Annotated in this window: 94 protein-coding genes and 1 tRNA gene (1 of these 95 cut by a window edge); 40 read left to right on the top strand and 55 right to left on the bottom strand. The window is 66.5% G+C overall.

Features of this window, described 5'->3' with window-relative positions:
- The 9 genes from ACO2Q5_RS16100 to argE form a co-directional block, all read right to left on the bottom strand.
- The coding region (locus tag ACO2Q5_RS16100) for a GTP-binding protein (protein ID WP_349375878.1) at window positions 1-121 on the bottom strand (121 nt) is incomplete at its 3' end.
- Between the two features lie 78 nt (window positions 122-199).
- Window positions 200-2,326: an elongation factor G gene (fusA, locus tag ACO2Q5_RS16095; RefSeq protein ID WP_423292871.1), complete on the bottom strand. Its 2,127-nt coding sequence runs from the start codon at window positions 2,324-2,326 to the stop codon at window positions 200-202.
- Between the two features lie 12 nt (window positions 2,327-2,338).
- Window positions 2,339-2,809, bottom strand: coding sequence for a 30S ribosomal protein S7 (gene rpsG / locus ACO2Q5_RS16090; protein ID WP_423292869.1), 471 nt, complete (start codon window positions 2,807-2,809; stop codon window positions 2,339-2,341).
- A gap of 20 nt (window positions 2,810-2,829) precedes the next feature.
- Window positions 2,830-3,201, bottom strand: coding sequence for a 30S ribosomal protein S12 (gene rpsL / locus ACO2Q5_RS16085; protein WP_165014620.1), 372 nt, complete (start codon window positions 3,199-3,201; stop codon window positions 2,830-2,832).
- A 341-nt stretch (window positions 3,202-3,542) separates the two neighbouring features.
- Entirely contained in the window at window positions 3,543-4,418 is an 876-nt protein-coding gene (locus ACO2Q5_RS16080) for a DMT family transporter (RefSeq protein WP_423292881.1), read from the bottom strand.
- Window positions 4,419-4,506: 88 nt separating this feature from the next.
- Window positions 4,507-4,583, bottom strand: a tRNA-Met gene (locus ACO2Q5_RS16075).
- Between the two features lie 36 nt (window positions 4,584-4,619).
- Window positions 4,620-6,668 (bottom strand): hydantoinase/oxoprolinase N-terminal domain-containing protein, encoded by a 2,049-nt coding sequence (locus ACO2Q5_RS16070; protein ID WP_423292866.1) that lies wholly within the window; start codon window positions 6,666-6,668, stop codon window positions 4,620-4,622.
- A 32-nt stretch (window positions 6,669-6,700) separates the two neighbouring features.
- Window positions 6,701-8,020: an RNA polymerase factor sigma-54 gene (locus tag ACO2Q5_RS16065; protein WP_423292864.1), complete on the bottom strand. Its 1,320-nt coding sequence runs from the start codon at window positions 8,018-8,020 to the stop codon at window positions 6,701-6,703.
- A 42-nt stretch (window positions 8,021-8,062) separates the two neighbouring features.
- On the bottom strand, window positions 8,063-9,238 hold the full coding sequence (gene argE, locus ACO2Q5_RS16060; protein WP_423292862.1) for an acetylornithine deacetylase: 1,176 nt from the start codon (window positions 9,236-9,238) through the stop codon (window positions 8,063-8,065).
- A gap of 131 nt (window positions 9,239-9,369) precedes the next feature.
- On the opposite strand from argE, the gene ACO2Q5_RS16055 reads away from it, so the two are divergent.
- The 3 genes from ACO2Q5_RS16055 to ACO2Q5_RS16045 all read left to right on the top strand — a co-directional run bounded on the left by ACO2Q5_RS16055 (window position 9,370) and on the right by ACO2Q5_RS16045 (window position 11,703).
- Entirely contained in the window at window positions 9,370-10,023 is a 654-nt protein-coding gene (locus ACO2Q5_RS16055; protein WP_423292860.1) for a hypothetical protein, read from the top strand.
- A 126-nt stretch (window positions 10,024-10,149) separates the two neighbouring features.
- The gene (locus ACO2Q5_RS16050; protein WP_423292858.1) at window positions 10,150-10,965 is read left to right on the top strand and encodes a hypothetical protein; all 816 of its coding nucleotides are present in this window, start codon (window positions 10,150-10,152) and stop codon (window positions 10,963-10,965) included.
- Window positions 10,966-11,013: 48 nt separating this feature from the next.
- Window positions 11,014-11,703, top strand: a complete 690-nt coding sequence (locus tag ACO2Q5_RS16045; RefSeq protein ID WP_423292856.1) for a hypothetical protein — start codon at window positions 11,014-11,016, stop codon at window positions 11,701-11,703.
- On the opposite strand, the gene ACO2Q5_RS16040 is transcribed toward ACO2Q5_RS16045, so the two are convergent.
- Window positions 11,700-13,196: a phospholipase D-like domain-containing protein gene (locus tag ACO2Q5_RS16040; protein WP_423292854.1), complete on the bottom strand. Its 1,497-nt coding sequence runs from the start codon at window positions 13,194-13,196 to the stop codon at window positions 11,700-11,702. The two genes, ACO2Q5_RS16045 and ACO2Q5_RS16040, sit on opposite strands and share 4 nt — an antisense overlap.
- 194 nt (window positions 13,197-13,390) lie before the next feature.
- On the opposite strand from ACO2Q5_RS16040, the gene ACO2Q5_RS16035 reads away from it, so the two are divergent.
- Window positions 13,391-13,642 carry a GlsB/YeaQ/YmgE family stress response membrane protein gene (locus tag ACO2Q5_RS16035; protein ID WP_423292852.1) on the top strand — a complete coding sequence of 84 codons (252 nt, stop codon included), beginning with the start codon at window positions 13,391-13,393 and terminating at the stop codon, window positions 13,640-13,642.
- A 77-nt stretch (window positions 13,643-13,719) separates the two neighbouring features.
- On the opposite strand, the gene ACO2Q5_RS16030 is transcribed toward ACO2Q5_RS16035, so the two are convergent.
- The 5 genes from ACO2Q5_RS16030 to ACO2Q5_RS16010 form a co-directional block, all read right to left on the bottom strand.
- Window positions 13,720-14,781 carry a serine protease gene (locus tag ACO2Q5_RS16030; RefSeq protein WP_423292850.1) on the bottom strand — a complete coding sequence of 354 codons (1,062 nt, stop codon included), beginning with the start codon at window positions 14,779-14,781 and terminating at the stop codon, window positions 13,720-13,722.
- 26 nt (window positions 14,782-14,807) lie between these two features.
- Window positions 14,808-16,778, bottom strand: coding sequence for a caspase family protein (locus tag ACO2Q5_RS16025; RefSeq protein ID WP_423292848.1), 1,971 nt, complete (start codon window positions 16,776-16,778; stop codon window positions 14,808-14,810).
- Window positions 16,779-16,942: 164 nt separating this feature from the next.
- Window positions 16,943-18,328, bottom strand: coding sequence for an ATP-binding protein (locus tag ACO2Q5_RS16020; protein ID WP_423292846.1), 1,386 nt, complete (start codon window positions 18,326-18,328; stop codon window positions 16,943-16,945).
- Window positions 18,325-19,026 carry a response regulator transcription factor gene (locus ACO2Q5_RS16015; protein ID WP_423292844.1) on the bottom strand — a complete coding sequence of 234 codons (702 nt, stop codon included), beginning with the start codon at window positions 19,024-19,026 and terminating at the stop codon, window positions 18,325-18,327. Before ACO2Q5_RS16015 ends, ACO2Q5_RS16020 begins: the two co-directional genes overlap by 4 nt.
- A 35-nt stretch (window positions 19,027-19,061) precedes the next feature.
- Window positions 19,062-20,417, bottom strand: coding sequence for a trypsin-like peptidase domain-containing protein (locus ACO2Q5_RS16010; protein WP_423292842.1), 1,356 nt, complete (start codon window positions 20,415-20,417; stop codon window positions 19,062-19,064).
- 172 nt (window positions 20,418-20,589) lie between these two features.
- Between ACO2Q5_RS16010 and ACO2Q5_RS16005 the strand changes: the two genes are divergently transcribed.
- The 3 genes from ACO2Q5_RS16005 to ACO2Q5_RS15995 are packed head-to-tail and all read left to right on the top strand — an operon-like array spanning window position 20,590 to window position 24,017.
- A complete protein-coding gene (locus ACO2Q5_RS16005; protein WP_423292840.1) occupies window positions 20,590-21,192 on the top strand; it encodes a hypothetical protein in 603 nt (200 codons plus the stop codon).
- A gap of 14 nt (window positions 21,193-21,206) precedes the next feature.
- Entirely contained in the window at window positions 21,207-23,351 is a 2,145-nt protein-coding gene (locus ACO2Q5_RS16000; protein ID WP_423292838.1) for a caspase family protein, read from the top strand.
- Window positions 23,352-23,366: 15 nt separating this feature from the next.
- Entirely contained in the window at window positions 23,367-24,017 is a 651-nt protein-coding gene (locus ACO2Q5_RS15995) for a hypothetical protein (RefSeq protein WP_423292836.1), read from the top strand.
- A 46-nt stretch (window positions 24,018-24,063) separates the two neighbouring features.
- Here the strand turns inward: ACO2Q5_RS15995 and ACO2Q5_RS15990 are convergent, their stop codons facing one another.
- Window positions 24,064-25,470, bottom strand: coding sequence for an FAD-binding oxidoreductase (locus tag ACO2Q5_RS15990; RefSeq protein WP_423292834.1), 1,407 nt, complete (start codon window positions 25,468-25,470; stop codon window positions 24,064-24,066).
- Window positions 25,471-25,590: 120 nt separating this feature from the next.
- Here ACO2Q5_RS15990 and ACO2Q5_RS15985 point away from each other — a divergent pair, with 120 nt between their 5' ends.
- On the top strand, window positions 25,591-26,235 hold the full coding sequence (locus ACO2Q5_RS15985) for a YceI family protein (RefSeq protein WP_423292832.1): 645 nt from the start codon (window positions 25,591-25,593) through the stop codon (window positions 26,233-26,235).
- Here ACO2Q5_RS15985 and ACO2Q5_RS15980 read toward each other — a convergent pair whose 3' ends face one another.
- Window positions 26,236-26,952, bottom strand: coding sequence for an arylesterase (locus tag ACO2Q5_RS15980; RefSeq protein WP_423292830.1), 717 nt, complete (start codon window positions 26,950-26,952; stop codon window positions 26,236-26,238). It lies immediately after the preceding gene.
- On the opposite strand from ACO2Q5_RS15980, the gene ACO2Q5_RS15975 reads away from it, so the two are divergent.
- A complete protein-coding gene (locus ACO2Q5_RS15975) occupies window positions 26,951-27,622 on the top strand; it encodes an ABC transporter ATP-binding protein (protein ID WP_423292828.1) in 672 nt (223 codons plus the stop codon). The two genes, ACO2Q5_RS15980 and ACO2Q5_RS15975, sit on opposite strands and share 2 nt — an antisense overlap.
- Window positions 27,619-30,129, top strand: coding sequence for an ABC transporter permease (locus tag ACO2Q5_RS15970; RefSeq protein WP_423292826.1), 2,511 nt, complete (start codon window positions 27,619-27,621; stop codon window positions 30,127-30,129). The genes ACO2Q5_RS15975 and ACO2Q5_RS15970 overlap by 4 nt, the downstream gene beginning before the upstream one ends.
- A gap of 19 nt (window positions 30,130-30,148) precedes the next feature.
- Here the strand turns inward: ACO2Q5_RS15970 and ACO2Q5_RS15965 are convergent, their stop codons facing one another.
- A complete protein-coding gene (locus ACO2Q5_RS15965; RefSeq protein ID WP_423292824.1) occupies window positions 30,149-30,922 on the bottom strand; it encodes a serine/threonine protein phosphatase in 774 nt (257 codons plus the stop codon).
- 90 nt (window positions 30,923-31,012) lie between these two features.
- The gene (gene hemC, locus ACO2Q5_RS15960) at window positions 31,013-31,966 is read right to left on the bottom strand and encodes a hydroxymethylbilane synthase (RefSeq protein ID WP_423292822.1); all 954 of its coding nucleotides are present in this window, start codon (window positions 31,964-31,966) and stop codon (window positions 31,013-31,015) included.
- 125 nt (window positions 31,967-32,091) lie between these two features.
- On the opposite strand from hemC, the gene hemE reads away from it, so the two are divergent.
- The 3 genes from hemE to ACO2Q5_RS15945 are packed head-to-tail and all read left to right on the top strand — an operon-like array spanning window position 32,092 to window position 34,939.
- Window positions 32,092-33,120: a uroporphyrinogen decarboxylase gene (gene hemE / locus ACO2Q5_RS15955; RefSeq protein ID WP_423292820.1), complete on the top strand. Its 1,029-nt coding sequence runs from the start codon at window positions 32,092-32,094 to the stop codon at window positions 33,118-33,120.
- A complete protein-coding gene (locus ACO2Q5_RS15950) occupies window positions 33,117-34,046 on the top strand; it encodes an SdiA-regulated domain-containing protein (protein ID WP_423292818.1) in 930 nt (309 codons plus the stop codon). Before hemE ends, ACO2Q5_RS15950 begins: the two co-directional genes overlap by 4 nt.
- On the top strand, window positions 34,043-34,939 hold the full coding sequence (locus tag ACO2Q5_RS15945; RefSeq protein ID WP_423292816.1) for an EamA family transporter: 897 nt from the start codon (window positions 34,043-34,045) through the stop codon (window positions 34,937-34,939). Before ACO2Q5_RS15950 ends, ACO2Q5_RS15945 begins: the two co-directional genes overlap by 4 nt.
- On the opposite strand, the gene ACO2Q5_RS15940 is transcribed toward ACO2Q5_RS15945, so the two are convergent.
- Complete coding sequence (locus ACO2Q5_RS15940) at window positions 34,936-35,289, bottom strand: hypothetical protein (protein WP_423292814.1); 354 nt, start codon at window positions 35,287-35,289, stop codon at window positions 34,936-34,938. The two genes, ACO2Q5_RS15945 and ACO2Q5_RS15940, sit on opposite strands and share 4 nt — an antisense overlap.
- Before the next feature lie 138 nt (window positions 35,290-35,427).
- Here ACO2Q5_RS15940 and ACO2Q5_RS15935 point away from each other — a divergent pair, with 138 nt between their 5' ends.
- A complete protein-coding gene (locus tag ACO2Q5_RS15935; protein ID WP_423292812.1) occupies window positions 35,428-36,159 on the top strand; it encodes an SDR family NAD(P)-dependent oxidoreductase in 732 nt (243 codons plus the stop codon).
- Window positions 36,160-36,203: 44 nt separating this feature from the next.
- Here ACO2Q5_RS15935 and ACO2Q5_RS15930 read toward each other — a convergent pair whose 3' ends face one another.
- The 16 genes from ACO2Q5_RS15930 to rplO all read right to left on the bottom strand — a co-directional run bounded on the left by ACO2Q5_RS15930 (window position 36,204) and on the right by rplO (window position 51,989).
- On the bottom strand, window positions 36,204-37,844 hold the full coding sequence (locus ACO2Q5_RS15930; protein ID WP_423292810.1) for an MFS transporter: 1,641 nt from the start codon (window positions 37,842-37,844) through the stop codon (window positions 36,204-36,206).
- Between the two features lie 18 nt (window positions 37,845-37,862).
- On the bottom strand, window positions 37,863-38,513 hold the full coding sequence (yihA, locus tag ACO2Q5_RS15925) for a ribosome biogenesis GTP-binding protein YihA/YsxC (RefSeq protein WP_423292808.1): 651 nt from the start codon (window positions 38,511-38,513) through the stop codon (window positions 37,863-37,865).
- Window positions 38,513-39,265 carry an MOSC domain-containing protein gene (locus ACO2Q5_RS15920; protein WP_423292806.1) on the bottom strand — a complete coding sequence of 251 codons (753 nt, stop codon included), beginning with the start codon at window positions 39,263-39,265 and terminating at the stop codon, window positions 38,513-38,515. Before ACO2Q5_RS15920 ends, yihA begins: the two co-directional genes overlap by 1 nt.
- Window positions 39,262-41,136, bottom strand: a complete 1,875-nt coding sequence (gene yidC, locus ACO2Q5_RS15915) for a membrane protein insertase YidC (protein ID WP_423292804.1) — start codon at window positions 41,134-41,136, stop codon at window positions 39,262-39,264. Before yidC ends, ACO2Q5_RS15920 begins: the two co-directional genes overlap by 4 nt.
- Before the next feature lie 279 nt (window positions 41,137-41,415).
- The gene (locus ACO2Q5_RS15910; protein WP_423292802.1) at window positions 41,416-42,945 is read right to left on the bottom strand and encodes a putative bifunctional diguanylate cyclase/phosphodiesterase; all 1,530 of its coding nucleotides are present in this window, start codon (window positions 42,943-42,945) and stop codon (window positions 41,416-41,418) included.
- Window positions 42,946-43,023: 78 nt separating this feature from the next.
- A complete protein-coding gene (gene ttcA / locus ACO2Q5_RS15905; protein ID WP_423292800.1) occupies window positions 43,024-43,902 on the bottom strand; it encodes a tRNA 2-thiocytidine(32) synthetase TtcA in 879 nt (292 codons plus the stop codon).
- Window positions 43,903-43,950: 48 nt separating this feature from the next.
- Window positions 43,951-45,270: a replication-associated recombination protein A gene (locus ACO2Q5_RS15900; protein ID WP_423292798.1), complete on the bottom strand. Its 1,320-nt coding sequence runs from the start codon at window positions 45,268-45,270 to the stop codon at window positions 43,951-43,953.
- A gap of 96 nt (window positions 45,271-45,366) precedes the next feature.
- The gene (locus ACO2Q5_RS15895) at window positions 45,367-45,957 is read right to left on the bottom strand and encodes an acyl-homoserine-lactone synthase (protein ID WP_423292796.1); all 591 of its coding nucleotides are present in this window, start codon (window positions 45,955-45,957) and stop codon (window positions 45,367-45,369) included.
- Between the two features lie 57 nt (window positions 45,958-46,014).
- On the bottom strand, window positions 46,015-46,626 hold the full coding sequence (locus tag ACO2Q5_RS15890; protein WP_423292794.1) for an autoinducer binding domain-containing protein: 612 nt from the start codon (window positions 46,624-46,626) through the stop codon (window positions 46,015-46,017).
- 165 nt (window positions 46,627-46,791) lie between these two features.
- Complete coding sequence (rplQ, locus tag ACO2Q5_RS15885) at window positions 46,792-47,211, bottom strand: 50S ribosomal protein L17 (RefSeq protein WP_423292792.1); 420 nt, start codon at window positions 47,209-47,211, stop codon at window positions 46,792-46,794.
- A 140-nt stretch (window positions 47,212-47,351) separates the two neighbouring features.
- Window positions 47,352-48,368 carry a DNA-directed RNA polymerase subunit alpha gene (locus ACO2Q5_RS15880; protein WP_423292790.1) on the bottom strand — a complete coding sequence of 339 codons (1,017 nt, stop codon included), beginning with the start codon at window positions 48,366-48,368 and terminating at the stop codon, window positions 47,352-47,354.
- A gap of 121 nt (window positions 48,369-48,489) precedes the next feature.
- The gene (rpsK, locus tag ACO2Q5_RS15875) at window positions 48,490-48,888 is read right to left on the bottom strand and encodes a 30S ribosomal protein S11 (RefSeq protein ID WP_423292788.1); all 399 of its coding nucleotides are present in this window, start codon (window positions 48,886-48,888) and stop codon (window positions 48,490-48,492) included.
- 15 nt (window positions 48,889-48,903) lie between these two features.
- Complete coding sequence (rpsM, locus tag ACO2Q5_RS15870) at window positions 48,904-49,272, bottom strand: 30S ribosomal protein S13 (protein WP_423292786.1); 369 nt, start codon at window positions 49,270-49,272, stop codon at window positions 48,904-48,906.
- 184 nt (window positions 49,273-49,456) lie between these two features.
- Window positions 49,457-50,044: an adenylate kinase gene (locus ACO2Q5_RS15865; RefSeq protein ID WP_423292784.1), complete on the bottom strand. Its 588-nt coding sequence runs from the start codon at window positions 50,042-50,044 to the stop codon at window positions 49,457-49,459.
- A 10-nt stretch (window positions 50,045-50,054) separates the two neighbouring features.
- On the bottom strand, window positions 50,055-51,413 hold the full coding sequence (gene secY / locus ACO2Q5_RS15860; protein WP_423292782.1) for a preprotein translocase subunit SecY: 1,359 nt from the start codon (window positions 51,411-51,413) through the stop codon (window positions 50,055-50,057).
- 105 nt (window positions 51,414-51,518) lie between these two features.
- The gene (rplO, locus tag ACO2Q5_RS15855; RefSeq protein WP_423292780.1) at window positions 51,519-51,989 is read right to left on the bottom strand and encodes a 50S ribosomal protein L15; all 471 of its coding nucleotides are present in this window, start codon (window positions 51,987-51,989) and stop codon (window positions 51,519-51,521) included.
- 185 nt (window positions 51,990-52,174) lie between these two features.
- Between rplO and ACO2Q5_RS15850 the strand changes: the two genes are divergently transcribed.
- Window positions 52,175-52,576, top strand: a complete 402-nt coding sequence (locus ACO2Q5_RS15850; RefSeq protein ID WP_423292778.1) for an energy transducer TonB — start codon at window positions 52,175-52,177, stop codon at window positions 52,574-52,576.
- An 8-nt stretch (window positions 52,577-52,584) separates the two neighbouring features.
- Here the strand turns inward: ACO2Q5_RS15850 and ACO2Q5_RS15845 are convergent, their stop codons facing one another.
- The 4 genes from ACO2Q5_RS15845 to ACO2Q5_RS15830 form a co-directional block, all read right to left on the bottom strand.
- Complete coding sequence (locus tag ACO2Q5_RS15845; protein ID WP_423292776.1) at window positions 52,585-53,289, bottom strand: hypothetical protein; 705 nt, start codon at window positions 53,287-53,289, stop codon at window positions 52,585-52,587.
- A gap of 134 nt (window positions 53,290-53,423) precedes the next feature.
- Window positions 53,424-53,864: a GFA family protein gene (locus ACO2Q5_RS15840; protein WP_423292774.1), complete on the bottom strand. Its 441-nt coding sequence runs from the start codon at window positions 53,862-53,864 to the stop codon at window positions 53,424-53,426.
- A gap of 244 nt (window positions 53,865-54,108) precedes the next feature.
- Window positions 54,109-54,651 carry a molybdenum cofactor biosynthesis protein B gene (moaB, locus tag ACO2Q5_RS15835; RefSeq protein WP_423292772.1) on the bottom strand — a complete coding sequence of 181 codons (543 nt, stop codon included), beginning with the start codon at window positions 54,649-54,651 and terminating at the stop codon, window positions 54,109-54,111.
- Window positions 54,648-55,466, bottom strand: coding sequence for a uracil-DNA glycosylase (locus ACO2Q5_RS15830; protein WP_423292770.1), 819 nt, complete (start codon window positions 55,464-55,466; stop codon window positions 54,648-54,650). Before ACO2Q5_RS15830 ends, moaB begins: the two co-directional genes overlap by 4 nt.
- A gap of 233 nt (window positions 55,467-55,699) precedes the next feature.
- Here ACO2Q5_RS15830 and ACO2Q5_RS15825 point away from each other — a divergent pair, with 233 nt between their 5' ends.
- The 8 genes from ACO2Q5_RS15825 (at window position 55,700) to ACO2Q5_RS15790 (ending at window position 60,493) form a co-directional block, all read left to right on the top strand.
- Complete coding sequence (locus ACO2Q5_RS15825) at window positions 55,700-56,662, top strand: aspartate carbamoyltransferase catalytic subunit (RefSeq protein ID WP_423292768.1); 963 nt, start codon at window positions 55,700-55,702, stop codon at window positions 56,660-56,662.
- The gene (locus ACO2Q5_RS15820; RefSeq protein WP_423292766.1) at window positions 56,655-57,071 is read left to right on the top strand and encodes a hypothetical protein; all 417 of its coding nucleotides are present in this window, start codon (window positions 56,655-56,657) and stop codon (window positions 57,069-57,071) included. The genes ACO2Q5_RS15825 and ACO2Q5_RS15820 overlap by 8 nt, the downstream gene beginning before the upstream one ends.
- On the top strand, window positions 57,068-57,190 hold the full coding sequence (locus tag ACO2Q5_RS15815) for a hypothetical protein (protein WP_423292764.1): 123 nt from the start codon (window positions 57,068-57,070) through the stop codon (window positions 57,188-57,190). Before ACO2Q5_RS15820 ends, ACO2Q5_RS15815 begins: the two co-directional genes overlap by 4 nt.
- Window positions 57,191-57,193: 3 nt before the next feature.
- The gene (locus tag ACO2Q5_RS15810; RefSeq protein ID WP_423292762.1) at window positions 57,194-57,826 is read left to right on the top strand and encodes a hypothetical protein; all 633 of its coding nucleotides are present in this window, start codon (window positions 57,194-57,196) and stop codon (window positions 57,824-57,826) included.
- Complete coding sequence (locus ACO2Q5_RS15805; protein WP_423292760.1) at window positions 57,823-57,981, top strand: hypothetical protein; 159 nt, start codon at window positions 57,823-57,825, stop codon at window positions 57,979-57,981. Before ACO2Q5_RS15810 ends, ACO2Q5_RS15805 begins: the two co-directional genes overlap by 4 nt.
- On the top strand, window positions 57,978-59,255 hold the full coding sequence (pyrC, locus tag ACO2Q5_RS15800) for a dihydroorotase (protein WP_423292758.1): 1,278 nt from the start codon (window positions 57,978-57,980) through the stop codon (window positions 59,253-59,255). Before ACO2Q5_RS15805 ends, pyrC begins: the two co-directional genes overlap by 4 nt.
- A 110-nt stretch (window positions 59,256-59,365) precedes the next feature.
- Window positions 59,366-59,980 (top strand): glycerol-3-phosphate 1-O-acyltransferase PlsY, encoded by a 615-nt coding sequence (plsY, locus tag ACO2Q5_RS15795; protein ID WP_423292756.1) that lies wholly within the window; start codon window positions 59,366-59,368, stop codon window positions 59,978-59,980.
- A 6-nt stretch (window positions 59,981-59,986) separates the two neighbouring features.
- Complete coding sequence (locus ACO2Q5_RS15790; RefSeq protein ID WP_423292754.1) at window positions 59,987-60,493, top strand: NYN domain-containing protein; 507 nt, start codon at window positions 59,987-59,989, stop codon at window positions 60,491-60,493.
- Between the two features lie 25 nt (window positions 60,494-60,518).
- On the opposite strand, the gene ACO2Q5_RS15785 is transcribed toward ACO2Q5_RS15790, so the two are convergent.
- From ACO2Q5_RS15785 to ACO2Q5_RS15770, 4 genes are all read right to left on the bottom strand, one after another.
- On the bottom strand, window positions 60,519-60,764 hold the full coding sequence (locus tag ACO2Q5_RS15785) for a hypothetical protein (protein ID WP_423292752.1): 246 nt from the start codon (window positions 60,762-60,764) through the stop codon (window positions 60,519-60,521).
- A gap of 145 nt (window positions 60,765-60,909) precedes the next feature.
- Window positions 60,910-62,256: a glutamate--cysteine ligase gene (locus ACO2Q5_RS15780; RefSeq protein WP_423292750.1), complete on the bottom strand. Its 1,347-nt coding sequence runs from the start codon at window positions 62,254-62,256 to the stop codon at window positions 60,910-60,912.
- 125 nt (window positions 62,257-62,381) lie between these two features.
- On the bottom strand, window positions 62,382-62,927 hold the full coding sequence (locus tag ACO2Q5_RS15775) for a hypothetical protein (RefSeq protein WP_423292748.1): 546 nt from the start codon (window positions 62,925-62,927) through the stop codon (window positions 62,382-62,384).
- On the bottom strand, window positions 62,924-63,649 hold the full coding sequence (locus ACO2Q5_RS15770; RefSeq protein WP_423292746.1) for a 16S rRNA (uracil(1498)-N(3))-methyltransferase: 726 nt from the start codon (window positions 63,647-63,649) through the stop codon (window positions 62,924-62,926). Before ACO2Q5_RS15770 ends, ACO2Q5_RS15775 begins: the two co-directional genes overlap by 4 nt.
- Before the next feature lie 11 nt (window positions 63,650-63,660).
- Between ACO2Q5_RS15770 and ubiA the strand changes: the two genes are divergently transcribed.
- From ubiA to ACO2Q5_RS15735, 7 genes are all read left to right on the top strand, one after another.
- A complete protein-coding gene (ubiA, locus tag ACO2Q5_RS15765) occupies window positions 63,661-64,623 on the top strand; it encodes a 4-hydroxybenzoate octaprenyltransferase (RefSeq protein WP_423292744.1) in 963 nt (320 codons plus the stop codon).
- Window positions 64,624-64,713: 90 nt separating this feature from the next.
- The gene (locus ACO2Q5_RS15760) at window positions 64,714-66,762 is read left to right on the top strand and encodes an OmpA family protein (protein WP_423292742.1); all 2,049 of its coding nucleotides are present in this window, start codon (window positions 64,714-64,716) and stop codon (window positions 66,760-66,762) included.
- Window positions 66,763-66,772: 10 nt separating this feature from the next.
- On the top strand, window positions 66,773-67,102 hold the full coding sequence (locus ACO2Q5_RS15755; RefSeq protein WP_423292740.1) for a hypothetical protein: 330 nt from the start codon (window positions 66,773-66,775) through the stop codon (window positions 67,100-67,102).
- Window positions 67,103-67,321: 219 nt separating this feature from the next.
- Window positions 67,322-68,800 (top strand): NAD-dependent succinate-semialdehyde dehydrogenase, encoded by a 1,479-nt coding sequence (locus tag ACO2Q5_RS15750; RefSeq protein WP_423292738.1) that lies wholly within the window; start codon window positions 67,322-67,324, stop codon window positions 68,798-68,800.
- A 254-nt stretch (window positions 68,801-69,054) separates the two neighbouring features.
- Window positions 69,055-69,390, top strand: a complete 336-nt coding sequence (locus ACO2Q5_RS15745) for a hypothetical protein (protein WP_423292736.1) — start codon at window positions 69,055-69,057, stop codon at window positions 69,388-69,390.
- Window positions 69,387-69,806 carry a GAF domain-containing protein gene (locus ACO2Q5_RS15740; protein WP_423292734.1) on the top strand — a complete coding sequence of 140 codons (420 nt, stop codon included), beginning with the start codon at window positions 69,387-69,389 and terminating at the stop codon, window positions 69,804-69,806. Before ACO2Q5_RS15745 ends, ACO2Q5_RS15740 begins: the two co-directional genes overlap by 4 nt.
- Window positions 69,806-70,708: a LysR family transcriptional regulator gene (locus ACO2Q5_RS15735; RefSeq protein ID WP_423292732.1), complete on the top strand. Its 903-nt coding sequence runs from the start codon at window positions 69,806-69,808 to the stop codon at window positions 70,706-70,708. Before ACO2Q5_RS15740 ends, ACO2Q5_RS15735 begins: the two co-directional genes overlap by 1 nt.
- 6 nt (window positions 70,709-70,714) lie before the next feature.
- Here ACO2Q5_RS15735 and ACO2Q5_RS15730 read toward each other — a convergent pair whose 3' ends face one another.
- Window positions 70,715-71,170: a CAP domain-containing protein gene (locus ACO2Q5_RS15730; protein WP_423292730.1), complete on the bottom strand. Its 456-nt coding sequence runs from the start codon at window positions 71,168-71,170 to the stop codon at window positions 70,715-70,717.
- Window positions 71,171-71,399: 229 nt separating this feature from the next.
- On the opposite strand from ACO2Q5_RS15730, the gene ACO2Q5_RS15725 reads away from it, so the two are divergent.
- The 5 genes from ACO2Q5_RS15725 to ACO2Q5_RS15705 all read left to right on the top strand — a co-directional run bounded on the left by ACO2Q5_RS15725 (window position 71,400) and on the right by ACO2Q5_RS15705 (window position 77,090).
- Window positions 71,400-72,557: an ABC transporter substrate-binding protein gene (locus ACO2Q5_RS15725; protein ID WP_423292728.1), complete on the top strand. Its 1,158-nt coding sequence runs from the start codon at window positions 71,400-71,402 to the stop codon at window positions 72,555-72,557.
- 137 nt (window positions 72,558-72,694) lie between these two features.
- Entirely contained in the window at window positions 72,695-73,684 is a 990-nt protein-coding gene (locus tag ACO2Q5_RS15720) for an ABC transporter ATP-binding protein (RefSeq protein ID WP_423292726.1), read from the top strand.
- A gap of 205 nt (window positions 73,685-73,889) precedes the next feature.
- Window positions 73,890-74,837 (top strand): ABC transporter permease, encoded by a 948-nt coding sequence (locus ACO2Q5_RS15715; protein ID WP_423292724.1) that lies wholly within the window; start codon window positions 73,890-73,892, stop codon window positions 74,835-74,837.
- Entirely contained in the window at window positions 74,827-75,636 is an 810-nt protein-coding gene (locus ACO2Q5_RS15710; protein ID WP_423292722.1) for an ABC transporter permease, read from the top strand. The genes ACO2Q5_RS15715 and ACO2Q5_RS15710 overlap by 11 nt, the downstream gene beginning before the upstream one ends.
- 29 nt (window positions 75,637-75,665) lie before the next feature.
- A complete protein-coding gene (locus tag ACO2Q5_RS15705; protein ID WP_423292879.1) occupies window positions 75,666-77,090 on the top strand; it encodes a gamma-aminobutyraldehyde dehydrogenase in 1,425 nt (474 codons plus the stop codon).
- Window positions 77,091-77,094: 4 nt separating this feature from the next.
- On the opposite strand, the gene ACO2Q5_RS15700 is transcribed toward ACO2Q5_RS15705, so the two are convergent.
- The 5 genes from ACO2Q5_RS15700 to ACO2Q5_RS15680 form a co-directional block, all read right to left on the bottom strand.
- Window positions 77,095-77,637 (bottom strand): helix-turn-helix transcriptional regulator, encoded by a 543-nt coding sequence (locus ACO2Q5_RS15700; protein WP_423292720.1) that lies wholly within the window; start codon window positions 77,635-77,637, stop codon window positions 77,095-77,097.
- Window positions 77,634-78,284 carry a cytochrome b/b6 domain-containing protein gene (locus ACO2Q5_RS15695; protein ID WP_423292718.1) on the bottom strand — a complete coding sequence of 217 codons (651 nt, stop codon included), beginning with the start codon at window positions 78,282-78,284 and terminating at the stop codon, window positions 77,634-77,636. The genes ACO2Q5_RS15700 and ACO2Q5_RS15695 overlap by 4 nt, the downstream gene beginning before the upstream one ends.
- 2 nt (window positions 78,285-78,286) lie before the next feature.
- Window positions 78,287-78,547, bottom strand: a complete 261-nt coding sequence (locus ACO2Q5_RS15690; protein ID WP_423292716.1) for a PepSY domain-containing protein — start codon at window positions 78,545-78,547, stop codon at window positions 78,287-78,289.
- A gap of 218 nt (window positions 78,548-78,765) precedes the next feature.
- On the bottom strand, window positions 78,766-78,975 hold the full coding sequence (locus ACO2Q5_RS15685; protein WP_423292714.1) for a hypothetical protein: 210 nt from the start codon (window positions 78,973-78,975) through the stop codon (window positions 78,766-78,768).
- A 158-nt stretch (window positions 78,976-79,133) separates the two neighbouring features.
- The gene (locus ACO2Q5_RS15680) at window positions 79,134-79,889 is read right to left on the bottom strand and encodes a DUF1013 domain-containing protein (RefSeq protein ID WP_423292712.1); all 756 of its coding nucleotides are present in this window, start codon (window positions 79,887-79,889) and stop codon (window positions 79,134-79,136) included.
- A gap of 122 nt (window positions 79,890-80,011) precedes the next feature.
- On the opposite strand from ACO2Q5_RS15680, the gene ACO2Q5_RS15675 reads away from it, so the two are divergent.
- A complete protein-coding gene (locus tag ACO2Q5_RS15675; protein WP_423292877.1) occupies window positions 80,012-80,650 on the top strand; it encodes a ribonuclease T2 family protein in 639 nt (212 codons plus the stop codon).
- Between the two features lie 87 nt (window positions 80,651-80,737).
- On the opposite strand, the gene ACO2Q5_RS15670 is transcribed toward ACO2Q5_RS15675, so the two are convergent.
- A complete protein-coding gene (locus ACO2Q5_RS15670; RefSeq protein WP_423292710.1) occupies window positions 80,738-81,730 on the bottom strand; it encodes an NAD(P)H-quinone oxidoreductase in 993 nt (330 codons plus the stop codon).
- 40 nt (window positions 81,731-81,770) lie between these two features.
- On the bottom strand, window positions 81,771-82,454 hold the full coding sequence (locus ACO2Q5_RS15665) for a COQ9 family protein (protein ID WP_423292708.1): 684 nt from the start codon (window positions 82,452-82,454) through the stop codon (window positions 81,771-81,773).
- A 105-nt stretch (window positions 82,455-82,559) separates the two neighbouring features.
- On the opposite strand from ACO2Q5_RS15665, the gene rpsU reads away from it, so the two are divergent.
- On the top strand, window positions 82,560-82,766 hold the full coding sequence (rpsU, locus tag ACO2Q5_RS15660) for a 30S ribosomal protein S21 (RefSeq protein WP_082400860.1): 207 nt from the start codon (window positions 82,560-82,562) through the stop codon (window positions 82,764-82,766).
- A 209-nt stretch (window positions 82,767-82,975) separates the two neighbouring features.
- Here rpsU and ACO2Q5_RS15655 read toward each other — a convergent pair whose 3' ends face one another.
- Window positions 82,976-83,440, bottom strand: coding sequence for an Lrp/AsnC family transcriptional regulator (locus tag ACO2Q5_RS15655; RefSeq protein ID WP_423292705.1), 465 nt, complete (start codon window positions 83,438-83,440; stop codon window positions 82,976-82,978).
- Between the two features lie 144 nt (window positions 83,441-83,584).
- Here ACO2Q5_RS15655 and ald point away from each other — a divergent pair, with 144 nt between their 5' ends.
- Window positions 83,585-84,703, top strand: a complete 1,119-nt coding sequence (ald, locus tag ACO2Q5_RS15650) for an alanine dehydrogenase (protein WP_423292703.1) — start codon at window positions 83,585-83,587, stop codon at window positions 84,701-84,703.
- Between the two features lie 42 nt (window positions 84,704-84,745).
- Here the strand turns inward: ald and mscL are convergent, their stop codons facing one another.
- Window positions 84,746-85,177, bottom strand: coding sequence for a large conductance mechanosensitive channel protein MscL (gene mscL / locus ACO2Q5_RS15645; RefSeq protein ID WP_423292701.1), 432 nt, complete (start codon window positions 85,175-85,177; stop codon window positions 84,746-84,748).
- Window positions 85,178-85,326: 149 nt separating this feature from the next.
- On the opposite strand from mscL, the gene ACO2Q5_RS15640 reads away from it, so the two are divergent.
- Window positions 85,327-86,022: a glutathione S-transferase N-terminal domain-containing protein gene (locus ACO2Q5_RS15640; RefSeq protein WP_423292699.1), complete on the top strand. Its 696-nt coding sequence runs from the start codon at window positions 85,327-85,329 to the stop codon at window positions 86,020-86,022.
- A gap of 39 nt (window positions 86,023-86,061) precedes the next feature.
- Here the strand turns inward: ACO2Q5_RS15640 and ACO2Q5_RS15635 are convergent, their stop codons facing one another.
- Window positions 86,062-86,718 carry a peroxiredoxin gene (locus ACO2Q5_RS15635; protein ID WP_423292697.1) on the bottom strand — a complete coding sequence of 219 codons (657 nt, stop codon included), beginning with the start codon at window positions 86,716-86,718 and terminating at the stop codon, window positions 86,062-86,064.
- A gap of 298 nt (window positions 86,719-87,016) precedes the next feature.
- Here ACO2Q5_RS15635 and ACO2Q5_RS15630 point away from each other — a divergent pair, with 298 nt between their 5' ends.
- Window positions 87,017-87,050 carry the start of an aldehyde dehydrogenase family protein gene (locus ACO2Q5_RS15630; RefSeq protein WP_423292695.1) on the top strand. 1,415 nt of this gene lie beyond the right edge of the window, so only the first 34 of its 1,449 coding nucleotides appear in the window; its start codon is at window positions 87,017-87,019; the stop codon falls past the right edge of the window.

Genomic DNA, 87,050 nt, shown 5'->3' with positions numbered 1-87,050 from the left:
CGCGGAACTCGCCGAAATACTTCGTGATCGCAGCCGTCAGCGTCGTCTTCCCGTGGTCAACGTGACCAATCGTCCCGATGTTGACGTGCGGTTTATTCCGTTCAAACTTTGCCTTCGCCATCGTGGCAACTCCTTGTCTTGTGGGCCGCGCAGGGCGCGGCAGCGGTGGGATGGGTGGGCGTTCCCGCCCACCGCTTGATCAAGCGTATTGCTTCTGGATCTCTTGCGAGATGTTCTCGGGCACGGCGTCGTAATGGTCGAATTCCATCGAGAACACCGCGCGGCCCGAGGTCATCGAGCGCAGCTGGTTGATGTAACCGAACATGTTCGCCAGCGGAACCATCGCGGCGATGACATTCGCGTTGCCGCGGCTGTCCTGCCCGTTGATCATGCCCCGACGCGAGGTCAGGTCGCCGATGACGCCGCCGGTGTATTCTTCCGGGGTGACGACTTCGACCTTCATGATCGGTTCCAGCAGCTTCGCGCCGGCCTTCTTCAGACCTTCGCGCATGGCAGCCCGCGACGCGATTTCAAAGGCCAGAACCGAGGAGTCGACGTCGTGGAACGCGCCGTCGATCAGCTGGACCTTGAAGTCGATCACAGGGAAGCCTGCCAGCGGACCCGAGTCCATGACCGACTTGATGCCCTTTTCGACGCCCGGGATATATTCCTTGGGCACCGCACCGCCGACGATCTTCGATTCGAACGAATAGCCTTCGCCCGGCTCGGTGGGCGTGATGATCAGCTTCACGCGCGCGAACTGGCCGGTACCGCCGGTCTGCTTCTTGTGCGTGTAGTCGATCTCATGCTCGCGCGAGATGGTTTCGCGGTAGGCCACCTGCGGGGCGCCGATATTCGCCTCGACCTTGAACTCGCGACGCATGCGGTCGACGAGGATGTCGAGGTGAAGTTCGCCCATGCCCTTCATGATGGTCTGGCCGGATTCGACGTTGGTCTCGACGCGGAAGGACGGATCTTCGGCGGCCAGACGGGCCAGCGCGATACCCATCTTTTCCTGGTCGGCCTTGGTCTTCGGTTCCACCGCGATCTCGATCACCGGGACCGGGAAGGTCATGGTTTCCAGAACGACCGGCGCGTTCGGATCACACAGGGTGTCCCCCGTGGTGGTTTCCTTCAGACCGCCCAGAGCGATGATGTCGCCGGCGAAGGCTTCGGTGATTTCCTCACGCTCGATGGCGTGCATCATCATCATGCGGCCAACGCGCTCTTTGCGCTGCTTGGTCGCGTTCATCATCGCATCGCCCTTGGCCAGCTTGCCCGAATAGATCCGGGTGAAGGTCAGCGAGCCGACGAAGGGGTCGTTCATGATCTTGAACGCCAGACCCGAGAAGGGCTGATCGTCATCGGCCGAACGGGCGATGTTGCGCTCTTCCGTCTCGTCGCCCGGGGCAAAGCCCATATAGGGCGGCACGTCCAGCGGCGAAGGCAGATAGTCGATCACGGCGTTCAGCAGGGGCTGCACGCCCTTGTTCTTGAACGACGAGCCGGCCATCACCGGGATGAAGTCGATGGCGAGCGTCGCCTTGCGGATCAGCTTGCGCAGCTCCTCCGGTGCGGGCTCGTTGCCTTCGAGATAGGCTTCCATCGCAGCGTCATCTTGGCTGACGGCGTTTTCCAGCAGGTTCAGGCGCCATTCGTCGGCGGCATCCTTCAGGTCGGCACGGATCGGCTGGCGCACCCAGGAGGCGCCCAGATCTTCGCCCTGATAGACCCACTCTTCCATGGTCACCAGGTCAATGATGCCTTCAAGCTTGTCTTCCGAGCCGATCGGCAGGACCACCGGAACGGCGTTGGCGCCGGTGCGGTCCTTGATCATGCGGACGCAGTTGAAGAAATCGGCGCCGGTCTTGTCCATCTTGTTGACGAACACGATCCGCGGAACCTTGTAGCGGTCAGCCTGACGCCACACGGTTTCGGTCTGCGGCTCAACCCCGGCGTTGCCGTCCAGCAGAACGACGGCGCCGTCCAGCACGGCCAGCGAACGTTCGACTTCGATGGTGAAGTCCACGTGGCCGGGGGTGTCGATGATGTTGAAGCGATACTTGGTCGACTTGTCGCCAAGGCCGGCATTCGAATCAACCTGACGGTTCCAGAACGTGGTCGTGGCAGCCGAGGTGATCGTGATGCCGCGCTCTTGTTCCTGCTCCATCCAGTCCATAGTCGCGGCGCCGTCGTGGACTTCGCCGATCTTGTGGGACTTGCCGGTGTAGTAGAGGATGCGTTCCGAAGTCGTGGTCTTGCCCGCGTCGATGTGGGCAATGATCCCGAAGTTGCGGTAACGCTCAAGCGGATAGTCGCGTGCCATGAACGGCGCTCCTTACCAGCGATAGTGGCTGAACGCGCGGTTCGCGTCGGCCATCTTGTGGGTGTCTTCGCGCTTTTTCACCGCGGTGCCGCGGTTGTTCACGGCGTCGGCCAGCTCGGCGGCAAGGCGTTCTTCCATGGTGTTTTCATTGCGCTTGCGGGCGGCGGTGATCAGCCAGCGGATCGCAAGGGCCTCGCGGCGCTCGGTGCGGACTTCGACCGGAACCTGATAGGTGGCACCGCCGACGCGGCGCGACCGGACCTCGACCGAGGGCTTCACGTTGTCCAGAGCTTCGTGGAAAGCCTGAACCGGCTCGCGCTTCAGCTTGGTCTGGACGCGGTCAAGGGCACCGTAGACGATCGACTCGGCGACCGACTTCTTGCCATCCAGCATCAGGTTGTTCATGAATTTGGTGATGACGCGGTCGCCAAACTTGGCGTCCGGGAGAATTTCGCGCTTCTCTGCGGCGTGACGACGGGACATTGTTCTCTACTCCCCCAGGATCACTTCGGACGCTTCGCGCCGTATTTCGAACGGCGTTGACGACGATCTTTGACACCTTGCGTATCCAGCACACCGCGCAGGATGTGGTAACGGACGCCGGGAAGGTCCTTCACCCGGCCGCCGCGGATCAGAACAACGCTGTGCTCTTGCAGGTTGTGCTTTTCGCCGGGGATGTAGGAGATCACCTCGAAGCCATTGGTCAGACGGACCTTGGCCACCTTCCGCATAGCGGAGTTCGGCTTCTTCGGGGTGGTGGTGTAGACGCGGGTACAGACCCCACGCTTTTGCGGGCAGGATTCCAGGTGCTGCGACTTGGACTTCCGCACGTTCGCTTCCCGGGGTTTCCGGATCAGCTGTTGAATCGTCGGCATTCACGTTCCTCGTTTCGATACTCGCACCCTATGCCTTATGGTGCGCCGCTTCTCGACCGTGCCTGCGCGCATCGCAAACACGAAAACCGCAACATTCCCGTGACAGGGGATGCCGCGGCTTCTTCCCAGAGGATCGGGGCGCGAAAGGCCCGGATCATGACCACTACAATCGCTCTGACCCGAACCGCAGGACAGACCTGTGGCTTCGGGTGAGCGGGCGTATAGGTGGAATCGTCCGGGGTGTCAACCGGAGCACCCGGCCCCCGGCACCGCCCGCCTGACGCGGCCCGGACCTTTCAGACCGGGCCGAACATCCCCCGCGGGAGGCGCGGGCCCTGCGGTCAGCGCGGCCCCGCACCGCGCAGCCTGCGCTCGCGCAGGACGGTGAAAAGGCCGCTGCCCACGACAAGGGCAGAACCCGTCAGGGTCATCATGTCCGGGAATTCATCGAAGGCGGCCCAGCCCAGCACGATGGCCCAGATCAGCGCCATATAACGGAAGGGCGCCACCACGCCGATATCGCCGATCCGCATGGTGGCAACCACCGTCAGATAGCCCACGATCAGCGCCCCCGCAGCCAGCAGAATCAGCACCGCCTCCCGCAGGGCCAGCGGATGCCAGCCCTCTGCCACCATCCCGACCAGCCCCATGGTCATCACCGCAAGCGAGGTCAGCACCGCCACAACCACCGAAGGCACCGCCCGGCTGATGCGCCGCGTCGTCAGATCGCGCAGCACCACAAAGGCGACCGAGACCAGCCCCAGCAGCGACCAGACATCGAACCCGCGCGAATCCGGCTGCACGATCAGCAGGACGCCCGAGAATCCCACCGCGATGGCCGACATGCGCCGCCAGCCCACCTTCTCGCCGAAGAACAGCGCGGCGGCCAGCGTCACCGCAAGCGGCACCACCTGCATGATGGCCGAGAGATTGGCGATCGGCATGTGGGACAGGGCCGCCAGAAAGGCCAGCGTCGCGGCGATCTCTCCCAGGGCCCGCAGCCCCAGAAGCCCGCGATCCCCCCGCGGCAGGCGCAATGCCAGCGCCCCCGTCGCCGCGGCGATCCCCAGCAGCCCCGCCGTGGTCAGGATGCCGCGCAACGCGATTGTCTGGAACAGCGGCAGGGTCTGCAGCACCGCCTTCATGGCCGCGTCGTTCAGGGTGAACATGGCCATGGCCACATTCATCAACATCACGCTGCGCATATTGTCTGTCATCGCCACCGGCTGCCTCCCCGCATGCCGCAGAACTTCTGCATCCCGCCGCAGGGGCGGAAATCACTTGCACATTCGCCTGAGGAGGAAGTGGTGGCGAGGGAGGGACTCGAACCCTCGACCTCGCGATTATGAGTCGCGCGCTCTAACCAGCTGAGCTACCTAGCCACTGCGCCGGGCAATTACGCGGCCCCGCGGGGGGCGTCAAGAGCCAATCGCCCGGCTTTCCGCGCTTCCCCCTCCGGCGGTTTCATGCGCCACCCGCGGGCGGCCGCTGGCGGTGACGGTCACTGTCGCCTCGACGAACAGGGTCGCGCCCTCCACCTCCACCTCGCGGATGTCGCGGCGGGTCTCGATCCGTAGATCGACCGCCCCCGCCAGCCGCGCCCGCGCCTCTGCCTCTTCGCGCAGGGCGGATTCCATGGCGGCCAGCGCGGCCTCCCGGTCGCCAAAGCCCTTGGGTGCGGTGCCCAGATGCGCCACGAACCGGCCCTGCGCGGGCGAGGTCACAAGGCCCGAGACGCGCTGGCTGACCTGCCCGGCCACGGCACCGATGGCATTGGCCACCCCGGCATGTTCGGGCAGGATCATCTCACAGCCCAGCCTCTCGCCCACCGCGCCGTAATAGGACGGGGCCGAAGCGCCCAGCCCGATCACCGGCAGCGCCAGCCGTGCGGAGATCGCCATCACGCCCCGATGCCCCTGAAGCCCGGCCTGCAACAGCGGATGGCGGGCCAGCCCGGTGGCATCCAGCCCGGCAAAGCGCGGATCTTCGGCAAAGCCCGCCTCCAGCAGGCAATCGGCGGTCTGCGCGGTCAGCTGGTCCACGATGGCCTGCGCCAGGGGCCCGGGGCCGGTGGCAAAGCGCTCTCCTGTCCCGGTCCGGCGCCGCGCGAACAACCGCAGCGCCTTTTCTGCGGCCGCACCGTCCCAGTCGGCCAGACGGCCCAGAACGTGGGAGGCATCCGACGGCGTGACACCCGCGATCATCAACATGCCCCGCGCCACCAGCCGGTCCAGCGCCGCCGCCTCCAGCCGGGTGGTCAGGGCCGCCGCCATCGGCATCGGCCGGGTGACGCGGGCCAGAACCGTGGCCTCCCGCGCGGACAATCCGCCCGCCTGGGCGCCGCCCACCGGCAGGACAAAGCGGCCGTCCATCTCTCCCGCCGTTTCGGTGGACAGCCAGCGGTCCAGCGCCTCATGCACCATGGTGCCATGGTCCACCGCCAGAAGCGAGACGGGGATCAGCCGCCGCGGCCCCAGCCGCAGGCCCGCGCGCAGGCCGTCCAGCGCCAGATGCACCTCACTGTCGCCGCCAAGGCCGGTGGTGCGCATTGCCACCGCCTCCACCATGGTGCGAAAGCCGCCGACTTGCGCGCCTTCGGGGTCGATCTCGGGCAGGCCGCCACGCAGGATGGCCACATCCGTGGTGGTGCCACCGATGTCCGACACCAGCGCATCCTGCGCCCCGGTCAGCCAGCGCGCACCGACGATGCTGGCCGCGGGGCCGGAGAGGATCGTTTCAATGGGCCGTTCCCGCACCATGGCCGATGAGATCAGCGCCCCGTCGCCCCGCACCACCATTAGCGGCGCCGCGATGCCTGTGGCGGCCAGATGCCGCTCGCACGCGGCGACCAGCCGGTCGATCATCCCGATCAGCCGCGCGTTCAGCACCGCAGTCAGCGCCCGCTTCGGCCCGTTCAGCTGCGCCGAAAGCTCGTGCGAACAGGTGACCGGACGGCCCGTCACCCGGCGGATCACCTCACGCGCGGCGATTTCATGCGCGGGGTTGCGGGTGGCAAAGCGGGCCGCCACGGCAAAGCCCATGACGCCTTCACCCAAGGTGGCCACCTCTGCCTCCAGCGCGGTCAGATCCAGTGGCATCGCCTCCAGCCCGGCATGGCTGTGACCGCCCGCCACCCGGATCACCGGATCGCCCTTCAGCGCCTCGGCCAGACCGGCACGGGCCAGATCGCCCTCATCAAAGCCGATGGAGACCAGCGCGACGCGGCCGCCCTGCCCCTCCACCAGAGCATTGGTGGCCAAAGTGGTCGACAGCGACACCAGCGCCACTTGCGCGGGCGAAATCCCCGCCGCCGCCAGCGCCGCATCCACCGCCTGCCCGATGCCCACGGCCAGATCGTGGCGGCTGGTCAGCGCCTTGGCCTTGCCCAGCACAAGGTCGGCCCCATCGTCCAACACCACCGCATCGGTATAGGTGCCGCCGGTGTCCACCCCCAGAAGATAGGCCATGCCCCGTCCTTCGTCCTGTTCGCCCGTTCTGCCTAGCGGCCCCAATAGCCGCGGTCCGCGCCGGAAGCGACCCCGCCCGTCGCTTTGCGGCGCGGCACGCCGCGGCGGCGATGCGCGGGCGGAATGCCCAGCATGGCGCGATACTTGGCCACCGTGCGCCGGGCCACCGGCTCTCCGCCCAAAGCCAGCGCCGTGGCCAGCGCCTCATCTGTCAGCGGGCGGGCCGGGTCTTCCTCGGCCACCAGCCGCGCCAGCCGGTCGCGTAGCGCAGCACCGGACGGCCCGTCCTCGCGCACCGCGGCGGAAAAGAGGGCGCGCAGCCACCACGTCCCCCGCGGCGTGTCCATCGAAGTGCCCGCCACCAGCCGGCTGACCGTGGTCTGATGCACCCCAAGGCTTTGCGCCACATCCGTCATGGTCATCGGCGACAGCGCGCCCAAGCCCGCCTCCAGCACCGCGGGCTGACGCCGCAGCATCTCGCGCGCGAGGTCCAGCAGCAGGCTGTTGCGCCCCTGGATCATCCGCAGGATGCCCCGTGCTTCGGCCCGGCCCGCGCCGCGCCCCGATGCCACGCTGACCGTGGGCAGGGACGACCGGTTCAGCGCCACCTCCCACCCGCCGTCTGCGCCCCGCTGCACCACAAGGTCCGGCTCGGCCACCGGGGCAGCGCCCTGAGCAAAGCGCGCGCCCGGCTTCGGATCATAGCGGCGCAGCCGGGCCAAGCGCAGCTCCACCTCGGCCTCGGTCGCGCCGATCTGCCGGGCAACCCGGTCATACTGCCGCGCCGCGATCAGCGGCAGGCAGGCCAGCACGCCCGCCATCGGCGGGTCCAGCTCTCCCGCCTCGTCGGCCTGAAGCCGCAGGCATTCCGCCAGATCGCGGGCGAAAAGGCCCGGCGGATCCATCCGCTGCAGTCGCAGCAGCACCCGCGTCGCCATCGGCACCGACACACCGGTATCAAAGGCCACCTCCTCGACCGAGGTCACCAGCCAGCCGGAGGGATCCAGCCCTTCCATCAGCGCCTCGGCGATGCGCTGGTCGGTGGGCGACAGATCCAGCGCGCGGATTTCCTCGGCCACATGGACCAGAAGGCCGGGCGCAGCGGCGGCGGGTTCCGCCCAGTCCGGCAAGGTGGCCTGCCGCGACAGCGCATCCGACCAGCGCGGCAGCCATTCGGTCTGCACCGGCCGGGTCAGCACCAGCGCCGGGTTCTCCGCCGCCTGCTCTTCAAGGAAGGCCGTCAGCCCCTCGGCATCGGCGCGCAGCACCCGGATCGAGGCCGTCAACGACAGGTTCAGCGACAGGCGCTGAACCTGCTGGATCGTGACACGGCTGCGGCGCTGTTCGCTCATCCCGCGATGATCCGCCGCAACGGCCGCTCGCGCAAGACAGGCTCAGACCGGCCCGCCCTGCTCCAGCCGTGCGATAAGGGCGGAGAGCATGGCCCCGCACCGCTCCATCTGTTCGACGGTGACGAATTCATCGGGCTTGTGGCCCTGCGCCATGCTGCCCGGGCCGCAAATGACGGTGGGAATACCAAGGCGGGCGTCGAACAGCCCGCCCTCGGTGCCGAAGGCCACCTTGATCGTGCCGTTGGCCCCGGTCAGCGACTGGACGAAACGCACCACGCGGGCATCTGTGGGCGTGCCAAGGCCGGGATAATCCCACAACCGCTCCACCCGGATGGCCGCCTCGGGGAATTCGGCGCGCAAGGGGGCCACGATGGCTTCGGCCCCGGCACGCAGTTCGGTGATCAGCGCCTCGACATCCACCCCGGCAAGGGAGCGGATCTCAAAATCGATGGTGGCGGTGTTGGGCACGATATTGACCTGCACGCCCCCCTGCATCTTGCCCGCATGAACGGTGGTATAGGGCACGTCATAATCGCCGTCGAACGGGCCTTCCGTGGCGATCCGGGCCTGCGTGGCGCGGATCGCCCCGATGAATTCCGCCGCCAGATGCAGTGCGTTCAGCGCCAGCGGCGCCAGCGCGGAATGCCCCTCGCGCCCGGTGCAGGTGGCGCGCAGGGCGACCTTGCCCTTGTGGCCGGTGGCGACCTGCATCGCCGTAGGTTCGCCCACGATGCACATGGCGGGCTTCACCGGCGCCGCGGCCAGCATGTCGACCAGCGACCGCACCCCCATGCAGCCGATTTCCTCGTCATAGGACAAAGCCAGATGCAGCGGCACCGCCAGCGGACGGCCTGCGGCGCGGATCATCGCGGCGATGGCGCAGGCGACAAAGCCCTTCATATCCGCCGTGCCGCGCCCGTAAAGCCGCCCGTCCTCCTGCGTCAGGGCGAAGGGCGGCTTGGTCCAGGCCTGCCCCTCGACCGGGACGACATCGGTATGGCCCGACAGCATCACCCCGCCCCGGTCCTGCGGGCCGACCGTCGCATAAAGGTTCGCCTTGCCGCCCGCCGGATCGGGGATCAGGACCGAGGCGATCCCGGCCCCGGCCAGAAGATCGCGGACATACTCCATCAGCCCGGCATTGGGGCGGGAACTGACCGTGTCAAAGGCGATCAGACGGTCCAGAATGGCAATGGCCAAAGTGTCATCGGGCTGCATCGGGCACCTCTCTTGCCCGCATGCCTAGCCTGTTGCGAGGCCGACCGGAACCCCCGGCCTCATTCCCCGCCCCTGTTCCTTGCCCGAGGTTCAGGGCAGGATGGGGCAGACCTTTCGCCGGACCCCATGCCATGCTGCGCGCCGCTTTCTGCCTGACTGCTCTTCTTGCCGCTATGCCCGCCGGGGCCACAGATCCGCGCGGCAGCGTGGGCGTTCTGGATCTGGCGGCGCGGCTCTATGCGCAGGGGGTGGCGGCGGATGACGCGGTGTCGGTTGTCACCGCGGTGCGGATGGCCGATGGCGTCACCCTGCGCCGCGCCACCGGATGGGAGCGGACGACCGCCCCCGCCCCCGGCAGCGGCAAGGTCCCCCGCGCCGCCACATCCGCCCTTGCCCTGATCTTGGGAGAGGCGGCCGAGGCGGCCCGGCTGATGGCCGAGGACAATGACGATCTGATCGAAATTCTGGATACTGCCGAAGCGGCGGGCGCCCGTGGCCCGGTCGGCAGCGCCAATGCCGCCGAGGCGGTCTGGGCTCCGGGCACGACCGACCGCTGGACCCTGCCACTGGCCGGGCAGGAGCGGGCCGAGATCGGGGTCTTCTCCGATGGCGCAGCGCGGTTCGGCTGGCGGATCACCGGGCCGGACGGGACCGAGGTCTGTGCGGCCACACCCTCGGAAGAGCCGCTGTTCTGCAGCTTCATCCCGGCCGAAAACGCGTTCTACACCGTCGCGCTGACCGGCGCGGGTGCAGAGGAAAGCCGTTATCTCCTGATCACGAACTAGGGATGCCGTCATGGCCCATGCAGTCATGACGGCATTTGTCACCGCCTCCCGTCTTCCCAAGCCTGCCGCAGCCTGACACACTCTGCGCCATTGACGCGCCCCCCGGCGCATGACGAGGATAGTGCGATGCAACTGAAATCCCTTTCCATTGCTTTGATGACGACTGCGTTGGCCAGCCAGTCCCTGCCCGTTCTGGCGCAGGGCGCGGCGGGACCCAATCTTGCCCCCGCGGCCGAGGCGCCCGCACCCGGCCCTGTCGCCACATTGGCGCTGGCGCAGGAGCTTTACGCGACGGGCCTTGCCTCGGGCGATGCGCTGACCGTGCTGACCGCGGCCAAACTGGCCGCCGCCACCTCCGTGACCGTGGCCGAGGCGGCCGCGCTGGATGCCGCGATGCTGGAGGCGACCGATGACACCACGGTCACCCGCAAGAAAGCCGCCCCCGGCGCCCCGGCGGCGCCCGCCCCGATGATGAACGACGGCGCACGTCCGGTGGCCATGGTCACGGTTCACGCGGGCACCGGCACGGCAGAGGCAGCCGGGGCAGCCGCACCCACGGCAGACGACATGTTCGCCTCCGCCCGGGCGCTGGCGGGCGATGACCCTGCCCTGCTGGCCCTGATCGACGATGCCGCCGCCGAAAGCAGCCGCGGCGCCATCGGCGGAATGCAGCAATATGAGGTGCAGACCGCCGGAGGACAGACCGATGTCTGGGAGATCGCCTTCGCGGGCAATTCCTATGCCGAAATCCTCGTCGAAGGCAGCGGCAGCGGCAATCTGGATCTGGTCGTCACCGACGAGAACGGCAATGTGATCTGCTATGAGGCCAGCCCCTCCGATCAGGCTTATTGCGACTTCATTCCCGCATGGGACGGGTATTTCTACGTCACCGTGCTGAACACCGGAGAAACCGGGAACCCCTACCGGCTTGTGACCAACTGAACCTTGGGGCCGGGCTGCCGCCGGGCCATATTTTTGAAAGGAAGCACCATGAAAACCACACATTCCCTTTTGCTTGCCGCAACCGCCGCGCTGGCGCTGACCCTGCCTGCGCTGTCGCAGGACAAGTCCGGCAGCAACATCACCGCCGGTGCCAAGGCCGAGCCGGGCTCCACCGCCACGCAGGTGCTGGCGCAGGAGCTGTTCGCCATCGGCAAGGCCGACGGCGATGCGGTGACCGTGCTGGCCGCAGCCAAGCTGGCCGCCGAATCCGAACCCGAAGCCGGGGGCGAGATCACCAAATCCACCGGCGGTGACGGGGCCGAGACTGCCGCCGAAGGCACCCCGCCCGCCACCGCGACCCAGATGTTCGATCTGGCGCTGCAACTGGCCGGCGATGACGAGGCGCTGAAAGGCCTGATCGAAGATGCCCGCGCCGAAACCGGCCGTGGTGCCGCCGGCGGTGCGAAATACTGGGAATCCTATCTGCCCGCCGGACGCTGGGACCGCTATGACATCACCTTCAACGGCAACCAGTTTGCCGAAGTCGGCATCGCGGGCGACGGCTCGGCCGACCTCGACATGGAAGTCTATGACGAGAACGGCAACCTTGTCTGCAGCGACTACAGCTTTGGTGATGTGGCCTATTGCGACTGGTCGCCGATCTGGACCGGCAACTTCACCGTGGCCGTGCTGAACAACGGCAGCCGCGGCAATTACTACTGGCTGCTGACCAACTAATCCATGCGGCGCGCCTGCCGCCTTGCCCGCCGCGCGATGCGGAAGGCATGCAGGCGGGCGCGCACCCTGCCCCAGCCGCGGAAGAGGCCGCGGCGCGACAGCGGCTCGAACACGGCATCGGGACCGTCGGGGTCAAGGATCTCATTATCGGCCAGCCAGGCCGCCAGCCCGGACACCTCGGGCATGCGGTAGGGCACCAGACTGCGGCCCTCTTCGCGCCGCAGCGCCTCGACCGTGGCGATCAGCGATCCGCTCCGCCCGAAAGCCTCGGCCACGGCGGCGGGGGTGGTGCCCAGATGCTCGGCCATCAGGTCATTGCGCAGCCCGGCAATGCCGGCGCGCTCCCCATCCGTCCGGCCCTGAAGGATCACGTCGCATTCGCTGTCGAACCGCATGGAGCGGTTGTTGAAATTCGATGACCCCACCCGCAGCCATGCGTCATCCACCACCATCACCTTGGCATGCACGAAGATCTGCCGCCCGGTCTCTGTCTGCGGACAGTAGATGCGGAACCGCCCGCGCCGGTCGATCCGCCGCAGGGCGCCGACCAGCCGCGCACGGGCTGTGTCCATCGCCAGCGGTTCCAACCAGCCCTCCACCGCCTGCGGATTGACCAGCACGATCTCCGGCCCGTCCGGCTCGACCAGACGTTCCGCAATGGCCCGGGCGATCCGGCGCGAGGCGTAATACTGGCTTTCGGCATAGATGAACCGTTTCGCCCCGCGGATCAGCTCCAGAAACGAGGCTTCGACCTCCAGCACGGGCGCGCGGTCCGCAAGTTTCGGCAGGGTGCGCGCCAGACCCAGCGACACATTGCGAAAGGTCGGCTCCAGCGCGGCGGGCCAGCAATCGCCGCCCCCTTGAACAGGGGCCAGCGTCTCACCCGTCGCGGCCTTCCAGCGGTCGCGCGCCAGATCCCCGATCGCACGGGCGGCCGCACCGTCAAAGGCGCTGGTGGCATCGTGCCACGGCCCATGCTCCCGCCCATCCGGCGCATTGCGGCGCGGGTCGAAATCCGGATGCTCGCGCGTGTCCCAGCGGCCCACCGTAATGTCGATCCCGCCGCAGAAGGCCATGTCATCGTCGATGGCCACGATCTTCTGGTGATGCGATCCACCGAAGGGATGCATCGCATCCAGCCGCAGGGTGATGCGCGGATGCGCCTTCCACCGCAGCACAGCGGCCAGATTCGACGGGTTCAGCATCGCCTTGATGGCGCCGGTGTCCCAGCGCAGCAGCCGGATTTCCAGACCGGGCCGCCGCTTTGCCAGCCACAGGATGAAAGCGCCCAGCCTCTCGGGCCCGCCATCCGCAGCCGCATCGCCCAGAATGATGCGCGAATCGAAATCCCAGCCCACCAGAAGAATGCTTTTCTGCGCCGACAGCATGGCCTGGCGCAGGGCCACAAAATAATCCGCGCCGTCCACGACGAAGGAGAAACGGCCCGCGGTCTCGACCCGCCAGACGTTCCGGCCCGGTTCAAGTTCCGGCATGGTCAGACATTCCCCCGTCCAATGCGGAACATGGCATCGCCAGCTCCCTCGGGTCGACGCACGGCCCGGGCCGCCGGTTCCGCCCGTTTCGGCAAAATTTTGCCGCAACCGGCGGGAACCCGCCCGGCCCGCCGCCGTTGAACCGCAGAACCATGGTGCCGGAGAGCTTTTCCGGCTGGCAACGGAGGCAGAACATGGACGACGCAAGCGTGGGCTGGATCGCCGCAATCATCATCGGGGGCCTTGCGGGATGGATCGCCTCGTCGCTGATGAAAAGCGACACGGGGATCATCGTCAACATCCTGCTGGGCATCATCGGCGCCGCGGTGGCCAGCTTCCTGTTCGGAATCATGGGCGTCTCGTTCGGGGGATGGCTGGGCTATCTGGTGGCGGGCGTGCTGGGCGCCTGCATCCTGATCTTCGGTGCCCGCGCGATCAAACGCTGAGGCGTCCGGCAGACAGAATACAAAGGCCCCGCCATCCGGCGGGGCCCTTCCGTTTCCGATCAGGGCACAGGATCAGATCAGGGATGCGCGGTGATCGTCTCGTTCAGCCAGGGCACAAAGGCCGACACATCGGTATAGGCCGAGAACATCGCCTGCTCCTCGCAACCATGGCCCGAGGTGGAGGTCAGGCCCCAGCTGACGATGCCCGCCTGGATATAGCTGCCGTCTTCCAGCGGCACGACCAGCGGCCCGCCCGAATCGCCGTTGCACGAGGTTTTGCCCCCCTCGAACGTGCCCGAGCAGATCATGTTGTCGGTGATCGGCTCCGGCGCGGCGGCGATCAGCTGATCCCACAGCGCATAGGCGGCCTCATCTCCCACCGACAGGGTATTGACCGCATAGGAGAAGCCGATCGCCGCCTCTTCGGCCCGGGCCTCCATCATGGCGGTGTTGCACATGCTGCGGTCCAGCATCTGGATCTGCGCCTCGCGCAGGTCGGGCGAGGGACGGCCGCCGTTCTGCAGGCCCCAGCCGGTGACGATGGTGGTGATCCCCGGCTCCTGCAGCATGGTGCCGAAATCGGCGTCCGGCACTTCGACGGTCTGGTAGGGGGCATTCGGCTTCCGCGCCAGCTTGATCAGCGCGATGTCATAGTCCAGCCCGTTCACGTTGTAGGAGGGATGCTTGTAGATCGCCTCGACCGGAACACGGTCGCCCGAACCGTCCAGCTTGTTGGTGCCGACGACAATCGCAATCTCCTGCGGCAGCAGGTCGAAGCCGACGCCCTGCTCATCCGCCCAATGCACGCAATGCGCCGCGGTCAGCACCCATTGGTCCAGCACCATCGACCCGCCGCAGAACTGGCTGTCCACGCTGACCGGTTTTTCCGCCATGGTCAGCGCCACCTGCCACGGCCATGCGCCGTCCTGCGCGACCTTGCCGCCGATGACCTTGGCCCCGGCGGGATCATCCGCCTCGGCCGCGGCATCGCGCGCGGCCTTTTCGCCCGAGGCGACGAAGGTCCAGGGCGATTGCGCGCCCGCGTCCTTCTTCACAGGCGCGTCCTCGGCCAGCGCAAGCCCCGAGGTCAGCGCAAGGGCCGCCAGCAGGGTGAGAGGGGTTTTCAAATGTCTGGTCATCTCCAAAGTCCTTTCTGCAATCGGGATCACACGGACCCGGGTTTCAGGCGCACGACCTGACGGATCATCGTCAGGGCGGCCGGTTTCAGCGAAAAGCCGCGCATCGTCCCGGCTTCTTCATCCTCAATGGCAAGGCGGCTGTCCAGCCATGCCGTCATCGGGTCAGGGACACCGGCCAGGTTGCGGATGCCCCCGGGCGTGGCCAGCCGGGTCAGATCGACCCGCTGGCCGGTGGCACCTTCGACGGGCACGCCCAGAACCCAGATCTCCTCGACCCCGGCGACCGAACCCGCCTCGATCTGAAGGCCGACGCGGATAGTTTCGCCCGGTGCCAGCCGGTTGGCGATGTTCGACCGCGGCCAGATCGGCTGCACCTCGAAATCGGCGGCCATATACAGCACCGACACATCCTGCGTCTTGCCCGAGGTATTGGTGACCGTCAGCCACAGCTGATCGCAGGGCGCGGCGCCCTCATCGGGCCGCCACGGGGCGGGATCGGCGGCGGTGCCGCAGCCCGCCCCCTCCGCCGCGGCAGAGCGGCGGTCGATGGTGACGGTCAGCGCATCCTTGCCGGTCACGCTGCGTCCGGTGGCCCCGGCCAGCGTTTCGCGCAGGCGCAGCCCATGGGCGGCCACGGTCAGCGCGCGGTCCAGCGCCTCGGCCTCGGTCTCGCCGCCCAGACGCTCCACCCGCGGCGTGGACCCCGGACCTTCGGGGTCCAGAACGCCATCGGCCCCGGCCAGCGCCACGGTACCGTCGACAAGGATCGGCACCAGATCGGGCTTCGCGCCCGGCTCAGGCAGGGCCGCGGTCCATGCGGCATAGTCGCGCCCATCATCCACATCGGCCCGCACCGGCGCCGCCAGCGTCAGGGGCGCGGGTGGCGCTGCGGCAATCACCTCGGCCCAGAGCGCGCCTTCGGGCAGGCCGGCAGGCAGCACCGCCTCGCGCGCGGTGGCAGAGGTGACGGTGACCTGCGCCAAGGGGTCGCCCCCGGCGCCTGCGGCGTAAAGCGCCAGTTCCGCCCCCGCCTCCACCCCCTGCAAAAGCCCGGCGGCCAACTTGCCGCCCTCGATCCGGTAGCGCGCCGCTGCGGTTCCGGTGCCGAAGACCTGTTCGGTCAACAGCGGCCCCTCGCCCGCCGGTTCCTGCCGGGCGGGCCCCTGCACCATCGCATCGGCGGTGGCGGCCAGTACCTGCTGCCAGCTCGCCTCCGGCGCGGTGGTCAGGGTCTGCGCCAGCCGCAGGGTGAATTCGCCGTGCCAAAGCCCGGTATCACCCAAGGGATATTCAAACGACCGCTCATCCGATTGCGAGGAATAGAGGAAGACGAAATCCCCGGTCAGTTCCAGCGGTGCGGTGGCCGGGGCCGAGGGCGTGCCTTCAGGAATGCCCAGCAGGCCTTCGTCCAGTGCCCGCGCCACGCCCTGCCCCTCGGTCGAGCGGAAGCCGGTGTCGGAATGGCAGGCATCAATCATGCCCACCAGTTTCACCCCGCGGGACAGCAGCGACTGCGCCCAGACCTGCAACTCGTCATCCAGAATGGCGTTTTCGACCATCCCGATCTCACCCTTCCAGTTCTTCGCATCCGAAGGCAGGAAGATCTCGTCATAGCCGCCGCCCTCGTCCCCCGACATGTCGGGAGCCTGAGAGCCATGGCCGGAGAAATAGAACACCACCGTATCGCCGGGCTGCGCCTTGGCCGCCGTCGCCTCCAGCGCGGCCATGATGCCGTCCCGCGTGGGCGCGGCCGTGGTCACACCCTGCGGCAGGGCCGCCGCATCCGAGGTCAGCACCGTCATCGCCGAGGGGGCGACGCCCCGGGCCTCCAGCGTCTCGGCCATCAGCCGCACATCATTGCCGGGGCCTTGCAGATTGGCGTCCAGATAAAGGTATTCCCCCACCCCCACCAGCACGGCCAGAACCTCTGCCTTCGCGGCAGGGGCGGCCAGCAGGGCCACCGAGGTCAGCAGGGCATATGTGAGACGCGGTTTCATGAGGCCAAGATGCAAGGCCGCGCGACATCGGGCAAGTGGGCTGCACCGCATGACGGAATTTGTCATCGCCCTCTTTGCGGCGGGGCGACCCTTGTCGGCAGCCGGGGGGCTTCGCGCCCCCCGGACCCCCCGCGGGATATTTATGAACAGATGAATGGGGAGCGTCAGGAGGGGCTTTTCGGGAAGGCGATTTCCACCGTCAGACCCTTTGTGGCGCGGGGCAGCGACAGCCGCGCGCCGTGGCGCAGCGCGATGGCGCGGACAAGGGCGAGGCCGAGGCCATGGCCCTTGATGCCACGGTCGCGGTCCCGCTCGGCCCGGGTGAAGCGGTCGAACACCTCTTCGCCCATGCCGGGGGGCAGGCCGGGGCCGCTGTCTTCCACCCTGAGGACCGGATTGGTGCCGCCTTTGGCCACCAGCCGCAGATTGTCGCCCGGGCCACAATATTTGATCGCATTGTCCAGAAGATTGGCGATGACCTGCGCCAGAAGGTTGCGGTCGCCCAGCACCACCAGCCCCGGTTCGATCCGCGCCTCCGGGATCAGGCCCTTGTCTTCGGCCAGAGCTTCATAAAGCTCCCACATCTCGGAGGCGACCGCCGACAGGTCGACCGGCACCAGCCCGCCGCCGGTGCCCTGATCCGCCTCGGCCCGCGAGATATCCAGCAGAGAATCGAAGACGCGGATCGCCTGCCGCATCTCGGCCCTGACCTCGCCCGCCACATCTTCCTGCCCCTGAATCTGGTCCAGCTTGCGCAGCATCCGGTTCAGGGGGGTGCGCATCTCATGCGCGATCGTGTCGGACAGGCGGTGCGTGGCACGGTTCAGATTGGCGATCCGGTCCAGCATGGCATGGACATGGGTTTCCAGAAGGCCGAATTCATCCGTGCTGCGGGCGCCCGGCAGGCGGGCGTCCAGATCGCCCGCAGCCACCCGGTCGGCCAGATCATTGATCCGCCCGATCCGGCCCATCACCTGCCGCGCCGACAGCCAGCCCAAAGCGGCCCCCGCCCCCAGCAGAACGGCGACCAGCCCCAGCATGCCCCGGCGCAGCGCGGCGAGCGTATCATCGACCGGCGCCAGCGACCGCCCCACCAGCAGGGGAAATCCGCCGGGCAATTCACGCACCACCAGAAGCCAGCGGGTGCCGTCCAGCACCACCTCCTGTGCGGGGTCCGGGGCGAACCCCTCTCCGGCTGCGGCAACGCCGGCGGGCAGGGCGTCCAGCGTGCCGGCCAGCACCCTGCCCTGACGGTCGGTCAGCAGGAACATCTCCTCCGCACTGCCGGCGGCGGCGCGGTATTCTATCGCCTGCCGCAAAGCGATGATCCGGCGCTGTTCATAAAGCGCGGCCAGCCCGCCCAGATCGGCCGCCAGCAGCGACCTTTGCGCCTCGGTCAGGCGCTGGCCGACCAGGCGGTATTGCAACCCCATCGCCACCAGCGACAGAAGCGCCACGGCACAGGCCATCTGCGCGGCCAGCCGCCAGGTGGTGCGGGCGCGGATCGGGCGCTCGTCCTTCAGCCGTGCGCCGCCGCGTCCTGCCGTCACCCCTGTGCCCCGGCAGCGGGGAGGGGCGCGAAGATATAGCCTTCCCCGCGCGAGGTCTGGATCGCAGGCGAGCCCGCCTCCTCCAGCTTGCGGCGCAGACGGCCGACATGCACGTCCACCACATTGGTGCCCGGGTCGAAATGCAGGTTCCAGACGTTTTCCAGAAGCTGCATCCGGGTGACCACCTGCCCGGCATTGCGGGCGAAATAGGTGATCAGTTCAAATTCCTTCGGGCTGACGGCGACATGGGTGCGCTTCACATGCACGGTGCGGGCCTTCAGCCGGATCTCCAGATCGCCGAAGGCCAGAAGATCGTTGTCGGCGACCTGCACCGTGCCCCGCCGCAGCAGCGCGCGCAGGCGGGCGCGCAGCTCCTCGGCCTCGAAAGGTTTGGGCAGATAGTCATCCGCCCCTTTCTCCAGCCCCTCGACCCGGTTGGCCGCGCGGCCAAGGGCCGAGAGGATCAGGATCATCGCGCGGCTGCCGCCCGCCCGGATGCGGGCCATCCCCTCGACCCCGTCGCCGCCCGGCAGCATCCGGTCCAGCACGATGACGCGGTAATCGCCCGCCACCGCCTCGTCGATCCCGGCCTCCAGCGTGTCGCGGTGCGTGGCGGCACAGCCAAGCGCCTCGACCTCGGCGGTCACGGCGGCGGCTATGTCGGGATCGTCTTCAATGATCAGGATACGGTCGGTCATGGCGGTTCTTCGGCCTTTCGGATCAGGTCACAGGTTCAGAACACCACGACCGCGGGGTCAAGCACATTCGCGCCGCCCAGCGGACGAACCCCATCGGCCGAACCCCAGGGATCAAGGTAGATATGCCGGGTCTGGCCGCCCGGGGCCTGCACCAGAACCAGCGCGGGGCCGGTGATCTCCAGCGCCGCCAACGCGGCCGTGTCCATGGTCTGGCCGTTGACCGACAGGATGCGGTCCCCCTTGACCAGCCCCGCCGACAGCGCCGGAGAGTTCAGCGTGACATCGGTCACCGCGCCCTCTTCGCCCAGCACGATGCCAAGCGCGCCAAGGCGGTAGCTTTTCACCTTGGCCGGTTCGGTGGTCATCCCCGACAGGTCGCGGATGCGCAGCCCGCCGTCTGCCTCTTCGGCCAGAACGGGGGCGAAATCCATCACCAGTTCCACCTCGGCCCCGTCGCGCAGAACGGTCAGAACGGCCTTGCCGCTGTCAAGCGCCCGCTCGACCGCGAAGACGAAATCCCCCGCCTGCGCCAGCGCCCCGCCATCGACGGCAAGGATAATATCGCCCGCAGCCAGACCCGCCGCCGCGGCAAGGCTGCCCGGCGCGGTATTGTCGACCAGAAGGCCCGCGGCCGTCACGTCCAGCGCCTCGGCCACCTTGCGGTCCACCGAGCGGGCCGAAAGACCGAGCTTCGGGAAAGGGGTCAGCGTCTCGTCGATCAGCCCGGTCACGATCCGGTCCAGATCGCCCGCCGGAATGGCATAGGCGATGCCCACGAACATGCGGCTGCCGTCGGCAATCCGGCTGTTCATGCCCAGAAGCCGTCCTTCGGCATCGACCAGCGGCCCGCCGGAAGAGCCGGGGTTCACCGCGGCATCATGCTGCAGCAGGGTCATCGGCACGGTGATCTGCACCTGCCGCGCCGTCGAGGACACCAGCCCTTCGGTCAGGGTGAATTCGATGCCCAAAGGTGCGCCAAGGGCATAGACCTCCTGCCCCAGCGTCGCCGCCGCCTCGGCCGGAACCAGCCCGCGGCGCGGAGTGCCGCGATCCGCAAGCGCGATGACGGCCACGTCGCGCACCGCGTCGATGGCGATGACCTCCCCCACTTCTTCATTGCCGTGGCGGTCGATCAGCCGGACCTCCTCGGCCTCGCCCACCACATGGGCGTTGGTCACGGCCACTTCGGCCACCTCGCCCCAAAGGAAGGCGGAGCCGAGAAACGTATCCTCCGCGTCGTTGGAGCGGACGACCAGAACGGCGTCCATCGTGGATTCCAGAACGGCGGTATCGGCTGCGGCCGGGGCGGCACAAAGCCCCGATGCCACCAGAAGGCCCGTTACCGAAAATGCGGTCAGCCTGAGTCGGGCGGCGTGAAGAATCGTCGTCATCGAAAGCATATTGTTATGTTCCCTGGCTTCATTGCCTGATGCTCCGGAAGGTAAGGAGGCACCCCCCTGAACGTCACATGACAAATCCCGTCATCGGGAAATTGTGCATTTACAGGCCGATGGCCCGGCCGCATCTTTCGGTCATTCCGCAACCCGACCCCGGACTCCGTCCATGCGCCTTTCGCTTCCGATCCTTTTCCTTCTGGCTGCCGCAGCGCTTCCCGCCGCGGCGGAAGGCCCGGCGCCCCTGCGGCAGGCCGCGATTTCGGCCGAGCTTTATGCCCGCGGTCTTGCGACGGGCGATGCCCTGCTGATCCTGACCGCAGCCCGGCTGCGCAAGGATCTTGATCTTCGACCGGCCGAAGGCGAGGCGGATCTGCCGCTGGACTGGCAGGCGATGCTGGCCGCGGCGGAGCCGCTGATCGCGGATGACAGCGCGTTGCAGGCTTTGGCCGACGACATCGCCGCCGAAGCGCCGAAGGGCGTGTCCACCGGCCCGGTCTACCGCATCACGGCCCTAACGCCCGGGGTGATGGATCACAGCCTTTCGCTGGATTTCAAGGGCGGCGAATATGCCGAGGTCTATGTCGAGGCCGCACTTGGCACCGATCTGAACCTGTCCGTCCGCGATGAGCGCGGAAACCTGATCTGCGCTGACACCGAAGGGCTGCATGTCGGCTATTGCACCTGGACACCGGCCGCCGACGGCAGTTTTACCGTGACCGTTCAGGCGGACAGCCCTGCCGCATCCGAATATACATTGATGACCAATTGATCATGAGGCCCGAAATGCTGCGCAATCTCCTTTTCACCTCTGCACTTTCGCTTCTCGCCCTGCCCGCCTTCGCGCGCGAGAACCACGCCCTGATCGTTGCCGCCAGCGAATACCAGAATCTGGCCGAGAAATGGTGGCTCAAGGGACCGAAGAACGATGCCACGCTGGTCAGCACCTATCTTCTGACCGAGGCACCGGTTCCCTTCGCCCCGGAAAACGTGACCGTGCTGACCGATGACGAAGGCTATGATCCCGCCACGCTGGCCAATATCCGCGCCGCCTTTGCCGAGCTGGAGGCAACGGTCGAGAAGGGGGATTTCGTCTATCTGCATTTCTCGGGCCACGGGACGCAGGCCCCGGCGAAGGACCCCGATTCCGAACTGGACGGCCTGGACGAGCTGTTCCTGCCGGTGGATATCGGCAAATGGAACAACACCGTGGGCGTGGTCGAAAATGCGCTGGTCGATGACGAGATCGGCGCGCTGATCGACGGGCTGCGCGCCAAGGGCGCCGATGTCTGGGTGGTGTTCGACAGCTGCCATTCCGGCACCGCAACCCGCGCCGTCACCGCCGATGACGAAGAGGTGATGATGCGGCAGCTGCCCGATGAGGTGATTGCCGAACTGGGCATTCCGGACGCTCCGGCGACCACCCGCGCCGTCGGCGGCTCTGCCCCCGCGGCCGAGGTGCCGATGGATCAGGCTGACGAATCGCAGGCCGCGCAGGGCGAAGGCATGGGCGCGCTGATCGCCTTCTATGCCGCCCAGACGACCGAAGTGACGCCGGAGAAGCGGATGCCCAAGGGCTCTCCGGACCGCAAGTCGCAGGGCGTGTTCACCTATACTTTGTTCGAGACGCTGGCCGAATTTCCGGCCGCCACCTATGGCCAGATCGCGCAGGAGGTTCTGCGCAAATATGCCGTGGGCAATCTGGCCAAATCCACGCCTCTTTTCGAGGGCAATCTTGACGCCACCGTCTTCGGCGCCGAGCCCGGCGAACGGGTGGCGCAATGGGCCGCCACGGTGGAGGGCAGCACCTTCACCATCCCCGCAGGCTCGCTCCACGGGCTGGCGCTTGGCGATGAACTGGCGGTGATGCCCACGGCGGCGGATACGACCGACAAGGCCCTGGGCTATGTGAAGATCACGTCGCTGGACACCTTCACCGCCACCGCTGCCCCGGTTGAAAAGGACGGGATGACCCTTCCGGCCGAATTGCCGAAAGGCCTGTTCCTGCGACGGCTGGAGGCGAGCATCGACTTTTCGCTGACGGTGGCTCTGCCCGAACCGGGCAGCGTGCCTGCCGATGCCCTGCTGGCCGTTCTGGAGGACGTCAAGCTTGAGGCCGGCCCGCGGCTGAATTTCGTGGCCCCGGGGGCCGAGGCGGATCTGATCCTTGCCAGCGTGACCGAGGATATGTTGTCCCCGGAACAGAAATCCGCGCGCGATGCCATGCAGGACGACAAGCGCCCCGCCTTCGATGCACTGTGGATCCTGCCCGGCACCGGCCTGATTGAGGATGTAACGACCACACCCACCATCGACATTGCGGGTGTGACGGACAAGGCGCTGGTCACCGACACCGCCGATACGCTGGCCGCCATGGCCAAGGTGCTGAACCTGATGAAGCTGGGCGCCGCCATGGGGCCGGGCAATCTGGATGTCGAGGTCGAGATGCAGACGAAGGGCGGGGATGAAACCACGCTCCGCGGGCTGTCGGCCACCGAGGTTCCGGTTCTGGTGCCCGACGATCAGGTCCATGTGCTGGCCCGCAACAACATGGATGTGCCGGTGGATGTGAACGTGCTCTACATCGGGTCGGATTATTCCATCACCCATTGGTATGCCGGCCGCCTGCAGCCCGGGGATGAGCTGAAGAAGGGTCTGTTCAAGATATCGGACAGCTCGCTGGGGCAGGAACGGATGTTCGTCGTCGTCACCCCGGCAAAGGAACACAGCAAGGTGGAGGACCTGAGCTATCTGGCGCAGGATGCCGTGCGGGCCATCGTCCCCGAGGCAGGCCAGGGTCTGGATGCGATGCTGGACGAGGCCGGTTTCGGCCAGACCACCCGCGGGGCCATCGGGCTGGATGACGGCGGGACCGAGGCCGGGCCGGGACCGATGATCCTGCAGATCGAGGTCCGCACCCGCGCGGAGTGAAGCGTCGAACGGCCTATGCGTGCTTTCGGTTTTGCCGAAAGCACTTCATCTCTTGAGCATACTTTCCAAAAAGAAGCCAATTTCTTGGGCATGGCTGAACGAGGAGGCTCCTTGGCATATCGCGTTTACTTGGATACAGGTACTTTCCAAGCCATCGAAGAATGCGGAGGCTATGTATTTGGGGAAGATGACCTACCACGAGTGGAAGATTACGCGCTTGGCAAAGCGCCTCAGGTGATAATGCGACCTGATGGCGCGCTGATCCTTGAAAGTCTGCGTGACATATTTCTGTTTGATGATCGAGCACATTTCGATTGGGTAGTCTCACCTGCATCACTTGCAGAAATCGATGCCGCCAATGATTTTCATCGCAGTAGATACGCTAGGGAAGTGCTCGAACACACCGATATGTGCTTGTCGGAGAAACCTCCTGAGCAAGAAGCTGCAAGCATGGCATCAATCATGTGTAATCCCTTGTTCGGAAGTATCAGCCAAAAAGATAGGAAATTATTGGTAGAGGCTGCTGCTACTCAGTGCGACATCTTCCTAACAATTGAGAAGAAGCTACCTAAACAGGCAGATACTATTCTGAAGAAAATTAACCTACAGATCGCTACTCCAATGACTTTTTGGGAAATGCTCCGCCCCTACATTCGAGGTCTGTAAGTCCCACGCATTCGCGTCAATTTGGAGTTCAGCCCGCTCCAAGTAGTCAGGGGATGACCTTGCCCGGGTTCATCACCCCTCCCGGGTCCAGCGCGGCCTTGACCGCCCGCATCACATCCAGCGCCACAGGGTCCTTGCGCCGCCGCATCGAGGGCAGCTTCGACAGGCCGATCCCGTGTTCGGCGCTGAAGCTGCCGCCCAGTTCCGCCACCACATCCTCCACCGTCTCTCGCACGGCATCTTCCAGGACGGGATCCGCACGGGTGGGGAACAGGGTGTAATGCAGGTTACCGTCGCCCAGATGCGCCACGATCAGGCTGCGCAGCCCGGGGTCCAGCGCCTGCAACCGCGCCTCTGCCGTGGTCACGAAGGTCTCCACCCGGTCCAGCGGCAGGCAGATGTCGGTATCGACATAGGGCAGCAGGCCAAGGCAGATTTCCGCCGCCGCCTCGCGCCTTTCCCACATGCGGCGACGCTGCGCCTCCGATGTGGCGACGACCGCATCCTCGATCAGCCCCTCCTCCAGCATGCCCGCCAGCACCGCCTCCAGCCGGGCGGCCAGCGGCACCTGCCCATCCGGGCCGGGCGTGGCCTCTTCCGCCACGGTCGTTGCCGCCTCGATCAGGATCGAGACTTCGGGGATCTCCGCAAAGGGCAGGCCCAGATCGGGCCGCACCTCGGCCAGACGGCGGGAATAGCTGGCGGGCATGAACTCAAACGCCTCCACCCGACCTCCCGTCGCCGCCTGCATCCGGTTCAAGAGCGGCAGCGCCGCGGGCAGCGACCGGGCCGACACCACCGCCGTCGCATAGGCCAAGGGCTTCGGCACCAGTTTCATCACCGCGGCGGTGATGATGCCCAAGGTCCCCTCTGCCCCGATGAACAGCTGCTTCAGATCATAGCCGGAATTGTCCTTGTGCAGCTCGCTCATCAGGTTCAGCACGCGCCCGTCGGGCAGCACCACCTCCAGCCCCAGACACAGGCCCCGGGTCGAACCATAACGCAGCACGTTGGAGCCGCCCGCATTGGTGGACAAAGCGCCGCCCAGCATGGCCGAGCCGCGGGCGCCGAACCACAACGGGAAATAGAGGCCCACCGGCTCCACCGCATCATGGATGGTCTGCAGGATCACGCCCGCCTCGGCAATGACCAGCCGCGCGTCGGGGCGCAGGGCGCGGATGCGGTTCATCCGGTCCAGCGCAATCATCAGCCCGCCCGTGGTCATCGTGCCGCCGACCAGCCCGGTGTTGCCAGAAACCGGGACGACAGGCACCCGGGCCGCCGCCGCGGCACGGACACAGGCCGAGACCTCGGCGGTGGAGGCGGGCCGCACCACCGACAAAGGCGCACCGTGATAGTGGCGCATCCAGTCCGTCGCATAGCGCGCGGTATCGTCGCCGGTCAGCACATGCTCTGCGCCGACAATCCCGGCCAGTTCCTGCAGAAGGTCCATCGCCGCCACTCCCTCATTCGGGCGGAGCCTAGCCGGGCCGCCGCAGAAGGGCCAGATCGGGGTTGACACTCCGGGTCATCCGATCAACAGTTAGCACATATGCTAACAATAGGTGCCGTGATGTTCCGCTCCGCTTTCCTTGCCGCCGCCCTTCTGGCCACGCCTCTGGCCGCGCAGGACCTGTCCGATCTGGGCAGCCCGCCCGCCGGGACCTACGTTCTGGACCGCGCCCATGGAAAGTTGTGGTTCCAGATCGACCATCTGGGCTTCTCCAATTTCATGGCGCCCTTCACTCGCTGGGATGCCACGCTGACCTTCGACCCGGACGCGCCCGAGGAGATGAAGGTCACGGCCAGCATCGACGCCACCTCGCTGGAGACGTTCTACCCGGACGACAGCTATGACTTCAACGCACAGCTGGCCGGGCCGGATTTTCTGGATGCGGCGCAGTTCCCGCAGATCACCTTCACCTCGACCGCGGTGGCGCTGACCGGCGAGAAGACCGCCGATGTGACGGGCGACCTGACCCTGCGCGGGGTGACAAAGCCGGTGGTGCTGCAGGTGACATACAATGGCGGATGGGGCCATATGCCGCTGGACCCGGGTGGCGCACGGGCCGGATTTTCGGCCAAAGCCACGCTGAAACGGTCTGACTTCGGGCTGAGCGTGGGGATCCCCACCCCCGAGATGCCGCTGGGCGTGGGGGATGAGGTTCAGGTGTTCATCGAGGCAGAGTTTTCAAACCCCGACGCACCGAAACCCTGATCAGGGCGCCCCGTCCTGCGCCGCGGCGATCAGCTCCAGCACCGCAGGGCCAAGCGCCGCCACGATCAGCTTCACCCCTTGGGCGTTCGGGTGGATGCCGTCGGCCTGCATCCATGCCCCCATGGACGCGGGATCGGACGGGTCCGCGCCTTCTGCCATCAGCCCGGAAAAGAACTCCGGCGCCAGAATCGCGCCGGTCTCGGCCGCAAGCTCGGGATAGATCGCATCAAAGGCGGTCTTGTAATCCGCGCCCCAGTTCGACGGCGCCTTCATCGGCACCAGCAGAACCGGCAGACCGCGCCCCGCCGCCACCTCCAGAATGGCGGAAAGGTTGCGCCGCACCTCCTCCGGCGGCAGGCCGCGCAGCATGTCATTCCCGCCCAAAGTAACGATCAGCGCATCCGCATCGGGGCCAAGCGCCCAATCCACCCGCGCCAGCCCCCCGGCCGTGGTATCGCCCGAGACACCGGCATTCTGCACCACCGCCTCGGCCCCCTGCCCGTCCAGCCAGAGCTGCAGCTGCGGCACCAGCCCCTCGCCTTCGTTCAGGCCATAGCCGGCGGTCAGGCTGTCGCCCAAAGCCACGATCTGCACAGGCTCTGCGCGCGCGGCCCCGGAAAAGCCCGCCGCGGAAAAGACAAACGCAAACGTGAGGTTGCGCCCGGCCCGGATTGCGCCATATCCGATCTGAACCGTTCGTTTCAGGAAATCCCGCATGCCCGAGGCCGTCCTTTCGCTTTCCGATGTCCGCCTGACCCTTCAGGGCAATGCCGGACCCGTCGAAATCCTGAAAGGCATCTCGATGAAGGTCAACCGGGGTGAGACGGTCGGCATGATCGGCCCCTCCGGCTCTGGCAAGTCTTCGCTTCTGATGCTGATGGGCGGGCTGGAACGTGCAACCGGCGGCCGGGTCGAGGTTCTGGGGCAGGATCTGACCACGCTGGACGAAGACGGGCTGGCCGCGTTTCGCCGGGGCCGGATGGGTGTGGTGTTCCAGTCGTTCCATCTGATCCCCACCATGACCGCGCTGGAAAACGTGGCGCTGCCGCTGGAACTGGCCGGTGTGGCCGATGCCTTCCCCCGCGCGCAGGAGGAACTGGCCGCCGTCGGGCTGGCGCACCGGCACGACCATTATCCGGCGCAGCTTTCGGGCGGCGAACAGCAGCGGGTGGCTTTGGCCCGCGCGACCGCGCCGCGGCCTGCGCTTCTTTTGGCGGATGAGCCCACGGGTAATCTCGACAGCGCGAATGGCGCCGCGATCATGGATCTGATCTTTGCGCTGCGCGACCGGCACGGCGCCACGCTGGTCCTTGTGACCCACGCGCCCGAACTGGCGGAACGCTGTGATCGCATCGTGCGGCTGGCCGACGGGATGGTGGCGGCATGAGCCTTGCCTTCCGCATCGCCCGCCGGGAATTGCGCGGCGGCATCGCCGGATTCCGCGTGTTCCTGATCTGCCTGGCGCTTGGCGTGGCGGCGATTGCCGCCGTGGGCACGCTGCGCGCCTCGATCCAGGGGGCGCTGGCCGATCAGGGCGCCACGCTTCTGGGCGGCGATGCCGAGATGGAATTCACCTATCGTTTCGCCGATGCGGACGAACTGGCCTTCATGGACCGCATCGCCACGCGCACCTCTGGCATCGCGGATTTCCGGTCCATGGCGGTGATCGAAGGCGATTCCGCGCTGACGCAGGTGAAGGCGGTGGATGACCTCTGGCCGCTTTACGGCGCGCCGGTGCTGGACCCCGCAATCCCGCTGGATCAGGCGCTGGCCACGGTGGACGGCCTGCCCGGCGCGGTGATGGACCCGGTGCTGATCGCGCGGCTGGGGCTGGAACCGGGCGACACCTTTCGTCTGGGCACGCAGGTGTTCCGCCTGACCGCGGCGCTGCTACGTGAACCGGACAGTGCGGCGGCTGGCTTCCTGCTGGGCCCGCGCACCGTGGTGCGGACGGCGGATCTGGCGCAATCCGGCCTGCTGGTGCCCGGCTCGCTCTATGAAACAAAATACCGCCTCGCCCTGCCCCCCGGCGCCGATCTGGCCGCCCTGAAGGCCGAGGCCGAAGGCCAGTTCCGCGACAAGGGCCTGCGCTGGCGCGACAGCCGCAATGCCGCGCCGGGGATCGACCGCTTCGTCACCAACATCGGCAGCTTTCTGGTGCTGGTCGGGCTGGCCGGGCTGGCCGTGGGCGGCGTCGGCATCTCGGCCGCGGTGCGGGCATGGCTGGACGGCAAGACGGCGACCATCGCCACGCTGAAGACGCTGGGCGCCTCATCCGGGCTGATCTTCCGCACATTTCTGATCCAGATCGCCGCACTGGCCGCCGTGGGCATTGCCGCGGGGCTTGCTTTGGGCGCGGGGCTGCCCGCACTGCTGGCCCCGGTGATCGAGGCGTCGCTGCCCTTCCCGGCCGAGATCGGCCTGTCACCGCGGGCACTGGCCGAGGCCGGGTTCTACGGCGCGATGACGGCACTGATCTTCACCCTCCTGCCGCTGGCCCGGGCCGAACGGACCCGCGCCGCCGCACTTTATCGCGGGGCGACCGGCCGGGTCTGGCCCCGCAAACGCTGGATCGCCACGCTTTTGGGACTGGTCGTGGTGCTGCTGACCGTGGTGGTGTGGGCCTCGGGCCTGCCTGAACTGGCGCTTGGTGCGGCATTCGGGGTCATGGCCGCACTGGCCGTGCTGGCGCTGGCGGCGCTGGCCCTTCGCTGGGGCGCACGGCGGCTCGCGCGGTCCGGCGCGGGGCGCGGACGCCCTGCCCTGCGCGCGGCACTGGCCGCAATCGGCGGCCCGGGGTCCGAGGTGGTGCCGGTCGTCCTGTCCCTTGGCCTTGGCCTTTCCGTGCTGGCCGCCGTGGGCCAGATCGACGCCAATCTGCGCGCGGCCATCGACCGTGACCTGCCGACCCGCGCGCCCGCCTTTTTCTTCGTGGACATCCAGCCAGACCAGATCGACCCGTTTCTTGCGCTGATGGACGGCAATCCCGCCGTCACACGGCGCGAAAGCTCTCCCATGTTGCGGGGGGTGATCACGCAGATCAACGGCAAACCGGCGCGAGAGGTGGCGGGCGACCATTGGGTCGTGCGCGGCGACCGCGGCGTCAGCTATGCCGATTCCCTGCCCGAGGGGACCAAGATCGTGGCCGGAGACTGGTGGGGCGAAGGTTACACCGGCGCGCCACAGGTCAGCTTTGGCCAGACCGAGGCCGCAGAGATCGGGCTGAAGCTGGGCGATACCATCACCACGAACATTCTGGGCCGCGACATCACCGCCACCCTCACCTCGTTCCGGGAGGTGGATTTCTCCACCGGCGGCATGGGCTTTGTCATGGTGATGAACGCCGCCGCCCTGCGCGGGGCGCCGCACACCCACATTGCCACCGTCTACGCCCCGCCCGAGGCAGAGGCGGCGATCCTGACTGAAGTGTCGAAGACATGGCCGAACATCACCGCGATCCGGGTGGGCGAAACCATCGACCGGGTGAGCGAGGCCCTGTCCGCCATCGCCACAGCCACCGCCTGGGCCGCCGCCGGAACGCTGGTCACCGGCTTTGCCGTGCTGATCGGCGCTGCGGCGGCAGGCGAGCGTGCCCGCAGCTACGAATCGGCCCTGATGAAGGTTCTGGGCGCCACACGGCGGCGCATTCTGGGCAGCTTTGCCCTGCGTGCGGCCCTGATGGGGGCGGCGGCGGGCATGGTGGCCGTGGTGGCGGGCGGTATCGCGGGATGGGCGGTCATGACCTTCGTCATGGAAACCACCTACAGGTTCGAGCCGGTCTCGGCCCTGGGCATCGTGCTGGGCGGCGTGGCGGCGACCGTTGCCGCAGGGCTGATGTTCGCGGCCCGTCCGCTGGCCGCACGCCCCGCCCGCATCCTGCGCGCGCAGGACTGACCGATACAGGGTTGAGAGATCAGGCCCGGCCGCGCATCCGCGCCAGAGTCAGCGGAATGGCCCGCAGGTTGCGGCTTTTCGGCTTCAGCCGCAGTGCAAGCCGCGCCAGCCATCCCAGCGGCGCCAGCTGCCGCGCCAGCCGGACCGCGCGATCCATCGCCCCCTCCGGCGCCTGTGCGGCATAGGCCTCCAGCGCCGCATCGACCCAGCGGCCGTCCTGCGGCCACTGCACTTCGGCGCTGTGAACAAAGACCAGAATGTCGCGCGCCTGCCAGAACCCGCCGCGCCTTTTGCGCGAGAAATTCTCAAGGTCGATAAACGTGGCCTGCCGCCCGTCCCAGCAGATGTCTCTGACCGCCGGACGGCCATGCGACAGCCCCGCCCAGTGCAGCAGCGCCAATGCCTTTCCCGCCGCACGGAACCCGGCCAGACGGTCGGCCTCCGAAAACCCGGCATCGGACACCAGCGTCATGAGTGACGGGCCGCGATCGGCCAGCACCATGAAACCGGGGCCTTCCATCGCCACCTCGGGCACCGGCATGCCCGCCTCGGACATGGCCTGAAGCCCCGCCCGTTCGGCGCGGAACTGGCGTTCGGGATCGCCCTTCTGCAACCGCAGGAACAGACCCATCTTCTCCACCCGCTTCAGCCAGAACCGCCGCCCGTCGCGCAGGGTCAGCGGGCGGATACGCTCCACCGGGCCATCCAGCGCGGCGCGGACGGTTCGGGTCAGGTCATCAGAGGTGGGCTCAGGGGGAACGGGTTCGGGCGGCACGGCCTTGCAACGCGACAACGGAAGATCCGTTCCATGTAACGCCCGGCCATCGGTTTTGTAAGCACAGCACGATCACGCCGGCGCGACGCCGCCCGTTGCGGCGGAAAATCAGCCGAAGAAGCCCGGCCCTGCCCGCTCCAGCAGCCGCAGCGCCAGCGCTTCGCCCAAAGCGGCGCCTTCCGCCACCGGACCGCGGATATGATCGGCCACAGCGCCGGTGCCGTCCGGGCGCAGCAATTCACCCCGCAGCCAGAGCGTATCGCCTTCGACCATTGCCAGACCGGCAATCGGCGTCTGGCACGACCCGTCCAGCCGCAGAAGGAAGGCCCGCTCCGCCGCCAACCGCAGCCCGGTGTCGCGGTCATGGATGCGCGCCAGCATCGCCTGCACGCGCGGATCGTCGGCCCGCCGTTCGACCCCGATGGCGCCCTGGGCCACGGCGGGAAGCATCTCTTCGGGTGCGATGGCCGAACGCGCCACATCCGCCATCCCCAGCCGGATCAGCCCCGCCATGGCCAGGAAGGTGGCATCGGCCACGCCCTCCTCCAGCTTCCTCATCCGGGTCTGCACATTGCCGCGGAACTCCACCAGCTTCAGATCGGGGCGCCGCAGCGCCAGCTGTGCCCGCCGCCGCAGGCTGGAGGAGCCGACCGTCGCCCCCTGCGGCAGTTCCGCGATGGAACCGTAATGCGGGCTGACAAACCCGTCGCGCACATCGGCCCGCGGCAGATAGCAATCCAGCACCAGACCGGCGGGCTGCACCGTGGGCATGTCCTTCATCGAATGAACGGCAATGTCGATCTCGCCCGCCAGAAGCGCCTCTTCGATCTCGCGCGTGAACAGCCCCTTGCCCCCGATCTCGCGCAGGGCCTTGTCCTGGATCTGGTCGCCGGTGACCTTGATCACCACCGTCTCGAACGCTTCTTCCGGCAGGGAAAAGGCCGCCATCAGCTGGCGGCGCACCTCATGCGCCTGCCACAAAGCCAGCGGAGAGCCGCGGGTGCCGATCTTCAACGGCCGGTCGGATGCGGGAAGGTCGCGGGGGGGCAGATCGGATGTCATGCCCCCGTTTACCCGCGACAAAGCCGCCGTTCAACGGTTTGGCGACCGGGCGGCACCTTGACATGCCGTCGCAGCCGCGCAAGGCAGGGCCGCACCCCGAAAGGCCGCAGAAGACGGAGACCGGCATGACCAAACTGATGCTGCGCGCCCTTGCGGGCGAAACCCTGCCCGTGCCCCCTGTCTGGATGATGCGGCAGGCCGGGCGCTATCTGCCGGAATACCGCGCGACGCGGGCGCAGGCGGGGGATTTCCTCTCACTCTGCTATACGCCCGATCTGGCGGCCGAGGTGACGCTGCAGCCGATCCGCCGCTACGGCTTTGACGCAGCGATCCTGTTTGCCGACATCCTGCTGTTGCCGCAGGCGCTTGGCCCCAAACTGTGGTTTGAGACCGGTGAAGGTCCCCGGATGGAGACAACGACCACGCCCGCGCAGGTGGCCGCCCTGCGCCCGGCCGAGGCCGTGCATGAAACGCTGGCCCCGGTTTATGAAACCCTGCGCATCCTGTCGCGCGAACTGCCGAAGGAGACGACGCTGATCGGCTTTGCCGGGGCGCCGTGGACGGTGGCCACCTATATGATCGCCGGGCGCGGCAAGGACGAACAGGCCGGCGCCCATGCGCTGAAATCGCAGGACCGCGCAACGTTTCAGGCGCTGATCGACAAGATCACCGAGGCGACGATCCTGTATCTGTCCGCCCAGATCGAGGCCGGGGCCGAAGTGGTTAAGCTGTTCGACAGCTGGGCCGGAAGCCTGCACGGACAGGATTTCACCGATTTCGCCGTCGCCCCCGCCGCCCGCATCATCGCCGCGCTGAAGGTCCGCCACCCGCAGGTGCCGGTCATCGCCTTCCCGCGGGAGGCAGGGGACGGCTACATCGGCTTTGCCCGCACCACGGGGGCCGATTGCGTGGCGGTGGACAATTCCGTGACGCCGGAATGGGCGGCGGAGAATGTGCAGAAGGATGGCTGCGTGCAGGGCAACCTTGCGCCGCATCACCTTGTCACCGGCGGCGAGGATCTGATCCGCGAAACCCGCCGCGTGGTGCAGGCATTCCGTGGCGGCCCGCATATCTTCAACCTTGGCCATGGCATCACGCCGGATGCCAGCCCGGACAACGTGGCCCGGATGATCGACGCGGTCCGCGGGGGATGAAACACCGGCTCCTGTGGGGCGCGGGCGCGGCACTGGCCGTGGCGGCCGGATGGCTTTGGCTGTCCGGGCTTTTCGGGCTGGGGCTGCATTTCTGGGCGATGCGCTCTGCCGCCCAGGACTGGCAGGACCGCGGCCTGTGGCTGCCCTATTACAGCGCCACGATCGAGGCCCGGCCGATCATCGGGCTTTCGGACAATGCCTCCGGCCTGACCTTCAGCCCCGATACCGGCACGCTGTTCGCTGTCATCAACCGCCCGCCCGCCGTGGCCGAAATCTCACCCCAGGGGCAGCTGATGCGGCTGATCCCGCTGGAAGGGGCCGAGGATCCCGAGGGCATCACCCATGTCGCGGGCCCAACCTTCGTCATCGCGGATGAGGGACTGCAACGGCTGAACTGGGTTGAGATCACGCCCGCCACTACAACCCTGCCTCTGGAGGGCACGCCACAGCTGACGCTGAACTTCGGCGCCTTCGGCAATATGGGCTTTGAAGGGGTGACCTGGGATCAGGCGCGGGGCCAGCTTCTGGTCGCGCAGGAGATGTGGCCGGTGCGGGTGCTGATCCTTGAGGGGCTGGACAAGACGCTAAAGGGCGCGGGCCTTGATGTGACGGTGCGGGAATGGCGACCGCGGGAACGGACCGGCCATTTCGCGGCCGATCTGTCGTCGCTCTCGGCCCATGACGCCACCGGCAATCTGGTTCTGCTCAGCGACCTGACCTCGGCCGTGGTGGAATATGCGCCCGATGGCGCCCCGGTCAGCATCATGCCGCTTTGGGCGGGCTGGCACGGTCTGACCCGTGATGTGCCGCAGGCCGAAGGTCTGGCCATCGGGCCGGACGGGGCGCTCTACCTCGTGTCCGAGCCGAACCTGTTCTACCGTTTTGACCGCAGCACGCCCGCGCTTTGGGCAAAGGGGGCGGAATGACCATGCTCTGGCCGCTGATCGCGCTGACAGGGGCTGCCCTGCAAACGCTGCGCAATGCCACGCAAAGCGGTCTGACCGCGCGGATCGGCACCATCGGCGCCACCCAGGTGCGGTTCCTGTTCGGCCTGCCCTTTGCCGCAGCCTTTCTGCTGCTGGCCGTGGCGGTGACGGGCCAGCCCCTGCCCCGGCCGGATCTGACGGTGATCCTCTGGGCCGCCTTCGGCGGTTGGGCGCAGATCGCCGCCACGGCGCTGATGCTGTTCGTGATGAAAACCAACGGCTTCGGCATCTCGACCGCCTGGCTGAAGGGGGAACCGGTGATCGTCGCGCTGATCGGCTGGGCCGTGCTGGGCGATCCGCTGACGCCCGCCATGCTGCTGGGCATCGGCGTCGCAGTCGCGGGGGTGCTGATCCTGTCGCTCCGCCCCGGCATGACGCTGGACCAGCTGGCGCAGTTGCGGCCCGCAGCGCTTGGCCTTCTGGCGGGGGCGTTCTTCGGCCTGTCGGCCATCGGTTTCCGCGGCGGCATAGTGGCCCTGGGCGAGGGTGACAGCCTGATCCGGGCGCTGACCGTCCTGGTCATCGCGCTGGCGATCCAGAGCGCCACGCTGATGCTGTGGATGCTGGCCTTCAACCGACCGGCCCTGCGGGGCAGCCTTGCCGCATGGCGCCCTTCGCTGTCGGCCGGGGCCTTGGGCGCCGCCGCCTCGGCCTGCTGGTTCCTGTCCTTTGCGCTGGCCAGTGCCGCCCATGTCCGCACCGTCGCGCTGAGCGAGGTGATCTTCGCGTTGATGCTGTCGCGCTGGCATTTCCGCCAAAGCGTCACCCGGCGGCAACTGGCCGGGATCGCCGTGCTGCTGGCGGGGGTGGCGGTGCTGCTGTTGGCGGGCTAACCCGCGAAACGCGCGCCCAGCATCCCGCGCAGCGCCGCCAGTGCCTCCTCCGCGCCCTCGGTCGCGGCACCGATTCGCACGTTAACACGGCGTGCCCAGCCCACCCGCGCGGCCCCGGCGGCGGTAATCGCGATCTCCAGCCCCTTCGGCCCCAGCGTCACCGTCTCGACCACATCCTCGCCGCCCAGGCTCTCGTCTGAAACCTCGAACCAGACCGGCCCGCCCTCCAGCGGCTGGCGGAACAGGATGTAAGGCTCATCCTCCTCCTCGCCCTCGGCAAAGCCCACGAACAACTGGCCCTCATCCTCGACGACCGAGGCATAGGCGGCTTTGACGGTGATGTCGGCCATGGGGTACTCCACTGGTTCTGTGCCCAAGGCACCAAGCGCAGCCGCGCGCCGGGGTCAAGCCCCGCGCGACGGATGCAGCCACCGCGGCGGAATGCTAGGCATGGGCCATCTGACCGCCGAATCAGCAGGGTGCGCGCCATGTCCGAACAGAAGACCGTCGTCCTGACCGGCGCCTCCCGCGGGATCGGCCATGCCACCGTCAAACGCTTCTCACGCGAGGGATGGCGGGTACTGACCTGCTCACGCCAGCCGTTCGATCCGCGTTGCCCCTGGCCGGGTGGCGAGGCGAACCATATCGAGATCGACCTTGCCGATCCGAACATGACCATCGCCGCCATCGAGACGATCAAGGCCAAGGTCGACGGCAAGGTTCACGCACTGGTCAACAATGCCGGGATCAGCCCCAAGGGGCCGGGCGGCAAGCGGCTGAATACGCTGGACACCGACCTGCGGACCTGGGGCCATGTGTTCCATGTGAACTTCTTCGCCAGCGTCATCCTTGCGCGCGGGCTGAAGGACGAGCTGGCCGCGGCAAAGGGCAGCATCGTCAATGTCACCTCGATCGCGGGAAGCCGGGTCCATCCCTTTGCGGGTGCGGCCTATTCCACGTCAAAGGCGGCGCTGGCGGCACTGACCCGGGAAATGGCGCATGACTTCGGTCCCTTGGGGGTGCGCGTCAACGCCATCGCACCGGGCGAGGTGGAAACCTCGATCCTGTCGCCCGGCACCGAGAAGATCGTGGAAAAGCTGCCGATGCAGCGGCTGGGGCAGCCCTCGGAGGTGGCCGATGTGATCTGGTTCCTGTGTTCGGACCAGTCGAGCTATATCTCCGGCGCCGAGATCGAGGTGAACGGCGCCCAGCACGTCTAGGAGGTGGCGCCCCCGGCCCGTTCGACTCGTGTGAGGATCGCAGGCTAATGCGGTTCGTCCGTGCGGGGGATGACCGGCAGGTCGTCGCTTTCCGGCACGATGTGACGTTCGATCATCCGGTGCACCCGCGGCCCGGCGGGATCGCGGTTCAGCACGAACAGCCGGTCGTAATTCTCGGAATCGCGGTGCGTGCGGCGCTGGTTGTGGCGGATGTAATCCGTCCATGTCGCCACATGATAGCTTTCGACCCAGATGTCGGGATTTTCCAGATCGCGCAGCAGCACCCACTGACTGGCCCCGTCCCGCCGCCTTATGCGCCGCCGCTCGCCCATCAGGGCCAGAAAGGCATTGGTGTTTTCCGGCGGTATGTCCCAGTCGATCATCACCATGATCGGCCCCGACCGCGGCTTCAGGTCCAGCCGCAGCGCCGGCGCGTTGAAGCGGTTGACCGGGTCAAGGTTGGCGTCCGACAGATCCGGCATCGGCAGCACGAAGCCCAGGACCGCCCCCGCAACGAGCAGCGCCGCCGCCGCAAACAATGCACCCGGCACGGAAGAGACCTCTGACACCGCGCCCCAGAGCCAGGCGCCCACGGCCATGCCGCCGAAGGTCAGCGTCTGATAGAGCGCGAGAACCCGCCCCACCACCCAGCGGGGGGTGGCAAGCTGGGTGGATACGTTGAAATGCGACAGCGCCAGCACCCATGCCGCCCCCGCCATCAGAAGCCCGGGCACCGCCATCAGAACCGATTGCGCGAGGCCCAGGATGACCGAGCCAAGCGCGAACCCCAGGAACGAGACGGCGACGATGGTCTCGATCCGGGCCACGCGGCGGATTTGCGGCGTGGCCACCGCCCCGGCGATGGCCCCCAGCCCGAAGACCCCCAGCATCAGGCCGAAGGTGGTGGCGCCCCCGTCCATCCGGTCACGGGTGACCACGGGCAGCAGGGCCAGCACCGCCACCGCTGCCAGACCGAACAGAAAGCCCCGCGTCATCACCCGCACCAGATTGGGCGACAGCGAGACATAGCGCAGCCCGGCCCAGACCGCGCTGCCCAGCTTCTCGGCCGGAAGGCTGCGGTCCTCCTTGGGTGACTGCCAACGCAGGAGCGCGTAGATCACAGCCAGATAGGACAAGGCGTTCAGCCCGAAGGCCGCCGCCGGACCCGCCGCCGCCACGATCAACCCGCCAAGCGCCGGGCCGACCGACCGCATGAGGTTGAAGCTCATGGAATTCAGCGTGACCGCCGTGGGCAGATCCTCCCGCGGGACAAGATCGCGCATGGACGCCTGCCAGGACGGCAGGTGCATGGCCGAGCCGAGCCCCAGCAGAAAGGTGAAGGACAACAGCCCCCACGGCCCCAGCACCCCAGCCCATGCCAGCACGGCCAGCACACCGGAGACCAGCGCCATGAAGGTCTGCGCGGCCAGCATCACCTTCCGGCGGTCGAAATTGTCGGCCACCGCACCGGCCACCATCGCCAGCACCATGATGGGCAATGTGGTCGAGGCCTGCACCATGGCCACCATCGCCTCGGACGGGGTCAGTTCCGCCATGGCCCAGGCCGCCCCCACGCCCTGCACAAGGGTTCCCAGATTGGCGACCAGGGTCGCGGTCCAGATCAGCCGGAAATTCGGATAGCGCAGCGGCGACAGGACGGACTGGCTGGCGGGGGGGCTTGGCATCGCTTTCGCGCCTCTGCGTTACTCCAGCGTGGCGATCAGGGCGCGCAGGGTCTCGATCCCCTCGCCCTTTTCGGAACTGGTCACAACGATTTCGGGATAGGCGGCGGGGTGTTTCTGCAAGGCTTCCATCGTCTGGGCGATATTCGCCTCGCGCGTGGCAAGGTTCACCTTGTCGGCCTTGGTCATCACCACCTGGAACGTGACCGCGGATTTGTCCAGCAGATCCATGATCTCCTGATCCACCGATTTCACGCCATGGCGCATGTCGATCAGGACAAAGGCGCGGCGCAGGGTCTGGCGGCCCTGCAGATACTGCTTCAGCAGCGCCTGCCACTTGGCCACGATGGCCACCGGCGCCTCGGCAAAGCCATAGCCGGGAAGGTCGACGATATAGCGGGCCTCACCAAGCGCGAAGAAGTTGATCTCCTGCGTCCGGCCCGGCGTGTTCGAGGCACGGGCCAGGTTCTTGCGGTTGGTCAGCGCGTTGATCAGGCTGGATTTGCCGACATTGGACCGCCCGGCAAAGCAGACCTCCACCCGGTCCGCCGGGGGCAGCGCGGCCATGGCCGTCACGCCCTTCACGAAGTCGACCGGCCCTGCGAACAACAGGCGGCCCGCCTCGCGCGCGTCGTCCGCAGCCTCGGGGGCAAGGGTAAAGGTCATCGCCATCAGAGAAACTCCACCTTGTCGCCCCGGGCCACCGGGCCGGATTCGACCACCACCCCGAAGACGCCGAAATCCTGCACGCCGACCGTCTCCATCAGCGCATCCAGCGTGTCGCAGTCCACCACCCCCGTCTCGGGGTTTGACATGGTGGCCCGGCACCGCCCCACCCGCTCGCGGATTTCCAGCACCGCGCCGCCGATCCGCAGCCGGCGGCCGATCCAGCGCATTTCCTCCCACGGCTGGAACCCGTCCAGCCAAAGATTGCCGCGCCAGCGGTGGATCGACAGGTCCCGCTTCATCTTCGCACCAAGCGCCGCATTGGAAGCGAGGTTCTTGATCGAGACACTGGGATAGGCGCTGTCCGTCATGGCCCGGTCAGGTGCCCGCACCAGCGCCACCGGGCGGAACCGCGCCTGCGGGCTGATCGGGGCCACCCAGTCGATCAGCCGCTGGCCCTCGGTCTCGGGATCGAAGGTCAGGTCGGGCAGGTTCGGGTGGGTCAGGGTGATCTGCCCCGTCTCGTCATCAAAGCGGGCTGAGATCGCCATCAGCGCGGGCGTCCGGGCCGCACGCTGAAAGTTGACGCAGGGTGCCCAGCCCGGTGCGGCGGGATCGAATTTCGACAGGTCATGCGCCACCGCCCAATGCCTGTCCCACGGCAACGCGCGCCCCGCCGAAAGCACAACGGACGCGAGTTCCTCGCGTCCGTGGGCCTTGATCGGATGGCGGAAGATATGCGCCAGCGTTCCGGTCATTTCTTCTTTCCGGCCGGGGGCTTGTTCACATTCGCCGCCGCGGCCGCCTCTTTCTTGCGGAACCCCTTGCGGATGTTGCCGAACAGGTCCGGCTTGTGCCCGTGGCTGCGCATGATGATGTATTGCTGGCTGAAGGTGATCAGGTTGTTCGTGATCCAGTAAACCACCAGACCCGAGGCAAAGCCACCCAGCATGAACATGAAGACCCAGGGCATCCAGGCGAAGATAGAGGCCTGAACCGGATCGGCGGGCGCCGGGTTCAGCTTCTGCTGCAGCCACATGGTGATGCCAAGGATGATCGGCAGGATGCCGATGAAGATCAGATGCAGCACGGTGCCCGGCATCGGCGCATCCCACGGCAGCAGGCCGAACAGGTTATACAGCGACGAAGGATCGGGCGCCGACAGGTCCTTCAGCCAGCCGAAGAACGGCGCGTGCCGCAGTTCGATGGTGACGAAGATCACCTTGTAGAGGCTGAAGAAGATCGGGATCTGGATCAGGATCGGCAGGCAGCCCGCCGCCGGATTCACCTTCCGGTCGCGGTAAAGCTGCATCATTTCCTTCTGCAGCTTCTGGCTGTCGCCCGCGGCGCGTTCCTTGATCGCCTCCATCTCGGGCTGCAGTTCCTTCATCCGCGCCATCGAGACATAGGATTTATAAGCCAGCGGCAGCACGATGATCTTCAGCACGAAGGTCAGCGCGATGATCGCAAGGCCCATATTGCCGATGGCGCCGTGGATCCAGTGCAGCATGGCGAAGATCGGCTTCGTCAGGAAGTAGAACCAGCCCCAGTCGATCGAGTTGATGAAGCCCGGGATCGGCGCCTCATCCGGATTGGCTTTGGTGCCGAACAGGCCCGAGATGAAGCCCGGATCGTTTTCGTAATCGCGGATCGTCGCCCATTCCTTGGCGCCCGCGAAGAAGCGGGTCTCAGTCGTGGCGGTCTGGCCCGCGGCCACTGTCATCAGCGGCTGACGCACCTCGGTCTGGAAGATGTCGGCCGATGCGACATATTTCGTCACCTGGGTGAAGGGTTTGCCCTGTTCGGGCACCAGCACGGCCATCCAGTAATGGTCGGTAAAGCCGATCCAGCCATCGGTCTTGGCCTCGATCACCTCGGCGGGGTTCTGTTCCCGCTCGACCACGGTCAGGTCCTTGACGTCGCTATAGTCATGCTCCTGCCGGGTGCCGTCCGCCTGCGAGATCACGCCCTCATGCACGACGAAGATCTTCTGCAGATCGCTCGGGATGCCGTGACGGGCAATCTGGGCATAGGGCGCCAACGCGACATCGCCGCCCGAGGTGTTCACGACCGAGTCGGTCACCGTGAACATGAATTTTTCATCCACGGCGATGCGGCGGGTAAAGACCAGCCCCTTGCCGTTGTCCCATTGCAACGCGACGGGCGCGCCGGGCGCCAGCGTGCCGCCTTCGACCTGGGTCCATTCCGTCCGCGGTCCCGGCACATCCGCCGCCGTCAGCGATCCGGTGGGCGACCAGCCGAACAGCGCATAGAAGGCCTCCGGCTCTCCCGCAGGGGATAGAAGGCGCACGATGGGCGAGTTGGGGTCCAGCGTTTCGCGATAGGTTTTCAGCGAGATATCGTCGATCCGGCCACCGCGCAGCGAGACCGAGCCTTCAAGGCTGGGCGTATCTACCGTCAGGCGCGCGGCTGCCGGTTCCGCATCGGCCACGGTGCCCGTGCTGCCTTCCGCGGTGGCGGGGGCGGCGGGCTGTGCCGGCAGCGTCAGCTCCGACGTGTCGGGCGCAGGTGCAGGCTCGGGCGGCGGGAAAAGCACGAACCAGACCAGAATGACCAGAAAGCTCAGAACCGTGGCCAGGATCAGGTTCTTGTTGTTGTTGTCGTCCATCTGCGAAAACCGCCGAGGCTGGGAAAGGGATCAGCGGTCTTCAACAGAAGGGGGCGCGAAAGGTCAAGCGGTTTCGCCGTGATCAGTGGCACGGGCCTTTGCGCTGCCGCCCAATGGCAGGCTGACAACCGCCCCCGCGGCCATCCCGCCCTGCCGGGGTGCAACCCGCAATGGCCCCACCCGAGGCGGCCCGGCCGGACGGGAAACAGGCTCCTGAACCGCAGCTGCGGAATGGCTGCCCCTCCCGCGGCGGGGTATCTCGATCTTGCCGCGCCTTGCCTAGATCCCGCGCAGGCCGATGCGGGGGATGCGCTCGGTCCGGGCATTGTGGCGGCTGATCCACTGGCTGGCCTCTTCCATCGGCATGGGCCGGGCAAGACCGAAACCCTGCACATGACCGCAGCCAAGCTGCGACAGGATGGCGTGTTCGCCTGCCGTCTCCACCCCTTCGGCCAGCGTGTCCAGCCCCAGACGTTCCGCCAGCGACAGTATGGCCGAGACCATGCGCTGCTGTTCGCGGTCCTGATCCACCCGGGTCACAAAGCTGCGGTCGATCTTCAGCCTGCGCACCACGAAACGGCGGATCGTCAGGATCGAAGCATGGCCGGTGCCGAAATCATCCAGATCCACACCGCAGCCCATGGCGGCAAGCTGGGCGATATTCGAGGCGACCACGTCATTTTCGGCCGCCGCAATCACGGTTTCCAGAATCTCGATGGTCAGGCGCTGCGGCTTCAGCTCCATCCGGTCCAGCTCCCACCGGATTCGTTCCGGCAGATGGGGGTTGCGCAGTTCCGAAGCGGAAAAATTGACCGAGACCGAGGGCACCCGCAGCCCCGCCCGGTCCCATTCGGCCAGGGCAGCCAGCGATTGCTGCAGCATCGCCTCTCCCAGACGGTCGGACAGATCGCAATCCTCGACCGCGGGCAGGAATTCGGACGGGGGCACGATGCCGCGTTCCGGGTGATTCCAGCGGGCCAAGGCCTCGAACCCCGAAAGCTCTCCGGTGTCGGTGGAAATTTGCGGCTGGAAGAAGGGGATGATCTCGCCACGTTCGATTGCGGCCTCCAGCCCGTCGCGCAGGGCGATCTGCGCCTCGCGCTGGCGGCTCAGATCGGGGGACCAGGCGCGCAATCCGCACGGCCCGCAGCGCAGGGCCTCATCCGCGGCGGCCTGCGCGGCATCCAGAAGCGCGCGGCCGCTGAACTGGGGCGCACGACCCCCGATGCAGAAGCCGACCGAGCAGGTGATATAGACATGCGCCCCGCCAAGCGACACAGGCTCTGCCACGGCGGCCTGCAGCCGGGCGCCCAGCTGCACCATGGATTCCAGATCCAGCCGGCGCACCGGTGTCAGCGCGAGAGCGATGGTGCCGCCATGCAGATGCACGACATGATCCCCCACCCGCAACACGCCGCGGATGCGGTCGGCCGACCGGGCGATGACCTCTGCCTGTGCGGCGCGGCCGTGATGGGCCAGAAGCCGCTCCAGATCGTCGAACTGCACGATCAGACAGGCGGTGTTGCGCCCGGTTTCGCCTACCACGGCCAGGGCCTGATCCATCATCCGGATCGCGCGTTCGGTCATGCTGCCATCTTCGCCCCCTTCGGCCGGGCGCCGCAGCTCTGACCCGGTCAGGGCGAAGAGCAGCGGCAGGCCGATGGAAAGCAGGAGGAGCACCCTTTCCCCCCCGGTCCAGAAACCCGCCAGCGTGATGGCAGGCAGGAAGACCAGAAATTCCGGCCGTCGGACCCAGCCCAGAACGGAAACCAGCCTGCGCCAGAAGAGGGTAACACCGGACCGGGCCATCTTTCCTGCCTTTCGCCCGCGGGGGCGTGCTGAGCCGTCTTACAGCGGCAGGAAAGACCGAAGGAGGTGATGGCTTCCTTAATCCGGGATCAGAAGTTGCCTAGAATTTTCTTCAATTGCCCCGGACGCGCCCAGCATCAGCCCTGCGAAATCAAAAAGCCCTGGGTCCGCCAGATGGCTGGGACGCACATTCATCAGCGCGCGGAACATCACCTGACGGCGGCCGGGGGTGCGGACCTCCCAGTCGTCCAGCAGCTTTTTCACCTGCGCCCGCTGCAATCCTTCCTGAGAGCCGCAGAGATCGCAGGGAATGATCGGGTAGTTCATCGCCCGCGCGAACCGGTCACAATCCGCCTCGGCCACAAAGGCCAGCGGGCGGGCAAGGAACAGGTCGCCCTCTTCATTCACCAGTCGCGGCGGCATGGTGGCCAGCCTTCCGCCGTGGAAGAGGTTCATGAAGAAGGTCTCAAGAATATCGTCGCGGTGATGGCCCAGCACCACGGTCGAACACCCCTCCTCGCGCGCGATGCGGTAAAGGTTCCCCCGCCGCAGACGCGAACACAGGCTGCACATCGTGCCGCCGGGTTTGATCTTGGAGGTCACGACCGAATAGGTATCCTGATATTCGATCCGGTGCTCCACCCCCATCCGGGTCAGAAACTCCGGCAGGACGGTCGCCGGAAAGCCGGGCTGGCCCTGATCCAGGTTGCAGGCCAGCAACTCCACCGGCAGCAGCCCGCGCCATTTCAGCTCGGTCAGCACCGCCAGAAGCGTATAGCTGTCCTTCCCGCCCGAGAGGCAGACCAGCCAGCGGTCGCCCGGGCGGACCATGCCATAGGTGTCGATCGCCTCGCGCACATTCAGCACCAGCCGCTTGCGCAGCTTGCGGAACTCGGTCGATTTCGGCGCCCCGTGGAACAGGGGATGGATGTCGTCGGAGAGCTCGTCGTCCAGCATGGGCCACCTTTCAGGATGGGGCGCGCCTAAACCCGGCATCGGGCTGCGTCAAGCGCCGCCGCCATGGCGCCGGCTGCGCAGCTTGGCGAAATATTCGATGCGCTTGTTCAGCTCGCGTTCAAAGCCGCGTTCGGGCGGGCTGTAGAAGACCGGGCGCTTCATGCCTTCGGGGAAGTAGTCCTGCCCCGAAAAGCCGTCGTCGGCGTCATGGTCATAGGCATAGCCGGCGCCATAGCCCACATCCTTCATCAGGCGCGTCGGCGCGTTCAGGATATGCTTGGGCGGCATCAGGCTGCCCGTCTCGCGCGCGCTGGCCCGGGCCGCCTTGTAGGCGGTGTAGACCCCGTTCGATTTCGGCGCCAGGGCCAGATAGACCACGGCATTGGCCAGCGCGAGTTCGCCCTCGGGGCTGCCCAGCCGTTCATAGGTCTGCCAGCTGTCGATGCAGATCGCCTGCGCCTGCGGATCGGCCAGCCCGATATCCTCCACCGCCATCCGCGTCAGGCGGCGGGCCAGAAACCGCGGGTCCTCTCCCCCTTCCAGCATGCGGGCGAACCAGTACAGCGCGGCATCCGGGTCGCTGCCGCGGATGGATTTGTGCAGGGCAGAGATCAGGTTGTAATGCTCATCCCCGGACTTGTCATAGCGGGCGGCGCGGCGCATCAGGCGCTTCGCCAGTTCCTCGCGGTCCAGCGGATTGTCCGTCCGCCAGGCCGCGACCTGTTCGATCAGGTTCAGCAGCGCCCGGCCGTCGCCATCGGCCATTTCCAGCATCGACTCGCGCGCGGGGGCCTTCAGCGGCAGGGCGCGGCCCAGCTCCTTCTCGGCCCGCTGGGCCAACCGTTCCAGATCGGCCAGGCTCAGACGCTCCAGCACGATGACCTGTGCACGCGACAGCAGCGCGGCGTTAAGCTCGAAGCTGGGGTTTTCGGTGGTGGCGCCGACCAGAAGGATGGTGCCATCCTCCATATGCGGCAGGAACCCGTCCTGCTGCGCCTTGTTGAAGCGGTGGATCTCATCCACGAACAACAGCGTCCCCTGCCCGTTCTGGCGCCGGATCTTCGCGGCCTCGAACACCTTTTTCAGGTCAGGCACTCCGGTAAAGATGGCACTGATCTGCACGAAATGCAGATCCGTCTCATCCGCAAGCAGCCGGGCAATCGTGGTCTTGCCCACGCCGGGCGGCCCCCAGAGGATCAGCGAGGACAGGCTGTGGGCCGCCAGCATCGCGCCCAGCGGGCCTTCGGGCGACAGGACGGCGGATTGCCCGATCACCTCGGACAGCGCCTTCGGCCGCAGCCGGTCAGCCAGCGGGCGCGGAGTCCCGGGGGCGGGCGCAGAAGGAGCGGAGTCGAAAAGGTCGGCCATGGTTCAAATCTAGGGCCGGGTCATGAAAATCGAAAGTAGCAAAGAGAAGGGACCTCCCGCAGGGAGGCCCCGATCACACCCCACCCGACATGCAGGTCAATGCAGCTTCGTCGCCATAGAGATCGACACGCAGACAGAGTTCATTCCGCCTTCGAATTCCATCACCGGCCCCACAGGAATGCAATCCAGCCCCACCCGGCGCGCCAGTCGCGGCGAATTTTCCGGGATGATGCCCAGAAGCGTGGTCGCACCCAGGTTGCGCGCGGACACCACCATCTCATGGATCAGCTGCATCTGCACCCGCAGCCGCTCGGACGCGGGCACGGCATCCGACACGAAAACGCGGCTGGATTCCCAGATGTTCGGGTCCACCGGAGCCTCGAAGTTCAGCAGGTTCGACGGGATCGTGTCCAGAAGACCCAGCTGGGCATCGCGGATCATGTAGCTGTAGATGCCGCAGCGGTGCGTGGTGGGCGTCAGACGGACACCGGCCATCACCTCGCCGTGCTGGTGCACTGCGACCCAGCGGCTGGCCGGGGTATCATACTGATCGAACTCCATCCCGTCCGCCTGGGGCAGGTCCCATTTGGCGTGCTGGATGAACGTTCGGTGTCGGGCCCTGAACATATTCGCGAACAACTGCCCGTGGATGTGCAGGTTCTGGTAAGAAAGGGTCGTGACTTCCATTTTTCTCTCTCCTTCCGAGGTGATTGGTTAACCTGTGAAGGGGAAAGGGCAATTCGGTCAGAGGAGCCGGTATTCCCGTGCCTTGCGGATCGCTTCCGAGTTTGTGCGCGCTTCCAGCCGGACACGCGCCGACTGCAGCCTCGCCTTGAAGGCACTTTCCGTGATCCCGAGTTTCTCCGCCGCCGCCGAATGCCGATCCCCATTTGCAACACATTGCAGCGCTTCGATCTGAGCTTTCGTGAGTTCGGATGGCGGCTTTGCCTCGATATGCAGGCGGACCGTCAGTTCCTTCAGCTCGTTCAGCTCATCGTCGGTCAGTTCCCGGTCCGATCTCGATACTCCGACGATCGAACGGGACGTGATCGGCCCGTATGACGAAACGGCGCCGTAGTTCAGGCCATAAGAGGCGGCCTTCTTCATCACTCCGAACGGATCGGGGAGGGGAATGGCACTCCAGCGTGTCGTCCCCTCGACCCCAACCCCCCAGAAGACAAGGGGATCCCGCAAATAATAGGAATGCGAGTTGTAATAATCCACCCAGGCAGGCGGATAGGAGCTGCGGTAAAGCAGCGGCGTGGCAAAGCGGATGTGAAGCCCGACCGTGTACCCCATGGGCGCAAGTAGGGCCAGCTGTTCCAGCAACACGTTGACAGCCTTCTGTTCCGACATACTGCCTGATTCCAGAATCTTGCGATTCTACTTGAGATTGATTTTCAACCCCTCCGACGCGAGTTCAAGCGAAAATCTACGTTTGGCAGGGAGTTGCGCGGCGTCTTTGACAAAAAAGCAAGGCCCGCCGAGGGGCGGGCCTTGTCGAACAAGCGTTGCGGGGCCTTATTCCGCCGCCGCGTCCTCGGCTTCAAGGCGAGCCCGGTCGGCCGCTCCCTTGGCCGAAGTGTCGCGGTCGACGAATTCGATGATGGCCATCGGGGCCATATCCCCGTAGCGGAAACCGGCTTTCAGAACACGGACATAGCCGCCCTGACGGTCCTTGTAGCGCGGACCCAGGATGTCGAACAGCTTGGCCACATCCTTGTCTTCCTTCAGCGCCGCGCCGGCCTGACGGCGGGCATGCAGGTCGCCGCGCTTGGCCAGCGTGATCAGCTTTTCGATGATCGGACGCAGTTCCTTGGCCTTGGGCAGGGTGGTCTTGATCTGCTCATGCTCGATCAGCGAGCCGGCCATGTTCGAGAACAGGGCCTTGCGGTGTTCGGCGGTGCGGTTCAGGCGGCGATAGCCGCGGGCGTGACGCATGGGGATCTCCTATCACGTTTTGCTTTGTGTTGCCACGGTGCGTTGCCGCGGCGTCGTTGGGGCGGAATTGCCCAGATGGTCCCCGGAAGCCCGGGCATTCAGTATCCCCTCCCCGCCCGGTGGCGGAGAGGGGGTGTCCCTCAGAACTGGTCTTCGAAGCGCTTGGCCAGATCTTCGATGTTTTCCGGCGGCCAGTCCTCGACTTCCATGCCGAGATGCAGACCCATGCCCGAAAGCACTTCCTTGATCTCGTTCAGCGACTTGCGGCCGAAGTTCGGGGTGCGGAGCATTTCCGCCTCGGTCTTCTGGATCAGATCGCCGATGTAGACGATATTGTCGTTCTTCAGGCAGTTGGCCGAACGGACCGACAGTTCCAGCTCGTCCACTTTCTTCAGCAGCAGCGGGTTGAATTCCAACCCGGTGTCCACTTCCCCGGCCTTGGCGGCTTCGGGCTCTTCGAAGTTCACGAAGACGCCCAGCTGGTCCTGCAGGATGCGGGCGGCATAGGCCACGGCATCCTCAGGCGTCAGGCTGCCATCGGTCTCGATCTTCATGGTCAGCTTGTCATAGTCCAGCACCTGCCCCTCACGGGTGGGCTGCACTTCGTAGCTGACCTTCTTGACCGGCGAATAGATCGCGTCGATCGGGATCAGGCCGATGGGCGCATCTTCCGGGCGGTTCTTGTCGGCCGAGACATAGCCCTTGCCGGTGTTGACCGTCAGTTCCATGTAGACATCGGCGCCGTCATCCAGGTGGCAGATGACGTGCTCTTTGTTCAGGACTTCGATCCCGTTGGTTTCCGAGATGGCACCGGCGGTGACGACGCCCGGCCCCTTGGCCGAGATCGACAGGCGCTTCGGCCCTTCGACTTCCATCTTCAGGCTGACGCCCTTCAGATTCAGGATGATGTCGGTCACATCCTCACGGACACCCGCGACGGACGAAAACTCGTGCAACACATTGTCGATCTGCACCGAGGTGATCGCGCCGCCCTGAAGCGACGACAGCAGAACGCGGCGCAGCGCATTGCCCAGCGTCAGACCGAAGCCGCGTTCCAGCGGTTCGGCGATCACGGTCGCAACGCGCGCAGCGTCGGCGCCCGGCTTCACGACAAGCTGCGTCGGCTTGATCAGTTCCTGCCAGTTCTTGTGGATCATGAACTTGCCTCCATTCTTGCCGCAACCTCCATGTTCCGAAGAGGCAGGGCGCCCGAGGGTCTTTCAAACGCCGAAAACCGGGCCACGCAACACGGCGCGGCCCGGCCAGTTTCTGGATGTCTCAGACGCGGCGACGCTTGGGCGGCCGGCAGCCGTTGTGCGCCAGCGGCGTGACATCGCGGATCGAGGTGATGGTGAAGCCCACGGCGGCCAGCGCGCGCAGCGCCGATTCGCGGCCCGAACCCGGGCCCTGGACTTCAACTTCAAGGGTCTTCACGCCATGTTCCTGCGCCTTGCGGCCGGCGTCTTCGGCAGCCATCTGGGCGGCATAGGGCGTCGATTTGCGCGACCCCTTGAAGCCCATGGTCCCGGCCGAGGACCAGGAGATGGCATTGCCCTGAACGTCAGAGATCAGGATCTTGGTGTTGTTGAACGAGGAGTTCACATGAGCAACGCCGGCGGCGATGTTCTTGCGCTCCTTGCGCTTGGTGCGGGCGGCGCCCTTCGGATCACGTGCCATTGGTCAACCGCTCCCTTACTTCTTCTTGCCGGCGATGGGCTTCGCGGGGCCCTTGCGGGTGCGCGCGTTGGTGTGGGTGCGCTGGCCGCGGACGGGCAGGCTCTTGCGGTGACGCAGGCCGCGGTAGCAGCCCAGATCCATCAGCCGCTTGATGTTCATCGACACTTCACGGCGCAGGTCGCCCTCAACCGTGTAGTTGGCGTCGATATGCTCGCGGATGGCGAGGATTTCGGCGTCCGACAGCTGGTTGACGCGGCGGGCACGGTCGATCGACAGGGCTTCGCAGATCTGTTCGGCCACATGCGGGCCGATGCCGGTGATATAGGTCAGCGCGATCGGCACACGCTTCTGGGTGGGGATGTTGACGCCAGCGATACGGGCCACGTCATCGTTCCTTTCGTTGCGGTTCCGTCTTGCCAGAACCTTTTTTCACAACGCCCAGGCGGACCGGGGCGACGATCTTTCCGCGCGACAGATGCCGGGGAAAACCCTGCACGGACGATTCCTGTGCGGGACGCCGTGCAATATGGGGATTTGCGCCGCCCGTCAAGGGCAGCGGAGGGGGTTTTCACCCTTTGTCAAGAACTTTCGCAATGGCCGCAGCAACGGCCTCGACAGCGGCCATGCCATCCACCTGCTGCAGATCGCCCTTGGCATAGTAATAGCCCAGAAGCGGCGCGGTCTTCTTGTAATATTCACGCAGGCGGTCGGCAAAGACCTGCGCGTTGTCGTCGGCACGAACCGGCTGACCGGCGGCACGGGCCTCTTCGGCCCGCGTCTCGATCCGCGCGACCAGCGCCTCATCATCCACCACCAGCTCGATCACGGCATCCAGCGTCTGCCCCTTGCGGTCCAGCAGCGCGCCCAGGGCATCCGCCTGTTTCAGCGTGCGGGGGAAGCCGTCGAAGATGAAGCCGCCGGGCGCGCCCTGCGTCAGCTTTTCCTCGATCAGGCCGATCACGATCTCATCGGTGACCAGCTGGCCCTTGTCCATGATCTCGGCCACACGGCGGCCCAGGTCGGTGCCCGAGGTCTTGGCCGCGCGCAGCATGTCGCCGGTGGACAGCTGCACCATGCCGCGGGTCTCGACCAGACGGGTGGCCTGGGTGCCCTTCCCCGCGCCGGGCGGGCCTAGGAGGATGATATTCTTGGACATGCTTCCTCTCTCAGCGCCGGGCCGGGGCGCGCGGGCCCGTCTTTCGTTTCGACCGCAGCTGCGACTTCTCGATCAGCGATTCATACTGATGCGCCAGCAGGTGGGACTGGACCTGGTTGATCGTGTCCATCGTGACCGAGACCACGATCAGCACCGAGGTGCCGCCGAAGTAGAAGGGCACGCCGATATTCGCGATCAGGAATTCGGGCAGAAGGCAGACCACCGCCAGATAGGCCGAGCCGAGCACGAGGATACGGTTCACCACATAGGTAAGGTAATCCTCGGTCTTCTTGCCGGGCCGGATGCCGGGGATGAAGCCGTTCTGGTTCTTCAGGTTCTCGGCCACCTCATCAACCTTGAAGCTGACGTTGTTGGTGTAGAAGTAGCTGAAGAACACGATCAGCGCGGCCAGGAACAGCGCATGCAGCGGCTGGCCATAGCCCAGATAGGCGGTGATCGTGGACAAGATTGGATTGGTCGAGCCGCCCGAGAAGGTGCCCAGCGTCGTGGGCAGAAGCAGGATCGACGAGGCGAAGATCGCCGGAATCACGCCCGCCGGGTTAACCTTGATCGGCAGGTGGGACGAACCGCCGTCATAGATCTTCATGCCCACCTGACGGCGGGGATACTGCACATGGATCTTGCGCAGGGCGCGTTCCATGAACACCACGAACATGATGACCGCGACGACCAGCACCAGAATGCCAAGGATCACCGGGGTCGAAATCGCGCCCGACTGACCTTGGGCGAAGAACTGCGCCAGCGCGGCCGGGATTTCCGCAACAATCCCCACGAAGATGATCAGCGAGATACCGTTGCCGATGCCGCGGCCGGTGATCTGTTCGCCCAGCCACATCAGGAACATGGTGCCGCCGACCAGAGTGATCACCGCGGTCGCGATGAAGAACCAGCCCGGGGAATGCGCCATCTCGCCGGCCTGCAGGGAAACCGCGATGCCGTAAGCCTGGAAGATCGCCAGCGCCACCGTGCCATAGCGGGTGTACTGGTTCAGCTTCTTGCGCCCGATCTCGCCTTCCTTCTTCAGGTGCTGCCAGGGCTGATACATCGTGGCCAGAAGCTGCACGATGATCGAGGCCGAGATATAGGGCATGATGCCCAGCGCAAAGATCCCCATGCGGGAGATTGCGCCGCCGGTGAACATGTTCAGCATGCCCCCCAGCCCCTGCCCCGCCTGCCGCATGAATTCACGCAGCGCATCGCCGTCGATGCCCGGCACCGGGATATAGGTGCCAAGGCGATAGACGATCAGGACGCCGATGGTGAAGAAGATGCGTTGGCGAAGGTCGGTCGCCTTGGCGAGCGCCCCCCACGAGAGGTTCGCAGCCATTTGCTCTGCGGCTGATGCCATGTCCGGTCTCTTTCATGGACAGCGCCGCCGGATCCGTCTTCCGGGTCCGGCGGCGCAGGAAAACTGCTAGGTGATGTAAGCGACGGACGCGCCGCTCACAACAGCTTATTCAGCGGCAGCCGCCTTCACGGTGATCGAACCGCCCGCAGCCTTGATGGCTTCGACGGCGGCAGCCGAGGCGCCGGTCACATTCAGGGTCACGGCGGTCTTGATGTCACCCTTGTTCAGGATGCGGATGCCGTCGCGCTTGTTCGAGGTCAGACCGGCCGCGACCAGCGCGTCCTCGGTGATCTCGGCCTTGGCGTCCAGCTTGCCCAGACCGATGAACTTTTCGATCAGGCCCAGGTTGACGACGGCGAATTCCAGACGGTTGGGCTTGTTAAAGCCGCGCTTCGGCAGGCGGCGGTAGAGCGGCATCTGGCCGCCTTCGTATCCGCCCAGAGCCACGCCCGAACGGGACTTCTGACCCTTGATCCCGCGGCCGGCGGTCTTGCCCTTGCCCGAACCCGGGCCGCGGGCAACGCGCTTCTGCTTGCGGGCGGCGCCTTCGTTGTCGCGCAGTTCATTCAGTTTCATGTCGCTCTCCTTGGCCGGAAAACCCCCGCCAGCGACGGATGGGGGCACACGGCATTTTTTGCTTGTTGAGTCGCGGCCCGACGGCCACCGTGCGCCTATAGACGAAGCCCGTTCACCTGACAACCCGAAGACGATAAGCCGCCCATGATCCAGCCTTCGTCGCTCCGCAAGACCCTGAGCGCGGGGTGTGCCTTGCTTTTTCTGTCAGCGCCGCTGGCCATCGCACAGACGGATGCGCCGGAATCCCCACCCGCAGCCGCGTCTGTGTCCCCCGGGAATATCAGACCGCGCTACGACACTGGCTGGCCAATCGGCCTGATCACACTGCAGCGATGGATCATTACGGCATCTACGGCCGGTTCACCGTGCTGGTTCAGTTCGTCATCGGCAGGGATGGCACCATTCTGGATGCAAAGGTCCTGCAATCCTCGGGCAATCCCGTCGCCGACCGCATCGCGCTGGAGCAGATCCGTGAGGCCAGCGGCGCGCCGCCCTTCGTCGCAGGAATGCAGGGTGAAACGCCGAATTTCATGATCGAGATCGTGGTGGACAACAGTTCTGATGAGACAGCACCCGCACACCAGTGACCCACCTCTTACGGCTTGAACGCATCCAGCGGCGGGGTGTCCAGCGCCGGAGTATCGCCCCGGAACTGCACCAGCCAGCCCAGGCTCTTGTTGAAGCCGATCCGGTTCAGCTTCAGTTCTCCGTTCACGAAAAACAGATCGGCCACCCGGTATTGCTGGCGGATGCCGGTCTGGGCGTCCCAGATTTCCACCACCGCCGCTTTCTTGCGCGCGGTGCCAAGCTGAAGCTGAAACATCCGGGGATCGGCGGTTTCTGCGACCGCGCTCAGAACCGCCAGCACCTCATAGTAATCGGTGATGCGTTCGTCCTGAAACCGGCAGACGCCCTCCAGCCCTACGGCGCCAAGCGCCGCGACACCTGCCGCGATGCCGATGGTCTGGCTGGTGACGACCGTGCCGCTGATGCCAAGAACCTTCGCCGCCTCCTCGGCCGCTCCTGCCGCCAAGGCACCGTTCTTGCCACCCATGACCGCGCCAAGCGCCGTCAGCCCGCCCTGATCGACCAGAGTGAAGAAATCCTGCGACTTGCCGCCCAGCCCCTTCAAGCTTGACTGATCCGCGGTTTCCGAAGCCAAAGCCGGGGCCCGCGCCCCGATCAGCTCTGAAAGGCGGAAATCGCAAAGCGCCGCCTGCGCCGCACCCGCGGCCAAGGTCACCGCCAGGCTCAGGGCAAGTCCCGCCGCCACTGCCAATCCTGTCCTGCTGCCCGTCATGCCCGATCCGCCCGTTTCACAGCCGCCTGTTCCCGGTGGCCTGTTTCCCGGCACGATAGCGCAAAACGGGGGGCCACGGCAAAGCCCCCTGTCCGCGACAGGCTTCACTTTGACGACAGATGCCGTCAGCCCGGTCAGGAGGCCGGCGGCCAGACGAAATCAGGTCGCAGCCCGGCATAGACCGGCCGGCCATCCTGCGGCGCCGGGTATCCCTTCGTCTCATCCCAGAAGGCATGATAGCTCGCCTTCGGAAAGGCGGCATCGTCATAGCCCATGACATTCGGCACTGCCACGCGGATGCGGCCCTGCTTGTCATCCAGCATGATCACCGCCCCGCAATCGGTGCAAAGGCAGATCTCCAGCGGCCCGTTCGGATTCTGCGCGTTGAACGGCACCCGTTTCAGCTTTTCGAGGTGGTCCACGGCCACATCGCCATGGTTGAAAAACGCCACATGGGTGGTGTGCTGTCCGGTCACGGATTTGCACACGTTGCAATGGCATTCGTGGTTGTCGATCGGCTCGGCGCTGGCGGTCACATGCACATGATCGCAGCCGCCCGCGTAATGCGTGGCCATGGTCTCTCTCCCTGACGCTCGGCCGCGCCCCTCCCGGCGGGCGAGTCGGGGACCAGATTACCACCAAAGCAGCCGGAACCGCGGGACTTTCATCATCAGGGGCTTCGGGCTTCCCGCATGATGCAAGGGTCTGGCCCCACCCTGATCAGGCCTGCGGTTCCCGGTCTTTCCGCAAGGCCGGAAGCCGCACCGCCCGTGGCACCGGACCAGCCCCTGACGTCGCAAGACTATTGTCAGGACCGCGCTACTTGCGCCGCTTATGCTCTTCCAGCCGGGGCATGATCTCGACAAAGTTGCAGGGCCGGTGGCGGTAATCCAGCTGCCAGACGAGGATCTCGTCCCAGGCATCCTTGCAGGCCCCGGTCGATCCGGGCAGCGCGAAGAGATAGGTGCCGCCCGCCACTCCGCCCGTGGCCCGGCTCTGCACCGCCGAAGTGCCGATCTTTTGCATCGACACCATGGTGAAGACCGTGGCGAAGGCCTCGATCTCCTTCTCATAGACATCGCGATGCGCCTCGACGGTGACATCCCGCCCGGTCAGGCCGGTGCCGCCGGTGGACAGGATCACATCCACCCCCGGATCGGCGATCCAGCCGCGCAGCTGCGCCGCAATCGCCGCCCGGTCGTCCTGCACGATGGCCCGCGCGGCCAGCTGATGCCCCGCCCCCGTCAGCCGCTCCACCAAAGTATCGCCCGAACGGTCCTCGGCCAGCGTCCGGGTGTCGCTGACCGTCAGCACGGCAATCCGCACCGGAATGAAGTCGCGGCTGTCGTCGATCCGGCTCATCCCCGGTTTCCTTTGCGCAGATGGGCCTGCAAGGCCAGCAGATCGGCCCAGGCCTCCCGCTTCTCGCCGGGCTGGCGCAACAGATAGGCCGGATGGAACATCGGCAGCATCGGACGGCCATGAACCTCGGTCCAGCGCCCCCGCGCCCGCTTGATCCCGCGCTGCCCGGTCAGCGCGAAGAGCGGCGTGTTGCCCATGGTCACCACCACCTCCGGATCGGCCAGCGTGATATGCCGCTCGATGAAGGGCTTCATCATGGCAATCTCCTCCGGCTCCGGATCGCGGTTGCCGGGCGGGCGCCAGAACAGCACGTTGGTGATATACAGCGCCTTCTCCGTGTCCGGGTTTTGACGCGACAGGCCGATGGCCGCGAACATCCGGTCCAGCAGCTGCCCGGCCCGGCCCACGAAGGGGCGGCCCTCCAGATCCTCATCCCGGCCCGGCGCCTCGCCCAGAATCAGCACCCGTGCCTTCGGATTGCCGTCCGAGAACACCGTGTTCCGGGCGCCCCGCTTCAGATCGCACAGATCGAAACCATGCACCGCCTCGCGCAGCGCCTCCAGCGAGGCGGCCTTTGCCGCCAGCCCGCGCGCCACCTCCACTGGATCGGTCTTGTGGGCCACCGGTTGGGGCGTCGCCTCGGCCGCCACCGCGCGCGGTGCAGCAGGCGCCGGCGCCGCGGCCTGTGCCGCGCGCACCTCGTAGCGGTTGACCGGCGCCTCGCCCGTCACCTCATCGACCCCGCAGTCCAGCTGCCACGCCAGCGCGGCCAGCGCGGCGTCCCAGTCCCCTGCGATGTCTTCGGCGATTCCCATGCCCGCACCCTAGGTCCCCGCGCCCGCCCCGGCAAGGCAACCGCCTGTCCCCGCCGCAGCCGCAGGTGCCTCCGGCGGGGATATTTGAACCAGTATGAAAGACCTTTACGCTTTCATACTGGCGCAAATATCCCGGGGGAGTCCCTGCAAGGGACGGGGGCAGCGCCCCCATCCGCGCTTGCCCGCGGGCGCGCGCTTTGCCATAGAGGGCGAAATCCGAAGGGGAACTGCCCATGGCCTTCCGCGCCCGCCACCTTCTGGGGATCGAGCCCCTTTCGCCGCTGGAAATCACCACCATCCTCGATCTGGCGGAGCGTTACGTCGATCTGAACCGGCGCACGGTAAAATCCTCGGATGTGCTGGCGGGGATGACGCAGATCAACATGTTCTTCGAGAATTCCACCCGCACCCAGTCCAGTTTCGAACTGGCGGGAAAGCGGTTGGGCGCCGACGTGATGAACATGAATATGGCGACCTCGTCCGTGAAGAAGGGCGAGACGCTGATCGACACCGCCATGACGCTGAACGCGATGCACCCCGACCTTCTTGTCGTGCGGCATGCCTCGTCGGGCGCGGTGAACCTTCTGGCGCAGAAGGTGGATTGCGCCGTTCTGAATGCGGGCGACGGGCGGCACGAACATCCGACGCAGGCGCTGCTGGATGCGCTGACCATCCGCCGGGCCAAGGGGCGGCTGCAACGCCTGACCATCGCCATCTGCGGCGATGTGGCCCACAGCCGGGTGGCGCGGTCGAACCTGATCCTGCTGGGCAAGATGGAGAACCGGCTGCGGCTGGTGGGTCCCCCCACCCTGATGCCGCCCGGTTTCGCGGACCTTGGCTGCGAGGTCTATGAGGATATGCGCGAGGGGCTGCGCGACGCCGATGTGGTCATGATGCTGCGGCTTCAGAAGGAACGGATGGATGGCGGCTTCATCCCCTCGATGCGGGAATATTACCACCGCTACGGGCTGGATGCCGAGAAGCTGTCCTATGCCAAGCCCGATGCCATCGTCATGCACCCGGGCCCCATGAACCGCGGGGTCGAGATCGACGGCGAGATCGCGGACGACATCAATCGATCGGTCATTCAGGATCAGGTGGAGATGGGCGTAGCCGTGCGGATGGCCTGTATGGATCTTCTGGCCCGCAACCTGCGCGCCGAGCGCGGGCGCAAGATCGTGGGCAGCTATGTCTGACGCCGCCGCATCGTCTGACGCCGCATCCGTTCTGGCGGACTGGCGGGCCGATCCCGGCATCTACTGGAAGAACCATCTGATCCTTGCCGCCGTCTTTGCCGTCCTTGCCGCAGCGGTCCTCTGGGCCATCGGCAATCCGCATGTCTGGACCGGCCCCTTGGCCGCGATTCTGGCCGTCTTCGTCCGCGCGGCCTATCTGCGGTCCGAAGCCCTGGCCGCGCGCTGGACGCTGACGCGTGCGCAACTGAGCGGGCCGCAGGGCCGGCTGGTCCCGCTGTCTTCGGTGGCAGAGGTCAAGATCGTGCTGGGCGATGTGTTGGTCGTCACCCGGGCAGGCGACAAGCATCTGATCAAATATCTCGCCGATCCCGAAGCCGCCCGCGCCGCCATTGAAAGGGCCGCCCGGTGAAACCCGATCCCGACCGCAAACCCACCAAGGACGAGATGCGCGCCGGCGGCATGGTCGCCACGGCGGCCCTGGTGGTGATCGGCCTGCTGACCCTGGTCTTCATCTGGATCGGGGGTTGAGCGATGTCAGCCGAGGAGGACATACCCGAAGGGTGGGAGGGTCTTCTGGCCCCGGGAGAGCGTATTCTGTGGCAGGGACGTCCGGATCCGGCGGCCGACTGGCACAGATTGGCCGATCCGCGCAGTCTGGTCGGTCTGGGGATCGGCGGCTTTGCCCTTTTCTGGCTGGTGCAGGCCGGGCAGTCCGGTCCGGGCGGACCCCCGCCGGTGTTCTTCCTCTTCGGCCTGCCGTTCTTCTGGGTCGGCTGGCATCTGGTCGCAGGACGTATTCTGGCCGATGCGCGGCGCCGGCGCGGCACGCAATACACGCTGACCGACCGGGCCGCCTTCATCGCCACCGAGACCCGCCACAAGCGCAGCCTGCAACGCCACCCGCTGGAGCCGGACATGGCGCCGCTGCTGGAGGAAACCGCGACCGGCGGCACGGTCTGGTTCATCGACCAGCAGATCCGCCACCCCGCCGCGCGGCACAAGCGCGGCAACGGCCGCCACGGGTTCCGCGACAGCGAAGCCTGGACGGAACGGCGCCGGGTGGGGTTCGAACGCATTGCCGATGCGCGAGAGGTGTTCGGACTGCTGCGTCAGGCATTGGCGGCGCTGCCGCCGCGTCCCGTTGCCGGCGGAGCGGAGGCATGACCCCGCGCGCGCCGCAGCCCCGCCTTTGCCCGCCCGCCGCCGCGCCGGTGGACAGCCGCCGCAACAGGCCCTACACCCGGCGGCGCCAGATGCGCATTGCCACAGGCCAACGGGTGATGTGCCGCCTCTGCCAGAGCCAGACCGGAACAGCATGACCGCGCTTCATTTCACCAATGCCCGCCTGATCGACCCCGAGGCGCTGACCGACGAGCCGGGCAGCCTGACCGTGCAGAACGGCACGATCCTTGGCCGCGGCGGCAAGGCGCCTAAGGGGGCCACGGTCATCGACTGCGGCGGCAAATGCCTTGCTCCCGGAATCGTGGACTGGGGCGTCAAGATCGGCGAACCGGGCGAGCGGCACCGCGAAAGCTTCCGTTCCGCCGGGCTGGCGGCGGCGGCGGGGGGCGTGACCACGATCATCGCGCGGCCCGACACTTTGCCCGCGATCGACACGCCCGAGGTGCTGGAGTTCGTCACCCGCCGCGCGGCCGAGGCGAGCCCCGTCCGCATCCGCCATATGGCCGCCCTGACCAAGGGCCGGCAGGGGCGCGAAATGACCGAGATCGGCTTTCTGCTGGATGCAGGTGCCATCGCCTTCACCGATGCCTTCCATGTCTCGACCGATACCAAGGGCCTGTCCCGCGCGCTGACCTATGCCCGCAGTCTTGGCGCGCTTGTCGTGGGCCACCCGCAGGAGCCGGGGCTTTCCGCAGGGGCCGCGGCCACCGCGGGCAAGTTCGCCTCGTTCCGGGGCATCCCGCATGTGTCGCCGGTGGCCGAACGCATGGGGCTGGAGCGCGACCTCGCGCTGGTCGAGATGACGGGCGCGCGCTACCACGCCGACCAGATCACCACGGCCCGCAGCCTGCCTGCCCTGCGCCGCGCGAAGGAGGCAGGGCTGGATGTCACCGCCGGAACCTCGATCCACCATCTGACGCTGAACGAATTCGACGTTGGCGATTACCGGACTTTCTTCAAGATGACGCCGCCCCTGCGATCCGAGGATGACCGGCAGGCCATCATCGCCGCGCTGGCCGAGGGGCTGATCGACGTGATCGCCAGCTTCCACACCCCCGCGGATGAAGAATCGAAACGGCTGCCCTTCGAAGAGGCCGATCCCGGCGCCGTGGCGCTGGAGACGATCCTGCCCGCGGCCATGCGGCTGTGCCATGGCGGCCACATCGGCCTGCCGCAGCTGTTCCGCGCGCTGGCGCTGAACCCGGCGAACCGGCTGGGCCTGCCGCAGGGGCGGCTGTCGGACGGAGCACCGGCGGACCTTGTGCTGTTCGACCCGGATGCGCCCTTCCTGATGGACCGGTTCAAGCTCCGCTCGAAATCGAAGAACACCCCCTTCGACGGCGCGCGGATGGAAGGTAAGGTGCTGGCCACATGGGTCGGCGGTGCGGAAGTATTCCGCAGCGGAGCATAGGGCTGATCGTTCGGCTGCGCCGCCGGTCGCAGAATCGGGGGAGCGGTCGGAGACCGACGACAAGGCAGGGCAAACCGCGCCGAGCAAAGAAGAACAGGGACAGGGATGACATGCCGCAACTGGTGACCGCAACCGACACGCTGCTCCTCACGGCGGTGCTGTCCTATCTTCTGGGCTCCATCCCGTTTGGCGTGCTGGTGACGCGCGCCCTCGGGCTGGGCGACCTGCGCCGGATCGGATCGGGCAATATCGGCGCGACCAATGTGCTGCGCACCGGCAACAAGGGCGCCGCGCTGGCCACCCTGCTGCTGGACGGGGCGAAAGGCGCGGTGGCCGTGCTTCTGGCCCGCGCCATTGTCGGGGCCGAGGATGCGGCGCAGGTGGCGGCGCTGGCCGCGTTTCTGGGCCATCTTTATCCGGTCTGGCTGGGCTTTCGCGGCGGCAAGGGCGTGGCCACCTTTCTGGGCACACTTCTGGCGCTCGCCTGGCCGGTGGGTCTGGCCGCCTGCGCCACCTGGCTCGCCGCGGCGGCGCTGACGCGGATGTCCTCAGCCGCGGCACTGATCGCGGCGGCGACCTCTCCCGTCTGGCTCTGGACCTTCGGGCAGGGCCGGCTTCTGGTGCTGGTCATTCTGCTGACGTTGCTGATCTATATCCGTCACGCCGCCAATATCGCGCGGATCCGCAGCGGGACCGAGCCGAAGATCGGCGCGAAGAAAGGCTGATCCGCGATGCCCGGCCCGCTGCTCTCGCTGGTCGCGGTCTGGCTTCTGGGGCTGATCGCGGTCTGGCTTGTCCTTCGGACGCTCCTGCGCCGCCGGGCGCGGCAGAAGCGGCCTTATGCGGTGATCGACGGCTCCAATGTGATGCACTGGAAGGACAACACACCGGACCCCGTGCCGGTCACGCAGGCCGTGGCCCTGTTGCGCGCCAAGGGCTATCGCCCCGGCGTGATCTTCGATGCCAATGCCGGATACAAGCTGGCCAACCGCTATGGGGATGATGCCGCGCTGGCCAGAATGGTCGGCCTGCCTGCCAGCGATGTCCTTGTGGTGCCCAAGGGACAGCAGGCGGACCCGTTCCTTCTGGACTTCGCCCGCGACAGCGGCGCCATTCTGGTCAGCAATGACCGCTTCCGCGACCGGATTGCCGAATACCCCGCACTGGCCGCGCCCGGACGGCTGGTCCGTGGCGGCTGGCGCGATGGCAGGCTCTGGCTGGATCTGCCCCGAAACTGACCCCGGGGCAGAACCGGCGGCAGGCTCAGCGGCCGCCCATCCGCTCCACCGCTTCGGCCGTGCGCTTGGTGTTTTCGTAGATGCCGACGACAAGGAACAGCATTCCGGCGAAGATGATGGCGTAAAGGATGCCGCCGACGATGATCATAAGGCCCGCCAGCCCCTGACCCTGCCCCATCGCCATGCCGCCTGCGACAAGCCCGCCAATGGCCAAGAGCGCGGCCATGAGCCAGACCAGAACATCGAACGACCGGATGATTGCGTGACGCATTTCTCAAATTCCCTTTCACGATTGTTTGGGGCCGGGCCCTGACGCGGAACAATATGCTTATGAAAAAGGCACGCGGCCGCGCGAATCATGCGCGGGCCGCGGAATTTGGTCAACGGGGATATGCCTTACGGACAGGTGTCGCCGGTTACAGGCTGGCGGCCTCATAGATCGGGGCCAACGCGCCGCCCCAGTCTCCGCGGTAAAGCCGCAGCCAGCGGTCGGCCTGCACCTCGCCGCGCGACAGGCTGTCCTGCACGGGGGCCAGCCAGGCCTCTTCGCCGTGGCCGCGCGCGGCCAGACCGGCCGCCGACAGCGCCACCGCCGCCTGCGCCAGATCGGCCATCTTTACATCGCCCACCTGCGCCTGCAGCGCCGAAACCGATGCGGCCACCCGAAGCTCTTCGCGCGTTTCCGTATCGAAGCCCTTGACCAGATCCCATGCGGCATCCAGCGCGCCGCCATCATACATCAGCCCGACCCAGAAGGCCGGAAGCGCCACCAGATGCGCCCGGTCGCCCGCATCGGCGCCACGCATCTCGATATATTTCTTCACCCGGGCTTCGGGGAAGACGGTGGTCATGTGATCGGCCCAGTCGCTGAGCGTGGGCTTTTCGCCGGGCAGCGCGGGCAGTTCGCCCTTCAGGAAATCGCGGAACGACTGGCCGAGCGCGTTGATATACTGGCCGTCGCGGTAGACGAAATACATCGGCACATCCAGCACCCAGTCCACATAGGCCTGGAACCCCATGCCGTCGTCAAAGGCAAAGGGCAGCATGCCGGTGCGGCTGTTGTCCAGCCCGCGCCAGATGCGGCTGCGCCACGATTTGTGGCCGTTTTCCTTGCCGTCAAAGAACGGGCTGCTGGCGAAGAGCGCCGTCGCCACCGGCTGCAGCGCCAGGGCAACGCGCAGCTTCTTGACCATATCCGCCTCGGACCCGTAGTCGAGGTTCACCTGCACGGTCGAGGTGCGGTACATCATCTGCGTGCCATGGGTGCCGACGCGGCCCATATAATCGGTCATCAGCCGGTAGCGGCCTTTCGGCATCACCGGCATCTGGTCATGGCGCCATTCCGGCGCAGCGCCGATCCCCATGAAGCGGATGCCCAAGGGGTCCGCGATCTGGCGCACCTCGTCCAGATGGTTTTCCAGTTCCGCCGCCGTCTCGCCGATGGTGGCCAAGGGCGCGCCGGACAGTTCGAACTGGCCGCCCGGCTCAAGGCTGATATTGGCGCCGTCCCGGGTCAGGCCGATGACATTTTCACCCTCGCGCACCGGGGACCAGCCGAAGCGGTCCGCAAGCCCGGCGAACAGCGCCGAGATCGAGCGCGCGCCGCCATAGGGCAGCGGCTGACGTGTATCGGTCAGCCAGCCGAATTTCTCGTGCTCGGTGCCGATGCGCCAGTCGGCGGCCGGTTTGCAGCCGCTTTCCATAAGCCCGGCCAGCTGGTCGAAGCTTTCGATCGGTCCGCCGCCGGATTGAGGAATGGACATGGGGACGCTCCCGGATCTTGCGCTGGCCTTCAGTCCGGGCGGGGGCCCGGGGGCGCCAACACCTGTCGCGGCGGGCGGCGGCTGTCAAGCCTTCGCCCCGTCGCATCACGAAAGGTGATGACGGTTCAGACCCGGCGCAACCCGCTGCCGCTGCGCCGCCAGACGGTCACCTGCCGCAGGGAGACAGCCGGCAAAGTGCTGCCCGTCGGGGCGGCGGATCCGGCCAGCGCAGCCACCAGATCATGCGAGGACAGCCCCGGCAGCGCGGCAAAGGCATCGAACAGATCGGCCGCCCCCGCCGCATCCAGCGGTATCAGCAGCGCACGACCGGACAGGTCCTGCAGGTGCCAGACCTGCCGCCCGCGCAAGCTGACCAGCCGCAGCTCGGCCAGATCATGAAGTGCGATCTCGCCACCCAGTTTCGGGTGCAGATAGCGCAGCCGCGCCTCGTCCAGTTCCACCAGCCCCGGCGCCCCCGGATCGCCGCGGAAACGCGCCCGGCGCAGCGCCAGAAGCGCCCAGCCCCCCGCCGCCGCTGCCAGCGCCAGACCAAAAGGGATCAGCACCAGCCCGCCCAGGGATGCCGTCCACAGCCCAAGGGCCAGCGCCAGAAGCGCGGCCCCCACCTCGGCCCAGCGGGACAGGAAGGCGCGGACCGTGGGGCGGATCATGTCCAGTCTCCGCAACGCGCCTGCCACAGGGTGACAGCCGCCAGCGCCGCCGTCTCGGCCCGCAGGATGCGCGGGCCAAGCGCCACGGGCTGCACGAAGGGCAGCGCGGCCAGCCGCGCCTGCTCCTCGGCGGTAAAGCCGCCTTCGGGGCCGATCAGGATGGCCGCCGCCTCTCCGGGCTGGCCGGTCCAACCCCCTGCCTCACCAGCGCGCGCCTCATCCGCCCAATAGAACCGCCGCCCCTCGGGCCATGCGGAAAGCAGCCGATCCAGCGGCTGCACCTCGTCGATCCCGGGCACGAAGGTGGCGCCACATTGCTCGGCCGCTTCGCGGGCATGGGCCTGCATCTTGTCTGCGCGCAGCCGGTCGCCCTGGGTTCGCCGGGTCTGCACCGGGATCAGCCGCGCCACCCCCAGCTCCACCGCCTTTTCCACCAGAAAGGCCATCTTCTCTTTCCGCAGCGGCGCGAAGACCAGCCACAGGTCGGGCGGCATCCGCTGCGGGGCGGTCTGTTCGGCGCAGACCAGAATGCCGCGCCGTTTGCCCGCCTCGGCCACGCGGGCCAGCCATTCGCCGTCGCGGCCGTTGAACAGCAGCACGCCGTCCCCGACAGCCAGCCGCATGACGGCGAAAAGATAATTCGCCTGCCCTTCGTCCAGGGCGACGGCTTGCCCCGGACCAAGCGGCTGATCTACACAAAGTCTGATGCCGGTCGCTGCCATGGGGGGAACCTATGACCCAACCAGACGGAAAACCAGAGGGCAGCGTGGCCGATGCCGTCGCCGGGAACTGGGTGGACCGGCTGGCTCCGCCCCCTGCGCGGCCCTATCTGCGGCTATCCCGGGCGGACCGGCCCATCGGGACGTGGCTTCTTTATATCCCCTGCCTCTGGGGCGTGGCTTTGGCCGCGAACAACGGCAGCGGGTTCCGGATGTGGGACCTGTGGATCGCCCTCTCCTGCGGGATCGGCGCCTTTCTGATGCGCGGCGCGGGCTGCACATGGAATGACATCACCGACCGCGATATCGACGCGCAGGTCGCCCGCACCCGCAGCCGCCCGATTCCTGCCGGTCAGGTGACCGCGCGGCAGGCGGCGGTCTGGATGGCGGTGCAGGCGCTGATCGCCGCAGTGATCCTGTTCAGTTACAACCGGCTGGCCATTGGCCTCGGCATCCTTTCGCTGTTGCCTGTGGCGGTCTATCCCTTTGCCAAGCGCTTCACATGGTGGCCGCAAGCTTTTCTGGGCATCGCCTTCAACTGGGGCGCCCTTCTGGCCTGGGCCGCCCATGCGGGCGAGGTGCCGGCGGGCGCGCTGCTCCTTTACCTCTCGGGCATCGCCTGGACACTCTATTACGACACGATCTATGCCCATCAGGACAAAGAGGATGACGCGCTGATCGGGGTGAAATCCACCGCGCGGCTGTTCGGCCAGCAGACCGGGCGCTGGCTGGCGGTATTCCTTGTGCTGGCGGTGCTGCTGTTCGCCGCCGCCGTGATCGTCACCCTGCCCGCCGCGCGAGGTGTCTGGCCCATGGTGCTGGCGCTGGCCGGGGTTTGGGCCTTCGGCTGGCACATGGTCTGGCAGATGCGGCAGGTGGATCTGGACGACCCCGCCTCCTGCCTGCGGGCCTTCCGGTCCAACCGCGATGCCGGGCTGATCGTTGTGCCATTTCTTGCCGTTGCGGCAATGCTGTGACGATGCCGCGTTGATCCCGGCCGCGGGGGCGCCTAGGAACCTTCGGGAATCGCGGCAGCCGCCGCGCGCGCCGCGAAGGATACCACCCGCTTGCCGCACCGCCTTCTTCGACTGCCGCAGACCACGCTGGCCGCTCTGGCCTTTGCCGCCGCCGGTCTCCTGATGCTGGGCGTGGCCTTCGTCGCCGCGCTGGTGATCGAGAACCGCACCGACACCGTGCTGACCACCCGTCTGGGCGAGGCGCGGATGGACTGGGTTCAGGTCGAGACGAACGGCATGCAGGTGCAACTGACCGGCACCGCCCCGAACGAGGCTGCGCGGTTCCGTGCGCTGAACATGGTGGGCAGCCTGATCGATTCCTCGCGCATTCTGGACGGGCTGGAGGTGAAGCCCGCCACTGCCATCGCCGCGCCCGACTTCTCGGTCGAGATGTTGCGCAACGATGACGGAATCCAGCTGATCGGGCTGGTGCCGGAACGTCCCGGCGAAGGCGGGCTGACGACCGAGGGGCTGATCGCCGCCGCGGCCGATCTGGTGCCCGGCAGTGACCCGACAGATATGTTGCAGGCCGCAGCCTATCCCCCGCCCGCCACATGGGACGCGGCGCTGCGCTTCGGCCTTGCCGCGATGGAGATGCTGGAGCGGTCCAAGATCTCGGTCTCGGCGGCCCGGGTGGAAATCACCGCCATTGCCGACAGCGAGGCCGAGAAGCGCCGCTTCGAAGCCGACCTTGGCCGGATGAAACCCAAGGATGTTGCCCTGCGGATGGAGATTTCGGCGCCGCGGCCCGTGATCACCCCCTTCACCCTGCGCTTCATTCTGGATGCCGAGGGCGCGCGGTTCGATGCCTGTTCCGCCGATACCGACCGGGCGCGGAACACCATCCTCTCCGCCGCCCGCGCCGCCGGGCTGGCCGCCAATGCCGCCTGCACCGTGGGCCTTGGCGCGCCCAGCCCGCGCTGGTCCGAAGGTGCGCGGGCCGCGATTGCCGCGGTGGCCGCCATGGGCGCGGGCTCGGTCACCTTCTCGGATGCGGACATTACGCTGACGGCGGGTGAAGGCGTGACACAGGCCGCCTTCGACCGTGCCCTTGGCGATCTGCGCGCCGCGCTTCCCGATGTCTTCTCGCTGGAGGCGATCCCGCCCAAAGCGGAAACTGCCGCGCAGGGCCCGGCGGAATTCACCGCGACCCTGGCCGAAAGCGGCCGGGTGGAACTGCGCGGCCGTCTGGTGGATGAGGCGCAACAGGCCGCCGTGGGCGCCTTTGCCCGCGCCTCCTTCGGCGCCGATGATGTCTATGTCGCCACGCGGCTGGACAGCGATCTGCCGGATGGCTGGCCGGTGCGGGTGCTGGCGGGGATCGAATCGCTGTCCCTGCTGCATCAGGGCAGCCTTCTGGTCCGCGGCGATCTGGTCGAAGTGAAAGGCGTCACCGGAGCGCAGGATGCGCGGGCGAAGATCACGCAGATCCTGTCCTCGCGCCTTGGGCAGGGCCAGACTTTCCGCGTTGATGTCCGCTATGACGAGGAGCTGGACCCCCTCGCGGCGCTGCCCACGCCTGAGGAATGCGCGGCCGAGGTGACGGTGGCGCTGACGGCGAAGAAGATCACCTTCACCCCCGGCTCCGCCGAAATCGCGCCCGAAGCGGCCCCCGTGGTCGAGACCCTGGCCGGTATCCTGAAGGATTGCCCCGGTATCCGGATGGAAATTGCCGGATATACCGATTCGCAAGGATCGGAATCGGGGAACCTCGCGCTCAGCCAGGCCCGGGCCGAGGCGGTGATGATGGCGCTTCTGGGCCGCCGGGTCGACACCTCGGGCATGGTGGCGCAGGGCTATGGCGAGGCCGATCCCATCGCCGACAATGGCACCGAAGAAGGGCGCGAGGCGAACCGGCGGATCGAATTCCTGCTGATCGGCGCCGAACCCGCCGATGACGGCGAGGCGGGGACCGAAGCCGGGGCGGCGGATGCGCCGGCCGCAGCTTCTGCGGTCGCAGAACCGGCCCCTGCGGCCGAAGCAGAGGCTGCCGAGGCCGCTGACGCGGCGGTTCCCGATTTCTCGGGCGACACCAGCCCCTCTGTCGCGCCGACTGAAAAGACGATACGCCCCAAGGCGCGCCCCGCGCGCGAGGGTTGAAGGACCACAGATGAACCGCACCGAATTCGTCATCGCCACCGCCATCATCCTGCTTCTGGCCTTTGCGATGGGCTGGTTCACCCATTGGTTGCTGCACCGCTTTGCCCGCAACAGCGGCAGCGATCTGGGCGAGATGGACCGGCTGGCCCAATCCCTGCACGAGGCCGAGGAGATGCGTGATCAGGCCGTCCTTTATCTGGAGCAGCGCGAGGCAGAGCTGACGAACCAGATCCAGCAGACCGAGGCCGAGCTGCGCGCCGCGATGGAAGGCCTGCGCGACGCAAGGCAGGAGGCCGAGGAGATGCGGTCCTATATCGAACGCATGCACGCGAACGGCTGACACGGGCGCGTCGCACACTTCTTGCCCGGACCCCAAAGCGGAGCGGGGTTTCCGGGCTGCGCATGCAGTGCCCGACGAGGCGGCGGTCCAGTGCGCCGGAATGCCGCCAGCCCCGGGCGAGTTTGCGCCCGAACTGGACCTATCGTCACGGTTGAACTGGACAAGCGGGGGGCTGCGCCCCTAACTCTCGGGCCAATTCCTGCATAGTCGGAGGCCCCCATGCTTGATGCCGTGACCAATCTTCGCGACCTTCTGAAGGACCCTTCGCTTCTGGCCACGAAGGCCTATGTCGCGGGCGAATGGATCGGCGCCGATGACGGCTCCACCTTCGCGGTCGTGAACCCGGCCCGTGGCGATGTCATCGCCGAAGTGCCGAACCTGTCGCGCACTGAGACCGCCCGCGCCATCGCCGCAGCCGAAAAGGCGCAGAAGGACTGGGCCGCCCGCGCCGCCAAGGAACGCGCGGTCATCATGCGCAAATGGTTCGATCTGATGATGGCCAATCAGGACGATCTGGGCATCATTCTCTGCGCCGAAATGGGCAAGCCGCTGGCCGAGGCCAAGGGCGAGATCGCCTATGGTGCCAGCTTCATCGAATTTTTCGGCGAAGAGGCCAAGCGGATTTACGGCGAGACGATCCCCGGCCATCAGCGCGACAAGCGCATCACGGTAATCAAGCAGCCCATCGGCGTGGTCGCCTCGATCACGCCGTGGAACTTCCCCAATGCGATGATCACCCGCAAATGCGGCCCGGCCCTGGCCGCGGGCTGCGCCTTCGTCGCGCGCCCGGCCGCGGAAACTCCGCTGTCGGCGCTGGCGCTGGCGCTGCTGGGGGAACGCGCGGGCCTGCCGAAAGGCCTGCTGTCGGTCATCACCTCGAAGCGGTCCTCCGACATCGGCAAGGAGTTCTGCGAAAACCCCGCCGTGCGCAAGCTGACCTTCACCGGCTCGACCGAGGTGGGCCGCATCCTTCTGCGTCAGGCGGCGGATCAGGTGATGAAATGCAGCATGGAACTGGGCGGCAATGCCCCCTTCATCGTGTTTGACGACGCCGATCTGGATGCCGCCGTGCAGGGCGCCATGGCATCCAAGTTCCGCAACAACGGCCAGACCTGCGTCTGCGCGAACCGTATTTATGTGCAGTCCGGCGTCTATGACGCCTTTGCCGAAAAGCTGCGCGCCGCCGTGGCCGCAACCAAGGTGGGCGACGGTCTGGCGGACGATGTGCAATTCGGCCCGCTGGTCAACCATGCCGCGGTGGAAAAGGTGCAGGAGCATATCGCCGACGCCACCTCCAAGGGCGCACAGGTGATCCTTGGCGGCCAGCCGCATGAACTGGGCGGGAACTTCTTCCAGCCGACCATCCTGACCGGCGTGACCGACAGCATGATCGTGACGAACGAGGAAACCTTCGGTCCCGTCGCTCCCCTGTTCCGGTTCGAGACGGAAGAGGAAGTCGTGGCCAAGGCCAATGACACGATCTTTGGTCTGGCATCCTATTTCTACGCCCGTGACGTGGGCCGCATCACCCGCGTGCAGGAGGCGCTGGAATACGGCATCGTCGGCGTGAACACCGGCATCATCTCGACCGAGGTGGCCCCCTTCGGCGGCATCAAGCAATCCGGCCTTGGCCGCGAGGGTAGCCACCACGGGATGGAGGATTTCCTCGAACTGAAATACATCTGCCTGTCGATCTGACACCAGTCATCAGACGGATGGAACGGGGCCCCTGCGGCCCCGTTTGCGTTGAAGGCAACAGCCTGTCGCCGCACAGGTCGTGTCGCCCGGACAGATCCGCTGGCCACGCAGTCCCGATGCCGCAGCAGGACCTGCGCAGGGGTGTCTTTCCCCGGCCCCGTTGCCGGACCGCACCGCGGCAGCTCCCCTTCTCTTTCACCCTCAACAAGCGGTGCAGGTTCTGGCAGGATCGCGCCACAAAGGAGAGGCAGATCATGGCCCGCGCCAAACCCGACCCCAGCCCGGAAGAGCTTTTCCTTGCGCCGCTTCTGCGCCATCTCCGCCGTGACCCGGCGCTGGAGACCTTGGTGTTCTGGGGTGCGGAGCTCTGGCCCGACGACCCGTCCGAGGCGCTGGAATCCGAAGAGGTCGGGTTCTATGCCGAGGGGCTGATCCCCGAAGGGTTCAACCTCGTCTGGCAGGTGCTGGCCGAACCGGGCGCAACCCTTTGCGACCATGCAAGGCTGTATGTCTGGCAGGATGGCCCACCCCCGCCCGATGCCCCTGCAGGCTGGCAGGTGCTGGAACAGGGCCGGTGGACCCGCGCATGATTTTCGCCACCGTCCATGCGGATTGCGCCGCGCTTGGCACACGGCTTTTCACGGTCACCAGCCATGACCTGTCGGCGGGGCTGTTCCGGCGGGCCTATACTTCGCATCCCGTGGAATATCCCACCCATGGCACGAAGCCCCTCTTGCGCGACGCATGGTATGACCTGTGCATCGGCCGTGCGCAGCCCTTCGTCGCCAACACGCCGGAGGCGTTCCGCGATCTGTTCTTCGACCATGCGCTGATCGAATCGCTCGGCCTTGGCGCGGCGGCAAACCTGCCGGTTGTGGCAGATGACGGCACCGTGCCCGGCACGCTGAATCTTCTGGCCGGGGCGGGGCATTTCACGCCGGAGCGGCTGGCCGCCTATGATGCGGTCCTGCGCCGCCACCGCGCGGCCCTGCTGGGCGCGATGTAATGGCCTTTACCCTGCGGCAGCTGCAGTTCTTTGTCGCCGCAGCCGAGGCCGGGTCGGTCACCGGCGCCGCGCGCAACCTGTCAATCAGCCAGTCCTCGGTGACCGAGGCGATCCGCGCGCTGGAGGATGATCTGGGCGTCCTCTTGTTCGACCGGCAGGCGCGCGGGCTGGAGATCACGCTGAAGGGTCAGTCCTTCCTGCGCCATGCGCGCCAGATTCTGGCCGATGTCTCCACCGCCCGAAGCGCCTTTCGTGACGAGGCCGAAGCCGCGCCGGGGCGGCTGTCGCTGGGCGTCACCTCGCTGGTGGCGGGCTATGTGCTGTCCGACATCCTGTCGCGCTACCGCCGCGCCTATCCGAAGATCGAACTGACGGTGATCGAGGACAATGCCGATTACCTCCAGCACCTGCTGATCGGCGGAGAGCTAGATGTGGCGGTGCTGGTGACATCCTCGGTCAAGGACCGGATGGCGCTGAATGTCGAATCGCTGCTGGTCTCGCCCTACCGGCTATGGCTGCCTTTGGGGCATCCGCTGGCCGATCAGGAGTATATTGCGCTGGAAGAACTGGCCGGCCAGCCGCTGATCCAGCTGATGGTGGACGAGATTGAGGAATCGACCCGCCGCCTGACCGCGGCCCTGCCGGTGAAGCCACAGATCGCCTTCCGCACCCGCAGTGTCGAGGCGGTACGGTCGCTGGTGGCCACGGGGGCCGGGCTGGCGATCCTGCCCAGCCTTGTTTACCGGCCGTGGTCGCTGGAAGGCGACCGGATCGAGACGCGGGATGTCTCGGGCGATCTGCCCACGGTGCAGGTGGGGCTGGCCTGGCGCCGCGGGGCGCCGTTGTCGGCCCCGGCGCGGAATTTCATCCGTTCGGCCCAGGGCGCGATTGCCAGCCGCTGAGCCCGCTCAGCCGGAGGCGCCACCGATGAAGACATACCAGACCGAGGTTCCGTCCGTGGCCACCGCCACCCCCATTTCGCGGATCTTGCGGTTCAGGATGTTGTCACGGTGTCCGGGCGAATTGCGCCACATCCTGGCGGCGGCCGTGACCGCCACGCCTTTGGTGCGGCCCACGTTTTCCACCGCGGTGGAGGCCCGGTAGCCCGCCTTGCGCAGGCGCGCGGAAAATCCTTTGTGCGACAGATCGTTGCGCGCGGCCATCCCGCAGGCATGGGCCGCCGCGGCCGCCTCCAGCGCCGGGGACAGCCGCAGCGGACCCAGACCCTCTGCACCCCTCTCCGCATTGATCCACGTGGCAATCTCCTGCTCCGTGGCGGCGGCATTGGCGGGCAGGTCACAGGCCACCGCCCCGGTCCCCCAGAGCAGCGCCGCCAACATCGCCGCGATTCCAGACTGCCGCATCCAACATCCTCCTGCCGGATTTCCGGGCAGTCTAACGCAGGCGGATCCACAGGACGAGAAGGCCCCCAGCACACATGGCGGAACACCGCCAAACCCATCGGAATTTCCGATGCATCGCATCCGCGTTTTGTATTTGCGAAATCTCCGCCTCCACCGCAGGCTTTTGCCCATGACCGGAAGACCGGCGACTGCCGCCGCCCGTGCGGCCCATCCACAGGGAGCTTGCAGAATGAAATCCATGAAGATCATGGCCACTTCGGCCCTTGCCGTCCTGACCGGCCTCACCCCCGCGCTGGCACAGATGACCGAGCTCGGCGCCGGAGAGGGGGCTTTGTCCATCGTCGCCTGGGCCGGCTATGTCGAGCGGGGCGAGACCGATCCCGCCTTCGACTGGGTGACCAAATTCGAGGCCTCGACCGGCTGCAAGGTCAGCGTGAAGACCGCCGCCACCTCGGACGAGATGGTGGCGCTGATGAACGAAGGCGGCTTCGATCTGGTCACCGCCTCGGGCGATGCCTCGCTGCGGCTGATCGCGGGCGGCCGGGTGCAGCCGGTCAATGTCGACCTGATCCCTTCGTGGTCCGCGGTGGACGACCGGCTGAAAGATGCCCCCTGGCATACTGTGGACGGCGTGCATTACGGTGTGCCCTATATGTGGGGGCCGAACGTCCTGATGTACAACACCGAAGTCTTCAAAGAGGCGCCCACCTCCTGGAACGTGGTCTTTGAAGAGATGACCCTGCCCGACGGCCAGTCGAACAAGGGCCGGGTGCAGGCTTATGACGGGCCGATCCACATTGCCGATGCCGCGCAATATCTGATGTTCCACAAGCCGGAACTTGGCATCACCTCGCCTTACGAATTGAACGAAGACCAGTACAAGGCCGCTTTGGACCTGTTGCGCGGTCAGCGCGCGCTGGTCAGCCGCTACTGGCACGATGCTTTCATCCAGATCGACGACTTCAAGAACGAAGGCGTGGTTGCCTCCGGCTCCTGGCCGTTCCAGGCCAATCTGCTGAAGGCTGACGGCCAGCCGATCGCCACGACGATCCCGCAGGAAGGCGCCACCGGCTGGGCCGATACGACCATGATGCATGTGAACGCCAAGAATCCGAACTGCGCCTATATGTGGTTCGAACATCAGCTGTCGTCCAACCTGCAGGCCGATCTTGCCGTCTGGTTCGGCGCCAACCCCTCGGTTCCGGCCGCCTGCACCGACGGGCGCGGCATGTCCACCGCGGAAAGCTGCCACGCCAATGGCATGGATGATTTCGAGAAGATCCGGTTCTGGACCACCCCGGTTTCCAATTGTGCGCAGGGCGAAGGCGCCTGCGTGCCGTACTACCGCTGGGTCTCGGACTATATCGGCGTGATCGGCGGACGGTAACGCCCCCCTCTCCCCTCCCCTGCGGGAGGGGAGCCTCCTCACCCCTGCCCTCCCCCTCCGGCCGGCCCGGTTCCGCGCCTTCCCTTGCAGGGGAAGCGTCGGATCCACAACCGCCGCACCATGGCGCATTGCATCCAATGACAGCTGCCGTTGAATTTCAGAACGTAGCCCGCCACTTCGGCCCGGTGAAAGCCGTGGACGGCGTGGATCTGGTGATCGAGGAAGGCAGCTTCTTCGCCATGCTCGGCCCCTCCGGCTCGGGCAAGACCACCTGCCTGCGGCTGATCTCGGGGTTTGAAAAGCCCACCGGCGGCGCGATCCGCATCTTTGGCGAGGATGTGTCGAACACCCCGCCGCATCTGCGCAACGTGAACACCGTCTTTCAGGATTATGCGCTGTTCCCGCATATGAACGTGCGCGACAATGTGGCCTACGGGCTGATGGTCAAGGGCATGGGCCGGGCACAGCGGCTGGCGCAGGCGGAAGAGATGCTGGCGCTGGTCAAGCTGGACGGCTACGGCGACCGCAAACCCGCGCAGCTCTCGGGCGGCCAGCGGCAGCGGGTGGCGCTGGCCCGCGCGCTGGTGAACAAGCCGCGCGTCCTTCTGCTGGACGAACCCTTGGGCGCGCTGGACCTGAAGCTGCGCGAGGCGATGCAGGACGAGTTGAAGGCCCTCCAGCACCGGCTGGGGCTGACCTTCGTCTTCGTCACCCACGACCAGCACGAAGCTTTGTCGATGGCCGACAGCCTTGCCGTCTTCGATCGCGGCCGCATCGCCCAGATCGGCACCCCGCAAGAGATTTACGACCGCCCCCGCACCCGCTTTGTCGCGGATTTCGTGGGCTCCTCCAATGTGTTGCCGCCCGCGCTGACGCAGGCGCTTGGCGGCCCCGCGCTCTGGTCCTCGCTCCGGCCGGAATCGGTGCGGCTGGCCGACCACGGCCCGATCACCGGCACCGTCACCGCGTTGCGCTATCTGGGCAGCGGCACCCGCGTCGTGCTGCGCACCGGAGAGACCGAGGTGGCGGCCCTTGTCCCCGCGGGCCAGCCGGTCCCGGCCGAGGGCGCCCCCGCCGCGCTGACCTTCGACCCCGGCGCCCTGCATGTGATGGAGGGAGAGGCATGATCCGTTCCGCCCCGCATCCCTTCCGGGCCGCAGGCAGGCCCGTCCCGCCTTCGGCCTGCCGAACCGGAGAAACCCGCGTGGTTTTCTTTCATCCGATGATCAAGCCGATTTCATCTGTTCAAAAATATCCTCGGGGGGTGAGGCGCCTTGCGCCGAGGGGGGCAGACAGCCCCCCTGCCCGGGCGCGTCACGCGGAACGCCGCAAATGAGTGCCGCCCTGTCCCCCGCCATCCTGCCCGCCCGCGGCACGGCAGACCGGCTGACCGGCCTGTTCTGGCGCTGGCCCGGGCTCTTGCTGGTGCTGCTGATCCTGCCGCCGCTCCTGTGGCTCGGAGTGATCTACCTCGGCTCGCTGGCGGCGCTGCTGATCCAGTCCTTCTATTCCATCGACGAATTCTCCGGCATGGTGAAAGAGGAATTCACCCTCAAGACCTATGCCGAGCTGTTCCGGGCGCAGAACCTCGACATCATCCTGCGCACCGTGCTGATGGCCGCGGCGGTGACGCTGGCCGCCGCCGTGGTGGCCTTTCCCATCGCCTATTACGCCGCCCGCTATGCCAAGGGCGGCTGGAAGGCGGCCTTCTATCTGGGGGTCATGCTGCCCTTGTGGTCCAGCTATCTGGTCAAGGTCTATGCGTGGAAGCTGATCCTTGCGAAGGAAGGCATCCTGAACTGGGCGGCCGAGGCGACGGGCACCTCCTTCGTGATCGACGGGCTTCTGGCCATCCCCGGCCTGTCGTCCTCATCCCTCTCCACCTCGCCCATCGGCACCTTCATGGTGTTTCTCTATGTCTGGCTGCCCTACATGATCCTGCCGATGCAGGCCGCGCTGGAGCGGGTGCCGCATGCAATGATCGAGGCCTCGGCAGATCTGGGCGCCACAAAGGCGCAGACCTTCCGCACCGTGATCCTGCCCTTGGCACTGCCGGGGATCATTGCCGGGTCGATCTTCACCTTCTCGCTGACGCTCGGGGATTACATCATCCCGCAGATCGTGGGGAATTCGGCCAATTTCATCGGCATGGCGGTCTATCAGCTTCAGGGCACCGCCGGGAACATCCCCTTGGCCGCGGCATTCGCCGTGGTGCCGATCCTGATCATGCTGGCCTATCTGGGTCTGGCAAAGCGCGCGGGGGCCTTCGATGCACTCTGATCGCGCGCCCCTTGGCCTTCGGATCGCGGCCATTGCAGGGCTGCTGTTCCTGCACCTGCCGATCCTCCTGATCTTCCTTTACGCCTTCACGACCGAGGAGAAGAGCTTTCAGTTCCCGCCCCCCGGCTACACAACCAAATGGTTCGGCGTGGCCTGGTCGGACCGGCCGGACATCTGGCCTCCCCTCTGGCTGTCGCTGAAGGTCGCGGCGATTTCCACCGCCATGGCCATCGTCCTTGGCACGCTCTGCGCCGCGGCAATGAGCCGGGCAAAATTCTTCGGGCGCGACCAGATCACCCTTCTGGTGCTGCTGCCCATCGCCCTGCCCGGCGTCATCACCGGCATGTCGCTGCGGTCGGCCTTCGGTGTGATGGATATTCCGTTTTCCACATGGACCATCGTTCTGGGCCACGCCACCTTCTGCATCGTCATCGTCTACAACAATGCCGTGGCCCGAATGCGCCGCCTGTCCGGCGGGATCATGGAGGCTTCTGCCGATCTGGGCGCCAACGGGTTCCAGACCTTCCGCTATGTCCTGCTGCCGAACCTCGGCTCGGCGCTTCTGGCGGGGGGCATGCTGGCCTTCGCTTTGTCCTTTGACGAGGTGATCGTGACCACCTTCACCGCCGGTCAGCAATCCACCCTGCCGATCTGGATGTATTCCGAACTGATCCGTCCCCGGCAGCGGCCTGTCACCAATGTCGTGGCCATCGTGGTCTTTGCCGCCACCTTCGTCCCGATCCTGATTGCCTATTACCTCACCCGCGGCGGGTCCGAGACCGCCGGCATGGGAAAATAAGGGAGAGACCCATGGACACGCTTTCCACCATCGACACCGGCCTGCTGATCGGCGGCACCGTCGAATCCGGGCAGGAAACGCCCGAGCAGATCCTGAACCCGCGGACCGGCGGCCTGATCCTTGAGGTGGCCGAGGCCTCGACCGATCAGGTGGACCGCGCCGTCACCGCCGCGCGCAAGGCCTTTGACACATGGTCGCGGACCACGCCGGTGGAACGGTCGAACGCGCTTTTGCGCATCGCCGACCGGATCGAGCGGGAGGCCGAGGGCTTTGCCGCGCTGGAGGCGCTGAACTGCGGCAAGCCGATCAATGCCGCGCTGAATGACGAAATCCCCGCGCTGGTGGATTGCTACCGCTTCTTCGCGGGCGCCGTGCGCACGATGCACGGGCAGGTGGCAGGCGAATATCTGGCCGGACACACCAGCATGATCCGCCGCGATCCGGTGGGCGTGGTGGCCAGTATCGCGCCGTGGAACTATCCCTTGATGATGATGGCGTGGAAACTGGGCCCGGCCATTGCAGGCGGCAATACCGTGGTCTTCAAACCCAGCGAACAGACCCCGCTGACCGCGCTGAAGATGGTGCGCATTCTGGCCGAGGAACTGCCCGAAGGCGTGGTCAGCATCGTCACCGGCCGCGGCCATACCGTGGGCAACCATCTGATCAACCATCCCGGCGTGGATATGATCAGCCTGACCGGCGATGTCGCCACCGGCAAGAAGATGCTGGATGCCGCGGCGAAGACGGTGAAGCGCACCCATCTGGAACTGGGCGGCAAGGCCCCGGTCATCGTCTTCGACGATGCCGATGTGGCCGCCGTGGTCGAGGGGCTGCGGGCGTTTTCCTTCTACAACGCCGGGCAGGACTGCACCGCCGCCTGCCGCGTCTATGCGGGCCGCAAGGTCTATGACCGGCTGGTCGCGGACCTGACGACCGCCGCCGCCTCGATCACCTTAGGGGCCGAGGATGACACCACCAATGAGATCGGGCCGCTCATCTCCATGCGGCAGCGCGACCGGGTGGCCAGCTTCGTGAACCGCGCGCGCGAGCTGAATCATATCGAGGTGACGACCGGCGGCGAGGCGATGGATCAGGGCTTCTACTACCGTCCGACCGTCGTGGCAGGCGCCCTGCAACAGGATGAGATCGTCCGGCGCGAAGTCTTTGGTCCCGTTGTCTCGATCACGCCCTTCAGCGATGTGGATGAGGCCGTGGGCTGGGCCAATGACAGCGACTACGGGCTGGCGTCTTCCGTCTGGACGCAGGACGTGGGCCGCGCCATGGCGACGGCGGCGCGGCTGCGCTACGGCTGCACCTGGATCAACACCCATTTCATGCTGGTGAACGAGATGCCGCATGGCGGGTTGAAGCAATCCGGCTACGGCAAGGACATGTCGTCCTACGCGCTGGAGGATTACACCGTGGTGCGCCATGTCATGGTGAAGCACGGCTGAGGCCTTATTCCGCCGCCCTCACCCCTGGGGCGGCGGGATCGCCCAGCAGATCCTCGACAAACCATGCGGCGAATTGTGCGCGGCCGGACACGCCGGCCTTCGTGTAGATCCGCGTCAGCTGTGCCCGCACCGTGCCCTGCGCCGCGCCGCGCAGGGCGGCGATTTCGGCCACATCCAGCCCTTTCAGCGCCAGAAGGCCCACATCCCGCTCGGCCGGGGTCAGGGACCAGTCGGAAAACTGCCGCTCGATCACCCGGCCCAGATCGCCCCGGGCGGTTTCCAGTGCCCGTTCCTGCGTGCGCAGCCGGTCCAGCATCTGGCGCAGCTGCCAGCCGCCGACGAAAATGCCCACCACCAGAACCACCGCCACCAGACTTTCCAGAATGGCATGCGGCGTTCCGGGATCCATGACCAGATCGGTCAGGGCGTCGCCTACGAAAAACACCGCGGCCACGGTCTGCACCAGCATGAAAGCCGCCAACGCGGCGGTGGCCCGCCGCGTGGCAGCCTGCCCCGCGCGCCGTGGTTTGCCTGCGGGCGGGTTCATTCCGGCCTGCCGCGCCCGGTGATCATCGGACGCACCAGATTGCGCCGCAGCGCCCGGCTTTCCACGGCGACACCGGCCACATGCACCAGTGCCAGAATCAGGATCAGATTGGCCGCCACCCCATGCACCTCTCCGGCAATTCTGCTCAGCCCTTCACCTTCATTCTCTGCCGCCGCGCCGTTCTGCACAAGGACAGACCAGTCGCCCGCCGCCACGGCAGCCTTTTCTTCGGCCAGGGTGATCGGGCTTTTGAACCCGGTCATCGTCAGTCCGGTGACCACCACCACCGCCAGAAGCCCCCAAAGCGCATAGACCATCAGCGCACCCGCAGGATTGTGCGACGGGTATTCGGGCGGCCTTTCCCGGCGGAACAGGCCGAAAAGATGGCCGATGGCCGCCTTAGGGTCCGGCAGAAAGGATGAAAAGCGGGCCTCGGCGGGGCCGATCAGCCCCCAGATCAGGCGCATCGCCAAAAGCGCCAGAACCGCCCAGCCAATCCAGATATGGGCGGTGCCGCCGGGTTTCAGGATCAGACCGTTGAAGATCACGGCCGCGGCGACGGACCAGTGGCTGATGCGGATCAGCGGGTCCCAGGGATCGGGGGGCGACACAGCGCCCCCCTCCTCCCGCTTGCGGGAAACGGCCATGATCAGTCTTTGTCCTTGATCTCGACCACCTTGCCCGAAGCCGGGTCGATGTAGACCTCCCACATCTTCTTTTCGGCATCGGTGCATTTCGCCTCGATCTTGCCGCCCTCGGCCTCGAACTCGTCGACCATGCAGCCCGCCTTTTCCAGCGCGGCCTTGGCGGTATCGGGGTTGGTGCCGACCATGTCGCCCACGGCAGGCAGGGCCATCGCAGCGAAAGGAGCGCTGGACAGGGCAAGGACAACAGCAAGCATCTTCTTCATGACAGGGCCTTTCAGGACCATTGCGCCGGGCGGGATGCCGCGGCGATGGCCCTGTCTGGCCCGGCCCACGACCGCTGGTCGATTGGCAAACGGCTGATGCGGCGGGGCATAAGCACCCGCTTACGGCGGAATATGGCCGTCTGGACAGAGAAAAACCTCCGGGCCGGTGGGACAATCCGGCCCGGAGGTTTACGGCGCTGACACCGGGGGGACGCGGGTCAGCCCGTGATGCGGCGGATCAATTCATCGCCGGCAAGCAGTCCGAACAGGGCCACATGAGCCGCGGCCAGCGCGAAAAGACCAACCCCCGCCCCGGATGTGCGGCCCCCCGCTTCCCGCGCGATCAGAAACGCACCGGTCGTCAGGGCCCCGGGGATATCCGCCAGCACAGGAATGGTGCGGTTTGCGGCGGAACGGGAGGCAATCATTCTTATCTCCAATAAAATCAGTATGTTGTCAGTGTCTTTCGATGAAATGACTATGCCCGGCACCGGGGCCGGGGTCCAATGACAAAGACCGTCATCCGGAAATGAAAAACCCCCGGGCGCGGGCCCGGGGGGTGATGTCATCGCAACGGCGCTGCGGATCAGCGGCGGTCGTCATCCTCGTCTTCGTCCTCGCCCCCGGCGGGAAGCGAGAAGAAGCTGTCCGCATCCGAGAAGTCGCGCGAGGGGACGTCTTCCTTGTCGTCCTCGTCACCAAAGACCTCCAGCCCGGTCAGCGCATCGGGGACGCGCGCCTCGGGCGCCATGCCCAGCGACTGTTCGGTCGACACCAGCTTGCGCCGTTCGTCATCGGTCATCACCACGCCTTCGGCGGCGCGCTTGCGCACGGCGGCCTGCACCGCGGCGTCCAGCTCAGACTGTTTGCACAGGCCAAGCGCGACCGGATCGATCGGCTGCATGTTGTTGATGTTCCAGTGCGTCCGTTCCCGAATCGCCTGGATCGTCGGCTTGGTGGTTCCGACCAGCTTGCCAATGGCGCCATCGGCCAGTTCCGGATGGAACTTGACCAGCCACAGAATCGCATTCGGGCGGTCCTGCCGCTTGGACAGCGGGGTATAGCGCGGGCCGCGGCGCTTTTCCTCGCCCACGGCATTGGGGTTCTTCTTCAGCTGCAGACGATAGAGCGGATCTTTCTCGCCCTTGTCGATCTCGCGCTGGTCCAGCTGGTTGTTGGACACCGGGTCAAAGCCCTTGACGCCGCCCCCCACATCCCCATCGGCAATGCCCTGCACTTCCAGCTCGTGCATGCCGCAGAAATCCGCGATCTGCTTGAAGGTCAGGGTCGTGTTGTCCACCAGCCAGACGGCGGTCGCGCGGGCCATGATCGGCTTGTTCATCGGATCGCTCCTCAATACATCTTTTCCCGGCCGGAAACCGGCTGCGGACCCTTGTCCGCCGTTCTCCGATGTCGGGGAATTGGGTCGTCCATAGTGCATTCGGCCGGGAAGGGAAAGTGAAATTGCTGCGATTGGTGCTGGTCCTGCTGCTGTCCCTGACCGCCCTGCCCCTGCGGGCCGAGGGTGAACGGGCAGGCGATTTCGACTATTATGTGATGTCGCTGTCCTGGTCTTCGGCCTGGTGCGCGCTGGAGGGTGACGCGCGCGACGATCCGCAATGCGACCGCGGCCGCGGGCTGACCTTCGTGCTGCACGGGCTTTGGCCGCAATATGAAACCGGCTGGCCGGACTATTGCCGCACGGTCGAGCGGGACCCGACCCGGGCCGAGACCGCCGCCATGGCCGATATCATGGGCGGCGCCGGGCTGGCCTTCTACCAGTGGAAGAAGCATGGCCGCTGTTCCGGCCTGTCCGCGCCGGATTATTACGCCACGGCGCGGGCCGCCTTCGACAGCATCCGTATCCCGCCGGTCTTTGCGAAGATGTCGAAAACCCTGAAGGTCCCGGCCGAGGTGATCGAGGGCGCATTTCTGGAATCCAACCCCGGGCTGAAGCGGGACCAGATCACCGTCACCTGCAAGGGCGGGCTGATCCAGGAGGTGCGGATCTGCCTGACCAAGGACCTGGACCCGCGCAAATGCGGTGCGGACACGATCCGCGATTGCCGGCTGAGCGATGCGGTGCTGGAGGCGGTGCGCTGAAACAGGCCCGCGCGGAGGGGGCGCTGCCCCCGCCTCCGGCCAGAGCCGGAGGCCCCCCGGGATATTTCGGCCAGTATGAAAGGCCGATCAGTCCTCGACCTTCATGACGATCTTGCCGATATGGCCCGGCTCCTCGATCCGCTCATGCGCCTTGGGGGCGTCGCGCAATGAAAACTCGCTGTCCATCACCACCCGCAGCGCGCCGCGGGCGATCATCGGCCAGACATACTGCTCCACCTCGGCGGCGATGCGGGCCTTGGCGATGTCCGACTGCGGGCGCAGCGTCGATCCGGTCAGGGTCAGGCGGCGCGTCATCATCTCGGCGAAGCTGAGTTCGGCCTTCGCGCCCTGAAGGAAGGCGATCTGCACCAGCCGCCCGTCATCGGCCAAAGCCTTGATGTTGCGCGGGATATAGGGTCCGCCCACCATGTCGAGGATCAGATCCGCCCCGCCCAGCTTGCGCATCTCCGCGGTGAAATCGGCATCGCGGTAATTGAACGCCTTTTCGGCCCCCAATTCCTCGCACACCCGGCATTTCTCCTCCGACCCCGCGGTGGCAAAGACCCGCGCGCCAAGCGCCCTCGCGATCTGGATGGCGGTCGTCCCGATGCCGGAGGTGCCGCCGTGGACCAGAAATTTCTCGCCCGCGCGCAGGCCGCCCCGCATCACCACATTCGACCAGACGGTGAAGCAGGTCTCGGGCAGGCAGGCGGCCTCTTTCATCGACACACCCTCGGGGATGGGCAGGGCATGCGTTGCAGCACAGACCGCATATTCGGCATAGCCGCCCCCCGGCAGCAGGGCGCAGACCTTGTCGCCGATCTGCCAGCGGGTGACGCCCGGCCCGGCCTCCACCACCGTGCCCGAACATTCCAGCCCCGGCAGGGGCGAGGCATCGGCCGGCGGCGCATAGGCACCTGCGCGTTGCAGCGCGTCGGGCCGGTTCACCCCGGCCCAAGCGATGCGGATCACGATCTGGCCATGGCCGGGCACCGGCACCGGCACCATCGCGGGTTGCAGCACATCAGGGCCGCCGGGGGCGACGATCTCCATCGCCAGCATCGAGGAGGACAGGGTCATGCGGATTCCTTGCAGTATCAGAGATCAGAACGGACGGGGGTCAGAACGGACGGGGCGCGCGGCGGCCGGGCAGGCCATCGCGAGGGCCGGGCGGACGGATACGGCCCAAAAGCGCCATCGGACCGGCCAGCAGCACCTTGCCCAAGGGGTTGGCGGCGGTATCGGCCTTCAGCTTTTCAAACCGCATGACGCCTTCGATCCGGCGGTCCAGAAAATCGCGGGTGGCCTGCTGGTCGGGGCTGTCATCGCCCAGCCAGAACAGCACCGTGGCGCCATAGACCGCCGAAAGCGTGGCGCGCTTGGTATACCAGTTCACATCATCGGCGCTGTCGCCCAAGGCGGTCCAGATCGCATCGGCGGTGGACCACAAGGCCCGCGCCCCGTCTGCCGCCAGATGCGGCAGCGCGAACAGCGTGGTGCCGCGACGCACCGCCTCGCGGTCGGCCAGCGACAGGCGGATCAGCACCGCCCGGGCGATCCGGTCGCGGAATCGCAGGGCCGACAGATCCTCGGCCGCCAGCGCGGCCACCATCGCCGCATCCCCCGCCGCATGATAGGCCAGCGCCAGATCGGTGCCGCCACGCGGGAACAGCGCCACGGCCAGTGCGGGCGTCACGCCCGAATCAGCCACCGCCGCGCGGAACGTCGCCGCGGTCCACCCGTCGAAGGCCACATGCGGCAGCGCCGCCGCCACCAGTTTCTGCCGTGCTTCCGCCTCTTGCATCCTTGCCTCCCCTGCTGCGGCGGTGGACAGGGCCGCCCGCCTTTGCTATAGGCCACCGGCCTGCACATCAGTGCAACTCTAGCTTAGGAAGGTGGTGACAACCACATGCAGGTCAGCGTCCGCGACAATAACGTCGAACAGGCCCTTCGGGCCCTGAAGAAGAAACTTCAGCGTGAAGGCGTGTTCCGCGAAATGAAGCTCAAGCAACATTTCGAGAAACCGTCGGTCAAGAAAGCGCGCGAACAGGCCGAGGCGATCCGCCGCGCCCGTAAACTCGCTCGCAAGAAGGCTCAGCGCGAAGGCGCACTCTAAGGCGTTAGCGAAAGCTGGGCGGGGCAACCCGCCGTCACGATCAACCCCCGTCCGTCAGGCCGGGGGTTTTTCTTTGCCAGGGTCACGCGGTGCGCTGCCGTCGCAAAAGGGGGCGCTGCCCCCGTCCCTTGCAGGGACTCCCCCGGGATATTTGTGCAAACTGGAATTGGCTTTCCGCTTTGTCGCCGTATCCTCGGGGGGGTAGTGGGTCAGACGCTCAGCGCCGTGGTCCGCACGACGGTTTTCAGCGAAAAGCTGGAATGCATCTGCCGCACCCCGGGCAGCCGCGACAAGGCGCGGCGGTGGATGCGGGCGAAGTCGTCGGTGTCGCGGGCCAGCACCTTCAGCAGGTAATCCGCCGATCCGGCCATCAGATGGCATTCGAGGATATCGGGGATGCGGGCCACCTCCCGCTCAAACGCGTCCAGCAGGTCTTCGGCCTGGCTTTGCAGGGTGATCTCGACAAAGACCGTGGTCGGCTTGCCCAGCAGGCGCGCATCCAGAAGCGCCACATAGCTGGCGATGATCCCCTCTTCCTCCAGCCGCTGCACCCGGCGATGGCAGGCCGAAGGTGAGAGGTTCACTCGCTCGGACAGGTCAGCATTGGTGATGCGCCCGTCTTTCTGCAGAACCGCCAGGATACGGAGATCCGTCGCATCAATCTGCGCTTCCATCGAAGGTTCTCCGGTCATTTCGCCAAAATATGACAGATACTCCCGTTCCAGGGCTAAAACGCCACAGAAATCTGCAAACATCGTCGCAGATTCTGCGGGAAACTTTCTCATCAGCCGCGGGGAGGCGGCGCAGAGGAGGACATAATGCAGATCGGTTGCCCGAAAGAGATCAAGCCGCAGGAATTCCGCGTGGGGATGACCCCGGATGCCGTGCGGGAGGCTGTGGCCCATGGCCATGCGGTGCTGGTGGAAACCGGCGCAGGGGTTGGGGCGGGGTTTACGGATGACGATTATCGCACCGCAGGCGCCGCGATTGCCGCCGACGCGGAGGAGGTCTTTGCCAAGGCCGAGATGATCGTGAAGGTGAAAGAGCCGCAGCCCGCCGAGCGCGCGCGCCTGCGCGAGGGGCAGCTGCTGTTCACCTATCTGCATCTGGCGCCGGACCCGGACCAGACCCGCGACCTCTTGGCCAGCGGCGCGACCTGTATTGCCTATGAGACGGTGACCGATGCCCGCGGCGGCCTGCCCCTGCTGGCCCCGATGTCAGAGGTGGCCGGGCGGCTGGCGCCGCAGGTGGGGGTCTGGGCGCTGCAGAAGGCCAACGGCGGGCGCGGCACCCTGCTGGGCGGCATTCCCGGCGTGCGCCCGGCGAATGTGGTGATCATCGGCGGCGGCGTGGTGGGCACGGCGGCAGCGCGGGTGGCGGCCGGCATGGGCGCGAATGTCACCGTGCTGGACCGATCGGTCCCGCGGCTGTCCTATCTGGACGATATCTTCATGGGTCGGCTGACCACGCAATATGCCAGCGGCGGCGCGGTGGCCGATCTGATCCGCACCGCGGATATGGTGATCGGCGCCGTGCTGGTGCCGGGGGCCGCCGCGCCACGGCTGGTCAGCCGCGCGCAGTTGGCCACCATGCAGCCCGGCGCGGTGCTGGTGGATGTGGCCATTGATCAGGGCGGTTGTTTCGAGACCAGCCGCGCCACCACCCATCAGGACCCGATCTATGAGGTGGACGGCATCCTGCATTATTGCGTGGCGAACATGCCGGGCGCGGTGGCCCGTACATCGACCCAGGGCTTGGGCAATGCGACCCTGCCCTTCCTGCTGGCCTTGGCCGACAAGGGCTGGCGCCGCGCCTGTGCCGAGGACCGGCATCTGATGGCGGGGCTGAATGTCCATGCGGGGCGGCTGACCTATGCCGCGGTCGGGGCGGCGCTGAACCTGCCCGTCATCGCGCCGGAAGAGGCGCTGAAGCTGTAAAGCAAACGGCCCGCAGGTCATCCTGCGGGCCGTTTCGTTCCGTCAGGCCTTGGTCTTCAGCTCGACCAGGATCTGTTGCAACAGTTCGACCTCGGTCGGGCCGGCGGGGGCGGCCGCGGCGGCAGCAGCCTCTTTCTTCACCGTCGCATCCTTCAGGCGGTTCACCGCCTTGACCAGCAGGAACACCACCCAGGCGATGATCAGGAAGTTGATCACCGCGGTGATGAACGAGCCATAGGCGAAGACCGGCGCCCCGGCATCCTTGGCCGCCTTCAACGAGGTGTATTCCGTGCCGCTGAGGTTGATGAACAGGTTCGAGAAGTCGATCCCGCCGGTGATCAGACCGATGACCGGGTTGATCAGGTCGGCCACCAGAGAGTTCACGATGGCGGTGAAAGCGGCGCCGATGATGATACCGACCGCAAGGTCGATCACATTGCCTTTGGCAATGAACGTCTTGAATTCGTTGAGCATGTCACTGTTCCCTATTTCCCCGGCAGTTTCGTCCGGTGGTTTCTGCCGCGCAGGCGCACAGGCGCGGGGCAAGTATTGCACAGAGGCCGGGGCTTACCCATGGGGAAAATTCGCGGCAAACTCCCGCTCCGGACGCGAAAGGAACCGCCATGACAACGCTTGCCGATTTCCCGATCACCCGCCGCTGGCCGCCTGTGAACCCGCAGGCCATTCAGCTGTATTCCCTGCCCACGCCGAACGGGATCAAGGTCTCGCTCATGCTGGAGGAAACCGGGCTGGCCTATGACCCGCATCTGGTCGATTTCGGCAAGAACGACCAGATGACGCCGGAATTCCTGAGCCTGAACCCCAACAACAAGATCCCCGCGATCATCGACCCGCAGGGCCCGGGCGGCCAGCCGCTGGCTTTGTTCGAAAGCGGGGCGATCCTGATCTATCTGGCCGAGAAGACCGGAAAGTTCCTGCCCGCAGCGAACCGCTACGAGGTTCTGCAATGGCTGATGTTCCAGATGGGCGGTCTGGGGCCGATGTTCGGCCAGCTGGGCTTTTTCACCGCCTTTGCCGGGAAAGAGATCGAAGACCCGCGCCCGAAGGAACGCTACCGCGCCGAGGCGGAGCGCATCCTGAAGGTGCTGGACAGGGCTTTGGAGGGGCGGGAGTGGATCGCGGGCGACTATTCCATCGCCGATATGGCCATCGGCCCGTGGCTGAACACACTGACCGGTTTCTACAAGGCCGGAGAGATCACCGGCTTTGACGAGCTGAAGAACGCCCCCGCCTATCAGGAGCGGTTCAACGCCCGCCCGGCGGTGCAGCGGGCCAAGAACATTCCCGCCCGCGGCTGAGACGGAAAGGAAAGGGCGCCCGAAGGCGCCCTTTCTGACTTACGACGGTTGCTTGGCAAAGCGCAGGTAGGGCAGCCGGATATCCAGATCGCCATACTTTTCCTTCGCCTGATCGTTGTTCAGCGCCAGTGCCACGATCACGTCCTTGCCCGGCTCCCAGTTGGCGGGGGTGGCCAGCGGGACGCCATCGGTCAGCAGGACCGCATCCACGGCCCGCAGGATTTCCGCAAAGTTGCGGCCTACCGACATCGGATAATAGATCGTGAACCGCACCTTCTTGTCCGGCCCGATGAAATAGACCGCGCGCACGGTGGCGGTATGGGCGGGCGTGCGGCCGTCGGTCGGGATATAGTAATCCGCGGGCAGCAGGTCATAGGCCTTGGACACGGTCAGCGAGGTGTCGTCGATGATCGGGAAATCGGCCGGGCTGCCGCCGAACGCCTCGATATCGCGCTTCCACTTTTCATGGTCAGCGGCGCCGTCCACCGACAGGCCGATCACCTTGATGCCGCGCTTCTTCCACTCGGGCGCCAGCTGCGCCACGGCGGCGAATTCGGTGGTGCAGACCGGGGTGAAGTCGCGCGGATGGCTGAAGATGATGCCATAGCTGTCGCCCAGCCATTCGTGGAACTTGATTTCCCCGGCGGTGGTGGGGGCGGTGAAGTCGGGCGCGATGTCGTTGATGCGGACGGACATGGAAAACTCCTCGGATTCGCTGGCACTGATCTAGCCCTTTGAGAAGGATATTTCACCCCCCGCCGCAAGATGGCCCGGAAAAGAGAACGCGCTTCTGGCATGCAGGCCGCAGACAGGGCGGATGTTCCACGGCCTGCCACCGCCCGATGAAAAACGGTTGGCCCCGTGCGGTGGCATAGCGGCGGTTCGCCCGGCATTCTGCCGCCGATTCCGACGCCGGGCTGTCGGAACTTCGCTTGCAACCCCGTCCGGGGTGGCGCAGACTTTGATCAAATTTCCGCTTCCCCCAGAGGTCCCCATGCTGATCAAGCGCGAGTTCTATATCAACGGCC

Origin of the sequence: Neotabrizicola sp. VNH66 (assembly GCF_049445895.1) — a bacterium.
GTDB lineage: Bacteria > Pseudomonadota > Alphaproteobacteria > Rhodobacterales > Rhodobacteraceae > Pseudogemmobacter.
The sequence above is the reverse complement of the archived record's forward strand: the minus strand, read 5'-3'. Positions and strand labels throughout refer to the sequence as shown.

Coding starts and splice junctions, on each gene's coding strand:
- fusA (WP_423292871.1), bottom strand. CDS start 2,326: ATGGCACGCGACTATCCGCTTGAGCGTTACCGCAACTTCGGGATCATT.
- rpsG (WP_423292869.1), bottom strand. CDS start 2,809: ATGTCCCGTCGTCACGCCGCAGAGAAGCGCGAAATTCTCCCGGACGCC.
- rpsL (WP_165014620.1), bottom strand. CDS start 3,201: ATGCCGACGATTCAACAGCTGATCCGGAAACCCCGGGAAGCGAACGTG.
- ACO2Q5_RS16080 (WP_423292881.1), bottom strand. CDS start 4,418: ATGACAGACAATATGCGCAGCGTGATGTTGATGAATGTGGCCATGGCC.
- ACO2Q5_RS16070 (WP_423292866.1), bottom strand. CDS start 6,668: ATGGCCTATCTTCTGGGGGTGGACACCGGCGGCACCTATACCGATGCG.
- ACO2Q5_RS16065 (WP_423292864.1), bottom strand. CDS start 8,020: ATGAGCGAACAGCGCCGCAGCCGTGTCACGATCCAGCAGGTTCAGCGC.
- argE (WP_423292862.1), bottom strand. CDS start 9,238: ATGCAGCCCGATGACACTTTGGCCATTGCCATTCTGGACCGTCTGATC.
- ACO2Q5_RS16055 (WP_423292860.1), top strand. CDS start 9,370: ATGCTGCGCGCCGCTTTCTGCCTGACTGCTCTTCTTGCCGCTATGCCC.
- ACO2Q5_RS16050 (WP_423292858.1), top strand. CDS start 10,150: ATGCAACTGAAATCCCTTTCCATTGCTTTGATGACGACTGCGTTGGCC.
- ACO2Q5_RS16045 (WP_423292856.1), top strand. CDS start 11,014: ATGAAAACCACACATTCCCTTTTGCTTGCCGCAACCGCCGCGCTGGCG.
- ACO2Q5_RS16040 (WP_423292854.1), bottom strand. CDS start 13,196: ATGCCGGAACTTGAACCGGGCCGGAACGTCTGGCGGGTCGAGACCGCG.
- ACO2Q5_RS16035 (WP_423292852.1), top strand. CDS start 13,391: ATGGACGACGCAAGCGTGGGCTGGATCGCCGCAATCATCATCGGGGGC.
- ACO2Q5_RS16030 (WP_423292850.1), bottom strand. CDS start 14,781: ATGACCAGACATTTGAAAACCCCTCTCACCCTGCTGGCGGCCCTTGCG.
- ACO2Q5_RS16025 (WP_423292848.1), bottom strand. CDS start 16,778: ATGAAACCGCGTCTCACATATGCCCTGCTGACCTCGGTGGCCCTGCTG.
- ACO2Q5_RS16015 (WP_423292844.1), bottom strand. CDS start 19,026: ATGACCGACCGTATCCTGATCATTGAAGACGATCCCGACATAGCCGCC.
- ACO2Q5_RS16010 (WP_423292842.1), bottom strand. CDS start 20,417: ATGACGACGATTCTTCACGCCGCCCGACTCAGGCTGACCGCATTTTCG.
- ACO2Q5_RS16005 (WP_423292840.1), top strand. CDS start 20,590: ATGCGCCTTTCGCTTCCGATCCTTTTCCTTCTGGCTGCCGCAGCGCTT.
- ACO2Q5_RS16000 (WP_423292838.1), top strand. CDS start 21,207: ATGCTGCGCAATCTCCTTTTCACCTCTGCACTTTCGCTTCTCGCCCTG.
- ACO2Q5_RS15995 (WP_423292836.1), top strand. CDS start 23,367: ATGCGTGCTTTCGGTTTTGCCGAAAGCACTTCATCTCTTGAGCATACT.
- ACO2Q5_RS15990 (WP_423292834.1), bottom strand. CDS start 25,470: ATGGACCTTCTGCAGGAACTGGCCGGGATTGTCGGCGCAGAGCATGTG.
- ACO2Q5_RS15985 (WP_423292832.1), top strand. CDS start 25,591: ATGTTCCGCTCCGCTTTCCTTGCCGCCGCCCTTCTGGCCACGCCTCTG.
- ACO2Q5_RS15975 (WP_423292828.1), top strand. CDS start 26,951: ATGCCCGAGGCCGTCCTTTCGCTTTCCGATGTCCGCCTGACCCTTCAG.
- ACO2Q5_RS15980 (WP_423292830.1), bottom strand. CDS start 26,952: ATGCGGGATTTCCTGAAACGAACGGTTCAGATCGGATATGGCGCAATC.
- ACO2Q5_RS15970 (WP_423292826.1), top strand. CDS start 27,619: ATGAGCCTTGCCTTCCGCATCGCCCGCCGGGAATTGCGCGGCGGCATC.
- hemC (WP_423292822.1), bottom strand. CDS start 31,966: ATGACATCCGATCTGCCCCCCCGCGACCTTCCCGCATCCGACCGGCCG.
- hemE (WP_423292820.1), top strand. CDS start 32,092: ATGACCAAACTGATGCTGCGCGCCCTTGCGGGCGAAACCCTGCCCGTG.
- ACO2Q5_RS15950 (WP_423292818.1), top strand. CDS start 33,117: ATGAAACACCGGCTCCTGTGGGGCGCGGGCGCGGCACTGGCCGTGGCG.
- ACO2Q5_RS15945 (WP_423292816.1), top strand. CDS start 34,043: ATGACCATGCTCTGGCCGCTGATCGCGCTGACAGGGGCTGCCCTGCAA.
- ACO2Q5_RS15940 (WP_423292814.1), bottom strand. CDS start 35,289: ATGGCCGACATCACCGTCAAAGCCGCCTATGCCTCGGTCGTCGAGGAT.
- ACO2Q5_RS15935 (WP_423292812.1), top strand. CDS start 35,428: ATGTCCGAACAGAAGACCGTCGTCCTGACCGGCGCCTCCCGCGGGATC.
- ACO2Q5_RS15930 (WP_423292810.1), bottom strand. CDS start 37,844: ATGCCAAGCCCCCCCGCCAGCCAGTCCGTCCTGTCGCCGCTGCGCTAT.
- yihA (WP_423292808.1), bottom strand. CDS start 38,513: ATGGCGATGACCTTTACCCTTGCCCCCGAGGCTGCGGACGACGCGCGC.
- ACO2Q5_RS15920 (WP_423292806.1), bottom strand. CDS start 39,265: ATGACCGGAACGCTGGCGCATATCTTCCGCCATCCGATCAAGGCCCAC.
- yidC (WP_423292804.1), bottom strand. CDS start 41,136: ATGGACGACAACAACAACAAGAACCTGATCCTGGCCACGGTTCTGAGC.
- ACO2Q5_RS15910 (WP_423292802.1), bottom strand. CDS start 42,945: ATGGCCCGGTCCGGTGTTACCCTCTTCTGGCGCAGGCTGGTTTCCGTT.
- ttcA (WP_423292800.1), bottom strand. CDS start 43,902: ATGCTGGACGACGAGCTCTCCGACGACATCCATCCCCTGTTCCACGGG.
- ACO2Q5_RS15900 (WP_423292798.1), bottom strand. CDS start 45,270: ATGGCCGACCTTTTCGACTCCGCTCCTTCTGCGCCCGCCCCCGGGACT.
- ACO2Q5_RS15895 (WP_423292796.1), bottom strand. CDS start 45,957: ATGGAAGTCACGACCCTTTCTTACCAGAACCTGCACATCCACGGGCAG.
- ACO2Q5_RS15890 (WP_423292794.1), bottom strand. CDS start 46,626: ATGTCGGAACAGAAGGCTGTCAACGTGTTGCTGGAACAGCTGGCCCTA.
- rplQ (WP_423292792.1), bottom strand. CDS start 47,211: ATGCGTCACGCCCGCGGCTATCGCCGCCTGAACCGCACCGCCGAACAC.
- ACO2Q5_RS15880 (WP_423292790.1), bottom strand. CDS start 48,368: ATGATCCACAAGAACTGGCAGGAACTGATCAAGCCGACGCAGCTTGTC.
- rpsK (WP_423292788.1), bottom strand. CDS start 48,888: ATGGCACGTGATCCGAAGGGCGCCGCCCGCACCAAGCGCAAGGAGCGC.
- ACO2Q5_RS15865 (WP_423292784.1), bottom strand. CDS start 50,044: ATGTCCAAGAATATCATCCTCCTAGGCCCGCCCGGCGCGGGGAAGGGC.
- secY (WP_423292782.1), bottom strand. CDS start 51,413: ATGGCATCAGCCGCAGAGCAAATGGCTGCGAACCTCTCGTGGGGGGCG.
- rplO (WP_423292780.1), bottom strand. CDS start 51,989: ATGAAACTGAATGAACTGCGCGACAACGAAGGCGCCGCCCGCAAGCAG.
- ACO2Q5_RS15845 (WP_423292776.1), bottom strand. CDS start 53,289: ATGACGGGCAGCAGGACAGGATTGGCAGTGGCGGCGGGACTTGCCCTG.
- ACO2Q5_RS15840 (WP_423292774.1), bottom strand. CDS start 53,864: ATGGCCACGCATTACGCGGGCGGCTGCGATCATGTGCATGTGACCGCC.
- moaB (WP_423292772.1), bottom strand. CDS start 54,651: ATGAGCCGGATCGACGACAGCCGCGACTTCATTCCGGTGCGGATTGCC.
- ACO2Q5_RS15830 (WP_423292770.1), bottom strand. CDS start 55,466: ATGGGAATCGCCGAAGACATCGCAGGGGACTGGGACGCCGCGCTGGCC.
- ACO2Q5_RS15825 (WP_423292768.1), top strand. CDS start 55,700: ATGGCCTTCCGCGCCCGCCACCTTCTGGGGATCGAGCCCCTTTCGCCG.
- ACO2Q5_RS15820 (WP_423292766.1), top strand. CDS start 56,655: ATGTCTGACGCCGCCGCATCGTCTGACGCCGCATCCGTTCTGGCGGAC.
- ACO2Q5_RS15810 (WP_423292762.1), top strand. CDS start 57,194: ATGTCAGCCGAGGAGGACATACCCGAAGGGTGGGAGGGTCTTCTGGCC.
- ACO2Q5_RS15805 (WP_423292760.1), top strand. CDS start 57,823: ATGACCCCGCGCGCGCCGCAGCCCCGCCTTTGCCCGCCCGCCGCCGCG.
- pyrC (WP_423292758.1), top strand. CDS start 57,978: ATGACCGCGCTTCATTTCACCAATGCCCGCCTGATCGACCCCGAGGCG.
- plsY (WP_423292756.1), top strand. CDS start 59,366: ATGCCGCAACTGGTGACCGCAACCGACACGCTGCTCCTCACGGCGGTG.
- ACO2Q5_RS15790 (WP_423292754.1), top strand. CDS start 59,987: ATGCCCGGCCCGCTGCTCTCGCTGGTCGCGGTCTGGCTTCTGGGGCTG.
- ACO2Q5_RS15785 (WP_423292752.1), bottom strand. CDS start 60,764: ATGCGTCACGCAATCATCCGGTCGTTCGATGTTCTGGTCTGGCTCATG.
- ACO2Q5_RS15780 (WP_423292750.1), bottom strand. CDS start 62,256: ATGTCCATTCCTCAATCCGGCGGCGGACCGATCGAAAGCTTCGACCAG.
- ACO2Q5_RS15775 (WP_423292748.1), bottom strand. CDS start 62,927: ATGATCCGCCCCACGGTCCGCGCCTTCCTGTCCCGCTGGGCCGAGGTG.
- ACO2Q5_RS15770 (WP_423292746.1), bottom strand. CDS start 63,649: ATGGCAGCGACCGGCATCAGACTTTGTGTAGATCAGCCGCTTGGTCCG.
- ubiA (WP_423292744.1), top strand. CDS start 63,661: ATGACCCAACCAGACGGAAAACCAGAGGGCAGCGTGGCCGATGCCGTC.
- ACO2Q5_RS15755 (WP_423292740.1), top strand. CDS start 66,773: ATGAACCGCACCGAATTCGTCATCGCCACCGCCATCATCCTGCTTCTG.
- ACO2Q5_RS15750 (WP_423292738.1), top strand. CDS start 67,322: ATGCTTGATGCCGTGACCAATCTTCGCGACCTTCTGAAGGACCCTTCG.
- ACO2Q5_RS15745 (WP_423292736.1), top strand. CDS start 69,055: ATGGCCCGCGCCAAACCCGACCCCAGCCCGGAAGAGCTTTTCCTTGCG.
- ACO2Q5_RS15740 (WP_423292734.1), top strand. CDS start 69,387: ATGATTTTCGCCACCGTCCATGCGGATTGCGCCGCGCTTGGCACACGG.
- ACO2Q5_RS15735 (WP_423292732.1), top strand. CDS start 69,806: ATGGCCTTTACCCTGCGGCAGCTGCAGTTCTTTGTCGCCGCAGCCGAG.
- ACO2Q5_RS15730 (WP_423292730.1), bottom strand. CDS start 71,170: ATGCGGCAGTCTGGAATCGCGGCGATGTTGGCGGCGCTGCTCTGGGGG.
- ACO2Q5_RS15725 (WP_423292728.1), top strand. CDS start 71,400: ATGAAATCCATGAAGATCATGGCCACTTCGGCCCTTGCCGTCCTGACC.
- ACO2Q5_RS15720 (WP_423292726.1), top strand. CDS start 72,695: ATGACAGCTGCCGTTGAATTTCAGAACGTAGCCCGCCACTTCGGCCCG.
- ACO2Q5_RS15715 (WP_423292724.1), top strand. CDS start 73,890: ATGAGTGCCGCCCTGTCCCCCGCCATCCTGCCCGCCCGCGGCACGGCA.
- ACO2Q5_RS15710 (WP_423292722.1), top strand. CDS start 74,827: ATGCACTCTGATCGCGCGCCCCTTGGCCTTCGGATCGCGGCCATTGCA.
- ACO2Q5_RS15700 (WP_423292720.1), bottom strand. CDS start 77,637: ATGAACCCGCCCGCAGGCAAACCACGGCGCGCGGGGCAGGCTGCCACG.
- ACO2Q5_RS15695 (WP_423292718.1), bottom strand. CDS start 78,284: ATGGCCGTTTCCCGCAAGCGGGAGGAGGGGGGCGCTGTGTCGCCCCCC.
- ACO2Q5_RS15690 (WP_423292716.1), bottom strand. CDS start 78,547: ATGAAGAAGATGCTTGCTGTTGTCCTTGCCCTGTCCAGCGCTCCTTTC.
- ACO2Q5_RS15685 (WP_423292714.1), bottom strand. CDS start 78,975: ATGATTGCCTCCCGTTCCGCCGCAAACCGCACCATTCCTGTGCTGGCG.
- ACO2Q5_RS15680 (WP_423292712.1), bottom strand. CDS start 79,889: ATGAACAAGCCGATCATGGCCCGCGCGACCGCCGTCTGGCTGGTGGAC.
- ACO2Q5_RS15670 (WP_423292710.1), bottom strand. CDS start 81,730: ATGACCCTGTCCTCCTCGATGCTGGCGATGGAGATCGTCGCCCCCGGC.
- ACO2Q5_RS15665 (WP_423292708.1), bottom strand. CDS start 82,454: ATGCAAGAGGCGGAAGCACGGCAGAAACTGGTGGCGGCGGCGCTGCCG.
- rpsU (WP_082400860.1), top strand. CDS start 82,560: ATGCAGGTCAGCGTCCGCGACAATAACGTCGAACAGGCCCTTCGGGCC.
- ACO2Q5_RS15655 (WP_423292705.1), bottom strand. CDS start 83,440: ATGGAAGCGCAGATTGATGCGACGGATCTCCGTATCCTGGCGGTTCTG.
- ald (WP_423292703.1), top strand. CDS start 83,585: ATGCAGATCGGTTGCCCGAAAGAGATCAAGCCGCAGGAATTCCGCGTG.
- mscL (WP_423292701.1), bottom strand. CDS start 85,177: ATGCTCAACGAATTCAAGACGTTCATTGCCAAAGGCAATGTGATCGAC.
- ACO2Q5_RS15640 (WP_423292699.1), top strand. CDS start 85,327: ATGACAACGCTTGCCGATTTCCCGATCACCCGCCGCTGGCCGCCTGTG.
- ACO2Q5_RS15635 (WP_423292697.1), bottom strand. CDS start 86,718: ATGTCCGTCCGCATCAACGACATCGCGCCCGACTTCACCGCCCCCACC.